91 protein-coding genes, 1 tRNA gene and 2 pseudogenes are annotated in these 107,212 nt (G+C 72.4%); 45 read left to right on the top strand and 49 right to left on the bottom strand.

The features are described from left to right. Together KUM32_RS16870 and KUM32_RS16865 are read right to left on the bottom strand one after the other, a co-directional pair. Nucleotides 1–501 (bottom strand): annotated as a pseudogene (locus KUM32_RS16870) (4-alpha-glucanotransferase); the annotation flags it as partial. Between the two features lie 14 nt (nucleotides 502–515). Further along, nucleotides 516–821 carry a hypothetical protein gene (locus KUM32_RS16865; protein WP_217142718.1) on the bottom strand — a complete coding sequence of 102 codons (306 nt, stop codon included), beginning with the start codon at nucleotides 819–821 and terminating at the stop codon, nucleotides 516–518. Between the two features lie 283 nt (nucleotides 822–1,104). Here KUM32_RS16865 and KUM32_RS16860 point away from each other — a divergent pair, with 283 nt between their 5' ends. The 4 genes from KUM32_RS16860 to KUM32_RS16845 all read left to right on the top strand — a co-directional run bounded on the left by KUM32_RS16860 (nucleotide 1,105) and on the right by KUM32_RS16845 (nucleotide 4,655). Next, on the top strand, nucleotides 1,105–1,638 hold the full coding sequence (locus KUM32_RS16860; protein ID WP_217142717.1) for a PadR family transcriptional regulator: 534 nt from the start codon (nucleotides 1,105–1,107) through the stop codon (nucleotides 1,636–1,638). Beyond that, nucleotides 1,635–2,330: an ABC transporter ATP-binding protein gene (locus KUM32_RS16855; protein WP_374227526.1), complete on the top strand. Its 696-nt coding sequence runs from the start codon at nucleotides 1,635–1,637 to the stop codon at nucleotides 2,328–2,330. Before KUM32_RS16860 ends, KUM32_RS16855 begins: the two co-directional genes overlap by 4 nt. Further along, the gene (locus KUM32_RS16850; RefSeq protein WP_254405674.1) at nucleotides 2,327–3,730 is read left to right on the top strand and encodes an FtsX-like permease family protein; all 1,404 of its coding nucleotides are present in this window, start codon (nucleotides 2,327–2,329) and stop codon (nucleotides 3,728–3,730) included. Before KUM32_RS16855 ends, KUM32_RS16850 begins: the two co-directional genes overlap by 4 nt. Nucleotides 3,731–3,998: 268 nt before the next feature. After that, nucleotides 3,999–4,655, top strand: coding sequence for a bifunctional 2-polyprenyl-6-hydroxyphenol methylase/3-demethylubiquinol 3-O-methyltransferase UbiG (locus KUM32_RS16845; RefSeq protein ID WP_217142716.1), 657 nt, complete (start codon nucleotides 3,999–4,001; stop codon nucleotides 4,653–4,655). Between the two features lie 91 nt (nucleotides 4,656–4,746). Here KUM32_RS16845 and KUM32_RS16840 read toward each other — a convergent pair whose 3' ends face one another. Together KUM32_RS16840 and KUM32_RS16835 are read right to left on the bottom strand one after the other, a co-directional pair. Beyond that, nucleotides 4,747–4,926 (bottom strand): DUF397 domain-containing protein, encoded by a 180-nt coding sequence (locus tag KUM32_RS16840; protein WP_217142715.1) that lies wholly within the window; start codon nucleotides 4,924–4,926, stop codon nucleotides 4,747–4,749. Continuing rightward, nucleotides 4,926–5,810 (bottom strand): helix-turn-helix transcriptional regulator, encoded by an 885-nt coding sequence (locus tag KUM32_RS16835; RefSeq protein ID WP_217142714.1) that lies wholly within the window; start codon nucleotides 5,808–5,810, stop codon nucleotides 4,926–4,928. The genes KUM32_RS16840 and KUM32_RS16835 overlap by 1 nt, the downstream gene beginning before the upstream one ends. A 205-nt stretch (nucleotides 5,811–6,015) precedes the next feature. Here KUM32_RS16835 and KUM32_RS16830 point away from each other — a divergent pair, with 205 nt between their 5' ends. Both KUM32_RS16830 and KUM32_RS16825 read left to right on the top strand, forming a co-directional pair. Next, the gene (locus tag KUM32_RS16830; protein WP_217142713.1) at nucleotides 6,016–6,510 is read left to right on the top strand and encodes an ATP-binding protein; all 495 of its coding nucleotides are present in this window, start codon (nucleotides 6,016–6,018) and stop codon (nucleotides 6,508–6,510) included. Beyond that, a complete protein-coding gene (locus KUM32_RS16825) occupies nucleotides 6,437–6,910 on the top strand; it encodes a Uma2 family endonuclease (RefSeq protein WP_308408670.1) in 474 nt (157 codons plus the stop codon). Before KUM32_RS16830 ends, KUM32_RS16825 begins: the two co-directional genes overlap by 74 nt. A gap of 78 nt (nucleotides 6,911–6,988) precedes the next feature. Here the strand turns inward: KUM32_RS16825 and KUM32_RS16820 are convergent, their stop codons facing one another. Next, nucleotides 6,989–7,525 (bottom strand): HNH endonuclease, encoded by a 537-nt coding sequence (locus KUM32_RS16820; protein ID WP_217142712.1) that lies wholly within the window; start codon nucleotides 7,523–7,525, stop codon nucleotides 6,989–6,991. A 355-nt stretch (nucleotides 7,526–7,880) separates the two neighbouring features. On the opposite strand from KUM32_RS16820, the gene KUM32_RS16815 reads away from it, so the two are divergent. From KUM32_RS16815 to KUM32_RS16765, 11 genes are all read left to right on the top strand, one after another. Further along, entirely contained in the window at nucleotides 7,881–8,981 is a 1,101-nt protein-coding gene (locus tag KUM32_RS16815; RefSeq protein WP_217142711.1) for a mechanosensitive ion channel family protein, read from the top strand. Nucleotides 8,982–9,150: 169 nt separating this feature from the next. Continuing rightward, nucleotides 9,151–10,362: an ROK family transcriptional regulator gene (locus tag KUM32_RS16810; RefSeq protein ID WP_217142710.1), complete on the top strand. Its 1,212-nt coding sequence runs from the start codon at nucleotides 9,151–9,153 to the stop codon at nucleotides 10,360–10,362. A gap of 50 nt (nucleotides 10,363–10,412) precedes the next feature. Continuing rightward, entirely contained in the window at nucleotides 10,413–11,678 is a 1,266-nt protein-coding gene (locus KUM32_RS16805; RefSeq protein WP_217142709.1) for a 6-phospho-beta-glucosidase, read from the top strand. Continuing rightward, entirely contained in the window at nucleotides 11,669–12,640 is a 972-nt protein-coding gene (locus KUM32_RS16800; protein WP_217142708.1) for a BadF/BadG/BcrA/BcrD ATPase family protein, read from the top strand. The genes KUM32_RS16805 and KUM32_RS16800 overlap by 10 nt, the downstream gene beginning before the upstream one ends. Nucleotides 12,641–12,857: 217 nt before the next feature. Further along, nucleotides 12,858–14,321: a hypothetical protein gene (locus KUM32_RS16795; protein WP_217142707.1), complete on the top strand. Its 1,464-nt coding sequence runs from the start codon at nucleotides 12,858–12,860 to the stop codon at nucleotides 14,319–14,321. Between the two features lie 59 nt (nucleotides 14,322–14,380). Beyond that, nucleotides 14,381–15,427, top strand: coding sequence for a glutamate ABC transporter substrate-binding protein (locus tag KUM32_RS16790; protein WP_217142706.1), 1,047 nt, complete (start codon nucleotides 14,381–14,383; stop codon nucleotides 15,425–15,427). A 59-nt stretch (nucleotides 15,428–15,486) separates the two neighbouring features. Beyond that, nucleotides 15,487–16,821, top strand: a complete 1,335-nt coding sequence (locus tag KUM32_RS16785; RefSeq protein WP_217142705.1) for a hypothetical protein — start codon at nucleotides 15,487–15,489, stop codon at nucleotides 16,819–16,821. Between the two features lie 23 nt (nucleotides 16,822–16,844). Further along, nucleotides 16,845–19,763, top strand: a complete 2,919-nt coding sequence (locus tag KUM32_RS16780) for a serine/threonine-protein kinase (RefSeq protein WP_217142704.1) — start codon at nucleotides 16,845–16,847, stop codon at nucleotides 19,761–19,763. A gap of 3 nt (nucleotides 19,764–19,766) precedes the next feature. Then, entirely contained in the window at nucleotides 19,767–21,149 is a 1,383-nt protein-coding gene (locus KUM32_RS16775) for a PP2C family serine/threonine-protein phosphatase (protein ID WP_217142703.1), read from the top strand. A 194-nt stretch (nucleotides 21,150–21,343) separates the two neighbouring features. Then, the gene (locus tag KUM32_RS16770) at nucleotides 21,344–22,690 is read left to right on the top strand and encodes a VWA domain-containing protein (protein WP_217142702.1); all 1,347 of its coding nucleotides are present in this window, start codon (nucleotides 21,344–21,346) and stop codon (nucleotides 22,688–22,690) included. A gap of 55 nt (nucleotides 22,691–22,745) precedes the next feature. Beyond that, nucleotides 22,746–24,593 (top strand): FHA domain-containing protein, encoded by a 1,848-nt coding sequence (locus KUM32_RS16765; protein WP_217142701.1) that lies wholly within the window; start codon nucleotides 22,746–22,748, stop codon nucleotides 24,591–24,593. Nucleotides 24,594–24,621: 28 nt separating this feature from the next. Here KUM32_RS16765 and KUM32_RS16760 read toward each other — a convergent pair whose 3' ends face one another. Continuing rightward, nucleotides 24,622–25,596 carry a methyltransferase domain-containing protein gene (locus KUM32_RS16760; RefSeq protein ID WP_217142700.1) on the bottom strand — a complete coding sequence of 325 codons (975 nt, stop codon included), beginning with the start codon at nucleotides 25,594–25,596 and terminating at the stop codon, nucleotides 24,622–24,624. A 76-nt stretch (nucleotides 25,597–25,672) separates the two neighbouring features. On the opposite strand from KUM32_RS16760, the gene KUM32_RS16755 reads away from it, so the two are divergent. The 4 genes from KUM32_RS16755 to KUM32_RS16740 all read left to right on the top strand — a co-directional run bounded on the left by KUM32_RS16755 (nucleotide 25,673) and on the right by KUM32_RS16740 (nucleotide 33,690). Continuing rightward, on the top strand, nucleotides 25,673–26,086 hold the full coding sequence (locus tag KUM32_RS16755; RefSeq protein WP_217142699.1) for a globin: 414 nt from the start codon (nucleotides 25,673–25,675) through the stop codon (nucleotides 26,084–26,086). A gap of 330 nt (nucleotides 26,087–26,416) precedes the next feature. Beyond that, on the top strand, nucleotides 26,417–29,722 hold the full coding sequence (locus KUM32_RS16750; protein ID WP_217142743.1) for an FtsX-like permease family protein: 3,306 nt from the start codon (nucleotides 26,417–26,419) through the stop codon (nucleotides 29,720–29,722). 193 nt (nucleotides 29,723–29,915) lie between these two features. Continuing rightward, complete coding sequence (locus tag KUM32_RS16745) at nucleotides 29,916–32,636, top strand: FtsX-like permease family protein (protein ID WP_374227525.1); 2,721 nt, start codon at nucleotides 29,916–29,918, stop codon at nucleotides 32,634–32,636. Nucleotides 32,637–32,718: 82 nt separating this feature from the next. Beyond that, a complete protein-coding gene (locus KUM32_RS16740; protein WP_217142697.1) occupies nucleotides 32,719–33,690 on the top strand; it encodes an ABC transporter ATP-binding protein in 972 nt (323 codons plus the stop codon). A gap of 125 nt (nucleotides 33,691–33,815) precedes the next feature. On the opposite strand, the gene KUM32_RS16735 is transcribed toward KUM32_RS16740, so the two are convergent. The 7 genes from KUM32_RS16735 to KUM32_RS16705 all read right to left on the bottom strand — a co-directional run bounded on the left by KUM32_RS16735 (nucleotide 33,816) and on the right by KUM32_RS16705 (nucleotide 43,097). After that, a complete protein-coding gene (locus KUM32_RS16735; protein ID WP_217142696.1) occupies nucleotides 33,816–34,541 on the bottom strand; it encodes a hypothetical protein in 726 nt (241 codons plus the stop codon). Then, a complete protein-coding gene (locus tag KUM32_RS16730; RefSeq protein WP_217142695.1) occupies nucleotides 34,538–34,948 on the bottom strand; it encodes a thioesterase family protein in 411 nt (136 codons plus the stop codon). The genes KUM32_RS16735 and KUM32_RS16730 overlap by 4 nt, the downstream gene beginning before the upstream one ends. A gap of 2 nt (nucleotides 34,949–34,950) precedes the next feature. Beyond that, complete coding sequence (ettA, locus tag KUM32_RS16725) at nucleotides 34,951–36,615, bottom strand: energy-dependent translational throttle protein EttA (RefSeq protein ID WP_217142694.1); 1,665 nt, start codon at nucleotides 36,613–36,615, stop codon at nucleotides 34,951–34,953. 185 nt (nucleotides 36,616–36,800) lie between these two features. Then, on the bottom strand, nucleotides 36,801–38,216 hold the full coding sequence (locus tag KUM32_RS16720) for a TQXA domain-containing protein (protein ID WP_217142693.1): 1,416 nt from the start codon (nucleotides 38,214–38,216) through the stop codon (nucleotides 36,801–36,803). 250 nt (nucleotides 38,217–38,466) lie between these two features. Further along, the gene (locus KUM32_RS16715) at nucleotides 38,467–38,934 is read right to left on the bottom strand and encodes a single-stranded DNA-binding protein (protein ID WP_217142692.1); all 468 of its coding nucleotides are present in this window, start codon (nucleotides 38,932–38,934) and stop codon (nucleotides 38,467–38,469) included. 221 nt (nucleotides 38,935–39,155) lie between these two features. Continuing rightward, the gene (locus KUM32_RS16710; RefSeq protein ID WP_374227524.1) at nucleotides 39,156–40,823 is read right to left on the bottom strand and encodes a YfjP family GTPase; all 1,668 of its coding nucleotides are present in this window, start codon (nucleotides 40,821–40,823) and stop codon (nucleotides 39,156–39,158) included. A 666-nt stretch (nucleotides 40,824–41,489) separates the two neighbouring features. Further along, entirely contained in the window at nucleotides 41,490–43,097 is a 1,608-nt protein-coding gene (locus KUM32_RS16705) for a dynamin family protein (RefSeq protein ID WP_217142690.1), read from the bottom strand. Between the two features lie 320 nt (nucleotides 43,098–43,417). Between KUM32_RS16705 and KUM32_RS16700 the strand changes: the two genes are divergently transcribed. After that, a tRNA-Arg gene (locus KUM32_RS16700) sits at nucleotides 43,418–43,490 on the top strand. 178 nt (nucleotides 43,491–43,668) lie between these two features. Here the strand turns inward: KUM32_RS16700 and KUM32_RS16695 are convergent. From KUM32_RS16695 to KUM32_RS16645, 11 genes are all read right to left on the bottom strand, one after another. Continuing rightward, complete coding sequence (locus KUM32_RS16695) at nucleotides 43,669–45,063, bottom strand: site-specific integrase (protein ID WP_217142689.1); 1,395 nt, start codon at nucleotides 45,061–45,063, stop codon at nucleotides 43,669–43,671. Beyond that, nucleotides 45,063–45,260, bottom strand: a complete 198-nt coding sequence (locus KUM32_RS16690) for an AlpA family transcriptional regulator (RefSeq protein WP_193453677.1) — start codon at nucleotides 45,258–45,260, stop codon at nucleotides 45,063–45,065. The genes KUM32_RS16695 and KUM32_RS16690 overlap by 1 nt, the downstream gene beginning before the upstream one ends. After that, the gene (gene repSA, locus KUM32_RS16685; RefSeq protein WP_217142688.1) at nucleotides 45,257–46,663 is read right to left on the bottom strand and encodes a replication initiator protein RepSA; all 1,407 of its coding nucleotides are present in this window, start codon (nucleotides 46,661–46,663) and stop codon (nucleotides 45,257–45,259) included. The genes KUM32_RS16690 and repSA overlap by 4 nt, the downstream gene beginning before the upstream one ends. 88 nt (nucleotides 46,664–46,751) lie before the next feature. Beyond that, the gene (locus KUM32_RS16680; RefSeq protein WP_217142687.1) at nucleotides 46,752–47,069 is read right to left on the bottom strand and encodes a SpdD-like protein; all 318 of its coding nucleotides are present in this window, start codon (nucleotides 47,067–47,069) and stop codon (nucleotides 46,752–46,754) included. Nucleotides 47,070–47,089: 20 nt separating this feature from the next. Further along, nucleotides 47,090–47,245: a hypothetical protein gene (locus tag KUM32_RS16675; RefSeq protein ID WP_217142686.1), complete on the bottom strand. Its 156-nt coding sequence runs from the start codon at nucleotides 47,243–47,245 to the stop codon at nucleotides 47,090–47,092. 12 nt (nucleotides 47,246–47,257) lie between these two features. After that, complete coding sequence (locus KUM32_RS16670) at nucleotides 47,258–47,449, bottom strand: mobile element transfer protein (protein ID WP_217142685.1); 192 nt, start codon at nucleotides 47,447–47,449, stop codon at nucleotides 47,258–47,260. A 19-nt stretch (nucleotides 47,450–47,468) separates the two neighbouring features. Then, the gene (locus KUM32_RS16665) at nucleotides 47,469–48,152 is read right to left on the bottom strand and encodes a DUF2637 domain-containing protein (protein WP_217142684.1); all 684 of its coding nucleotides are present in this window, start codon (nucleotides 48,150–48,152) and stop codon (nucleotides 47,469–47,471) included. Next, nucleotides 48,152–48,316, bottom strand: coding sequence for a hypothetical protein (locus KUM32_RS16660; RefSeq protein ID WP_217142683.1), 165 nt, complete (start codon nucleotides 48,314–48,316; stop codon nucleotides 48,152–48,154). Before KUM32_RS16660 ends, KUM32_RS16665 begins: the two co-directional genes overlap by 1 nt. An 84-nt stretch (nucleotides 48,317–48,400) precedes the next feature. Then, a complete protein-coding gene (locus KUM32_RS16655) occupies nucleotides 48,401–49,756 on the bottom strand; it encodes an FtsK/SpoIIIE domain-containing protein (RefSeq protein ID WP_217142682.1) in 1,356 nt (451 codons plus the stop codon). A 2-nt stretch (nucleotides 49,757–49,758) separates the two neighbouring features. After that, nucleotides 49,759–50,115 carry a hypothetical protein gene (locus tag KUM32_RS16650; protein WP_030971328.1) on the bottom strand — a complete coding sequence of 119 codons (357 nt, stop codon included), beginning with the start codon at nucleotides 50,113–50,115 and terminating at the stop codon, nucleotides 49,759–49,761. 139 nt (nucleotides 50,116–50,254) lie between these two features. Further along, entirely contained in the window at nucleotides 50,255–51,034 is a 780-nt protein-coding gene (locus tag KUM32_RS16645) for a GntR family transcriptional regulator (RefSeq protein WP_217142681.1), read from the bottom strand. A gap of 18 nt (nucleotides 51,035–51,052) precedes the next feature. Between KUM32_RS16645 and KUM32_RS16640 the strand changes: the two genes are divergently transcribed. Beyond that, on the top strand, nucleotides 51,053–51,517 hold the full coding sequence (locus KUM32_RS16640) for an NUDIX hydrolase (RefSeq protein ID WP_217142680.1): 465 nt from the start codon (nucleotides 51,053–51,055) through the stop codon (nucleotides 51,515–51,517). Nucleotides 51,518–52,818: 1,301 nt separating this feature from the next. Here the strand turns inward: KUM32_RS16640 and KUM32_RS16635 are convergent. Next, nucleotides 52,819–53,040 carry a hypothetical protein gene (locus tag KUM32_RS16635; protein ID WP_217142679.1) on the bottom strand — a complete coding sequence of 74 codons (222 nt, stop codon included), beginning with the start codon at nucleotides 53,038–53,040 and terminating at the stop codon, nucleotides 52,819–52,821. A 353-nt stretch (nucleotides 53,041–53,393) separates the two neighbouring features. Next, complete coding sequence (locus KUM32_RS16630) at nucleotides 53,394–55,682, bottom strand: AAA family ATPase (protein ID WP_217142678.1); 2,289 nt, start codon at nucleotides 55,680–55,682, stop codon at nucleotides 53,394–53,396. Between the two features lie 243 nt (nucleotides 55,683–55,925). On the opposite strand from KUM32_RS16630, the gene KUM32_RS16625 reads away from it, so the two are divergent. After that, entirely contained in the window at nucleotides 55,926–56,135 is a 210-nt protein-coding gene (locus tag KUM32_RS16625; protein ID WP_217142677.1) for a hypothetical protein, read from the top strand. Nucleotides 56,136–56,674: 539 nt separating this feature from the next. On the opposite strand, the gene KUM32_RS16620 is transcribed toward KUM32_RS16625, so the two are convergent. Further along, nucleotides 56,675–57,433: a hypothetical protein gene (locus tag KUM32_RS16620; RefSeq protein WP_217142676.1), complete on the bottom strand. Its 759-nt coding sequence runs from the start codon at nucleotides 57,431–57,433 to the stop codon at nucleotides 56,675–56,677. Nucleotides 57,434–57,834: 401 nt separating this feature from the next. On the opposite strand from KUM32_RS16620, the gene KUM32_RS16615 reads away from it, so the two are divergent. Next, entirely contained in the window at nucleotides 57,835–58,959 is a 1,125-nt protein-coding gene (locus tag KUM32_RS16615) for a hypothetical protein (protein ID WP_217142675.1), read from the top strand. A 190-nt stretch (nucleotides 58,960–59,149) separates the two neighbouring features. Here the strand turns inward: KUM32_RS16615 and KUM32_RS16610 are convergent, their stop codons facing one another. The 5 genes from KUM32_RS16610 to KUM32_RS16590 all read right to left on the bottom strand — a co-directional run bounded on the left by KUM32_RS16610 (nucleotide 59,150) and on the right by KUM32_RS16590 (nucleotide 62,489). Next, a complete protein-coding gene (locus KUM32_RS16610) occupies nucleotides 59,150–59,650 on the bottom strand; it encodes a YfbM family protein (RefSeq protein ID WP_217142674.1) in 501 nt (166 codons plus the stop codon). Nucleotides 59,651–60,424: 774 nt separating this feature from the next. Then, nucleotides 60,425–60,727 carry a hypothetical protein gene (locus tag KUM32_RS16605; RefSeq protein WP_217142673.1) on the bottom strand — a complete coding sequence of 101 codons (303 nt, stop codon included), beginning with the start codon at nucleotides 60,725–60,727 and terminating at the stop codon, nucleotides 60,425–60,427. Further along, a complete protein-coding gene (locus tag KUM32_RS16600; RefSeq protein ID WP_217142672.1) occupies nucleotides 60,724–61,455 on the bottom strand; it encodes a GntR family transcriptional regulator in 732 nt (243 codons plus the stop codon). Before KUM32_RS16600 ends, KUM32_RS16605 begins: the two co-directional genes overlap by 4 nt. Before the next feature lie 7 nt (nucleotides 61,456–61,462). Beyond that, nucleotides 61,463–61,687, bottom strand: coding sequence for a hypothetical protein (locus tag KUM32_RS16595; RefSeq protein WP_077801490.1), 225 nt, complete (start codon nucleotides 61,685–61,687; stop codon nucleotides 61,463–61,465). Nucleotides 61,688–62,210: 523 nt separating this feature from the next. After that, nucleotides 62,211–62,489 carry a hypothetical protein gene (locus KUM32_RS16590; RefSeq protein WP_217142742.1) on the bottom strand — a complete coding sequence of 93 codons (279 nt, stop codon included), beginning with the start codon at nucleotides 62,487–62,489 and terminating at the stop codon, nucleotides 62,211–62,213. Between the two features lie 78 nt (nucleotides 62,490–62,567). Between KUM32_RS16590 and KUM32_RS16585 the strand changes: the two genes are divergently transcribed. Together KUM32_RS16585 and KUM32_RS16580 are read left to right on the top strand one after the other, a co-directional pair. Beyond that, nucleotides 62,568–63,326, top strand: coding sequence for a GntR family transcriptional regulator (locus KUM32_RS16585; protein ID WP_217142671.1), 759 nt, complete (start codon nucleotides 62,568–62,570; stop codon nucleotides 63,324–63,326). A 494-nt stretch (nucleotides 63,327–63,820) separates the two neighbouring features. After that, a complete protein-coding gene (locus KUM32_RS16580) occupies nucleotides 63,821–64,795 on the top strand; it encodes an alpha/beta fold hydrolase (RefSeq protein ID WP_217142670.1) in 975 nt (324 codons plus the stop codon). Nucleotides 64,796–65,028: 233 nt separating this feature from the next. On the opposite strand, the gene KUM32_RS16575 is transcribed toward KUM32_RS16580, so the two are convergent. From KUM32_RS16575 to KUM32_RS16555, 5 genes are all read right to left on the bottom strand, one after another. Beyond that, on the bottom strand, nucleotides 65,029–65,304 hold the full coding sequence (locus KUM32_RS16575) for a hypothetical protein (protein WP_217142669.1): 276 nt from the start codon (nucleotides 65,302–65,304) through the stop codon (nucleotides 65,029–65,031). 147 nt (nucleotides 65,305–65,451) lie between these two features. Next, nucleotides 65,452–65,721, bottom strand: coding sequence for a hypothetical protein (locus KUM32_RS16570; protein ID WP_217142668.1), 270 nt, complete (start codon nucleotides 65,719–65,721; stop codon nucleotides 65,452–65,454). A 189-nt stretch (nucleotides 65,722–65,910) separates the two neighbouring features. Further along, a complete protein-coding gene (locus tag KUM32_RS16565) occupies nucleotides 65,911–66,777 on the bottom strand; it encodes a tyrosinase family protein (RefSeq protein WP_217142667.1) in 867 nt (288 codons plus the stop codon). Continuing rightward, nucleotides 66,761–67,270 (bottom strand): tyrosinase cofactor, encoded by a 510-nt coding sequence (locus KUM32_RS16560; protein ID WP_217142666.1) that lies wholly within the window; start codon nucleotides 67,268–67,270, stop codon nucleotides 66,761–66,763. Before KUM32_RS16560 ends, KUM32_RS16565 begins: the two co-directional genes overlap by 17 nt. A gap of 541 nt (nucleotides 67,271–67,811) precedes the next feature. Next, nucleotides 67,812–68,561, bottom strand: coding sequence for a hypothetical protein (locus tag KUM32_RS16555; protein WP_217142665.1), 750 nt, complete (start codon nucleotides 68,559–68,561; stop codon nucleotides 67,812–67,814). 457 nt (nucleotides 68,562–69,018) lie between these two features. Here KUM32_RS16555 and KUM32_RS16550 point away from each other — a divergent pair, with 457 nt between their 5' ends. The 8 genes from KUM32_RS16550 to KUM32_RS16515 are packed head-to-tail and all read left to right on the top strand — an operon-like array spanning nucleotide 69,019 to nucleotide 78,567. Further along, nucleotides 69,019–70,107, top strand: a complete 1,089-nt coding sequence (locus KUM32_RS16550; RefSeq protein WP_217142664.1) for a DUF3344 domain-containing protein — start codon at nucleotides 69,019–69,021, stop codon at nucleotides 70,105–70,107. A 44-nt stretch (nucleotides 70,108–70,151) separates the two neighbouring features. Next, on the top strand, nucleotides 70,152–71,444 hold the full coding sequence (locus tag KUM32_RS16545; protein ID WP_217142741.1) for a glycosyltransferase: 1,293 nt from the start codon (nucleotides 70,152–70,154) through the stop codon (nucleotides 71,442–71,444). Further along, nucleotides 71,441–72,868, top strand: coding sequence for an exopolysaccharide biosynthesis polyprenyl glycosylphosphotransferase (locus tag KUM32_RS16540; RefSeq protein WP_217142663.1), 1,428 nt, complete (start codon nucleotides 71,441–71,443; stop codon nucleotides 72,866–72,868). Before KUM32_RS16545 ends, KUM32_RS16540 begins: the two co-directional genes overlap by 4 nt. Nucleotides 72,869–72,873: 5 nt before the next feature. Further along, nucleotides 72,874–74,223 carry an O-antigen ligase gene (locus KUM32_RS16535; protein WP_217142662.1) on the top strand — a complete coding sequence of 450 codons (1,350 nt, stop codon included), beginning with the start codon at nucleotides 72,874–72,876 and terminating at the stop codon, nucleotides 74,221–74,223. Next, nucleotides 74,220–76,013, top strand: coding sequence for a murein biosynthesis integral membrane protein MurJ (gene murJ, locus KUM32_RS16530; RefSeq protein ID WP_374227523.1), 1,794 nt, complete (start codon nucleotides 74,220–74,222; stop codon nucleotides 76,011–76,013). The genes KUM32_RS16535 and murJ overlap by 4 nt, the downstream gene beginning before the upstream one ends. Continuing rightward, nucleotides 75,997–76,761 carry a polysaccharide deacetylase family protein gene (locus tag KUM32_RS16525; RefSeq protein ID WP_217142661.1) on the top strand — a complete coding sequence of 255 codons (765 nt, stop codon included), beginning with the start codon at nucleotides 75,997–75,999 and terminating at the stop codon, nucleotides 76,759–76,761. Before murJ ends, KUM32_RS16525 begins: the two co-directional genes overlap by 17 nt. Before the next feature lies 1 nt (nucleotide 76,762). After that, entirely contained in the window at nucleotides 76,763–77,911 is a 1,149-nt protein-coding gene (locus KUM32_RS16520; protein WP_217142660.1) for a glycosyltransferase, read from the top strand. Then, nucleotides 77,908–78,567 (top strand): lipopolysaccharide biosynthesis protein, encoded by a 660-nt coding sequence (locus KUM32_RS16515; protein WP_217142659.1) that lies wholly within the window; start codon nucleotides 77,908–77,910, stop codon nucleotides 78,565–78,567. Before KUM32_RS16520 ends, KUM32_RS16515 begins: the two co-directional genes overlap by 4 nt. 26 nt (nucleotides 78,568–78,593) lie before the next feature. Here KUM32_RS16515 and KUM32_RS16510 read toward each other — a convergent pair whose 3' ends face one another. Further along, complete coding sequence (locus KUM32_RS16510) at nucleotides 78,594–79,814, bottom strand: glycoside hydrolase family 26 protein (protein WP_217142658.1); 1,221 nt, start codon at nucleotides 79,812–79,814, stop codon at nucleotides 78,594–78,596. A 313-nt stretch (nucleotides 79,815–80,127) separates the two neighbouring features. Between KUM32_RS16510 and KUM32_RS16505 the strand changes: the two genes are divergently transcribed. After that, nucleotides 80,128–81,474 (top strand): ATP-grasp domain-containing protein, encoded by a 1,347-nt coding sequence (locus KUM32_RS16505; protein WP_217142657.1) that lies wholly within the window; start codon nucleotides 80,128–80,130, stop codon nucleotides 81,472–81,474. Continuing rightward, nucleotides 81,474–82,739: an NAD(P)-binding domain-containing protein gene (locus KUM32_RS16500; RefSeq protein ID WP_217142739.1), complete on the top strand. Its 1,266-nt coding sequence runs from the start codon at nucleotides 81,474–81,476 to the stop codon at nucleotides 82,737–82,739. Before KUM32_RS16505 ends, KUM32_RS16500 begins: the two co-directional genes overlap by 1 nt. A gap of 191 nt (nucleotides 82,740–82,930) precedes the next feature. Here KUM32_RS16500 and KUM32_RS16495 read toward each other — a convergent pair whose 3' ends face one another. The 4 genes from KUM32_RS16495 to KUM32_RS16480 form a co-directional block, all read right to left on the bottom strand. Next, nucleotides 82,931–83,860 (bottom strand): chaplin family protein, encoded by a 930-nt coding sequence (locus KUM32_RS16495; RefSeq protein WP_217142656.1) that lies wholly within the window; start codon nucleotides 83,858–83,860, stop codon nucleotides 82,931–82,933. 465 nt (nucleotides 83,861–84,325) lie between these two features. Continuing rightward, nucleotides 84,326–85,216, bottom strand: a complete 891-nt coding sequence (locus tag KUM32_RS16490; protein WP_217142655.1) for an ABC transporter permease — start codon at nucleotides 85,214–85,216, stop codon at nucleotides 84,326–84,328. Next, nucleotides 85,213–87,864, bottom strand: coding sequence for a CocE/NonD family hydrolase (locus KUM32_RS16485; RefSeq protein ID WP_217142654.1), 2,652 nt, complete (start codon nucleotides 87,862–87,864; stop codon nucleotides 85,213–85,215). Before KUM32_RS16485 ends, KUM32_RS16490 begins: the two co-directional genes overlap by 4 nt. A 113-nt stretch (nucleotides 87,865–87,977) precedes the next feature. After that, on the bottom strand, nucleotides 87,978–89,402 hold the full coding sequence (locus tag KUM32_RS16480) for an APC family permease (protein ID WP_217142653.1): 1,425 nt from the start codon (nucleotides 89,400–89,402) through the stop codon (nucleotides 87,978–87,980). Nucleotides 89,403–89,743: 341 nt separating this feature from the next. Between KUM32_RS16480 and KUM32_RS16475 the strand changes: the two genes are divergently transcribed. Next, the gene (locus tag KUM32_RS16475; protein ID WP_217142652.1) at nucleotides 89,744–90,640 is read left to right on the top strand and encodes a hypothetical protein; all 897 of its coding nucleotides are present in this window, start codon (nucleotides 89,744–89,746) and stop codon (nucleotides 90,638–90,640) included. A 71-nt stretch (nucleotides 90,641–90,711) separates the two neighbouring features. On the opposite strand, the gene mmsA is transcribed toward KUM32_RS16475, so the two are convergent. After that, a complete protein-coding gene (gene mmsA / locus KUM32_RS16470; protein ID WP_217142651.1) occupies nucleotides 90,712–92,214 on the bottom strand; it encodes a CoA-acylating methylmalonate-semialdehyde dehydrogenase in 1,503 nt (500 codons plus the stop codon). Between the two features lie 213 nt (nucleotides 92,215–92,427). Then, nucleotides 92,428–92,530, bottom strand: a pseudogene (locus tag KUM32_RS45300) (5-deoxy-glucuronate isomerase); the annotation flags it as partial. A 513-nt stretch (nucleotides 92,531–93,043) separates the two neighbouring features. On the opposite strand from KUM32_RS45300, the gene KUM32_RS16465 reads away from it, so the two are divergent. Both KUM32_RS16465 and KUM32_RS16460 read left to right on the top strand, forming a co-directional pair. Beyond that, nucleotides 93,044–93,235: an AlpA family transcriptional regulator gene (locus KUM32_RS16465; RefSeq protein WP_161326861.1), complete on the top strand. Its 192-nt coding sequence runs from the start codon at nucleotides 93,044–93,046 to the stop codon at nucleotides 93,233–93,235. A gap of 59 nt (nucleotides 93,236–93,294) precedes the next feature. Further along, entirely contained in the window at nucleotides 93,295–93,876 is a 582-nt protein-coding gene (locus tag KUM32_RS16460; RefSeq protein ID WP_217142650.1) for a GNAT family N-acetyltransferase, read from the top strand. Here KUM32_RS16460 and KUM32_RS16455 read toward each other — a convergent pair. After that, entirely contained in the window at nucleotides 93,863–94,900 is a 1,038-nt protein-coding gene (locus KUM32_RS16455; RefSeq protein ID WP_217142649.1) for a zinc-dependent alcohol dehydrogenase family protein, read from the bottom strand. The genes KUM32_RS16460 and KUM32_RS16455 overlap by 14 nt on opposite strands. 158 nt (nucleotides 94,901–95,058) lie before the next feature. Between KUM32_RS16455 and KUM32_RS16450 the strand changes: the two genes are divergently transcribed. Then, nucleotides 95,059–95,298, top strand: coding sequence for a heavy-metal-associated domain-containing protein (locus KUM32_RS16450; RefSeq protein ID WP_217142648.1), 240 nt, complete (start codon nucleotides 95,059–95,061; stop codon nucleotides 95,296–95,298). 105 nt (nucleotides 95,299–95,403) lie between these two features. Next, nucleotides 95,404–97,701 carry a cation-translocating P-type ATPase gene (locus KUM32_RS16445; RefSeq protein WP_217142647.1) on the top strand — a complete coding sequence of 766 codons (2,298 nt, stop codon included), beginning with the start codon at nucleotides 95,404–95,406 and terminating at the stop codon, nucleotides 97,699–97,701. A gap of 688 nt (nucleotides 97,702–98,389) precedes the next feature. On the opposite strand, the gene KUM32_RS16440 is transcribed toward KUM32_RS16445, so the two are convergent. From KUM32_RS16440 to KUM32_RS16430, 3 genes are all read right to left on the bottom strand, one after another. After that, the gene (locus KUM32_RS16440; protein WP_217142646.1) at nucleotides 98,390–99,688 is read right to left on the bottom strand and encodes a citrate synthase; all 1,299 of its coding nucleotides are present in this window, start codon (nucleotides 99,686–99,688) and stop codon (nucleotides 98,390–98,392) included. A 237-nt stretch (nucleotides 99,689–99,925) separates the two neighbouring features. Beyond that, nucleotides 99,926–102,187, bottom strand: a complete 2,262-nt coding sequence (locus KUM32_RS16435; RefSeq protein ID WP_217142645.1) for an ATP-dependent RecD-like DNA helicase — start codon at nucleotides 102,185–102,187, stop codon at nucleotides 99,926–99,928. Nucleotides 102,188–102,481: 294 nt separating this feature from the next. Beyond that, the gene (locus tag KUM32_RS16430; RefSeq protein ID WP_217142644.1) at nucleotides 102,482–103,099 is read right to left on the bottom strand and encodes a TOPRIM nucleotidyl transferase/hydrolase domain-containing protein; all 618 of its coding nucleotides are present in this window, start codon (nucleotides 103,097–103,099) and stop codon (nucleotides 102,482–102,484) included. Nucleotides 103,100–103,630: 531 nt separating this feature from the next. On the opposite strand from KUM32_RS16430, the gene KUM32_RS16425 reads away from it, so the two are divergent. Next, complete coding sequence (locus KUM32_RS16425; RefSeq protein ID WP_254405672.1) at nucleotides 103,631–104,113, top strand: SRPBCC family protein; 483 nt, start codon at nucleotides 103,631–103,633, stop codon at nucleotides 104,111–104,113. Between the two features lie 68 nt (nucleotides 104,114–104,181). Here the strand turns inward: KUM32_RS16425 and KUM32_RS16420 are convergent, their stop codons facing one another. Further along, nucleotides 104,182–105,207 (bottom strand): RNA polymerase sigma-70 factor, encoded by a 1,026-nt coding sequence (locus KUM32_RS16420; protein WP_217142738.1) that lies wholly within the window; start codon nucleotides 105,205–105,207, stop codon nucleotides 104,182–104,184. Between the two features lie 175 nt (nucleotides 105,208–105,382). Here KUM32_RS16420 and KUM32_RS16415 point away from each other — a divergent pair, with 175 nt between their 5' ends. Together KUM32_RS16415 and KUM32_RS16410 are read left to right on the top strand one after the other, a co-directional pair. Next, entirely contained in the window at nucleotides 105,383–105,868 is a 486-nt protein-coding gene (locus tag KUM32_RS16415) for a carboxymuconolactone decarboxylase family protein (RefSeq protein ID WP_217142643.1), read from the top strand. Nucleotides 105,869–106,193: 325 nt separating this feature from the next. Further along, the coding region (locus KUM32_RS16410) for a LacI family DNA-binding transcriptional regulator (protein WP_217142642.1) at nucleotides 106,194–107,212 on the top strand (1,019 nt) is incomplete at its 3' end.

The following is a 107,212-nucleotide window of genomic DNA, read 5'->3' as shown; positions in this document are numbered from 1 at the left end:
GGAGAGGAGGGAGTAGAGCTGGACGAGGAGCCCGTAGGAGCGTGCGGCGGGGGTGGGCAGCCGGGCGGGCGCGATGATCAGGTGGGCCCGCGCGGTGCGGCCGTCGGGCGCGGTGGCGGTCAGGCGGTGCACTCCGGGCGGGAGCTGTCCGGCGTCGGTGCGGGTCTCGCCCTGCTCGGTGTCGACGCGCAGTCGGGTGCCCTCGGGGAGCGCGACGAGGGCCGCCGGTGTGCCGCCCTCGCTCCGGCCGACGACGGTGGGCGGCAGCAGGCGGTCGCGCAGCTCGCTCTCACGGGCGGTGCGCGCGGCCCGTAAGGCCCGCGGTGTGCTCGTGTCCACTCCGAGGGCGGCCAGGGCGAGGGTGACGGCGGTGGCCGAGGCCGTGACGGTGCGGCCCGGGGAGGGGCTGTAGGAGGTGGCGACGCCGTGCAGGGCGGCGAGCAGGGTCAGGTCCTCGGGCAGGTCCTCGATGGGGGGCTCGGCCGGCCGGGCAGCTGTCATCTACGACCTGACCTCTATGACCTCGTGGGTTCCGGGACGGCGAAGGAGGGACCGCCCTGCTCCGGCACGTCCGCCGTGAGTTCGGGCGAGGACTCGCTGGTCAGGGGTACGGCGTCGGCGAACGGCGACTCGCTGGTGAGGGGCTCGGCGTCGGGCAGCGGCGGTTCGCTGGTCAGCGGGGTCTCGGCGCAGCTGCCGGTGGCGCCGAAGACGCAGTAGTGCGGGGTGTCGGAGGCGGCGGAGGGCTCCGCCCACGGCGTGGACGGCTCCGCCACGCGTTTGGAAGGGGCCGGGAGCAGAAGGGGTGCCTGTGCAGCCACGGGGGTCTCCTTTGTCAAGCTTGGTTGATCTCTTTCGATCCTTGCCGAGCACGCTTGTGGCGGATTACGGCAGCCCTACCCAGTCCGCGCGAGGACAGACGCCCCTGGACCGACAACGTGACCCTGGTCACGCCTCACCTCCCCGAAACACACCTGAATCCGGCCAAAAAACCAACTAACCCGCTCACGGAGCGCCCAAACCGACCCACCGGCGCCGCCCTTCCCGGCGAACTCCGGTCCAGCTATTCACTCAGTACATGTACGTAGTGAATACTCAGGGTCCATGAGCACCCGTCACATCCTCCTGGGTCTGCTCGCCGCGGGGCCGAGCCACGGCTACGACCTGAAGCGGCGGCACGACGAACGCTTCCCGCAAGCCCGTCCGCTGGCCTACGGGCAGGTCTACACGACGCTTCAGCGCCTGGTCCGGGACGGTCTCGCGGAAATCGACGGCACCGCGTCGGACGGCGGTCCCGAACGGACTGCGTACCGCGCTACGGACGAGGGCGCGCGCGAACTGGCGCGCTGGGCGGGCGAGATCACGCCGCCCGCGCCCTTCGTGACCAACGAGATCTTCGCCAAGGTCGTCGTCTCGATCCTGACCGACGGTGACGCGAGCGCCTATCTGCTGGCCCAGCGCACCGCCCACATGGCGCGGATGCGGGAGCTCACGGCGGTCAAGACGGCCCCGGGCACGGACCTGACGACCGTCCTGTCGACCGACTACGCCCTCAACCACCTCGACGCCGACCTCCGCTGGATGACCACCACGGCGGCCCGGCTCACCACTCTGACCGCGGAGGTCCGCCCAGCATGATGAACGGGGACACGACCGAGCCGCTGCTCACGGCTCGCGAACTGGTCAAGGCGTACGGCAGGACCGAGGCCCTGCGCGGCGCCTCCGTCGAACTGCGGCCCGGCGAGATCCTCGCCCTGACCGGGGCCAGCGGCAGCGGGAAGTCGACGCTGCTGCACTGCCTGGCCGGGATCGTCCGGCCGGACGCCGGCTCGGTGACGTACGACGGTCAGCGGCTGGAGGAGCTGCCGGAGAAGCGGCTGAGCGAGCTGCGCCGTTCCGACTTCGGGGTGGTCTTCCAGTTCGGTCAGCTCATCCCGGAGCTGACGGCACTGGACAACGTGGCGCTGCCGCTGATGCTGGCGGGCACCGGCCGGGGCGAGGCGCAGGCGCGGGCCGGTGAGTGGCTGGAACGGTTCGGGGTGCGTGGCCAGGGGGAGCTACGGCCGGGCGAGATGAGCGGCGGGCAGGCACAGCGGACGGCGCTGGCCCGCGCGCTGGCCACCGGGCCGAAGGTGGTCCTCGCGGACGAGCCGGCCGGGGCGCTGGACTCGCTGGCGAGCGAACAGGTGATGACGGCGCTGACGCACACGGCCCGCGAGTCGGGGACCGCGGTGCTGCTGGTCACGCACGACGCCCAGGTGGCCGCGTACGCGGACCGCGAGGTCCAGTTGCGGGACGGTGCCGTGTCGACGCTGGGGGTGACCGCATGAGCGCGGCGCCCTCCCCGGCACGCCCCCCGGTCATGCCCCCGGTGAGGCCCTCGCTGCGGTCCGACGTGCTGCTGGCGCGGGAGCTGGTGCGCGGGTCGGACCGGCGGGAGTGGTGGCGGACCCTGCTCATCGCGGTGGGCGCGGCCCTCGCGACGGGCCTCGCGCTCGCGGCCGTCACGCTGGCGTCGGTGCGCGGCGGCCACACCGTGACCGTCTTCCACGGGCTGCTGAGCTCGCCCGGCACTCGTTCCGGGGTGATCGCCGGTCTTCTTCTGCTGCTGGTGCCGGTGCTGGCGTTCGTCGGCCAGTGCACGCGGATCGGTGCCGCGCACCGGGACAGGCGGCTGGCGGGGCTTCGGCTGGCCGGGGCGACGCCGTGGCAGGTGCGGCGGATCGCGGCGCTGGAGACCGGGCTCGCGTGCCTGCTCGGCTCGGCGGTGGCGACCGTCTTCTCGGTGCTCGTGCTGCTGTCCCCGGGGAGCAGGCCGCACGCGCTGACCTGGGCGGGCATCGCGCTGGTCGTCGTCGGCGTGCCGGTGCTGGGCGCGGTGGCGAGCGTGCTCGCACTGCGCCGGGTGGTGGTCTCACCGCTGGGCACGGTGCGCCGGGTGCGGCCGGGCACGGGACGGGGGCCGGGGTGGCTGTTCCTGGTCGCGCTGGCGCTGCTGGCGGTGGTGGCGCCGCTTGCCATGAGTGGCGGCACCATCGCGGGCAACCGGATCCACTGGCAGCGTCCGCTGGCCGTCTTCTGCCTCGTCATCGCGCTCGGCGCGGGCGCGGTGTGGCTGGCCGGGGCCACGGCCCGGGGCGTCGGGCGGCTGATCGCCGGGCAGGCCCGCACCGCGGCGCCCCTGATGGCGGCGGAACGGCTGCGCGATGATCCGTGGGCCCCGGCCCGTGTCCACGCCGCCGTTCTGCTGGTGACGGTCGCGGTGACGGCTTTCCTGTGCATCCGGCACACGTTCCTGGTCGAGTTGCGGTCCGACGAGCAGATCGGGGCCGACGTGGCGTACTACACCACCGGCCTGGACCTGACCGGTGCCGCGCTCCTCGTCGCCCTCGCGATCACCCTGGCGGGCCTCGCCGTGGGCACCGCGGAGTCCCTGACCACCCGCCGCCGGGCACTGGCCGTCCAGGTCGCCGTCGGCGTCCCGCGCGCGGTCCTGAACCGCGCCCTGCTCCTGGAGACCGCACTCCCCCTCGCACCCGCCCTGCTGCTGGCCGGCGCCGGAGGCCTGGCGATCGGCGTCCGGTACTCCTCCCTCGGCGGCGACGGCTCGGTCCCGTGGACGGCCCTGCTGGTCGCGCCCGCGGTGTACACGGCCTGCCTGCTGGCCGCGGTGACGGCCCTGCCCCTGCTGGGCCGCTCGGTACGGCCGGGGGAGCTGCGGTACGGGTGACGGCACCCGGCGCCGGGATGCCCGCACGTCGCACGCCCGCCGGCGACCGTGCCGGATGATGTCCCGCTGCTGCGGGGTCCAGGGCGGGGGCCGTACTGAAAGGCGTGAGCAGTCGGCGGGGAACTGTCATATTGGCGCTCGGATGAGCGGCTCGAGGACAGTGGGGGCGGGAGTGCTCACGGTTTTGGGGCGGTGTGCGGGGGGGCTGGGGGAGCCGCCTGTACGCAGGCGTCCGGCCCGGGAACGAACGAACGGCCAAAGGAAACACATGACGTCACTGCCGCATCGGCTGCTCCAGGCGCTCGACCGGTTCAACGCCGCCCATCCCTGGGACCACAACGCCCACTACCACCGATGGATCCTGCGGCAGCTTCCCGGCCGCCTCGGCAGGGCGCTGGACATCGGCTCCGGCAGCGGCGACCTGGCCCGGCTCCTGGCCACGCGCGCCGACGAGGTCCGGGGAATCGACTCCGACCCGGTGATCACCGACCAGGCGCGGCGGCTGACACCTCCGACGACCCCGGTGACCTTCACGGTCGCCGAGGCTCCGACCGGTGTCCCCACCGGGCCCTACGACGTCATCACGTGCGTCGCCACGCTCCACCACCTGCCGTTCGCCGAGACGCTCCACGTCCTCCGGCGGCACCTGGCCCCGGGAGGCACCCTGGTGGTCGTCGGCCTCTACCGGGCCGACACCGCCGTGGACCATCTCCTCGGCGCGGTGGCCGCCCCGCTGAACGCCGCCGCCGGGTGGCTGAAGAACAGGGGCAGGAGCGCGCCCCGTCCGCTCTCCATGACGGCCCCGACCCGACCCGCGGGCATGACCTTCACCGAGATCGCCGACGAGGCCCGCGACGCCCTGCCCGGCGCGCGGTTGCGCCGTCGGCTGTTCTGGCGCTACACGCTCGTATGGCGTCGCCGTTGAGGGCGGAGGGAGCCAGTGGCCCCCTTCGGCGCGGCGGGCCGCCCGTGCCGAAGGGGCACCGTCGCGGTGGCCTCCGGGACCCTCACGCGGATCACCGGCCCAACGCCCTCGTGAACGCCGCCCAGGCCTGCGGCGCGAGACGGAGTATCGGGCCGCCGCCCGGACCCTTGGAGTCGCGCACGGCCACGATGCGGGGGATGTTGCGGGCGACCTCGACGCACTCGCCGCTTCCACTGCTGTAGCTGGACTTCACGAACACGAAGCCGTTCATCAATGCATGCCCTCGCTGATGCTCTCGATCAATCCGAGCGAGTCCTTGGGAGCCAGGCTCAGCCGTGCGGTGCGGTCGAAGAAGGCGCTGTAGGTGGCGCTTTCGACCGTGTCTTCGACCCACACGGTAGCCGCGATGGTGTCGACGTGGACCACGTCCACGGACTCAGGCTCGGTGAACGAGACAATGCTGAAGGCGCCGGCCATGCAAGCGTGCCCGCCCGCGCGGAAAGGCAGCACCTGGAGCCGCACGTTCGGAAGCTGAGCCAGTTCAAGGATGTGCCGCAACTGCGAGCGCATCACGTCCGGCCCACCGACCTGTTGCCGCAACGCCGCCTCCCAGATGACCGCGTACAGCTGGAGCGGCTCGCTCCCCTCGAGGCGCTCCTGGCGCTTCTTACGGACCTCGACGACACCTTCGATCTCGTCAGGGTCCGACCAGACGCCTTCGCTGACCACGAGCGCCCTCGTGTACTCGGGCGTCTGCAACAGGCCGGGGACGAAGGCCTGCTGCCACGTGCGCACCTGACTGGCCACGTCCTCCATGGAGATGTACTCCGCGACCGCTTCGGCCTGCGGCGACTGCCGCCACCACCCCTTCGCCTTGCGGCGCTCCCGGTCCAGCCGGGCGAGGCCGAGCAGCCGGGCCACCATCCTGTCGTCGCGCACCTCGTAGAAGTCGCACAGCGCGCGGATGTCCGGGTCCCGCATGGGAACCCAGCCGCGTTCCATCTTCACGACCTTCGTCGCGGTCGCGGAGATGGCGCCCGCCGCCTGCTGCTGCGTCTTGCCCGAGTCGTCTCGCAGCCGCAGCAGTTCAGCACCCAGCTTGCGCCCGAGAACCGTCGAGACCCGGTTGCCTGCCGCTTGAGTTGATCGCGTCACGGGCACAGTGTGTCCGCCGATCCGCAACAGAGTCCAACTCTGGGGAATAACTTCCCCGAACAGATTGCTCCGGGATCTCTCGGCTCGCTACCGTGGGTGTCCAGCCGCTCACTCCGCGGCCCCGCCCGACGGCGGAAGCGCACCGCCCTGCCCTCGCGCAGGTGCGGCAGAGACACCGCCGTCCGTACCAGGAGACGGACCCTCCATGACCGAACCGGAACCCTGCCTGGACACCGAGACCGGACCGCCCCTCCACGAGGACCGCCTCGACTACACCCCCACCCAGCGCAGCGTCCCCCTCGCCCGGCGCCGAGCCGCGCGGCTCGTCACCGAATGGGGGCAGCCGGGCGTCGCCGGGGACGTCGCCCTCGTCGTGTCGGAGCTGATGACCAACGCCCTGCTGCACGGCAGCCTCCGGGGCCGGCTCATCCGCGTACGCGTCAGCCTCGGTCAGCGCGTCCTGCGCGTGGAGGTGACCGACCCGCGCGGTGAGCGGTTGCCGAGCCCGCGCGCCGCCGGGGACGCGGCCGAGCAGTTCGGGCGGGGACTGGTGCTGGTCGGGGCGCTGGCCGCGCGGTGGGGCTGGGAGCCGCGGACCGTCGGCAAGACCGTGTACGCCGAATGGGATGTCCCCGCCCGCCAGGCCGTTCTCCCCTACGCTGGCCACGCGGACCCCCGCAGACCCGGAGGAGCCCCGTGAGCGTGACCGCCGACAGGCCCCGGGCCCACCCGCGTCCGCATGCAGCGGCGCCCGGAGCTGTGGTTCGACTCCCACCAGGGCCTCGTCGTCGACGACCTACCGCGGAGGCCGGGCCCGACCCGACGGCTCCCCCACCCCCAGCCATGCCTTCGCCGGCGCGGGCGAACGGGCCGACGCCGCCCCCGTCCCCACGGTCGTCGAGGTCACGTCGTACGACAAGCCCCGTGCGTACGCCGAGACCGGTGTCCCGGTCCCCCTGCTGATCGACCGGGACACCTGCGAGGTCAGGGTGCACAGCCGGCCGGACGGCGGACGGTACGAGACCGTGCGGACGCTGCCCTTCGGCAAGGAGGTCGTCCTGCCCGAGCCGGTGGGGATCACCCTGAACACCCCTCCGTGAAGGCGTGAACACTTCGGCCCGGAGTGTTCACGCCATCCGACGGGCCCCCGCGGCGCCCGCACGCGAAGGCCCGGACCGTCAGGCGGAAATGCCGTCGATCCGGGCCATGGCGTCGTCCGCGCCGTACGGCTGCAAGTACGGCAACCAGCGCGGGTCCCGGTGGCCCGTGCCGATGATGCGCCAGGCCAGACCGGTGGGCGGGGCGGGTTTGTGGCGCAGGCGCCAGCCCAGCTCGACCAGGTGCCGGTCGGCCTTGACGTGGTTGCAGCGGCGGCAGGACGCCACCACGTTGTCCCACACGTGCAGGCCCCCGCGGCTGCGCGGGATGACGTGGTCGACGCTGGTGGCGACGCCACCGCAGTACATGCACCGGCCTCCGTCACGGGCGAAGAGCGCCCGGCGGGTGAGCGGGACGGGCCCCCGGTAGGGAACCCGCACGAATCGCTTGAGCCGGACCACGCTGGGTGCGGGCACGGTGATGGTCGCGCTGTGCAGATGGGCGCCGGACTCCTCAAGGCATACGGCCTTGTTCTCGAGGACGAGGACGAGCGCGCGGCGGAGCGGTACGACGCCGAGTGGCTCGTACGACGCGTTGAGAACCAGGACATGCGGCACGGATGCCTCCTTGTACGCCGGCGGCGCGTGGCTCGCGCCGGGACGATCCGTAGTCAGTCTCCCCTCATGCCTGGTGGAAGCGCCACCATGTGCCGGTAACGGGCTGGGAGTGTTTTCGACCACACGGGATGCATCCCCATGACCGTGACCAGTTCAAGCGCGGGTGAGCCCCCTCTCTCTCGCGCACTTCGCGCCGTTCCCTCCTCGGTGCCCCGTTAGTGTGGTGGTTCTGCCCGTTCCGGTGACGTTTCCGTGACCTCGGACCGGACCACGGACCCCGTCCCGGTCCCGCCGGGACCGTCCGCGCCGGGACCGTCCGCGCCGGGACGGGCCGCCGTATCTGGAGGTATCCGCCGTGTCCCTGTCCGCCGCCGTCCTACGGGCCGCCGGTCCGTCGCCGTCCCCGTCCCCGTCGGAGTCGACGACCACCCCGGCGGTGCCCACGCTGCAGGATGCCCAGGAGAGCGCGACGAACGCCGCCGGCTGGGTCGAGGAGAACTGGTCGACGTGGCTCGCCATCGGGCTGCGGGTGCTGCTCATCGTGGTGATAGCGGCCGTGCTCAGAGCGGTGGTGCGGCGGGCGATCACCAAGCTCATAGACCGCATGAACCGCACGGTCGGGGCGGTCGACGGCACCGCGCTGGGCGGGCTGCTGGTCAACGCCGAACGGCGCCGCCAGCGCTCCCAGGCCATCGGCTCGGTCCTGCGTTCGATGGCCAGCTTCCTCATCCTGGGCACCGCGGCCCTGATGGTCCTCGGCACCTTCCAGATCAACCTGGCCCCGCTGCTGGCGTCCGCCGGTGTCGCGGGCGTGGCGATCGGCTTCGGCGCCCGCAACCTGGTCACCGACTTCCTCTCCGGCGTCTTCATGATCCTGGAGGACCAGTACGGCGTCGGCGACACCATCGACGCGGGGGTGGCCACCGGCGAGGTCATCGAGGTCGGGCTGCGGGTGACCAAGCTGCGGGGCGACAACGGTGAGATCTGGTACGTCCGCAACGGCGAGGTCAAGCGGATCGGCAACCTCTCCCAGGGCTGGTCGACGGCCGGCGTGGACGTGACCGTCCGCTCCGACGAGGACCTGGCCAAGGTGCGGGAGACCATCGACGCGGTCGCCGAGCGGATGAGCAAGGAGGAGCCCTGGAACGAGATGCTCTGGGGCCCGATCGAGGTGCTCGGCCTGGACTCCGTACTGCTCGACTCCATGGTGGTGCGGGTCTCCGCGAAGACCATGCCCGGCAAGTCCCTCACCGTCGAACGCGAGCTGCGCTGGCGCATCAAGCGCGCCTTCGACGCGGCCGACATCCCGATCGTCGGCGGTGCCACGGTCCCGGTGGACGACGCTCCGGCCCCCGACCCGGCCGCGGGCGTCGCACCCCCGTCGGCGTACGCGAGCACCGCGTCGCCGCAGTCCGCCGCGGCGTCCCCCATCACGCCGCCGAGCACCACGAAGTAGCGGCCGGCACCGGCACCCCGCCCCGCCGCCCCACACCGCACCCGCCCCCGAGGTGACGCGAGTCGTCACCTCGGGGGCGTTGTCTTGACGCCCGTCCCCCGGGGGCCTACGTTTCTCGGCCAAGCCCGACAGGAAACTTTCCTTACCATCATCGCCACCGGGGACACGCATGCCAGGAACCGCCGGTACACCCGGCACCCCGCGCGTCCTGCGCGCCATGAACGACCGGGCCGCCCTGGACCTGCTCCTGGAGCACGGGCCGCTGTCCCGCTCCCGGATCGGCGAGCTCACCGGCCTGTCGAAGCCGACCGCCTCCCAGCTGCTGGCCCGTCTGGAGGCGGCCGGGCTGGTGCTGGCCGGCGGCACCACGGAGGGCCGCCCGGGCCCGGGCGCCCGGCTGTACGAGGTGAACCCTGCCGCCGCGTACGCCGCGGGGCTGGACGTCACCCGGGACCGCGTCGTCGCCGCGGTCGCCGACGTCACCGGGCGCACGGTCGGCCGGCACGAACTGCCCACGCCGGTCCGGCGCCCCGCCGCCCCCGTCGTCCGGCAGGTCACCGACGCCCTCGACGGCGCGGTGAAGGCGGCCGGACTCGCCCCGGGCGACGTCCACCGCCTCGTCATCGGCACCCCGGGCGCCTTCGATCCGGGCACCGGGCGCCTGCGCTACGCCTCCCACCTGCCCGGCTGGCACTCCCCCACCCTGCTCGACGAGCTCGCCGCCGCCCTGCCGATGCCGGTCGGGTACGAGAACGACGTGAACCTCGTCGCCGTGGCCGAGCAGCGCCTGGGCGCGGCCCGGGGCCACGGGGACTTCGTGCTGCTGTGGAACCAGGAGGGCCTGGGTGCCGCCCTGGTCCTCGGCGGCCGGCTGCACCGCGGCTGGACCGGCGGCGCCGGTGAGGTCGGGTTCCTGCCCGTGCCGGGCGCCCCGCTGGTCCGCGAGGTCAGCCGCACGGGCAGCGGCGGCTTCCAGGAACTCGCCGGTTCCCAGGCCCTGGCGGGACTGGCCCGGGAGCTGGGCGTCCCCGCCGTGCCCCCGGGGCCGTACCCGCAGGCCGCCGCCGCCCTCCTCGCCCGCGCGGCGCGGGCCGACGACGCCCCGCACCGCCGGCTGCTCCAGGCCTACGCCACCCGCCTGGCCACCGGCCTCGCCTCCCTCGTCTCCGTGCTCGACCCCGAGCTGGTGGTCCTGAGCGGCACCTCGCTCACCGCCGGCGGAGAGGCGCTGCGCGCCCTGGTCCAGGACGAGCTGGAGGAACTGGCCGCCTCCCGTCCCCGGCTCGTCGTCGGTGACGTGACCGAGCACCCCGTCCTGCGCGGCGCGCTGGAGAGCGCGCTCGCGACCACCCGCGACGAGGTCTTCGACACCTCGCGCTGACCCCGCCCGCCCCGCAAGCACCCCCTGTCCAGCAAAGGGTTGATGACGACATGAAACTCACCGTGGTCGGCGGCGGTTCGACCTACACACCCGAACTCGTGGACGGCTTCGCCCGGTTGCGGGACACCCTGCCGGTCGAGGAACTGGTCCTCGTCGACCCGGCGGCGGACCGGCTGGAGCTGGTGGGCGGGCTGGCCCGCCGCATCTTCGCCAGGCAGGGGCACGACGGCCGCGTCGTCACCACCTCCGGCCTGGAGGCGGCCGTCGACGGCGCCGACGCGGTCCTGCTCCAGCTGCGCGTCGGCGGGCAGGCGGCCCGCGAGCAGGACGAGACCTGGCCGCTGGAGTGCGGCTGCGTCGGCCAGGAGACGACCGGCGCGGGCGGCCTGGCCAAGGCGCTGCGCACGGTGCCGGTGGTGCTGGACATCGCCGAGCGGGTCCGCCGGGCCAACCCGGACGCGTGGATCATCGACTTCACCAACCCGGTGGGCATCGTGACCCGCGCCCTGCTCCGGGCCGGGCACCGGGCGGTCGGTCTGTGCAACGTGGCGATCGGGTTGCAGCGCAAGTTCGCCGCGCTGCTGGGGGTGGCACCCGCCGACGTCCACCTGGACCACGTGGGCCTCAACCACCTCACCTGGGAGACCGGCGTCCGCCTCGGCGGCCCCCGGGGCGAGGACGTCCTGCCCCGGCTGCTGGCCGAGCACGGGGACGCCGTCGCCGCCGACCTCCGCCTGCCCCGGCCCCTGCTGGACCGCCTCGGTGTCGTCCCCTCCTACTACCTGCGCTACTACTACGCCCACGACCAGGTCGTGGACGAACTGCGCACCAAGCCCTCCCGGGCCGCCGAGGTGGCGGAGATGGAGCGGCGGCTGCTCGGGATGTACGGCGATCCGGCCCTGGACGAGAAGCCCGCCCTGCTGGCGAAGCGGGGCGGCGCCTACTACTCGGAGGCGGCCGTCGACCTGGCCGCCGCCCTGCTCGGCGGCGCGGGCTCCCCGTACCAGGTGGTGAACACCTTCAACCGGGGCACGCTCCCCTTCCTCCCCGACGACGCGGTGATCGAGGTACCGGCGGCGGTGGACGGCGAGGGCGCGGCTCCCCTGCCCGTACCGGCCGTGGACCCGCTGTACGCGGGGCTGATGGCGAGCGTGACCGCGTACGAGGACCTGGCCCTGGACGCGGCCCTGCGCGGCGGCCGGGACCGGGTGTTCCGCGCCCTGCTCGCCCACCCCCTGGTCGGCCAGTACGCGTACGCCGAGCAGCTCACCGACCGGCTGCTCGCACACAACCGGGAGCACCTGGCGTGGGCCTGACCGCACACGTCCTCGCCGTCGACGCGGGGAACAGCAAGACCGACGTGGCGGTCGTGACGGCCGGCGGGGAGGTCCTCGCCACCGCCCGCGGCGGTGGATTCCGTCCGCCCGCGGTCGGTGTCGAGCGGGCGGTGGACGCCCTCGCCGACACGGTGGCGCGGGCCTTCGCGGCGGCCGGTGTCACCTCCGTCGACCACGTCTCGGCGTGCCTGGCCAACGCCGACCTGCCCGTGGAGGAGGAACAGCTGGCCGCCGCGCTGCACGCGCGTGCGTGGGGCGGCAGTGTGGAGGTGCGCAACGACACGTTCGCGATCCTGCGGGCGGGTGTGTCCGAGCCGCGCGGGGTCGCCGTCGTCTGCGGGGCCGGGATCAACTGCGTGGGCATGCGTCCCGACGGCCGCACCGCCCGCTTCCCCGCCCTCGGACGCCTCTCCGGTGACTGGGGCGGCGGCTGGGGGCTGGCCGAGGAGGCGCTGTGGCACGCGGCCCGGGCGGAGGACGGGCGCGGGGAGCCCACGGAACTCGCCCGCACCCTGCCGGCCCACTTCGGGCTCGGCTCGGTGCACGCCCTCGTCGAGGCCCTGCACCTGCGGCACATCGAGCCCGCCCGGCGCCACGAGATGACCCCCGTGCTGTTCGCCACGGCCGAGGACGGCGACCCGCCGGCGCGCTCGATCGTCGACCGGCAGGCCGACGAGGTGGTGGCCATGGCCACGGTCGCGCTGACCCGGCTGGACCTGCTGGCCGAGGAGACGCCGGTCCTGCTGGGCGGCAGCGTCCTGGCCGCACGGCACCCGCGACTCGACACCCGGGTACGGGAGCTGCTGGCGGCCCGCGCCCCCAGGGCCGTACCGCAGGTCGTGACCGCGCGGCCGGTACTGGGCGCGGTGCTGCTGGGGCTGGACCGGACGGGAGCGCCCGAGGGGGCCCGGGACCGGGCGCGGGCGTACTTCGCCGGGTGAGACCACACGGGGCAGCGCCGGGCGAAGCCGGGTGAGACCACACGGGGCGGGCGCCGGGCGAAGCCGGGTGAGGGAACCGGACCGGTTCCGGTGGCGTATTCATGGGCAGGGGTGGTGCGTTACACCTGGGTCGCAACAAGATCGGGTGAAGGCCGGTGCGAATGCCGTTGCGGGCAGGGATACTTGCGGCGACGGATGACCATGGGGGAGGTCGGCAGTGACTCAGCCGCCGAAGGGCAGCGCGGCGCCGCCGCCGGGTGCGGGCGTGCCCGCACCGCCCGCCGCACCGCCGGGGTCCCGGCAGGTTCCCGGGCCGCGGTCGGGCGGCGGCGCTCCCGACGGATCCCCGCCCCCGCCCGCGGCGCCCCGCCGCACCGCCTTCGCCGAGGGCGTGGACCGGCTGCGGGCGTCGGCGGTCACCGAGCCCGGGCGGCTGCGCCTCATCGGCGCACTGCTCGCCGCGCTCGTCATCGCCTTCGGCGCCGTCACCGCCTGGCAGATGAACCAGCGCTCCACCGCGGCCGACGACGTGCTGCACCGCAGCCAGCCGCTCAGCTCCGCCGCGGCCGAGATCTACCGCTCCCTCGCCGAGGCCAACACCGCGGCCTCCAGCGGCTACCTCGCCGGCGGCCAGGAGACGCAGGACTCCCGCGACCAGTACGACCAGGGCATCCGTACCGCCGCCGAGGGACTCGTGAAGGCCGCCGCCGACTCCGACGCCGGCTCCTCCGCCACGGCGACCATCACCAAGCTCAACCGCCTGCTGCCCCAGTACAAGGGGCTGGTCGAGCGCGCCCGCACCTACAACCGGCAGGGCTACCCGGTCGGCGGCGCCTATCTGCGCTACGCCAACGAGAAGATGCAGAAGGAGATGCTCCCGGCCGCGGAGGACCTCTACGAGAAGGAGAACCAGCGGCTGAGCGCCGACTACGGCGACGCCAAGCCCTACCCCTGGGCGGCGATGGGCCTCGGTGTCCTCGCGCTCGCCACACTGGGCTGGGCCCAGTACCGCGACTACCGGCGCACCAACCGCGTCCTGAACCAGGGCCTGGTCGCCGCCACGACCGCCACCACGATCGTCCTGCTCTGGCTGGTCGTCGGCCACGGCGTCGCCCGGTCGAACCTGACCGACTCCTACGAGCACGGCGTGCGCTCCCTGAACGCCCTGACCGATGCCCGCATCGCCTCCCTCAAGGCCCGGGGCAACGAGACCCTCACGCTGGTGGCGCGCGGCGCGGAGACCATGGAGGTGCGCGGGGAGAAGCACGACGCCTACGACGTGGCCTTCGACACGAACATGGACACGCTCGGCAAAAGCCTGGCCGAGGCGGAACGGCTCGCGGACGACGAGGCGGGCAGGCAGCCCGTCCGCGCGGCGAACGGCGACATGGCGGAGTGGGACGATCGTCACACGTCGGCCCGTGAGCAGGACGACAACGGCAACTACCAGCAGGCACTGGACCTGGTCATCGGCGGCGAGGGTGCCACGGTCGAGTACTTCGACGACGTCGACGACGCACTCGCCACCGCGCTCGCCCACGAGAGGGATGAGTTCAAGAAGGCGGCGGCCGACGGTCTCGGCGCGATGAGGTACCTGCCCGAGGGCGGCGGTGCCCTGGCGGTGCTGGGCGCGGCCGTCGCGCTGCTGGGCATCGGCCGCAGGCTGTCGGAGTACCGGTGAGACGGGGTGAGGACCCGGTGGCCCGGTGGGAAGGGGAACCCGTGAAAGGGGGCGTGAGGATGCGTGCACAACGGTTTCGAACCGGTCTGAGGGGCTGGGGCGGTGTGGGAGCGATGGCGTTCGCCTGCACCCTCGCGGTGCTGTTCGCCCTGCTCCTGCCGATGGTCCGCTCGCACGGCGAGGGCGGTGGCGCGGACAGCGGCGGCCACGGCGTCGCCCGGGGCAGCCAGGCGCGGGCCGCGCAGGAGTGCACGGCCCCGGAGAATCAGACCCTGTCCCCGGACGCCGCCGACGGCCCCACCATCCGGGAGATCCAGAACCGTGAGGGCGAGAAGCGCAAGCTGATCGTCGGCGTCGACCAGAACAGCTACCGCTGGGGCTACCGCGACCCGAACAAGGCCGGTGACGCGAAGCTGGAGGGCTTCGACATCGACCTCGTGCGCCGCATCGCCGAGGACATCCTCGGCAACAAGAACGCCGTGCAGTTCAAGGCGATCCCCACCAACCAGCGCGAGGACGCGGTCAAGGAGAACCGGGTCGACATGGTGGTCCGCACCATGACCATCACCTGCGACCGCCTCGACAAGGTCGCCTTCTCCGCCCCGTACTTCAGGACCGGCCAGCAGGTGCTGGCGCCCGCGTCCTCGTCGATCACCGGCTACAACGACACCCTGGCCGGCAAGCGGATCTGCACGGCGGCGAGTTCGACGGCGCTCAGCACCCTGCGGCAGGACCAGAAGGACGGCAGGCTGGCCGCCGACGCCGATCTCAGCACCACCGTGCCCAACCAACTGGACTGCCTGGTCCGGCTCCAGCTGGGCGAGGTCGACGCGGTGGTCACCGACGGCGCGCTCGCCGCGAGCCAGGCCGCGCAGGACCCCACGGTCAAGCTGAAGGGCGAAGACTTCACCACCGAGTACTACGGCGTGGCGATGAAGAAGGACGCCGACGATCTGGTACGCCGGGTCAACCAGATCCTCGTGGAATGGCGCGCGGACGAGACCGACGGCTGGCAGCGCTCGTACCAGGAGTGGCTGTCGCCGACCATGGGCAGCGACTGGACGAAGTTCGCGCCGCCGAAACCGCAGTACCTGCGCGAGAGCTGAACGACCGCCGCACCGCGGAAGAAGAGCACGCACGAGTTTGTGACAGCGAAAGGTGATCGATGGGCGACACGGCATCCACCGGGCCGGTGATGGACCGGGACGAGGTGGACCGTGCGCTGGCGCGGCTCGGCGCGGAGCACGAGGCGATCGAGACCTCGCTCCTCGCCCTCCAGGACCACGCGGGCCGCAGACTCCTCGAAGGCGCCGAGCTCACGGGCGTGACCAGTGAGCGCTGGGCCGCCGCGGAGGCGTCGATCACGCTGCTGTGGGCCTACTTCGACGCGTACACGGGTGCGTTGCGCACGGCGCGGGAGATCCGCTCCCGGCGCCGCTGGTCCAGCCGCGAGGACCTGGTGGAGCTGACGGAGCTGCTGAGCGGCGAGGCGGTCACCGTGGCCGGCAGCGCCGCCGCCACCGCGGGCGCGCCCACCCTGCACGGCGGCCCCGGCCGGCTCAGCGAACGGTACTCGCTGTCGACGCTGGTGGAGCGGATGAACCAGCTGTACGCCACCTCCCTCGACATGGTGGTCGCCGCCGACGCGGTGTGGTCGGCGCTGCCCGCCCGGATCGATCTGCTCGCCGCCGAGCTCCAGCGCACCCGCAAGCTCGCTCACTCCGTGGGCGTCCGTCCCGGCGAGCACCCGGCCGGCGACGACCTGGAGCGCATCACCCGCACCCTGACGAAGCTGCGCGAGCAGGTCGTGTCCGACCCGCTGGCCTTCTGGCGGCCCGCGGAGGGCAGCTCGGCGCCGGGCGGTGGCCGGCCGGACACGACGGTGTACGACCGGGAGGCGCGCGCGCTGGAGGACGTGCGCCGCGAGATCGACGCCGTACTGGCCGTCCGCCAGGACGCCGAGCAGCGGATCGTACGGCTGCGGGACGTGCTCTCCCGCGCGGACCGCACGCTCGCCGAGGCCCGCACGGCGCGCGGCGAGGTGCTGGCGAAGATCGCCGCGACGGAGGTGCCGGTCGTCAGCGGGCCGCCGATCGTGCTGCAGGAGCAACTGGCGGCGGCCGCCGAGTACCGCAGGCACGCCCAGTGGCACCGTCTGTCCCCGCTCCTGGAGTCCCTGGAGGAGAAGGCGGAGGACGAACTGCAGCGCGCCCGCGAGTCGTTGACGGCGGTCACCGCACCGCTCGCCATCCGCGCCGAGCTGCGCGGCCGGCTGGACGCGTACAAGGCGAAGGTGGCGCGGCTCGGTTTCGCCGAGGACCCCGAGCTGGTCGAGAAGTACGAGAAGGCACGCCGGATGCTGTGGAGCGCGCCCTGTGACCTGCGCGTCGCCGAGCAGGCCGTGCTGCGCTACCAGCATGCGGCGGCCGAGCTGCTCGGCTCCGCCCCGCGCGTGCCCGGGCAGGGCGGGCCGGTGGACCGTACGGGGCCCGGCGCTTGAGTGACGAGGGGGAGGCAGCGCTCATGAGCGAGGCACAGCGGACGTGTCAGCGTCCCGGCTGCGGCGGGGCCTACGAGGACGTGGGCGGCGGCGAGCTGTACTGCGACACGTGCGGTCTCGCGCCGGTCGTCGCCTCCAACGGCATGGTGGGCTCGACGCCCACCGGCATCACCGGTGGCGGCAGGGGCTCGCGCGGGTCCCGCGGTTCGTCCGGCAGCGGGAGTTCACGCTCCGGCGTCCGCGGCTCGGGTACGTCGTCGCAGTCGTCGAAGTCCCGGCGCTCGGTGTCGGGGCGGCTGTCGCGGTCGGTGTCGGGCCGGTCGACGAGCCGTTCGGTGTCGGTGCGCAGCTCGGGTTCCCCCGCCGGTTCCTCCGGGCGCGGGCGGCTCGGCGCCGGCCTGGTCGAGGTCCCCGCGATCCCTCGGCCCGACCCGCGCGCGATGGTCCTGGACAACCCCGAGGTGCCGGAGCGGAAGCGGTTCTGCTCGCGCTCGGACTGCGGGGCGCCGGTGGGGCGCGCACGCGGGGCGCGGCCGGGGCGCACGGAGGGCTTCTGCACCAAGTGCGGCCACCCGTACTCGTTCGTGCCCAAGCTGAAGGCCGGGGACGTCGTGCACGGCCAGTACGAGGTGGTGGGCTGCCTCGCGCACGGCGGGCTCGGCTGGATCTACCTCGCCGTCGACCGGGCGGTCTCCGACCGGTGGGTGGTCCTCAAGGGTCTGCTGGACACCGGCGACCAGGACGCGATGGCGGCGGCGATCTCCGAGCGGCGCTTCCTCGCCGAGATCGAGCACGCCAACATCGTGCGGATCTACAACTTCGTCGAACACCTCGATCAGCGCACCGGCTCCCTCGACGGCTACATCGTGATGGAGTACGTCGGCGGCAAGTCGCTGAAGGAGATCGCCAACGGGCGGCGCTCCCCGGAGGGCAGACGTGACCCGCTGCCGGTCGAACAGGCCTGCGCGTACGGCATCGAGGCACTGGAGGCCCTCGGCCACCTGCACAGCCGCAAGCTGCTGTACTGCGACTTCAAGGTCGACAACGCCATCCAGACCGAGGACCAGCTCAAGCTGATCGACATGGGCGCGGTGCGCCGGATGGACGACGAAGAGTCGGCCATCTACGGCACGGTGGGCTACCAGGCGCCCGAGGTCGCCGACGTCGGCCCGTCGGTGGCGTCCGACCTGTACACCGTCGGCCGCACCCTCGCCGTGCTGACGTTCGACTTCCAGGGTTACACCACCGTCTACGCCGACTCCCTGCCGGACCCGGACACCATCGAGGTCTTCCGGCAGTACGAGTCGTTCTACCGGCTGCTGGTGCGGGCCACCGACCCCGATCCGGCGCGCCGGTTCGCCTCCGCTCAGGAGATGGCGGAGCAGCTGACGGGCGTGCTGCGCGAGGTGGTCTCGGTCCAGACGGGCCGCGCCCGGCCGGCCGTGTCCACGCTGTTCGGGCCCGAGGTGAGGGTGACGGACACGGAGCTGTTCCCCCGGCTGGACGGCGAGGTGTCGTGGCTGGGCGCGCGGGCACCCCGTGGGCGGCGGCGCGGAGCCGGGCCCGCGGCGGGCGCTCCGCCGGGCGGGACGGGCGCGCTGCCGGGCGGGGCGGGCGCGGGTCCCGCGTCGTCGCCGGGCGTGACGGGGCCGGCCGTGGGAGCCCCGGGCGGGACGGCCACGGCCGCGGGACCGGGGGGCGGGATCGGCACGGCCGCCGGACCGGGCGGCGGGACGGGCCCGGGCGGCCGGTCCGCCGGTGGGCCCGGCGCGGGTGTGGGCGCCTCCCACGGAACGGGCACGGGTGCCGGAGCGCACGGCGGTCCTGGTGCCGGCGCTGGACCGGCCGGCGGGACGGGCGCGGGTGTCGCGCCGGCCGGCGGACCGGGGACGGGTGCCGGAGCGTACGGCGGACCGGGCGCGGGTGGTGGCGTGGCCGGCGTGAGGTCGCCGGGTGCCGTGCGCGCGGTCGGCGGGCTCGGCGGCGGGCTCCCCGGGCTGGTCAGGCCGACCGACGCACCCACCGCCGCCCTGGCCCTGCCGGTCCCCCGGGTCGACGCCGACGACCCCAACGCGGGCTTCCTGGCGGGCCTCATGGCGTCCGCACCGGGTGACTTGCTGACCGCGCTGGCCGCCGCGCCCGCGCCGTCCACCGAGACCCGGCTGCGGCAGATCCGGGCCCGGCTGGAGAGCGGCGACGCGCCCGGCGCGCTGGAGACCCTGGAGACGCTGGAGGGTGAGCGCCCCGACGACTGGCGGGTGGTCTGGTACCGGGGGCTGGCCGCGCTGGTGACCGGTGACCACGAGGACGCCGCGCTGGCCTTCGACGCGATCTACGACGCCTTCCCGGGCGAGATCGCGCCCAAGCTGGCGCTCGGCCTGTGCGCGGAGGTGCTGGGCCAGCTCGACAACGCCGCCGAGTACTACCGCCTGGTGTGGTCGTCCGACCCGAGCCATGTGAGCGCCGCTTTCGGGCTGGCCCGGGTCCAGCTCGCGGGCGGCGACCGGACCGGTGCCGTACGGACGCTGGAGTCGGTGCCGGAGTCGTCCATCCACTACACCGGCGCGCGCGTGGCGGCCGTACGGGCACGGCTGCGGCAACGCACCGCGACCGCGGGCGACGTGGTGTTCCTGGACGATCTCGTCGCCGCGGCGCGGCAGGTCGAGGCATTGGACGTGTACGGTCTGGATCCGGCGCGGCGCGAGCAGCTGTCGGCCGAGGTCCTCGGCTGCGCGCTGGACTGGGTACTCTCCGGAGGTCGGGGTTCCGTCCCACCCGCCGCCGGGGGACGGACGCTGCTCGGCAGCGGCCTGGACGAACGCGGTCTGCGCTTCGGGCTGGAGCGTTCGTACCGCACGCTGGCCCGGCTGGCGCAGGGCGGCGAGGAAAGGATCGACCTGGTGGAACGTGCCAATCGTTACCGCCCCCGGACGTGGGTGTAGTTGATGTCGCAGATGCCCCAGCAGGCCGCTGTGTCGAAGTGCCCGAGCTGCGAGGAACCTCTCGAGTCGGGCGACCGTTTCTGCGGTGCGTGCGGATACGACCTGTCCGCCGTGCCCGCGCGGCCCGTGGACAGCCCGACGATCGCCGTCAACGGCGCGGCGCCCGCGAGGGAGTCGACGCCGGACGGCGTGGACTGGCCCGTGGCCCGGGACTCGGACGGCCACGGCCACCCCGCCCCGGTGCACGCGGCGGCCGAGCTGCCCGGCACCGACTCGGGAGGCTCCCCGCTGCCGTCGGCGCCACCGCCCGCGGCACCGTCGGCGTCACCGGAGTCATCCGCGCCGGGCGTACGGTTCGACCACCCCGGCCGGCCACAGGAGCCCGACGAGTACCCGCTGCAGGCACCCGACCCGAGGCGGGCCGCCGAGCCGTTCGCACCCGCGGCGCCCGCGTCCGTGCCGGCCGCCGGCGACAAGGTCTGCGTGGCCTGCCGCGCCGGCCGGGTCGACGGCGACGGGTACTGCGAGAACTGCGGCCACGCCCAGCCCCGTGAACGCGACCACATGGAGCAGGAGTCCGGCCCCGTCGCCGCGGTCAGCGACCGCGGCCTGCGCCACCACCGCAACGAGGACGCGTTCTCCGTCGGCTGCACCGCGCTGCCCGACGGGGCGCCCGCGACCATGGCGATCGTCTGCGACGGCGTGTCCTCCGCGACGCGCCCCGACGACGCCTCGCTCGCCGCGTCCCGGGCGGCCGGCGAGTCGCTGCTGACCGCACTGCCGCGCGGCACGCATCCGCAACAGGCCATGCACGACGCCATCGTCGCCGCCGCGCACGCCGTCAACGCGCTGGCCGAGGAGCCCGCCACGGCCCGCGAACAGGCCCCGCACCAGAACGCCCCCGCCTGCACCCTGGTCGGTGCCGTGGTGACCGCGGGCCTGCTGGTCGTCGGCTGGGTCGGCGACAGCCGTGTCTACTGGGTGCCGGTCGACCGGAGCACCCCGCCCGCCCGGCTCACCGAGGACGACTCGTGGGCCGCGCAGATGGTCGCCGCCGGTCTGATGAGCGAGGCCGAGGCGTACGCCGACGAGCGCGCCCACGCGATCACCGGCTGGCTCGGCGCCGACGCGTACGAACTGGAGCCGCACACCGCGTCGTTCAAGCCGGACCGCCCCGGCGTGGTCGTGGTCTGCACGGACGGCCTGTGGAACTACGCGGAGTCCGCGGAGGAGATGGCCGAGGCCGTACCCCTCGACGCCGCCGCGCGCCCGCTGCACAGCGCCCGCGTCCTGGTCGGCCACGCCCTGGACGGCGGGGGCCACGACAACGTAACAGTGGCGCTCCTGCCGTTCCCCGCCCCGTCGCAGGGGGCAGGATCGGCCTGAGGCCGTTTCGTGACGTCTTGGCGTCTTGGCGTCGTGGTGTCGTGGTGTCGTGGCGTCGTGGTCGAGCACGGCTCAGTACGGCTCGGGCACGGCTCGGCACGCACACGGGGCGGTCTCGCGGGCCGCAGGGGGCGGTCCGCGCCCGTAGCCATCACCCCACGATCGTGGGGACGTAGAGGGGGATGCGACCCGGCATGGCCAACTTCTCGAAGTCGAACGTGCCTCAGTTCTCGGTGGACGTCTACCAGAACGAGTACCTGCCCGAGGGCGGAGTCGAGGTCAACGCCATCGTGACGGTCACCGCGACCGGCGGCGGCACGGTCGGGAGCGCGGTCGCCGCGCCCCACCTGTACTCACCGGGCCAGGGCCCGTCCGCGGCGGTGGCGCTCATGGTCGACTGCTCGGGCTCGATGGACTACCCGCCGACCAAGATGCGCAACGCCCGGGACGCCACGGCCGCCGCGATCGACACCCTGCGCGACGGTGTGCACTTCGCCGTGGTCGGCGGCACCCACGTGGCCCAGGAGGTCTACCCGGGCGTCGGGCGGCTCGCGGTCGCCGACGCCACCACCCGGGCACAGGCCAAGCAGGCCCTGCGCAAGCTGAGCGCGGGCGGCGGCACCGCCATCGGCACCTGGCTCCGGCTGGCCGACCGCCTGCTGTCGTCGGCGGACGTCGCCATCCGGCACGGCATCCTGCTCACCGACGGCCGCAACGAGCACGAGGCGCCCGAGGACCTCAAGGCCGCCCTCGACGCCTGCGCCGGGCGCTTCACCTGTGACGCCCGCGGGGTGGGCACCGACTGGGAAGTGAAAGAAGTCACAGGGATCGCCTCCGCCCTGCTCGGCACCGCCGACATCGTCGCCGACCCGGCGGGCCTCGCCGCCGACTTCACGCAGATGATGGAGGCGGCCATGGGCAAGGAGGTCGCGGACGTCGCCCTGCGCCTGTGGACCCCGGTCGGGACCACGGTGAAGTTCGTCAAGCAGGTCGCCCCCACGGTCGAGGAGCTGACCGACCGCCGCACCGAGGCGGGGCCGCGCGCCGGGGACTACCCCACCGGTTCCTGGGGCGACGAGTCCCGCGACTACCACGTCTGCGTGCAGGTACCGGCCGCGAACGTCGGCCAGGAGATGCTGGCCGCCCGTGTGTCCCTGGTCATTCCCGAGCCCGACGGCACCGTCCGCAACCTCGGCGCGCAGGGACTCGTACGGGCCTTGTGGACGGACGACATGACCGCCTCCACGGCGATCAATCCCCAAGTGGCCCACTACACCGGGCAGGCGGAACTGGCACAGGTCATCCAGCAAGGTCTCGATCTGCGCAAAGCGGGAGACATCGACGGAGCAACGGCCAAACTGGGCCGGGCGGTCCAGCTCGCCGGAGCCTCCGGAAACGCGGATACGGCGAAACTGCTCGCGAAGGTGGTGGACGTGGTGGACGCGGCGGCAGGTACTGTGCGACTGAAAGCGAAGGTCGAGGAGGCCGACGAGATGACTCTCGAGACCCGGTCGACGAAGACTGTTCGTGTAAAGAAGTAGAGAAGTCACGCAGGACAACACAGCGACAAGCTCCGCAAGAGGGGGAAGCTCCGACATGCCGACCTGCCCGAACGGACACCAGTCGGGTTCCGACGACTGGTGCGAGGTCTGCGGTCACCGCATGGCCGGTACCGTGCCTCCCCCTCCCCCGCCGCCGCCCGGCGGTGGCTACGGCTTCCCGCCGCCCGGTGGTCCGGGCGGGCCTGGGGGTCCCGGCGGGCCTGGCGGTCCCGGCGGGCCTGGCGGTCCGGGCGGGCCCGGCGGCCCCGGCGCCGAGCCGCAGCTGTGCCCGCAGTGCCGCACGCCACGTGAGGGCGGCGCGCCGTTCTGCGAGGAGTGCCGGTGGAACTTCCTCACCAACACCGCCACCTCGTACACCCCGGCGGCTCCGCGCCCGCCGGCGCCCGGTCCGGCGCCCCGCTTCCCGCAGGCGCCGACGGGGCCGTCGTACGGCGGCGGTGACTCGTACGACTATCAGGGCTCCCGCCCGTCGCAGATGAACCGGCCCGCCGAACCGATCCCGCCGGGGCCGTCCTTCGGCGGTGACCCGTCGGGTCCCGGGGGCCAGGGCAACGGTCCCGGGGGCCAGGGCGGTCCCGGTCGTCCGGGCGGCGGTCCCGGCCGTCCCGAGGGCCAGGCGGGTCCCGGGGGTCCGGGTGGCCCGCAGGGTCCCTCCGCCCCTTACAACCCCGGCCCCGGCGGCCCGGGCGGCCCCGGCGGCTTTGACGGCCGCCCGGGTGGCGCCGGTGGTCCGGGCGGGCCCGCTGGACCTGCGGGTCCTGGTGGACCTGGGGGTCCTGGTGGGCCTGGTGGCTTTGGCGGTCGCCCCGGTGGCCCCAACGGACCCGGCGGCCCTGGCGGCCCGGGCGGACTGAACGGTCCTGGTGGCCCGGGTGGCCCGGGTGGCCCCAACGGACCCGGTGGCCCTGGCGGTCCCGGTGGCCCGAACCGACCTGGCGGTCCCGGCGGTCCCGGCGGCCCCGGCGGCCCCGGTGGCCCCGGTGGCCCCGGTGGCCCCGGGGGACCGAACGGTCCCTCCGGTCCCCCGGCCCCGCACGGCTTCGGTGCCGACCCGTCGCGGCCGGTTCCGCCGCCGCCCGGGCCCGTCCCGCCGCCGCCCGGCCCCGGTGGGCCGGGGGGCGCCCCGCAGGCGTACCAGTCCGGTCCGCCGGCCCCGCCCGCCTTCCCGCAGGAGACCAACCGGCCGCAGCAGGGCGGCCCGTCCTTCGGCGGCAGTGACGACGACTGGGTGCTCTCCCCGCCGTCGACCACCGGACAGCCGGGCCCTGGCGGTCCCGGTGGTTCAGGCGGTCCCGGTGGCCCGAACGGTCCTGGTGGCCCCGGTGGTCCCGGTGGCCCGAACGGCCCCGGTGGTCCCGGTGGTCCGAACGGCCCGGGTCCGGCCCGGGGCGGTGGTTACGGCTACCCGCAGCCCGGCGCCACCCAGGCCCCGCCGCCCCCGCCCGGTCAGGGTTTCCCGCAACGGCCCCAGCAGCCGGCGACCTGGACGGTGACCATCGGTCCGGACCGTGAGTACTTCATGGCGATGATGCAGCGCTCCGGCCCCGAGGCCGCGGGCCTGAACCTGCCCGCGTACTCGCCCGAGCAGCAGCGCACGCTCACCGGCAACCAGATCACCATCGGCCGTCGCAGGCACTCCACCGGCGACACCCCGGACATCGACCTGGCGGTGCCGCCGGAGGACCCGGGCGTCTCGCACCAGCACGCGGTCCTGGTGCAGCAGCCGGACGGCAACTGGGCCGTCGTCGACCAGAACTCGACGAACGGCACGACGGTCAACGGCGGCGAGGAGCCGATCCAGCCCTTCGTGCCGGTGCCGCTCCAGGACGGCGACCGCGTGCACGTCGGCGCCTGGACGACGCTCACGATCCGCCGGGGCTGACCGGGCCGGGCCCGTCACGTCAGGCCGTTCAGGTGAGCGGCCAGGCGTACGGGCCCTCCGGGTCGTCCAGCCACGCCCAGGCCCGTTCGCCGCTCACGGTGATGCCGTAGCGGTCGCGGGCCGGGGCGTCCTCGCGCTCCCACAGCGCGTACGCCTCCTGCGGATCGAGGTTCCCCCGGGTCAGCGTCAGCAGGAAGCGGAACAGGTCGTCGCCCCGGGCCCGGCGCGGCACTCCGCCGAGGTCGGGCGTCTCCGGCTCGTGCCGTTCCGCGCCGCGCAACGGCACGAAGTACGCGGGCGTGTGCAGGAAGTGCCCCTCGGCGTGCTCCGCGTCGCGGACGGCGAGGACGACCAGGCCGGTGGCGAACGGGATCAGGATCCGGCCGCCGGGGCGGCACTGGGCGAGCCAGGCACGCGGGACCGAGGGCAGCTCGCAGGTGGCGAGGATCCGGTCGTAGGGGGCGCGCTCGGGGACGCCTCGCGCGCCGTCGCCGGTGACGACGGCCGGGTGGTATCCGGCGGCGGCCAGGTGCCGGCGGGCCGACTCGGTGATCTCGGGGTCCAGGTCGACGGTGGTGACCAGGTCGCCGTCGCCGAGCCGGTGGGCGAGCAGGGCGGCGTTGTAGCCGGTGCCGGCGCCGATCTCCAGGACCCGGTCGCCGTCCGTCACGCCCAGCTCCACCAGCATCGTCGCCATCAGCGACGGCTGGCTGCTGGAGGAGAGCAGTTCGCCGTCGCGCACCCGGGTCGCCAGCGGGGCGTCGGCGTAGGCGCCGCGCACCCAGCGCTCGCGGGCCGCCGGGTCGGGGTGCTCGCCCCACCGGCGTTCGTAGCCGCCGAGGACACCGACGTAGTAGTACGGCACGAAGAGGTGGCGCGGGACCGTCGCGAAGGCCTCCCGCCACACCGGGTCGGCCGCCCAGGCGCCGCTCAGCTCGATCTCCCGCACCAGCTCCGCCCGCGCGGAGACGGCGAGGCCGTCCAGGTCCTGGTGCCCGCCCATGTCTCCACAGTAAGGGCCGGGCGGGGCGGGGGCCGGGGTCCTAAGCCCCAAGTCCTATGTCCACGCGTCTGAGACCATGGACGACGTGAATGAGATTCGGCGCGGCACGCTTCAGGAGCAGACCTTCTACGAGCAGGTCGGCGGGGAGGAGACCTTCCGCCGGCTCGTCCACCGTTTCTACCAGGGGGTGGCCGAGGACCCGATCCTGCGGCCGATGTACCCGGAGGAGGACCTGGGCCCGGCCGAGGAGCGTTTCGCGCTCTTCCTGATGCAGTACTGGGGCGGTCCGACGACGTACAGCGACAACCGCGGCCATCCGCGGCTGCGGATGCGGCACGCCCCCTTCGCCGTCGACCGGGCGGCGCACGACGCCTGGCTGAAGCACATGCGGGTCGCCCTCGACGAGCTGGGGCTGTCCGAGGAGCACGAGCAGACGCTGTGGAAGTACCTGACGTACGCGGCCGCCTCGATGATCAACACGGCGGGCTGAGCCACGCGTTCGCCGGGGCCGGCGTGACCCGGGTGACTCTCGAGTTCACCGGGACGGAAGCGACCCGCGAGTCGGGCGAGGCGACTGCCTCGTGCGTCGGCGTGAGACCGGAGTGACCCGCGGGCCCGCCGCGGTCAGTGACGAGCGTATTCCGGTCACCCACCCCCGGAATCCGGTCACAATCCGGTCAAGTCCGGTTCCCGGGTGCTTACTTCCGTCCCACCCCCTCTGACAGCATCGCCCGAAGGTCTGGACAACAGGACCGGGTGACGGGGCAGGGACCGGGTGACGGGGGGCCGGGTGACGGGGTTCGGGGGGCTCGCGGGGTTCATGCTGCTGCGCGCGCGGGCGCATCGTCTGCTGCTCGCCGCCGCCCTGCTCACGGTGCTGCTCACCACGGCGGTGCTGACGACCCTGACCGCCTACTCGGGCGCGATCGGCGACGCGGCGCTGCGCCACGCCCTGCGGGACCCCCGCAACGCCGCCGACACCGCGCTGATCGTCAAGGCGGATGTGCCGGAGGACGGGCGCGAGGACGCCGACAGCACCGTGCGCCAAGGCGCCCGGGAGGTCTTCGACGGACTGCCGGTCGCCGTCCGGTCCATGGTGCGGTCCGGCCCGTACGGCCTGCCGGACACGCTGCGCCCGCGTGGCGAGCGCTCCGGCGACCCGGACCTGACGTACTTCGCCGCCCTGGACCCGGGCCAGGTCCGCGTCACCGAGGGGCGGGCGCCCCGCGAGGCCGACGGGCCGGTCGAGGTCGCGCTGCCGACGACCGCCGCCGAACGCCTCCACGTCCGGCCCGGCACCCGCCTCACCCTCGCCGACCGGCTCGGCGGCCCGCCGGTACGCGTCGAGGTCACGGGCCTGTACCGGCCCGCCGAGGCCACGGCACCCTACTGGCGGCTGGACGACCTCGCCGGGCGCGGCGTCAAGCAGGGCGGTTTCACGACGTACGGTCCCCTGCTCGCCGCCCCCGGTGTGCTGACCGGCGGCACGGTGAGCGAGGGGCCGTCCGGGTGGCTGGCGACGGCCGACTTCTCCTCGGTGACGGCGGACCGGACGGACGCGCTGCGCGGGGCGGCCCGTGACGGGACGGCCTGGCTGCGCGGGCGCCCGGTCCTCAGCGGCACCACCGCCGCGGGCACCTCCCTGCCCGAGGTCCTGGACCGGCTCGACCGCTCCCTGCTGGTCTCGCGCTCCACGCTGCTCGTGGTCGCGCTCCAGCTGGCCCTGCTCGCGGCCTGTGCGCTGCTGCTGGTGGCCCGGCTGCTGAGCGCCGAACGCGCGGGCGAACTGCGGCTGCTGCGGGCGCGCGGCGCCTCCCGGGCGCGCATCGCGGGGCTGGCCGCGCTGGAGGCGCTGCTGCTGGCCGTACCCGCGCTGGTCTGCGCCCCGCTGCTCGCCGGGCCGTTGACCCGGTTGCTGGCGGGGCAGGGCTCGCTGGACCGGATCGGGCTGCGCCTCCAGGTGCCGTCGTGGGGCGGCGGCGGGGTGTGGCTGGTGGCGGGGGTGGCGGCCCTGGGGTGTGCGCTGGCCGTGACGCTGCCCGCGCTGACCGCGTCACGGGCCGCCGGGGGACGCGCCCGGCCACTGCCCGCCCCGCTGCGCGCGGGAGCGGACGTCGGGCTGCTGGTGGTGGCGGGTGTCGCGTACTGGCAGTTGTCCGGGCAGGCCTCGGGCGCGGTGACCGGCGACAGCACGGGCGCCCTCGGCATCGACCCGCTGCTCGTCGCGGCGCCCGCGCTGGCGCTGCTGGCCGGGACGGTGCTGACGCTGCGGCTGCTCCCCCCGGTGGCGCGGCTCGCCGAGCGCCGGGCGGCGGGTGGGCGCGGACTGACCGGGGCGCTGGCGGGCTGGCAGCTCAGCCGCAGGCCGATGCGCGGGGCCGGGCCGGTACTGCTGCTGGTGCTCGCGGTCGCCCTGGGCATGCTGGCGGTCGGCCAGGGCGCGTCCTGGGACCGCTCGCAGGACGACCAGGCGGACTTCCGGGCCGGCGCGCCGGTGCGGTTGCTGGCCGCCGGTTCCGTGGAGCCGGGCCGCACCGAGACGTACGCGGCCGTCCCGGGCGTGGCGGAGGTGGCCCCCGCGGCCCGTGCGACGCTGCCGCTGTCCGGCGACCGGACGGCGACGGTGCTGGCGCTGGACACCGCGCACGCGAAGGACACACTGCTGCTGCGCCCCGACCTGTCGCCCCGGCCAGCGCGCTCGCTGCTGACCCCGCTGGGCACCGGGGGCACGGCGGCCGGCACGCGGGTTCCCGGGGGCACCGCGCGACTGGGCGTGACGGCGACCCTGCACAGCTCCGGCACCGACGCGGCCACGGACCAGGGTGGGAGCACGGACGCGGGCACGACGGCGGACGTGACGGTCACGGTGCAGGACCGCTACGGCACCCCGTTCCGGCTGCCGGCCGGGGAGCTGGCCGCCGACGGCCGCCGCCACACCCTCGACCTCGCGATCTTCGCCGGCCCGCTGACCGTGACCGGCGTGGAGCTGGTCATGGTCCAGCCGGTCGCCCGCGCGGAGCGGCACCGCCTCACCCTGGAGCGGATGACCGCCACGGCGGCCGACGGGACCGTGCGGCGACTGCCGCTGCCCGGCTCCTGGACGGCCTCGGTGCGCGGCGACGGGCAGGTCTCGTCGCCGAACGCGGACACCAGCCCGACCAAGCCCCGGATGCGGCCGTCCGGGCCGCCGTCGATCGAGTACGGCACCGGGTACGTCCCGACCGGCACGTCCTGGACGACGCCCGCGGTGACCGTGCGGCTGGACGTCGCACAGCCCGCGCCGCCGCAGATCACGGCGGTGGCGACCGACCGCTTCCTCGACTCCGTGGGCGCCCGCACCGGCCAGCGCGTGGACATCACGCTGGCCGGCCGGAGCCTTCCGGTGCGGATCGTGCGCTCGGTCCGTGCCCTGCCGACCACCGGCGCGGCGGAGGCGACGGAAGCGGGCGCGACGGGCGCCGCGAACGCGAAGGCGAAGGACGGCGGGGCCCTGCTGCTCGACCTGCGGTCCGTGAACCGGGTGCTCCAGGCGAAGCACGGCCAGAGCCTCGCCCCCACCGAGTGGTGGCTGCGCACGAAGCCGGGCGACACGGCCGGCGTCGCCGCGGCGCTGCGCGCCTTCCCCGACGTGGCACCCGCGCAGGTCCTGGTGCGGGACGAGCTGGCCGGACAGTTGCGCGACGACCCGTTCGGCACCGGCCCGGAGGCGGCGTTCGCCGCGGCGGCCGGGGTGGCGGCGGCGCTCGCGGCGGTCGGGTTCGCGGTGAGCGCGACGGGCTCGCTGCGGGAGCGGAGCGCCGAGTTCGCCGTCCTGCGCGCTCTGGGTGCGTCACGCCGCCGGCTGGCCCGCACGGTCGCCGTGGAGCAGGGCGTCCTGCTGGCCATGGCCCTGGTGGTGGGTACGGCGCTGGGTGCCGTCCTGGCCCGCGCGGTGATCCCCCTGATCGTGCTGACCCCCCAGGCCACCCGCCCGGTGCCCGACGTGCTCGTCGACCTGCCCGCCACCCGGGTCGCCGTCCTCCTGGCCACCGTGGCCCTCACACCGCTGCTGGTCACGGCCGCCCTGACGCTCCGCCGGGCGGACCCGGCGGCGACGCTGAGGGAACAGGGAGGTGAGGCGCGGTGAGCCGCGAACGCCCCGCCGCGGGGACCACCGGGAGTGGCGCACGGGCACGCCCCTGCCCCACCCACTCCACGACCGCCCCGGCGGCGGCACCCGCCACACGAGGAGAGCGGGCCCCGGTGCACCGCGTCCCCCGCCCGTCCGCCCCGGCGGCCCCACCCGGCCCAGGACAGGGAGGTGAGGCACGGTGATTCCCGTGGCCGTGCCGTGGGTGCGTACCCGGTTGCGTACCGCGCCCGGTGCCGCGTGCGCGCTGGCGCTGCTGGTGGCGTTGACCGCGTGTCTGGCCGCCGCCTTCCCGAGGGCGCTGGACCGGTACGCGGACGCGGGCCTGAACCTCGCCGTGGAGCAGGGCCGCCCCGACCGGACCAGCGTGCTGCTGACCGTCCCGCAGCCCGACTTCGGCATCTCGATGCAGGAGCGGCAGGACGCGCTGCGTCCGGGCCCGCTGGGCGAGCGGTACGCCAGGGCGCTCGCCGCCGTGGGCGGGCACCTGGTCGTCGACCGGGCGCAGTCGACGTACGGGGTGCGCACCACCCAGAGCCTGGAGGTGCCGGAGCCCTGGCTTCCGCGGCCGAGCGAGCTGCCGCCCCGGTTCTTCCTCGCCGCCCAGCACGGCCTCGGCGACCACGCCAGGCTGAGCTCCGGCCGTCTGCCGCGTACGCCGGACACCCCGGTGACCGCAGCGACCGACCGGGTGGAGGCGGTGGTCACCACCGAGACGGCCAGGCACCTGCGCATCAAGGCGGGGTCGGTCCTGCACGTGCCCGGCGTGGTACGCGCCCCGCTCACCGTCCACGTCACCGGCGTCCTCGCCCCCCGCGACCCCGACGGCGCCTACTGGGCCACCCAGCCCGTGCTGCGCAGCCCGTCGCTGATGACGGTGCCGGGGTCCACCAGCCCGGTTTCCGACAAGTACTGGCTCGGCGCCCTGCTGCTCGCCCCCGACGCGGCGCCCGCGCTGCTGGGCACGGCCGGGAACCCCGTCCGCTACTGGCAGCTGGCCCCGGACGCCGACGCGCTGCGCGCCCACGACCTGGACCGGCTGAACTCGGCCGTCGCCACCCTGGAGACCGGCCCGGGGCTGCGCGAGGTGCGCTCGGCGGTCGACCCGGCCACCGACGTCAGCACCGACCTCGACGAGGTGTTCGCCTCCTTCGGGGAACTGCGGTCGGACCTCACCCCGCTGATCGCGGTCGCCGTCGTCGGTGCGGGCACGGTCGCCGGCGTCGTCCTGCTCATGGCGGGCGGCCTCGCCGCCGACCGCCGCCGCACCGAACTCGCCCTGCTGCGCGCCCGCGGCGCCTCCCTGCGCGGGCTGACGGGCAGACTGCTGGCCGAGACGGCGGTGGTGGCGCTGCCCGCGGGCGCCCTCGGCCTCGGCGTCGCGCTGCTCGCGCTCCCCGGGGGGCGCCTCGCCCCCGCCGCCGGCGCCGCCGTCGCGGTCACCGCCCTGGCCTGCGTCGCGCTGCCCCTGCGGGCCGCCGCCGAGCACCGGGCCGTGCGCGTCCACGGCGGCCGGCGGGACGTGGCCTCCGTACGTCCGTCCCGGCGCCGTGCGGTCGCCGAGCTCACGGCCGTGGTCCTGGCGCTCGGCGCGGTCGAGACCCTGCGCCGCCGGGGCGCGACGGGCTCCGCCGGGGACCTGGTGTCGCTGGCACCCGTGCTGGTCGGCGTGATCGCCGCGCTGGTGCTCGTCCGCCTCTACCCGCTGCCCCTGCGCCGGCTGACCCGCCCGGCGGGGCGGCTGCGCGGTGCGGTGGGGCATCTGGCCCTGGCCCGGGCCGGCCGTACGTCCGTCTCCGCCGTGCTTCCCCTCCTCGCCCTGCTGACCGCGCTCACGACCGCGGCCTTCGGCGGCTCGGTCCTGGCCGGCGTGGCGGACACCCGTGACCGCGCGGCGCTGCTCACCGTCGGCGCCGACGCCCGGGTCGAGGCGACCGGACCGCTGCCGTCCGGCCTGCCCGGCCGCCTGCGCGGCACGTCCGGCGTGCGGGATGTCACCGAGGTCGGCCTCGCCTACCAGGCCAAGGCCGAGGACGGCCGCCAGTCCCTGCCGCTGGCCGGCGTGGACCCCGCCGCCTACGCGGCCCTGGCGGCGCGGACGGAGCTGGGGTCCTTCCCCGCGGACGACCTGAGACGGCGCGGCGGCCCCGGAGAGCCCCTCCGTGCGCTGGCCTCCCCCGCGGTCGCCGAGCGGTTCGGCACCAGCCCCTTCCCGGTGCGTCTGGAGGACGGCACCTTCGTCACCCTCCGGGTCGCCCTCGTCCGCGACCGCACCCCGGCGGTCACGGGCGACGACTTCCTGGTCGTGGACCGGGCCGGACTGTCCGCCGAGGCGGCCCGTCCGACCGTGCTGCTGCTGTCCGGCGACCACCTGGACACGGGTGCGCTGCGCCGGGCGGCCGGCGACGCGGTGTCCCTGCGGCTGCGGTCCGAGGAGCGGGCCCGGTACGTCGACTCGCCCCTGCAGTCCGGCGCCGAACGCGTCTACACGGCGGCCGTGGCGGCGGGTGCCGGGTACGCCGTCCTCGCCCTGCTGCTGTCCCTGCTGCGTGCCGCCCCGGAACGCGCCGCCCTCCTCGCCCGCCTCCGCACCATGGGCCTCACCCGGTCCCAGGGCCGCCGCCTGCTCGTCCTGGAGTCCCTGCCCCAGGCCCTGCCGGCCGCGGCGGGCGGTGCCCTGACGGGCTGGGCGGCCGTCCGGCTGCTCTCCCCCGGCATCGACCTGACGACGATTGCCCTGGCGACGACGACGTCCCCGGTGGAACGCGCCGAGCTGCGCACGGACCCGTGGTCGCTGGCGGTGCCGGCGGTCGCGGTGCTGGTGGTGGCGGTGGGCGTCGCGGCGGTGCAGGCGTGGTGGTCGGGCAGGCGTGGGTCGGTCACCGAGCTGAGGGCGGGAGACACGCGGTGAGCGATTCGGACACGAGAGGGGGGCGCGCACCTCAGGAGCCGCCCGCCACGGCCCATGGGCCGGAACCCGCGCAGGAGGCACGATGACGACGGACCCCACCCTCGCCGACCTGGCCGACCGCGCGACCGCGTCCCGCGCCCGGCCCGCCTACGGCCACGACGCGCTGATCACCTGTGACCGGCTGGTCCGCGTCTTCAGCACGGACGGCGTGGAGGTGCAGGCCCTCCAGGGCCTCGACCTGCTGGTCCACGACGGCGAGCTGATGGCCCTGGTGGGCGCGTCCGGCAGCGGCAAGTCCACGCTGATGAACATCCTCGCCGGCTTGGACACCCCGACCGCCGGGGCGGCCCGCGTGGCCGGACGCGACCTGCTCACGATGACCGCGAAGGACCGTCTCGCCTACCGCCGCGAGGTGGTGGGCTTCGTCTGGCAGCAGACCGCCCGCAACCTCCTGCCGTACCTGTCGGCGGCCCAGAACGTCGCCCTGCCGCTGCAACTGGCCGGCACCCGTGGCCGGGCCGGCCGACGGGCGCGCGCCGAACGCGCCCTGGAGCTCCTGGACCTTCTGGACGTCGCCGACTGCCGTGACCGCCGCCCGCACGAGATGTCCGGCGGGCAGCAGCAGCGGGTCGCCATCGCCGTGGCCCTGGCGTGCGGACCCGCGGTCCTGCTCGCCGACGAACCCACGGGTGAGCTGGACTCCCACACCGCGGAGCAGATCTTCGCCGCCTTCCGCACCGCGAACGAGCACCTGGGCACCACCATCGTCATCGTCACCCACGACCAGGCGGTGGCCGGCGAGGTCCGCCGCACGGTCGCCATCCGCGACGGCCGCACCTCCACGGAGGTCCTGCGCCGCAGCGAGGTGGACGCCGCGACCGGCCACGAGACGGTGGTGGCCCGCGAGTACGCCATGCTCGACCGCGCCGGCCGGCTCCAACTCCCCGCCGAGTACACCCGGGCCCTCGGCATGCGCGACCGCGTCGCCCTGGAACTGGAGCCGGACCACATCGCCGTACGGCCGGACGACAGCGCCAGGAACGAAACGCCCTGACCCCACGACGGCCTGCGGGTTCCGGGCCCCGCGGTGGGACGGGCCCCGCGGTAGGACCGGCCCCGCGGTAGGACGGGCCCCGCGGTGGGACGGGCCCCGGTGGGAAGGCCCCCCGGGCCAGGGGTTCAGCGGACGCTGATGCCCAGTGCCCCGGCCCCCGCCCGGCGCAGGGCGACGGAACCGTAGGGGGTGCGCAGCCGCAGCCACGCGCCGGACGAGAACAGCTTGGGCGCGTCCTCACCGGATGCGGACGCACCGCGGGCCCCGGGAGCCCCGGAGGGCCCCGCTGCCTCCGTGGGGCGCAGGAACCCCAGCGACTGGGCCGCGTGCACGGCCCGTACCGGCAGCCCGGTGTCCCCGACCGTCCGGGACCATATCTCCCGCCCGATCCGGTCCAGCTCGGCCCGGGTACGCCGCTCCGGCGGCAACTCCCCCGTACGGGCGCGGAACTCCGCCACCGCGGCGGCGACCAGCGCGCGCAGGTCGCCCGGGGCGGGCAGTCCCGGCTCGGTCCGCCAGCCGCCGCGTGGCGGCAGCACCCCGGCCCACGGGGGCCCGGTCACCGCGCCCGGGACGCCCGCCGTGGCCGCCGTCTCGTCCACGGCCTCCAGGAGTTCACCGGCGGACACCGTGACGTCCAGCGTGACGTCGAGACCGTCCTCGTAGGGCTTGGCCAGCCGCACCGCCCGCACGGCCAGCACCTCGAACGAGGGCGGCCGGCCGAAGACGGCGAGGGCGGTGCCGGCCGCCTGCAGGCGCACCGCGGCCGAACGGTCGTAGTGCAGCAGCCGGGAGAGGAAGGCCGCGAGGTCCGCGGCCTCCCCTCCGTCGGCGAGGTGGAGGACCGTCATGCGGCGACGGCCTCCTCCTCGTTCTCCATGTACTCGCTGAGGAACTCGCGTTCCTCAGCGGTGATCCGGCGGGGCGACTGCGCCTCGAAGTCGAACGGCACGATCACCGTGGAGGCGCGCACATAGACCTCGTCGCCGTCCTTGACCTCGTAGGCGAGCGTGAAGGAGGCCGCCCTGATCTGCGTGACCCACAGCTCGATGTCCACGGGCGCGTGCCGGTGCACGAGCTGCCGTTTGTAGTCGATCTCGTGGCGTGCCACCACCGACCCCTGCTTGAACTCCTTGTCCGGGCGGAACAGGAAGTCGATACGGGCCTCCTCCAGGTAGCGGAGGAAGACCACGTTGTTGACGTGGCCGTACGCGTCCATGTCCGCCCAGCGCAGTGGGCAGCGGTAGATGTGCCGCAAGATCAGCCCCGGGTCAGCTTCTTGTAGGTGGCGCGGTGCGGACGCGCGGCGTCCGGGCCGAGCCGCTCGACCTTGTTCTTCTCGTACGACTCGAAGTTGCCCTCGAACCAGAACCACTTGGAGTCACCCTCGTAGGCGAGGATGTGGGTGGCGACGCGGTCGAGGAACCACCGGTCGTGGGAGACGACCACGGCGCAGCCGGGGAACTCCAGCAGCGCGTTCTCCAGGCTCGACAGGGTCTCGACGTCGAGGTCGTTGGTCGGCTCGTCGAGGAGCAGCAGGTTGCCGCCCTGCTTGAGGGTGAGGGCGAGGTTGAGCCGGTTGCGCTCACCGCCGGACAGGACACCGGCCGGCTTCTGCTGGTCCGGGCCCTTGAACCCAAAGGCGGAGACATAGGCCCGCGAAGGCATCTCGACCTGTCCGACGTTGATGTAGTCGAGCTCGTCGCTGACGACGGCCCACAGCGTCTTCTTCGGGTCGATGTTCTCGCGGCTCTGGTCGACGTAGGAGATCTTGACGGTGTCGCCGACCTTGATGCTCCCGGAGTCCGGCTCCTCGAACCCCTGGATCATCTTGAAGAGGGTGGTCTTGCCGGCACCGTTCGGACCGATCACGCCGACGATGCCGTTGCGCGGAAGCGTGAACGACAGGTCGTCGATCAGGACCTTCTCACCGAAGGCCTTGGTGAGGTTGTTCACCTCGACGACGACGTTGCCCAGTCGCGGGCCCGGCGGGATCTGGATCTCCTCGAAGTCCAGCTTCCGCATCTTGTCGGCCTCGGCGGCCATCTCCTCGTACCGCGCCAGACGCGCCTTGGACTTGGCCTGCCGCCCCTTGGCGTTGGAGCGGACCCACTCGAGCTCGTCCTTGAGACGCTTCTGCCGCTTGGCGTCCTTCTGCCCCTCGACCTTGAGGCGGGTGGCCTTGGTCTCCAGGTACTTGGAGTAGTTGCCCTCGTAGCCGTGCAGGCGGCCGCGGTCCACCTCGCAGATCCACCCGGCGACGTTGTCCAGGAAGTACCGGTCGTGGGTGACGGCCACGACGGTGCCCTCGTACTTGGCGAGGTGCTGCTCCAGCCAGTTCACCGACTCGGCGTCGAGGTGGTTGGTGGGCTCGTCGAGGAGCAGCAGGTCGGGCGCCTCGAGCAGCAGCTTGCACAGGGCGACACGGCGCTTCTCACCACCGGAGAGGTTGACCACGGGCCAGTCGCCGGGCGGGCAGCCCAGGGCGTCCATGGCCTGCTCCAGCTGGGCGTCGAGGTCCCAGGCGTTGGCGTGGTCGAGCTCCTCCTGGAGCTTGCCCATCTCCTCCAGCAGCGCGTCCGAGTAGTCGGTCGCCATCTGCTCGGCGATCTCGTTGAACCGGTCGAGCTTGCCCTTGACCTCGGCGACACCCTCCTGGACGTTCTCCAGGACGGTCTTGTCCTCGTTCAGCGGGGGCTCCTGCAGCAGGATGCCGACCGTGTAGCCGGGCGACAGGAACGCGTCACCGTTCGACGGCTGCTCCAGCCCCGCCATGATCTTCAGAACGGTCGACTTACCGGCACCGTTCGGCCCGACCACACCGATCTTCGCGCCGGGCAGGAAGTTCAGGGTGACGTCATCGAGGATCACCTTGTCGCCGTGCGCCTTGCGCGCTTTGCGCATGGTGTAAATGTACTCAGCCAAGAGAAACCGTCCGGCAGCTTGAAATCAGGCAGTGGGCAGATACACCCCATCTTGCCCGACGGCCGCCCCCGGACGGAAACCAGTACCGCGGGGCCCGCCTCGGGAGGTCGCGGGGCGGGCTACGCAGGGTCGTCGGCTCCTCGCTCACTGTTGAGTTGCCAAGGAGCGCACCGGCCCGGTGCCGGTCAGTCCTGGTTCGCTTCGGTCTTCCCGCGGAGCAGGAGCAGGACCGCGCCGCCGATCACGACCAGGCCGATGGCCGCGCCGCCGATCAGGGGCGTCGTCCCGGAGCTGCCGGTCGCGGCGAGGTTGGGGCTCGCGGAGGGGGTGGTGACGGCTGCGGGGGCGGGGGCCGGTTCACTGAGGGTGTGGGTGGTGTCGCCCGCCGCGGCGCTGCGGGTCCGGCAGTCGAGGACGCCGGTGAAGCGCTGTTCGAAGCCGGTGGGGCTGCGGACGGTGAAGTCGTAGGCCCGGTCCTCCGGCAAGGGGACCGTCACGGTCCGGGTCTCTCCGGGCGCGATGGTGTACTCGGTGTCCAGCAGCTCGAAGGTGAACGCCTCGTCGCCCTGGTTGACCGCGGTGATGTCCAGGGCGCCCTCGGCGCAGTTCTTCTCGGCGGACAGGGCGGGTATCGCGCCGTGCTCGGCCCAGGTGGCCCTCGCCGTCGCCGCGACCGTCGACTCGCTGGAGCCGGCCAGGATCTGGGTCTGGCTGCGGCTCTCGGAGGCGAAGGCGCGGCCGACCGGCACGGTGGTCGACGCCTGGACGGTCACCTCGGCGGTGTCGGCCGCCGCGTCGTCCGGCACGTCGAAGAAGATCTGGGTGCCGGTGGTGACCGAGGTGACGGGTACGCCCTTCTTGTCGACGACCCGCACCCCGTGGGTGGTGGCGTCCACCGGCGGCATCACGGTCGCGCCGCCTGCGTTGGTGCGGACCGTCACCGGACCGAGCCGCTCGCCGGGGCGGCCCGAGACCGCGGGCGGGTCCAGGGTGAGGGACGCCGCGGGCTCCGCGAGGTCGCGGGCGTTCTTCTCGAGGTAGTCCGCGAGCCGCTCGGCCTGGGCGTCGATGGCCTCGACGTCCGTGTCGTCCGAGTAGCGCCAGATGGCCACCTGCGTACCGGCCGCCGCGTCCTGCTCGGTGAGTCCGCCGCGGACACCCGCCTTCTTCGCCAGCGCGGCGAGATCGTTGACCTGGGGGTAGGAGTTCTGCAGGATCCAGCGGATGCGGCCGGCGTCCTTGTTGGTGCCCAGCGACGTGCCGCTCCAGGGCGTCTCGTGGTACCTGGCGTCCTTCTGGGTCGGGTTCTGGATGTCGACGCAGTACGTCTGCAGCGTCCCACCGCCCTCGACGGACATCTCGAACAGGCCCGCCGACACCTCCTGGTCGCCGTCCTCCCCGTGGATGACCGCGGTGCCGTACGTCTTGAGGCCGCCTATGGTGGCCGTCGCCCCGCCCTGGCCCTGGCCCGGGTCCTGGGCGGCGGCCGGGACGGCACCGGTCACCACTCCGGCGACGGCGAGCGCGGACACCAGCGCCGCGGCGGCGAGACGCGCCGCCCCTCGGCCGGGCAGAGACAGCGCGGTGAGCGAAGAAAACACCAAATTCCCCTTCGAGCAGGACCCGTTGGCGTGGGGGGCACGGTCCCACCAGCAGAATCAGCAGCCCCTCAGGGCTCGTTCGGCATCCTAAGGACGTGACACACCGTGCTGTCGATGATGGTCGTCCGCACGGTGATCCGACTCGGAATCGTTATCGCCGACGGCGTCGCGAGCAGGGCTTATCGACAAATCCACCGGGGGTCGTCCGGGGCGCATGCGCCGATAAGCCGCGCTTCGGTCACCCGTGCCCTCACGCCACCCCGGCGGGCTCCGGCCGTTGTTCCGTGGCCGCCTCGGCCGGTTCACCGGCCGGTGTCTCCCAGTCCGGCTCCGGCCGCGGCGGTGAGGCCGCCGGCTCCGCCTTCCCGGTGCGCCGGAACGCCGCCGTGCCGCGCGCGAGGTCGTGGCCGATCGCCACCGCGTCGATGTCCGCCGAGGTCCAGCTCTGCCCCTCGCGCACGTCCGTCCGTACCTTCAGGCGGCCCTGCACGACCACCGGGTCGCCCACCGCCAACGACGCCGACGCGTTGGTGGCGAGCTGACGGTTGGCCCACACCGTGAAGAAGTTGGTGTGGCCGTCCGTCCAGGTGTTCTTCTCCCGGTCCCAGTAGCGCGCGGTGACCGCCAGCCGGAACCGCGCCGACGGCCCGTTCGCCAGGTCCCGGAACACCGGCTGCGTCGCCACGTTGCCCACGGCGCAGATCATCGTCTCGTTCATCGCGAGTCCTCCCTCGCGTACGGGCCCGTCCCGTACGGCTGCGTCTGCCGCGGCGGTCGTCACGTTCCGTACGCCGCCGCCGTGACGACCGCGTCCGTCGCGATCGCCACGAGGCCAGACTGCCTCCGTCCGGGCCGGGCCCGCTGAGCGCTGTGGACCCCTGCCCACCTGTGGAAAACTCCGCCACCCCGGCGGGTGAGCCTTCCGGGCGGCAGGCCCCCCTACCTCACCGCCGCCTCCACCCCCACGACCCGCCCGTACTGCTCCCGTACCTCCCGGTACCGCAGCAGCTCCGCCGCCAGCGGATCCAGCACCCGCGCCCGGCCGCACCCCGCGGCCGCCTCCCGCAGCCGGCGTTCCGCCTCGTGGCCGTAGCGCCGCGCCGGTCCGCGTGCCGCCATGCGGCAGCTCCACTCGATGAGGGGACCCCCGACGATGCCGGCCACCATCAGCAGCACGGGCACGATCAGGTTCGGCGGCATGAAGCCGATGATCTGGCCCAGCAGCCACAGACCGCCCACCACCTGCAGCAGGGTCATGGACGCCTGGGCCAGCACGGCCACCGGCCACCACCCCGGCCGCGGCGGACGCCCCGGCGGCAGCCCCGCGCGCACCGCCAGCTCGTCGAGGGCCTCGGGAAGTCCCTCGGCGCCGCGGACGGCCGCCTCGCGCATCGCCTGTGCCCACGGCGCCGGCAGCCCGGCCGACGCACGGTCGGACACCGTACGCACCGCCTGCTCGACGCGTTGACGGGCCGTGGCCTCCTCGTCCGCCTGGGTGCGCAGCGGGAGCCGTCCCGTGGGAGGTTCGCGCCGGTCGTGGTACCAGTGCCACAGCCGCAGCCAGGGCGTGCCGCACGCGCGGTTGGCGTTGCGCAGCCAGGCGCGTTCGGCCGCCTCGCCCGCCGCGGTGGCGCCCACGGCGTCCGCGAGCCGGTCCGCGAACTCCTCCCGCGCCTCCTCGCTGAGCCCGGTCCGCCGTCCTGCGACGTACACCGGGCGCAGACGCCGGGCCGCGGCGTCCATGTCGGCCGCGATCCGGCGCGCGGGAGCCTGCCGTTCGGCGACGAACTGACCGAGCGCCTCCCGAAGTTCACCGATGCCGTCCCCGGTGAGCGCGGACAGGGCGAGCACGGTCGCTCCGGGTTCACCGTGCTCCCCCAGCGCGATGCCGTCCTCGTCCAGCAGGCGCCGCAGGTCGTCGAGGACCTGTTCGGCGGCCTCCCCGGGGAGCCGGTCGACCTGGTTGAGGACGACGAAGGTGACCTCCGCGTGGCCCGCCATCGGCCGCAGATAGCGCTCGTGGATCACGGCGTCGGCGTACTTCTCCGGGTCGACGACCCAGATGACGGCGTCGACCAGCGCCAGGATGCGGTCCACCTGCTCGCGGTGCTGCACGGCGGCCGAGTCGTGGTCGGGCAGGTCGATCAGGACCAGTCCACGCAGCGGTGACTCGGTGTCGGGGTACTGCAGCGGACGGCGGCGCAGCCGGCCGGGAATGCCGAGCCGGTCCAGGAGGGTGGCCGCGCCGTCGCTCCAGCTGCACGCGATGGGCGCCGCGGTGGTCGGCCGGCGGACGCCCGTCTCGGAGATCATCACCCCGGCGAGGGTGTTGAACAGCTGCGACTTCCCGCTGCCGGTCGCGCCCGCGATGGCCACCACGGTGTGCTGCCCGGAGAGCCTGCGCCGCGCGGCGGCCTCGTCGAGGACCCGGCCCGCCTCGGCCAGGGTCCCGCTGTCGAGCCGGGCACGGGAGAGCCCCACCAGCTCGCGCAGCGCGTCGAGCCGCGACCTGAGCTGACCGTCGTACGCCAGCGGCATCGGGGCCGCGGAACCGGCGGAGCGGCTCGTCACGACGGCGCGCTGCTCCGGTCCGGCGGACTCGTCCACCCGCCGCGCGATCAGCCCGTCGCCCCACGCTTCGGCCCCGTCCCCAGGGCCGGACGACCCGCCGACCGCTCGCTCCGGACCCGCCGTACGCTCCGGAACCACCGCGTGCTCCCGACCGGCCGCGCGCTCCGTACGGTCCGGACCCGCCACGCGCTCCCGACCGGCCGCGCGCTCCGTACGCTCCCGGGGCTCGTCCTCACGGACCCATTCCCGGCCCGGGCCATCGTTCCGGCCACGGCCCTCGTTCCGACCACGGTCCTGGTCCCGGCCCCGCTGCCTGCCCAGGTGCGCGTCCGGATCCGATTCCGAACCCGGCCGCGAATCCGGTCCCGAAGCCGGGACCGGCTCGCGGACCGGATCGCGGGCCGGATCGCGGACCGGATCGCGGACCGGGTCCGGGTCCGTACGGCGACGCGTCCCGGTGCCCGTCACGCGCGCGTGGGGATCGCGTGCGGGCTCGCTCTCGCGCTGCTGCGCACGCCCCTGGCGCCAAGCGCCCACGGCGGCACCTTCCCACGCGGTGTCCTCCTCGGCGGGCCGTTCTCCGCCCGGCCCGTCCCCGGGGCCGGTGGTGACCGCCCGGCCGGCCCGACCGGTCCGGTGGGCCTCCCCGGTGGTGCGGTCGGTGTGATCGGTGGGGTCCTGGTCAGTGACGGCAGTCACCGGTCACCTCTCCTTCTGCAGTACGGACAGCGCGGCGATGAGTTCGGCCTGCGGCTCGGCATGGATCTCCAACCCGTCGAGCGGCGCCAGCCGGCGCTCGCGCTCGATGTGCATGACCCGGTCCACGTGTTCGGTGAGCAGTCCTCCGGCCCGGTCCCGCAGCCGCACGGCCCCCTGGGCTCCGATCCGCTCCGCGAGTCTCTCCCCGGCGCTGCGCGCCCGCCGCCCACCGAGCAGCACGGTGGCGACCAGGGCGGCGACCACCTCCGGGTCCGGTGCCGTGCTCCGGTCGAGCGGGCGCACTTCTTCCTCGGCGTACTCCTCCAGCTCCCGCCGCCACCGCCGTACGGCCACCCCGATGCGGTGCTCGGCACGCTCCGGAGCGGGATCGCGGCCCGCGAGTTCCGGAGCATCCGCCGCCGGTTCGTGCCGCCAGGCCTCGTCGACGCGCTCGTCGGCGGCGGTGACGGCGCACAGCAGCAGGGCGCCCAGGCTTTCCACCAGCGAGTCGAGGAGTTCTCCGGGCGAGCAGTCGAGCGGGAAGGCACGCCACCGCTTCAGGGCGTCCCCGGCGAGCACGGCCCCCGCCCTCAACCGTCCCCGCACGCGCGCGTGCTCGCCGTCGTACGCACTGTCGACGGCGGCGGTGAGCCGCAGCGCGGCGGCGTACTGCGCGGCGGCGGCGCCGGCCAGCTCGGGCATCCGGGACCTGAGCGAGTCCAGGATGCCGTGCGCCGTGCGGGCCATCGTCTGTCGCCGGGCCTCGAAGTCCTGTGCCCGGTGGACGAGCCAGGAGCGCAGCGGCGCCACGGCGCTGGCCGGCAGCAGGCCGCCGCCCCAGGCCGACTCGGGCAGCTCGGGGACGGTGAAGCGGGGGACGTCGCCGAGCCCGGCCTTGGTGAGCAGCGCCCCGTACTGCCGGGACACCTCGGCCACCACCTGGTGGGGCACCCGGTCCAGCACGGTGACCAGGGTGGCGTCGTACTCCTTGGCGGTGCGCAGCAGATGCCAGGGCACGGCGTCGGCGTACCGGGCGGCTGTGGTGACCATCACCCAGATGTCGGCGGCACAGATCAGTTCGGCCGCCAGGACACGGTTGTCGGCGATGAGGGAATCGATGTCGGGCGCGTCGAGGAGGGCGATGCCGGGCGGCAGGGTGTCGGCGGTCTCGACGCGCAGCACGCGCGCGGGGTTGTCGCCCGGCAGGAGCAGGTCGTCGTCCGATTCCCGGTGGGGCGCCCACTCGCGCGCGAGGTCGGGCAGCACCCGCATGCCGCTGAACCAGTGATGGTCCTCCGGATGGCACACCAGCACCGGCGTCCGTGTGGTGGGCCGCAGCACACCCGCCTCGCTGACCCGCCGCCCCACGAGGGAGTTCACCAGTGTGGACTTCCCGGCGCCGGTGGATCCGCCCACGACGGCCAGCAAGGGCGCTTCGGGCTCTCTCAGCCGGGGCACCAGGTAGTCGTCGAGCTGTGCGAGCAGTTCGTCGCGGTTGGCACGCGCGCGTGGGGCCCCCGCCAGGGGCAGCGGGAAGCGTGCGGCCGCGACACGGTCGCGCAGGGCGGAGAGTGCGTCGAGCAGCTGAGGCCGTACGTCCAATGTCACCACATGCGAAGAATGCCCAATTTTAGGGGAATTCTGAAGCATATGAGGGTGCCTGCGTGCCGCCAGACACAAGGGGCGGAAGGGACTTGTGGGGCATGCGAACAGTCCAGGCATAACGAGTGCACAACACCCGGCGCTCCGGGCGCCAAAAGCGGTGCACGATTCGCACCTGCCTGCGATTATCGGGACCGCTTCACCGAACCTCCACATCGAGCCACGGAGGGGAAGCATCTCGGGCAAGGAGCCGGGAGCCCTATCCTTGTCCCCGGCGACGTCACGGATCGGCCCATCCCCGGCCACCACGACCGAGTCCACCACACCAGGCCCCCGTAGCTCAGTGGATAGAGCAGGCGCCTTCTAAGCGCTTGGCCGCAGGTTCGAGTCCTGCCGGGGGCGCCCATCTCTGCCCTCCCGTCGGGGAGGGCTTTTTGCTGGTCAGGCCCCGTGTCGGCCGCCACGACGAAGCCCCGGGCACCCTTCTGACGATCAAGGGCGGGCTCCGGGGCTGTCCGGCTGTCACCGGGTTTTCGCGGGTGGCCGTGTCGAATACGTGTCGAAGTTCTCGGCCGGAGGATCAGCCAGCGCCGGGTGCCTCCGGAAGGTCCCCCGCGGCTTCGAGCCGCCGCTTCAGGTCCGGCAGCTGTCCATCGACGCATCGGGCGTACGTGGCGAGGAGCACGGCCACGCTGTTACCGGCCCACTCCGCCACCTGGGCGGGCGGGATCCCGTCGTTGAGCCACTTGGTCAGGCGCGTGTGCCGGTTGTCGTACACACGGCGCCCGGTGGGCGACTCGAAGACGTGGGGAGGCAGCACGGCCTTACGTGCGCTGCGCCAGGCCCGACGGATGACCGAGCCGGCGAGGATGCCGCCCGACTCCCCCTGGAACAACAGATCGCCCGGCCGCAGCCGCTCGTCCTGGATGTGCTGCCGCAGGATGCGCGTGAGGGCCGGATGCCCTGGCACAGTGCGCGTCTCGCCCTCCGCACGGCCCTTCAGGTCACGCTGCTCGTGGATCTCCCCCGTGTCGGTCCACTGCTTCCCGACCTCCGGAGTCGCCGTGTGGATCAGCAGCTCGCACCATTGGTCCTCGGCGTCGGGACCGGGCAGTGTGACGTCCTCCACCCGCATGGCCACGGCTTCCTCGGGGCGCGGACCGCAGTAGTACAGCGTGGCGAAAAAGGCGTGGAGCCGCCTGCCACCGCGCGGCCGGCGCCGTATCCAGTCGAGGATCGCCGCCGCCTGCTCCGGGTTCAGCAAAGACCGCTTGTCCACGGCGTTCGAAGTCTTCGTGACGGCCGTCGACTCCTTGCCCTTGGGAAGGGGATTGACCCGCAGAATGCGCCGCCGGACCGCGTGCTTCATGACGACGTTGAGGATCCGCCGGTTGCGCTTCCGGGACCATGCCGCCGCCTGCCTGCCGTCAAGGCGAGTGTCGATGGCCCGCAGGACCTGGTCGACCTTCTCCGGGTCCTCCCAGACCGAGACGGGCAGGGAGTTCCGCTCGACCCACCTGAGGATGGCCACCACGTCCCGCGGCGCGTCAGGACGTCGGTTCGTGTTGAACGCCCACTCACGCAGGGCGGTGCGCACGGCGGCAGGCGCGTACTGGGTGGGCTTGGCCCGCAGCAGCGCGATGGTCGTCGCGGTCAGAGTCTTGGCGATGTTCTTGCGGCTGTTGCCGCCGAGCTGGGACCAGCGGGCGTCCACGTACTCGACGGCGAACTTGTACCAGCTCATGGCAGCCGACTTGGAGCGATGCGACACCGGAAGACCGGTGGCGACGACGAACGCCTCCCCCTTACCGGTGGCCCGGATGAGTTCGGAGCGGAAGCCTTCGGCGAGGGCGACCGTGTCGAAGGGCTCACGCCAGCGCTTCCCCGCGACCACCCAGCGCACGGTGTACGTGTTCTTCCGGGCGCCCTTGTACGCGAGGATCTTGTAGACCTTGACGTCGTACGTCGTCTCCATCAGGCGGCGTCCTCGCGGTCGTAGAGCCAGTCTTCGAGGTCGCTCCGCCGGATCCGGAGGTCGCCGTTCGGGAGCTTGATGCAGCGCGGCGCCCGATGCTTGGCCCGCCAGTCGTAGAAGGTCGAGCGCGAGATGGCCAGTTCCTCGCAGACCTCCGCGAGGGTGAGCATGCTGCGTGACCGCACGGCCGTGGTCATTCCGTGCTCCCTTCGTCCAGGAGGGCTTCGCGGGCGGTCTCGCGGTTGGTCCGAAGGTCGCGGGCGATGGTCGCGGCGAGGGCGGCTTCGCCCGGTGTGTGGCCGTGGCCGGCGTACTGCCAGTCGGCCAGGACCAGGACGGTGTCCGGCTCACGGTCGTCGAGACCGAGGACGGAGGCTTCCTGGGCGGCGCGGTAGTCGGCGCGTTCCCGACGGAGGGCGCCGAGGGTGGTGGAGTAGGTACGCGACTTGGACGAGAAGTGCCCGCGGAATCCGAGCATGTGCGCCCAGGCCCAGAGACGCCGTTCCGGGTAGAGACGGTCCAGGTCGCGGCACGCCGTGATGAGGCGGCGGGTGTGGTCGGGGACGCCGTGGCGGTCGAGTTCGGAGAGTTCGCCGATGCGGCGGTCCAGGGTGCCGGTGTTCTCGGCGGCCTTGGTGGCGTACTTGGCCACGTACGAGGCGACGACCTGTTCGGTGATGTCGGATCCGTCGCCGAAGGCCTCGACCGGGCGGACGTCGAGTTGCCGCCCCCAGCGGAAGGACCGAGCCGGCTGGTCACCGGCAGCCGGAACGGAGACCGACGTGTACGAGTGCGCGGCGGCGGCGCGCAGCGCGTCCGTGAGGACGTCGACCGTGGCCCAGGCGGGCGGTGGCGTCCCGGGCCCCTCCGGGCCGTCGAGGCGTACGACGGCATGGAAGTGCAGGGCCCCACGCTTCTGGAACTCGGCGACCTTGCCGTACGAGACGCGAAGGTGATCGGCGAGTTCCCGGCGGGTCAGGCCGGCGCGGGCGGCGAGTTCGCGGCGGAGTCGCGTGGTGAAGCGCTGCCAGAGCTGTCCGGCGTGGTTGTTGAACAACACGGCGCCCGCGTAGTCGTAGGTCTCGGGGTCGAGGGCAGTGCCCAGCTCCGGGACGTCGGGCGCGTGCGGGGTGCCGCAGCGGCAGGTGCCGTGGTCGGGGCGGTTGTGGACCGGGCCGAACGAGGGCGCGGTGAGGGTGACGAAGACCCGCGGGTGATCTCGGACGGCGGCGGGCACGTCGCGGCGGTCGTCCCCGGCCAGGCCGGCGCGGATCAGGTGATAGGTGTCGCCCGCGTAGGTCCAGGCGCAGGACGGACAGCGGGACGCGCGGCGGTTCCCGCAGGCGAGGCGGAGACGGCCGCCCGGCTCGTTCGCGGTGGAGTAGTGGTGCAGGGTCTCACCGCTGGTCTTGTCCTTGTGGAGGATCCAGCCGGTGAGGTGGATCGGGTCGGAGCAGCCGCCGGTGCGACGGATCTGGTCTTCCCAGCGTGCGTAGTCGGAAGCCGAGGCCACTCGGAGCACGTCTCCGAGGGCGATCGGGTCGAGCAGGATGTCTGACGTGGGCGCACTCGGTGTCGCGGATGAGGCGCGGTGGGGCATGCTGGGTGTTCCTTCCGGTTGCGAGATCGGACAGGGACGGCGCCCGGGCGGCGGATGCTTGGCGGTATCGAGGCCGCCCGGGGGCCGGTCAGCGTCGCTTGGCGTCCGCGTGGACGAGCGAGCGGATCACCAGGGCGCAGATGGCGACCGAGACGCCGGTGACCGCGACGGCCAGGAGCATCGAGACGAGGACGGCGCCGACGACCAGGACCACGGCGGTGCCGCCGCCGACGAGGGCGAGCGCGGTGCCGGGGGTGAGCTGGACCGTGGGCCGGGACGACGCCGGGGTCGGCGGGGTGGCCGGCGGGGGCGCGGTGGTCGGGGTGATGGTGGTCGGCTCGACGACGGCGGGCGGGGTGGCCAGGCCGGTCGGCGTCGGCATGGTGGGGATCTTCGGGCGGAACATCGGTGATCTCCTTCGGGCGGTTACTTGATCAGGCTGTTGACGGCGGGGGCCAGGACGCCGTCGGCGAGGAGGAAGCCGCCGAGGAGCAGCACGGCGATGAGCCAGGCGGGCGGGCGGATGAGCTTGACGCCGAGGTAGCCGACGACGAGGAGCGCGAGCCAGAGCGGGACCTGCACGACGGTGGCCTCCTAGCGGACGCGGCAGCGGTGGGTGCGGGCGGCGAGCTGGGCAGCGGTCTGGCTGGTGTAGTCGGCGGACCAGCCGCAGCCGTCGGAGCTGCATACGGCGGCGTGCTTGGTCCGGCCGTTGCGGTCGCGGTGGGTGCCGATCTGCACCGGGCCGATCCGCATCACGGAGTGGAAGCTGTCACGGGAGGGCATGGCTGGTTCTCCTTCCGGGTCAGGCGAGGTGGGCGGCGATGGCGTCGGCCAGGTGGGGCGGTACGCCGAGGCGGGCGCGGAGGGTGTCGGTGTCGATCGGGGAGCCGGTACGGACGCGGTACTCGTCGGCGACCTTCCGGGCGTGGTCGACGAGGACGGGCGGAACCGCGGGCGCTGGGGTGGGAGCCGGAAGGGCCGGAGGCTCGTCGGCTTGGGGAGTCGAGGGCTCGTCGACTACGGGGGTTGAGGGCTCCGGTTCGGGCTCGGGAGCCGTGTCCCGCTCGGGGAGGGTGTCGGCCTCGGGCTCGGAGGCCGGCGATTCCGGCTGCGGCTGATGCTTGGCGGAGTGGGCGAGCAGAGTGCCGCCGAGGAAGGCGAGCGCGGGCCATCCGGCGATGCCGAGGCGGAGCAGGACGGGCGGGTCGGCCAGGTCGAGGAATCCGGCGGTGGCGACGTTCGCGCCGAGCGAGGCGAACAGGGCGATGAGGAACCAGGACCAGGCGAGCCGGGAGGGTCCCTCGCCGCGGAGCCGTCGCCAGGCGGCGACCAGGAGCAGGTCGACGCTGACCGGGTAGGCCCAGGCTTTCCATCCGTCCTGTCCGGCAGCGGCGGCCAGGTCGTGCAGGTGGGCGAAGGACAGGGCTCCGGCGATGACGGCCTGGACCAGGACGGCATCGACGCGCAGACCGAGGCGGCCGGCCATCAGAAGTCCTCGGCGGCGGTGTCGGTCGGCTCCGGGAGCGAGGCGGCCAGCGAGGGACTGACGGCTTCGACGAAGTCGAGGTCTGCGCCGCTCGTGTCGGCGTACAGGGCGAGTTGGCCGAGCAGGAGCACGGTGCGGGCGAAGTCCTCGCAGTCGGGGCACATGGCGGTCGTTCTCCCTTCATCAGGCATGGCGGGGGTAGGGACGTGGCGCGAAGGCGGTCGCACCGACCGGGGAGGTGCGGAAGGTCAGGCCGTAACAGGTGCTGTCTTGGACAGCGGCGCGGAGGCTGCGACGATGCCGGTCAGCGCGGGGCGGAACGGGGCCAGCTCGGGCAGTTCCGGGTTGCGGTCGGCGTGCCGGTTGCAGATGTTGGCGGCCTGGCGGAGCGAGGTGTGCGGGGCGCGGATGCGGTGCCAACCGCCGGTCGAGTCACCGGCGATGGCGAGGCCGCGCATCTCCGCGGGGATCTGGATGGCGGCGAGGACGGCGTCCGGCGAGATGTCGCCGAAGGCCATGTTGGCGCTGGTCTCGTCGTTGACGCGGTGGGCGGTGCGGCCGGTGAGCTGGGCGCGGAGCATGGTGATGCCCTTGCCGAGTTCGGAGCCGAATCGCTGGCCGCAGACTTCGAGGTAGATGCCGGCGGCGCGGCCGAGCTGGGCGAGGCGGACCAGGGCGGTGATGATCCGGTCGCGCCGCTTCTCTTCTTCCTTGGTGGCGAAGAGGGCGAGTTCGGCGACTTCGTCGACCAGGACGACGATGGGGGTCGGGCGGAGGTGGTCGGGCAGGTCCCAGATGTCGGCGGCGATCTCGGCGTCTGGGACGTCGGCGGTGATGCGCTGTTCGGCGCGGATGAGGTGGTAGACGTCCTCCATGCGGGCCACGAGTGCGTCGAGGAGTTCGGCGGCGGTGTCGGGGTTGTCGGCGAGCGCGGAGAACCGACGGGCGAGCGGGAAGAGTTCGACGCCTTGCTTGCAGTCGATGCCGACCAGGGCGACGTCCATCGGAGCGAGCCCGGCGACGAGGTTGCGCTGGTAGACGGACTTGCCGGACTCGGTGGCACCGAGGGTGAGCGCGTGAGGTATCGCCCGGTAGTCGCGGTAGTGGACCGAGCCGTCCTCGCGCAGGGCGACCGGAACCCGCATCGCACGGGTGTCGGCCTTGGCCGGCATCTGCACCCGCTTGAGTACGTCGTAGCCGGTCATCCGCACCTCGACCACCCCTGAGCGCAGCTCACGGGAGGTGACCCCGTACATCGAGAAGGAGTGACGGAGCCGGTCGGAAGCGGCGGCGATGTCGAAGGCGTCCTGTCCGGGCCGCAGCTTGAGCCGTAAGACCAGGCCGGTGCGGGTGGGTCGGACGCGGAGGATGCGCGGCGGACGGGACTCCGGAACCGGCCGGTTGGTCATCCGGGCGAAGGCGAGGCGCCAGCGCGGAGCCGGGACCGTGAGCCCGCAGGCGTCCATGACCGAGGCGTACCGGACCAGGACGCGCAGCGCGGCGAAGGTGATCCCGAAGGTCAGCCAGTACCAGGCGGGACGCCGCCACCGCAGGAGACCCGCAGCGGCGACGACCAGCACGAGCGTGACCGTGAAGGCGGTCATGGTCAGGCCGCCTTCGTCTGCGCGGCCATGTCGGCGAGGGAGGTCACGGCGACCGCGCGGAAGGCAATGCCGTGCCGCTTCTGGCCGTTGAACTCGTTCTCCCACGGCCGGGCGATCAGGCCGGTGAGGGCGACCGGGGTGCCCATGGCCAGCTCACCGGAGATGCCGGTCTCCGGAACGGTGATGGACAGGATCTCGACCTCGTCGTTGGCGGCGAACATCACGTCGACGGTCATGAGCTTGGCGCCGGTGTCGATGTCCGTGGCGATCTCGCCGGTGCGGCGGTCCTTGACCTTGGGCTGCGGGGTCTTGGCGACCATCACGGTGGCGGCGGTGGTGTCGACCGGGATCTGACGCATGGGAAAGCACTCCTCTACACAGGCTGGACTCCGCCACTCATGTATATGAGTGACATGAAGAAGAGTGCATCACTCCTATACATGAGTCAACCCGCCGCGGCTCAGAAGTCGCGACGGGCTGCGTGCAGTTGAGGGAGTGTCAGTCGTCCGCCGGGATGCGGTACTCGAAAACGAACTGGTCAGCAGCCATAAGCGTGTCGCAGACCTCGACCACGCGACCCTCGGTCGTACGGGCCTCGCGGATCAGATGGACCACGGGCGCACCAGGACTGAGGGCGAGCTCCGACACCTCCGCCTTGGAGGCCGGCCGCGCCTGCAAGGTCTCGACGAACTCCGCGAACTCGTGTCCGTGGTCCTCAAGTCGGGCGTAGATGCCACCGCCGCCGGGGTTCTCGGCGAACAGCTCCGGGATTTCCTTCACCACGTCCCACGGGAGGTAGGAGGAGGCGGTCTCGACCGGGGTGCCGTTGCGGAAGTAGAGGCGGCGCCGAGCGAGCACCTGGGCGCCGGCGTCGACACCGAGCCGTCGGGCGGCATCCTCGGGGGCCTCCATGGGCCCGATGTAGAGGACGCTGACCTTGGCGGTGGCGCCGGACTGGGCCGACTCGGCCAGGTAGGCGGCCTTGCCTCCGCGCCGGTGCGAGCGGCGGAAGCGGTCAGAGGAACGGTGCCGCACCGGCGGCCGGTCCTTCACGATCGAACCCTTGCCGTGACGGGTCTCGACGAGCCCGCTTGCCCGCACCTCGACCATGGCCTTACGGATGGTCCCACCGGACACGCCGTAACGGTCGACCAGCTCGGATTCACTCGGCACCATCTCACCAGGCTTGAGGACACCTGCCCGGATCTGCTGCACGATCTCCTCGGCGATCTGCACGTACCGAGGTACGGACCGCTCACCTCCTACTGCGGTTCCCATAGTCCTTCCCTGCCTCCTATGCTCCTGTACATGAGTGAATCACAAGGAGCAACGTCCGCGCCGCTGCACTCGGTATCCGTAGCCGGGGTGGTGGTCCGCGAAGACGGTCGACTCCTGGCGATTCGCCGCGCCGACAACGGCACCTGGGAACTCCCCGGCGGAGTACTCGAACTCGACGAGACCCCAGAGGCCGGCGTCGCCCGCGAGGTCCTGGAGGAGACGGGCATCCACGTCGAGGTCGACGAGCTGACCGGCGTCTACAAGAACACGACGCGAGGCATCGTGGCCCTGGTCTTCCGCTGCAAGCCATCCGGCGGCACCGAGCGCACGTCGAGCGAGTCGACAGCCGTCGAGTGGCTCACGCCCGACGAGGTCAGCGAGCGCATGGCCGAGGTCTACGCGATCAGGCTCCTGGATGCCTTGGACGGCAGCGCCCCCCACGTACGGAGCCACGACGGGAAGCACCTCATCCCAGCGGGATAAGACTTTCTCTACTTCATCAAGAGCCCGCGCACGGCGCGAGCGCGCGCCGCCTCTGCGGCGCGGCCTGCCTCCTGTCTGCGCCCCGGCTGGCCGCGCCCGGCGGCGCGCCACGTGCATGCGGGCAGAAGCGAGGAAGTCACCCTCGGGCCAAAGAGATGCCTCCGGCGGGGGATCGGCCGGCACCGGGATGGAGGGGGCGCCGTTCCCGACTACAGGCCCGTAGTGGTGTACGTGGGGGAGCTCCCATCCCGTCCACCATCGACCCAGGCAGAGCCGAGCAGACGCGGCCCATGGCGTCCAGGTCGTTCGTACAGTGGCGCGCTCCACCTGGACGCCATGAACCACGCCCGCTCCACGGTGTGTGGGTCGACGGCGGACGGGATGGGAGCTGGGGAAGGTGGGGTGTTGATGTAGCGGGGCTCAGTGACGGTGTTGCCACCAAAGGACCGCCAACACCCCGACCCCGCTCACACTCGCCTTCACAGCTACCCGAACGAGTTCGTCGGTAGCGACGCTCAAGAGCCGACGTACGTGTGCACGTGCCGCTCGCTCAGCCAAACGGGCGTGCACCCTGCCAGCGTCGGACTTCTCTACCTTGGAGCGGGCGGCTCGCTTCCTCGTAGACTTCTTCTTGTCGGACACTTTGGCCTCCTAAGCCAGGATCTGACGGTGATGGCGGCCTCCTGCGTAGGACCAGGGGGCCGTCACCGTTTTGGAGGGCCCTGCAGCCGCAAGCCAGACAGTAATCAGCTTTTGCTGGGACACCTAAAGCCGCTGACCTGCCATTACGCGATTCTCAGCGCATCGCAACCGAAGGTGCATCAACATGTGTTGATGGCAACCTCATCTGGTGGCGGCGACGGAGCGCGTGACGAATACCCCGACGTACTCATGCGCATAGCCATACAAAGGATCAGCGGGGAGAGGAACGCTACGTCGCACTCCGACCGACTAGCGCTAGCCGCGGAGCTACGAGCCGCAGCGGAACTGCGAGTGGCGATGGAAGTTGCCCGATGCAGGAGGCGTGGCCTCTCTTGGGCGGATATAGGCGAGGCGCTTGGTACCTCGGCGCAGGCCGCCCACCGCAGGTACAGCAACACTGCCGCCCCGCAGGATGCAGATGATCTCTTGGATGAAGTTCTAAGCGACCAGCCCGACCAGGAAGACAGCAGTATCACGGACTGATTGGCTACTCACCTTGAGCTGAAAACAGCTCTAGGCACCGATGGAAACCGTGCTCCCTCCGTGCCCGACTCACCGGTACCTACGAGCGGCGGCGATGCCCCCATGAGACATGGTGATCACGCGAAAGGGGACAGCCCCTTGCCCTCCAGATGGGCGAGCAACGAGTCAAGGCATGCGTCTGGCGTGGCCAGGTCAGCACGAAAGAACGAGTCCTCGCCAAGCGGCCCACCGCTGACGATGACCATCCATGCCGCCCGCCGCTCAACCATGCGGTCACCGTCGACCTTAAAGACGGTCGTGACGCCGCGCTCGGACAGCCACTCCATCAGTTCGAGCATGTCCACTCGCACCCCTCCGGAGAGATCATCATCCCACGGGCATGCTCCTGGACCGTCCTCGGGCCGTGCGAGGTCGACCAACGCTGACAGTCGGCACCCGAGGGCGACCACCCCCACCCCGCTCTGGCATGGGGCCCCGGAGATGATCTGCCACACTGGACGCGTTATGCCTGCACCCGGAGAACTGGCAGCTGACGGTCAGGCTTTCCACCTGCGCATCGCGGTCGGTTCGAGGCTGGTGTTGCCGGCGGGACCGTCGCCGGGCCGGCCGTGGCCCGGCGTCATTTGCGCTTAAACGTCGTGCGGTGATACGGCGCAGCTGATTGTGTGCCCTGTCCTGGCAGCAGAGGTAGCTACCAGCCTAGGGCGGCCATCCGGTCACGTAGCCGACGGTCGCCGAGTTGGATGACCTTGGCTTCGGGAGGGACGTCAGGTCTGGGGCGCGCGAAGGCGTTGGTCACGATGATGAACTGGCAGCCTTGTCGGCTGAGGTGGTTCATTTTTTTGTAGAGACTACTTATCGCCCCATAATCGTACGATCCCGTTGGTTCGTCGAGAAGATACAGGCGATATTTCGACGGTTCGTCTAGTGCTATCGAAAGTTGATTTCTTCTCGCATGCCTACTTGAATTCGCCGGCCCCGTGTAAAAGCAATCTTCCGGCGCAAATCCTTCACCCAGAAGGACCTCAAGATGCTCAGCAAGGTATCGCGCCCATTTAGATTGATTAAGTGTTTGATGCAGCCGGCGCCCTCTGACAGCACCCAATTGAATGGCCAAAGCTTTCAATAGGAGCGTCTTCCCTGTTCCATTATCGCCATGTATTACATTGATGCCGGAGCTGAAATTAATCCCTCGCCGCAATGTCGCGATTCCAGAGGGCGGGTTCTCCATGCTGTAATCGTGAGGAACGCGTACAGCGATTAGAGATCCGTTTTCGCGCGAGGCGACTTCCTGTCGTAGAGGTGCTGTATCCGCACTTCTAGGGTCACTGACCGCAACTGGATATTCGTTTCCTGTGGCTTCGACCAGACCCTTGCGAGCCAGGCTCCGTTCGACGGCCCATTGTACTGTTGGTGCGGGATCATCTCGCATCGTGAGAAGGGCATTTGTGACGGACGTGTCGCTTGGCCAGCCGATACTGAGCCCGTTCACGGCGACTTCTCGAATGCTTACGTCTTTGGCGCGAAGAAGCGCGAGCAGAGCGTCTCGGGTGATGACATCGCCCGACCAGTTTTCGAGCAGCACCTCAATGGCGATTTCCCGTACGCGCTGTACAGCGTCTTGAAGGAGAGACAATACTGCGTTCCGGGCAAAGGGATTCTCTGGCCACCCCTCCGCGAGCCCCTCAACCGCGATTGCTCGTGCTTCCGCAGAGCGATCCTGCGTTAAAAACACAAGGGCGTCGAGGGCATCGGGATCGTCCGCCCACGCTTGCGCTAATCCCCATACGGCGATCGTCCGGACCTTTAGCTCCCTGTCGCGGGTGACCGCAATGAGAGCCTGGCGGGCAACGGGGTCTTCAGACCAGGTACGTGCCAAATTTAGGACCGCGATTGCCCGGATGTCTGGTTGGTCGTCGACGGTCATTCGTGCGAGAGCGTCGCGAGTCTTCGGGTTGCGGGACCAACTCCTGATAAGCGCACGGAGGGCCGTCTCGCGGCTAGGTGCGTCAGTGAGTTGAGTGGCTGCCAATAGGGTTGCGAGTTCGTCGACCGGTGATGTATGAGTGTCGGATCGGATGTATTGCTGCAACTCGCGGGTTTTACGTTCTTCAGTATTGTTAATCTCTTGAGCCTTACCCAAAGCGGCAGCGATGTCCGCAAGTGCAGGTTGCGCCAGGGCAGCCGTCGGTAGAAGCTCCTGCTGAGGCAGGGCAGGGCCTACCGGAAGGGACTTCACCTCAGTGACGTCGGGGTGCAGAGATAAGCGGTGCACATTATCGTGAGCCTGCTCCCAAAGAGTTTCCAGCAGAGCGCGGCGTTCGTTTACGCGGGCGAGTTGATCTTCTGCTGTGGCCTTGTGTCTCAGCGCTTGAAGTCGCTGGTTAGCGGTGACATCTAGGGTCGCTGACTCGGCGCTGCTCCGGAGTACCTGAAGGTGCTCGGTGTCGATGTCTATAACGATATCCCGCAGTGTGCTGATGATCTGCAACAGTGTGGTCATCAGCAACTGGGCATCGCTCAGGGCCCATCGAAGCCTGTCCTCGGTGCGGTGAGCACGTTCGAGTTCGAGCTGTGCCTGGAGAGTAGCTACAGCTACTTCAGTAGGACCTTGTGTTGTAGATGCTGGTGATTTTATCGAACGCCGCTTCTGACGATACTGATGAGCAGCGGTCAGTAGCTCGTCCGCCACGCAACACAGCTCCCTGTGGAGTTCCGGCCGAATGGAAGCGGCGCTGCTGGTGATCTCTAGGAACACCTTGACGAAGCGTTTCGACGGCAGGGAAGCCGTTCCTTTAAAGAGTCGATCGAGGTGTGACTTGGAAAACTTCATGTCGCTCACGGGATCGACTGGTGGCTCTTGCCCAGCCTCTATCCGCGCCCTTTCCTGATGAGCGCGGTACTGAAAGCGCTGCTCGATATCCCGTGCGCTGAGGCACGCTGCTTGGCTCTGGTCTCGCAGGAACCGGCCCAGCGCCACGTCTGGTTCCTCGTCGTGCCCTGTTGTCCGTGTCATGTTTTCCCCTGTCCCTGGTCTGACCCAGCGGCGTCCCTGGGACAGAGCAGGGGCACTGGATGTCGACCCAGCTCAAGGTGCCCGGAGCACGCAGTGAGTCCCAGGCAGTCCCGATGAAGGTTGGGGGCACCCTGCCCCATCACGATTCTCGCCTCAGCGACCTACGCAGGTCCCCAACTTCACGTAAATGCGCTGAGGAGAGCAACAGTGGCTACGCCCATCCACGACATCGCAAGCCCGGATACCATCACCCTGAGCGGTCAGGCCAACGGGATCGAGCATGTGCTCCTGCTGGCCGTACCGGAGTTCATCGGTGGACTTGCCGCCATGCTCGTCAGCGCCGTAGTCACGTGGGCCTTTCAGAAGTGGCGCAGGCGTGACACGCCCGACATCATCCACGACGACATGCCCAGCTGAAGCAAACACGAGGGTCACCGGAGGGCCGAGGGCTTCCACGTGATCTTGGGTGACTGGGTCGTATGTGCCGCCGCTGGCCTTGGTCCGGTCCTCCATGACGCTTCCCGCCCCCCATAAGCACGGTCTGACCAAGCAGGTCCTCGGGGGCACGCACAGGATTGCGCGACAGCTCGGCAAGCATGTCGATACGCGGGTGAAGAGTTTTCAGTCAGTCCTCTTTCTCTTTCGCCTTCGGCTTAAACGTCATCGTCTGTGTTTGCGGGTGAGCGGCGCCAGTCGGGAAGAGATGCGCCAAGCAGCAGGAGTGCTACTGGACCCCGCGCTTGACCTCTGCCTCGCCGATCTGGAGTCCTGTCCTCCCACCTGGGAATTTCCCTGGCGCGAAACGGTGCAGCCGGGTGGGTGTCTAACTGCGTGACAACGCCGACAGACAGCGGCGGACAAACGCGGACCCGTACAGACCATCGGAGCAGGTGAGAGACGCAGCGGCCCAAGGTGCGACGCCCACTCAAGTTCCTTCGGGACGAAGAGGTCATGGGTTAAAGGCCGTCGCGCTCGACCAGTGAGCCGTCAGGGCTCAGTGTGTAGAAGCGTGGCGGGTCCATGTCCTCCACAACTCTGCTCAGCTCCGCTTCCTGCTCGGCGGGGTCGGGCCCGTATGACTTTCGCACGTGGAATCCGTACAGCTTGATGGCTTCCGCGTCGACGTCGTCGGGCTCGGGACGGCCCTCCTGGATGAAGCCGCAGAGCGCGCGCAGTGCGTCCTCGCCCAGTTCCAGGGGGTGGAAGGGCAGGGCGTACGGCTCTTCCTCCTCGCCGGGCCAGGGGACGATGTCCGCTGGGCGGTCGCCGACCCAGTAGGGCAGCTCGAAGGGGAGCGGTTCGCCGATGTTCTCGATGATTCCGCTGTCCGGCGACAGGCTCAGAGAGCGGACGAGGCGCCCGTCCTCCCACACGGCGAACGCCAGCCAGTCGACGACGCTGTGCATGGCGTGCAGGACGAGCCGTCGGCCGGCGCTCGCCGCCACGAGGTGTTCCGGAAGCTGGGAAGGGGCGTCGATCATCACCCCCTGATCACCGATGACCTCCACACCCGGCCAGCTCGCTGCGCACACCATCCCCTCCGGCGGGTACACGCCGTCCCAGAGGTTCCTGCCCTCGCACTGCTCGATCTCCCGGCCCGGGTAGAGCCGCCGCATCATGGTGACCGTCCGGTCAAGGTCCGCCGCCCCCACCTGCCGCAGCAACCCCGGCACGTCGCCGTCCGCGTACACCAGCAGCCCCGTCTTGGCTCCCAAAACCCCTCCCAGAGCGTGACGCCTAATAGTGGGCGCACCCTAGCCACACCCACTGACAAGTCGGCTCAACCTGCCTGCCCGGCTGGGCCGTCTCTGGGCCGTCCGAGGTCGCTCGACAGTGGCCAATGATGACCAACGCCGACCACCAGGCGCACGGCACCACTGCCCCTGAGCAGGGAAAACCCAGCTCACCAAGATCCCCGGCCAAGACCCAGGGCAAGAAGACACCTCAGGTTGCGTCCCCTGGTGGGGCCACAGGTCGCCGCGATAGACCTGCGGTAGAGACCGAACTCCGGGCATCATCTGAGATCCGCAGTGGCGAACTGGCCGCACGCAGCGACTACGTGGGCACCCCTCACACCGAAGGACCACGCCCGCTCACACCTCTGGGAGGCCCCCCGTTGCCACGAACCATCCGCTTCGACAGGACCCACGAGGAGCTTCAGTTCGAGGACACTTGCCGCCAGTATCGCGACGTTGAAGGGTACGTCTTCCACGAGTCCGAACTTGCACAGTTCAAAGCCGTTGACCTTAAGCATGCTCTGCAAAGCGCAGCTCGCCTCTACGAGGCAGACGAAATGGATGTATTCATCGTCGAGGGCGACGAAGATGAGTTTGATGACGAGTGGTCACCGCCGGGCCCCGTACAGATCTCACTTCAAAAAGGAACGCTGGTCGTACAGATTCACGTTATCACGAAGGCAGAAGAGTTCAACGAAGAAACTCTACCCGACGTCTATCGGGCCATTCTCGCACCGTATCTAGCCAAACGTAGAGCAGCACTTCGCGACATCGAAATGGCTGTCGACTACCATACGTCTCCTTTCGTATGGCGCATCGATATCGAGTGCAGCCTACGCAATCGACGAGTCAGCGAATTATATGAAATCGGCAGTGGCGCGATTGCGCTCCTAGAGGCTGCCGAGAGCGGAGAACTCACCCGCGGGACGACCATCGAACTTCTCCGCGCGGGGCGAGCCGACGTTCTAATTGGCCAGCCAGAAGGCCCGTGGCTCGATGCAAAGAGTGCACATTACGACCTCGATACACAACACGGAAAGATCTCAATAGCCCAGGCGGTAGCGAGGTTTGCAAACGCCGAGCATGGAGGAATCGTCGTGGTGGGCATGCGAGGAAAGAAGGTCCCTGCGGGTGAGGTGATTCACAGTGTTTGCCCAGTACCTCTCGACGGGCGCACGCTCCGTCGCTATCAGAGCGCTCTGGAACATCATCTGTACCCACCCCCCGACCTACTTGACATCGAGGAGATCTCCGATGGCTCAGGGCTGGGCATTGTCTTTCTCCACATTCCACCTCAGCCCGAGGAGCTCAAGCCCTTCCTCGTCCATGGTGCGGTAGTGGACGGCCGCATTGAGGGGGCCTTCATTAGCATCGTCCGCCGCAGAGGCGAAGGGTCGATCCCTATCACCGCTCCTGCGATTCATTCCACGCTGGCTGCTGGCCGCGCCTTGCTGAGACGCGGCCAACTACCCGATGGTCCACAGAACTTGGAAGGCTCACCCTAGCGCCGGTCCTGGTGCTGCCGGGAGGTCCGTGCTAGACGCGTGCCAGATCCTGTGGAGAACCGCGGGGAACAACGGGCGACCAAGCCGACGGCCACCAAGCGTCAAGACCGCTTCGCCGCAGGTTAGCGTCACAGCGAGCCCGAGATCGCCTTAGCTTCCCAAGTTGAGGTCTCACCGGTGTCTGCGCCTGTCAGTCCAGCCAGACGAGCAACGCGTCGTCCGCCCTGGCAGCAGCCTCGAAGAACTGTGTAAGCCCGTCGTACCAGGGACGCCCCCACTCCAGCGAGCCAGGCTCACTCCATCCGAGCGGATACACCTCGGCGCCGGTCAGTTCAGCAGGATCCACGCCATTGACAAGCTGGTCATAGCTGGTGCCCCGCAGAGCTTTCGCCGCAAGCCGGACCCGCTCAGGCCGCAGGTACTTAGGAGGCCCGTACCCCCAGTCCTCGTCCTCGGCGAAGGGCTCTTCACCGTGGATCACGTTCACGGGAAACTCGGCGTGCGACAGCAGGAAGCGAAGCATGTCCCAGGTCTTGTACGTACTGAAGTGACGCGCCTCAGCCGGCGAGGGCTCCGTCTCCCCCTCGGCGTCCTGGACCTCTTCGACGAAGTCCAGAGCCCAGTCGGGGTCTTGGATCGCTCGGTCGAGCTCGGCAGCCGTGACACGCAGGTACTCACCGATCATGCTCATGGCCGGAGACTAGACGAGGCCACTGACAACGACCGCCGGACGGGCCGTCTCAGTTTCCTTCTCATTGTCATCGGCGTTCGGCCGAGGCCTTGGGCCGAATCCGGTCTGGTGATGAGACACCCATACACGCAGGTGAACGGCCCTGCACCCGGCCCGGTACGGCACCAAAACAATTGGAAAGCGTGCGCCCCCGAGCAACCTCCTTGGGCCGCCGTGCACCGCTGCGCGGAGCAGTGCGCCTTCCACAGAGGATATGTGCCCGGCAATCCTGCACTGGTCCGCACGACGGTCGAGACCGGGGGTGGGAGACATGGCTCGTACGCAGTCCAGGTGTGGAGCGCTCACAGAGAAGGGCACTCGGTGCCGACGGCTGGCGATGGTCGGTGCGTCGCGATGCAACCTGCACCGTGGCGAGTGGTCGTCGTACACCATCAAAAAGCGCAAGGAAGCCGAACGCAAGGCGAAGACACGCAAGCGGCGCAAGTGACCCCAGTCGGTGCGAGGTGACATCCATGGCTGACATCAACGACAGCGGACAGCGGCGGTGTCGTGCGGTCTGACACGGCCACGGCCGCCCCGCGCAGCACGGGTGGACAGGCGGTCAGACCGAACTCCTACAGCGCTGCTCAGCTTGCCGTGGACTGCTCATGGCCAGTCCTCACCTGGCCAAAGTGTGAGCCATCATGAAGAAACGGGGAGAGGAACCCGGAATCGCGGTCCAGGTCTCTCTCCCCGTCAAGGTGGAGCAGAGAGTGCGCCACCAGCCGTCGCTGCTCAGTGATGCTGGGGCTCACCCACCGCCAGGAGGTGTCCCCGACTGGTCGCAACGCGGAGCACGTCTCGCAGAGCCCCGGTCAGTTCCTGCGCCAGCCGGCGCAGGTCTTCCGCGTCGGCGTCCTCATCGTCGAGGGTTTCCGAGGCCTGGTCCATCAGCTCGGCTGCCGTTCCCAGCTGCACCGCCTCGATGTTGTCCGCCAGTCGGGACATGTACCCGCCCCTGTCGTCGGTGCTCAGGTAGCAGGGCTTGCCCTCCGGGCCCGACCATGGCAGGAGCCGCAGTTCGTCCGATGCCGTCATGCTTGCGTCTGCCTCTCGTCGGTCATGTGGTGGGTGGTGAAGACGGCGTCGACGCGGTCCCCCGGGAACACCAGAAGTGCGGCCTCGACGACCCGACCGGTGGCGTCGGTCGCGACGCGTGTGATCGCGAGGACTGGCGCGGTGGAGTTGGTCCGGAGGGTCGATGCTTCGTCCGGTGTAGGTGGGCGGGCACAGACCGTCTCCCGGACAGCAGCCGGCGGCACGCTGAGGACGGCGAATCTCGTGACCGCTTCCCGGTACGGCGGTTCGTCGTCGAGCACCCCAGCCGGGGCCAGGTCGCGCGGGATGTAGATGCGCGCCAGTCCGTGCGGTGACTCCCCCTCGTGACTGATGCAGGCGAACTCTGCCAGGGGGCTGCCCATCGGCACCTTCAGCAAGGTCATCAAATGCCCATGTGCCTGAACCGTAGTGCCGCGCACGGTGACGCGCAGATCCGCTTCAGCGGCCGTCCACGGGTCCAGCGTCCCCCATCCGCCGACGTACACGATCTTGCGGAGTGGGCGGCGAACGAAGTTGCCTTTGCCGTGGATCTTTTCGATGAGGCCTTCGCCCTGGAGGACCGCTAGGGCGCTCCGCAGTGTCACCGTGCTGACCTTGTAGTGGTCGGCCAGGCCGGCCTCGGACGGCAGGCGTTCGCCAGGCTTGATGCGGCCGGTCGTGATCTGGTGCCGGAGGTCGTCGGCGATGTCGTAGTGGCGCGAGGGCACGGACCGGTCACCGCCTTCTCATCAGCCGCACGGCGCCGAGTCGGGTACGCGTGTGTATGGTCAGCAGCTCGCCCGACTCGAAGAGCAGTTGCTTGGCGCCCTGGGGCAGTTGGAAGAGGTCCCGCACCCGGCAGGCCCGGCCGCCGAGTTGGATGATGTCGCCGCGTTGCACCGTGGCCGCGGTCACCTCGATGTTGGAGGCCAGCGCGCTCCTAGGGGTCCGGTCGATCACTGGCCTGCCTCCGCATCCGTGGACCGGTCGGGCATCGAGTGGCACGGGCAGTCGCACGTCTCGTAGACCACCGGCAGGTCGACCGGCGCCGATGCCGGGGAGGATTCCGCGCAGGCGAGGTGCGTGCCGATCCGGCATGCGGCCGATCGGTAGGGGACGGCCGCGGCGTCGGCGAGGTGAGGCTGTCGGCGCGAGGTCATCAGCGGACCCCCACAAGGGCCGACCATGCCTCAGCCGGTAGACGGGAAGCAACGACCACTGAACGCATCCGTACGCGCCTCTCACAGGCCAGCACGTACGGACGGACGAGCGCGACGTCCTCACCCGGGAGCGAGTGCCGGCGGTTCTCGCCGCTGAGGGCCCGGCTCGGGGTTGCCGTCGGCTCGTCGGTGAACGCGGGAGAAGCGAGAACGACCGGCGGCAGATAGGGCGTTAACGGGCGGCGATGCCTGCCCTTGGGGAAGTACCGCGCCCTGGTGAGCGATACGGCACGGCGGATACGGTTGAGCACGCTGCTCAGCTCCTATCGCTGATGGCTCGGTCCCCCGACATCGCCCGTCGCGGGGACCGCTTTGCGTACGACCGCCCAGAGGGTGCGGCCGTTCAGGCTGGTGGCGAGGAGACCGAACCGGTCTGCCTCGGCCACCACTTCGAGCACCTCCCGCCATAAGTCGGCGGGGAGCGATTCCGGCACATCCGCCTCGACCGTCGTGTACCGGTCGCGCTCCTCCACACGGGTGAAGAGCCCGACGGCGGACAGCCGAGCGGCGATGGCCGCCGCGCTAACTCCCGAAGCGGGCACAGGGCAGCCTCCGTCACCGGTGATCACTTTCAGTAAAGCTAGTTAACTAGATTAGAGCTAGTGGACTAGATTTTCCATATGCCTGAGCAACCGCCCTATCTCCGCGTCGCCGACGAACTCCGGCGGCGGGTCGCGGAGCACGTATGGGAGCCCGGGGATCGCCTGCCGTCCCGCGCCCAGATCGGACAGGAGTGCGGTGTCGGCGAGAACGTGGTCCGGCGGGCTCAGGAGCTGCTGATCTCCCAGGGCGTGCTGGAGGGCCGCGCCGGTTCGGGCACGTACGTCGCCGAGCCCCGGCAGCGCGTGCGCATGGTCCGGTCATCGGCACGCGAGCAGCCCGACGGGTCGCCGTTCCGGGCGGATATGAAAGCCGTGGGCAGGCAAGGGGACTGGGAGAGCCGGACCGACGCCAAGGTGCCGGCTCCCGCGGACATCGCGGCACGGCTCGGCATCACCGAGGGCGACCTGTGCGTCCGCACCGCGTACGAGTTCCTGGCCGACGGCAGGCCGGTGCAGCTCGCGACGAGTTGGGAGCCGTACGACCTCACCGGCGGCACGCTCGTCGTCCTCCCCGAGGGAGGGCCACACGCCGGGGCCGGTGTCGTGAACCGCATGGCCGCGATCGGCGTCACCGTCAGCCACGCCACCGAGCAGCCGGAGCCGAGGCAGGCGACCGCCGAGGAGGCGTCACTCCTGGGCGTCCAGAAGTCCGCGCTCGTCACGCACATCCGCCGGACGTACTACAGCGACCAGGGGCGGCCCGTGGAGACTGCGGACATCGTGGTGCCCGTCGCTCACTGCGAGATCGTCTACGAGATCCCGGTCAACCGTCCCTAGCCCTGCCACTCCCCCGGTCGAATGCGTGTCGAAGTCCGGCCGACGCGACGCCGAGCGTGGGAGGGTGACCAGGTCAGCGAAGGTGCGGCACGCGATACAGCAGGCGCCTTCTAAGCGCTTGGCCGCAGGTTCGAGTCCTGCCGGGGGCGCCCATGCACGGGAAGCGCGGGGCATCGTCCGCGCCCCGCCGGGCCTCGACGGGGTTTCGACGGGACTCGTCCGTCCCGGCGCCGGGCCCCCTCAGCAGACGCACACCACCGGGTGCTCACCTCCGAGTGCTCACCTCCCGGCGGTCACCCCCGGGCGGTCGCCTGGGCGTCGCCCGGGCGGTCACCACCACGCCGCCGCTACGCGGTTGCCACTGGGCCACAGCCCCTGATTCCGCACATGGCCCTGTCAGGATCGCCCACATTTGAGTGATTGCACCGGTATGGCGCGCTTCCTGGTGACGATGGAACGGTTAACCACCTTTCCACCGTTTTCCGGAGACGCTCATGCGCACTGCCGCCATCGCCGCCCATGCCCCGCCCGCCGCCGGGCGCTCAGGACCCGTGCCTCCCGCGCCGGGGCAGGTGGAGGAGCGGAGACTCGTCTTCGAGGGCTTCGCGTACCACTGCCGTGTCGTCCATCAACCCGCGCCGCTGACCGCTCCGTTGGTGCTGCTCGGAGGTTCTTCCCAGAACAGGTACTCGTGGCAGGGCCACGAGAAGTGGCTGTCACCCCTGTGCACGCTGATCACCGTGGATCTCCCCGGCTACGGCAGCTCGGACTTCCTGCCCGCCCGGTACGGCATGGACTTCCTCGCCGCCGCGGTCAAGCACATGCTGGTGGCCATCGACACGCCGCGAGTGAACCTGTTCGGCGGCTGCTTCGGCGAGGTCGTCGGCCTCCGCTTCGCGCAGCTCCATCCGGAGTTCATCCGCCGCATCGTCTTCTGCGGCGCGGCGAAGGACCTTCCCGCGCTCTACACGGACGCCGTACCGCGTCTGTCACGGGCACTCGCACGCGGCGAGATCGACGAGGCCGCCGGCGGGCTGGTGCGGCTGTTCATGTCGAACCCGGGTGCCGGGCGGGTCCGCAAGCACGCGGCCGTGGCACGCCTGCTCCAGCAGCAGTTCCTGAACCAGACGCCGGACGAGATCAGGAAGGCGGTCGAGCACAACACGAGGCTGACGACACACGGCTGTTACCGGCCCCTGCCGGTTCCCGACGTGCCGTCCCTGGTGTTCACGGGGGAGTTCGACACCCTGTGCACGCCGCAGATGGGCCGTGAACTCGCCGCGACCATGCCTGCCTCGCGGTTCACCACCATCAAGGAGGCGGACCACCTGGTCACCGTCGAGCGCAGGCAGGAGTCCGCGGACCTGATCGGCCGGTTCGTCACCCATCGCGCCATCGACGACCTGCCGTACTGCAATCCGGTGGAGTCACCGTGCGCCGGTTCCGCCCACACCACGACACACCGGTGAGAAGCCACCATGGGGGACAGAGGGAACAGCGGCAACGGGGCGGACGACGCGGCTCGGCGTCGTCCGCCCCCTCGCCGAGGCACACGGACTTCCGGAGAACACACGAAGACGTCCGGAGAACGCACGAAGAATGGCCGGGACCCGATGTCGGATCCCGGCCATTCTCCGCTGCAAGAGTGACTCGCGCGACGGGCGCCGGCGCCGCTGGGGCGTCTCGGCTGCCTCGTGGGATGTCAGGGGTTCTTCTTCTTCGCCACGACGGTGTTGCTGCTGCAGCTGACGTAGCCCGCACCCGAGCAGGACTGCGACTGCTTGTTGACGAGCTCGAACTTCCCGGCCTCGTCAGTAAGCCGGTACTCGCTCACCTGAACGCAGCGAACGTTGCCATTGCTGTCCTCGACGCACTTCGCGGGCTCACCCTCGGCAAAGGCCTGGCCGGCACCGACACCTGCCAGAGCAATGCCCCCCAGGGCCCCCACCGTCGCTGCGATCTTCTTCGAAATGAACATCTGCTCTTTTCCTTTACGGGCGACCCTCCGTGACTGAACGGCAGGGTCGTTCCGAATGCTGGATCGGCGTATATGCCGAACAGGCCCGGGACTCGAGCACCTGGGTCCGAGTCCCGGAGCCTGCCTAGATCACTGGATCAGTGATGTTCAGCCGCCGAGGCCGAGGGTGGCGTTGCAGGTCGCGGAGCTGATGTCCGTGGCCTGACCCTGGACGCCCGCGAGGACGTTGGCCACCACGTTGACGTCGCTGACGTTCACCAGGCCACCGAAGGCGGACTCGTCCGCCGAGCACGAGGTGGTCTGGTCGTTGTCCAGCTTGAAGTGCGGGTCCTCACCAGCGTGGCTGACGCCAGCGCCGAGGAAGCCAACACTGCCGAGCATAGCCGCGACGACCGCAGCCTTCTGGATCTTGCGCATTACCTCTCCGTTTCGGTTGCGTCGATACAGCCCGTTATGGGCTGTTCACCGACAGTCACGACTATAGGCGGTCTTCGGCGCCCTTGTGTAGTCGAAACACCCATACGCGTAAATTTCTTCAGAAATCCCTGTCCCGACGCCGCCCGGCCAGGGCCCCGGAGGCCGTGGTTCCGCCCTGGCCCGGCGCAGTCACGCGTACCGGTAGATCCGGCTCACGTCCTCCAGCTCGCCCGGTGTGACGTCCCACGGCGGCAGCTTCTCGTGGCGTGCCACGACGCGGCCGTGCTGCCTGTCGCGGGAGCCCGGCGGTTTCGCGGGGAGGTAGCGGGCCCCGGCGTGGCGGCGCTGCCAGCGGTACCACTGCAGGTCGACGAACGCGTGGTGCAACCAGAAGACGGGGTCGTTGACGGCGGCGGCGCCGAGCATGTCGCCGCCGACCCACCGGTGCACCCTGTTGTGGTTGCGCCAGGAGACGCTGCCACGGCCGGTACCCCACCCTTCCAGCTTGTTGCGGAACCCCTTGGTGACCGTCGAGTTCCAGGGCGCCACGTCATAGGCGGGGTCCTTCAGCGCCCATTCGAGGTCGCTCTTCCCGGGCAGGTCGATCGGGGCGCTCCGGCGGCCGAGGTCCCGGGTGAGGAACCCCCCGTCGGTCACGCCCACCCGGATGGGCCAGTTGCCCTCCTGATGGGCGAACGGGCCGGTCGTCACCCGGTGGTCGGAGCGCCGCCCGTTGCCGCCCATGAGATCCGCCGTCCAGGGCGCCGAGGTGGTCGTGCGGTCGCGGGTCCAGTCCCAGTACGGAAGGGTCACCGAGGAGTCCACCCGGCGCAGGGCACGCTCCAGGTCGAGCAGGAGCCTGCGGTGCCAGGGCAGGAAGGAGGGAGCCATGTGCGCCGTGCGCAGGCCGCGCTCGCCGTCGGGGGCGTTGTAGGCGATGTGCATCCGCACGAACTCGTCGTACTCGCCCCGCCGCTTGACCTCCAGCAACGCGTTGACGAACCTGCGCCGCTCGGTCCTCGTGAGCGTGGCGGCGTCCTTACGCACGTACGCCATGCCGGCCCCCCGCGTGCTCGTGTGCCGCTGCCGTGCCCGTCGGCGCCCCGGCAGGGTCGCGCAGCCGCCGGCCGGGGCCGAGCGCGTCGACGGCGGCGCGGGCGGCCTCGAGTGGGGTGGAGTACGAGCAGTAGTGGTCGACCATGCTCAGCCAGGTGCCGTCGGCGCGGCGCATCAGGTGCAGGGGACTCCCGTCGACGGTGACGTGCCACCGACCGTCCTCGGCCGTGTCGCCGGCGGAAGGTGGGACACCCCGGATGCGGTGGCCGCGCCAGGTCTCGTCGAAGCCGGTCTCGGGCGGGGCGCTTGCGGACCGGGGCCGTGGGCGGGCGGACCGGAAGGCGGTCAGCGCCGGGGCCAGGGCGGCGGCGAGTGCGCAGGCGCGCAGACCGCGCGTCACGTCCCGCCGTGTTCTTCCCTCCGGTTCGGGCAGCGCCCGGCCCGGTGCCCCGTCCTCGGCACCCGCCGGTGCCCCGCCCATGTCGATGATCATGCTCCACTCCTCGTCCGTGCGGTTGTCACCAGCGGTAACCGGCGAACGCGGCAACCGGTCACCGCCGTGCGGCGAAGACGGTGGATGCCGGTAGCGGCACCGGACGGACGTTCGGAGTCCTGCCGTGGACCGGAGCGCCGGCCGCGCGGAGGGGGACGGCGTCACCGACCGGGTCATGCACGAAAGCCGGCCCCCCGGGCGTGCGGGGGCCGGCTTTCACAGGACGCGGCGTCAGGCGTGCGGCTCCAGGTCGCCGTGGACCGGCTCGGCCTCGGCGCCACGGCCGCCGTGTCCTATGTCGGGTTCCTTTCTCCGGCAACACCGTTCACACGCTGGTCGCCGGAGGGGGAGTCCGTCACCGCGCCCGACGATCCGGCGACCGGCGACCGGCGACCGGCGACCGGCGACCGGCGACCGGCGACCGACGATCCGGCGGCCGACGCGGAACCCGTGGGGCCGACGCGGAACCCGTGGGGCCGCGGATCGGCAGGTCCTTGAGAGGGGACCTCCGCTGACTTCTCCGGTGGCTATCGCGCGACGCTCACGAGGCGGGCAGCAGCGGTGCGAGCAGCGGCAGCTTGATGCCCGCGAGCAGGGGCACCTGCGTCGTCGCCGTCAGCGTCGGGTCGGCCGGAGCGGGCAGGGTCGACGCCTGCGGGTCGGGGCCGAGCAGCGCGTCGACGAGTTCCTTCACCTCGGCCAGCAGGCCCTCGAGCGACGAGGGCTCCTGGGCGACGTCCCCCTGCTCGTCGGAGAGCAGCAGCTTCAGGAGTTCGTCGACGGCCTGGCGCACGGTGTCCAGCAGGTCGCCCGTGAGGTCGTTCTCCGTCTCGATGACCAGCGTGTCGTCCGCCGGGGCGGACACGTCCGGGGTGGTCGCCGAAACCGACTCGTCCGTGTCCTCGTCCGTGTCCGTGGTCGCCGAGTCCGACTCCTCCGGGGTGTCCGTGGCCGCCGGAGCCGGTGCCGCGGGTGCCGCCATGGCCTCCCGGGCCTTCGCGGCCGCCTTCTCCACGGCCTGTCTGGCGGCCTCGCCCAGTCTCTTGGCCTCGGCGGGGGGCAGGTGGCCGCCGTTCGCGGCGAGCACGGCCTCCAGCAGGTCGACGACCGGGGCCAGTTCGCCCGCGTGCGCGTCGAGGCTCTTGACCTGCACGAGCAGCGTGTCGGACGACGCCGCGGGGGTGCGTTCGCGGACCGGGTCGGCCGCCATGGCCGCGGGGCCGGTGATCCCGACCAGGAGGGCGGCGCAGCACGCGCCGAGTGCGATGCGCCGTGCGGGCAGAGCAGGCATGGGGTTCCTTTCGATGGAGCTCGGAGCTTGAGCCCACGGTCAGTGCGCCCCGGGAGCCCCGCAACCGGAGGGGTCCCGTTCGCCGTCCCGCCCTTCACCCTGCTGCCGCGACATGCCTGATCAGGCGCTGCGTGAGGCCTGCCAGGACCTGTCCCCGTTCGGCGCAACCGAGGGTGGCGCCCGGCCGGCCTCCGGATGGTCGGCCGACCGGGGGCGGCCGCCCGAAGGGGTCTTCACATTCCCAACACACTTGTCGTTATGCCCCGACTTTCACTGAATTCGCCCACTTGATGGCTAGAGTTGCCACCTCCTGACACACCCTCCGCAGGCGGACGCATCGCGCTCGTGTCGCTGCCCGCCCTCACACGCACCCTCACCTCCCTCTCCACCTCCTGTTCCGATCTGTTCCGAGCAGTTCCGACCTGTTCCGACCTGTTCCGAAAGGGCACCAACGGTCATGCGCCATTCCCTGGGTCAGCGGCTTCGCAGTGCGACGGTGGGCGTCCTCGCCCTCACGACGATGTGGGCACCCGCCGGCTCCACGTCGGCGGCGCCGGCCGCGCCACCCGCTCCCGAGGCTGCCGAACTCCCGTTCGCCCAGCGGTACGCGGCGCTCCAGCACGGCGGCATCGTGCGCGCGGCCAACACCTCCATCACCTGCCGCACGGAACAGGCACCGTCCTGCGCGGGCGTACAGGCGGGCGGCGGCGGGGTGAACGGCGGCTTCGACATGTTCTACGTCGACGTCGACCACGACCCGAACACCTACAACTCCTCCCGCGCCGAGGTCCGTCTGCCCACCGGCGCCCGGGTGACGTACGCGCGCCTGTACTGGGGCGGCAACCTGCGCGTGGGCGAGCAGAAGCCCTCGCGGGACAACGGGCGGGTGCTGATCGCCGAGCCCGGCGGGGAGTACAAGGAACTCCTCGCGGACACGGTCGTCGGACACCGCGTGACCGACGGCGCGGACGCCTTCCAGGCCTCGGCGGACGTGACGGGGCTGGTGCGGGACAGCGCGCCGGGCCTGTACACCGTGGCCCAGGTCAACGTGGCCAGCGGCAGGTCGGCGGCCGGGGCGTGGGGCGGCTGGACGCTGGTGGTGGCCTACGAGAACCCGGCGGAACCCCTGCGGCACCTCGCGCTCTGGGACGGCTTCGCACCGCTGCAGTCCCGCGCGGCGGAACTCCGGCTGCGCGGCCTGCGCTTCCCCGCCGGCGCCGGCGGCAGCGTGGGCCTGGTGGCCTACGACGGCGACCGCGGCACCGGCGGCGACTCGCTCACCGTGGCCACCGGCTCAGGTTCCGCCTCGTTCGCCGACGCGGCCAACCCCGCCGCCGACATCCTGAACTCCAGCATCAGCGGGCCCGGGGAGTCCTCCCCGACGCGTGTACCGGCGTACGCGCACACCCTCGGCTACGACTCCGACGTGTTCCCCCTCGCGGGACGCCTGCCGCACGCCGGTGACGAGGCCACCTTCCGGCTCACCTCCGAGCGGGACGCGGCGTGGGCCGGCGTGCTCTTCGCCGCGGTCGACGCCCGGCGGTGAACGCGTCACCCCCCGGCACCAGCGCCTACCCGAGCGAGGAATCCGTGGCCCCGTCCCCCTCCGGCCGCCGGCCGCGGGTCCTGCACGTCACCCAACCCGTGGACGGCGGGGTCGCCCGCGTCGTGACGGACCTGGTCCGGGAACAGTTGAGGCACGGCCTGGACGTCACCGCGGTCTGCCCCGACAGCGCGCTCACCGCGAGGCTGCGGGCGCTCGGCGCGCAGGTACGGCACTGGCAGGCGACGCGGTCGCCGGGCCCGTCGCTCCTGCGGGAGGTACGGCAGCTCGCCCGGCTGGTCGACGAGGTGCGCCCCGATCTGGTGCACGCGCACAGCGCGAAGGCCGGGCTCGCCGGGCGGCTCGCGGTGCGGGGACGGATTCCGACGGTCTTCCAGCCGCACGCCTGGTCGTTCGAGGCGGTCGGTGCGGGCACCGCCGCCCTCGCGCTCAGGTGGGAGCGATGGGGGGCGCGTTGGGCCGCACGGGTGGTGTGCGTGAGCGAGGCCGAACGCGTGACCGGCGTGCACGCCGGGATCACCGGCCGGTGGACCGTCGTCCCCAACGGCATCGACCCCGGGCACTACCGCCCGGCCGCCGCCGGCGCCGTACGGGCCCGGCTCGCGCCGCTCGCCGGCGTCCGGCCGGCGGCTCCGCTCGCGGTCTGTGTGGGACGGCTGTGCCGGCAGAAGGGACAGGACGTCCTGCTGCGGGCGTGGGACGCCGTGGTGCGCCGGGTGCCCGACGCCCGCCTCGTCCTGGTCGGCGACGGGCCGGACCTCGACCGGCTGCGCCGGCAGGCCCCCGGGTCCGTGCTGTTCACGGGGGCCGTCACCGACACCTCCCACTGGTACCAGGCCGCCGATCTCGTCGTCCTGCCGTCCCGCTGGGAGGGCATGGCGCTGGCCCCGCTGGAGGCGATGGCCTGCGGACGGCCGGTGGTGGTCACGGACGTCGACGGGGCCCGCGAGAGCCTGCCGCCCTCCCTCGCCGCGCGGTGCCTGGTGCGGCCCGAGGACCCCGCGGAGCTGGCCGAGGCCGTCGCCGGACTGCTGCTGGACCCACCGCTGCGCGAGTCCCTCGGCGAGCGGGGCCGCCGCCACGTGCTGTCCCTCCACGACGTACGGCACACCGCCGAGCAGATCACGGACGTCTACCACGCCCTGCTCGGCGCCCGGCCCGCGGCAGCGGGGGCGCCCCCGTCCCCAGCGGGCCGGCGGGGCACCGGGGCCCGCGGCGCCGAACGGCGCCGACCGCTCGACAGGGGCTGGGGCACCGAGGCGAACCGGACACCACAGCACGTCGAGTCCACCGAACACAGGGAGTCCATCCACTCGTGACTGCCGAACGTACCGTGCCCTCCCCCGGCGTAACGCCACGGGACCACGGATTCCCACCCGTCTCCGTCAGGCCCGCGCTCGGCACCGCCACCGGGTCCCGGCTCCCCGCCCCGCGGCCCCCGGCCCGGCCCGGCCCGGCCCTCGCGCTGGTCGCCGTGGACGCCGGCGCAGCGCTGCTGGGCACGACGGTGCTCGCCGACGCCCAGCGCCACCCCTTGCTCCTCGCCCTCCTGCTCGTCGCCTCGCTGCTGCTGCGCCCGCGCGACCGCCGGCCGCCGGTGCCGGGGCTGCTGGAGGAACTGCCCGCCGTCTGGGGCCGTATCGCCGTCGCCTGGCTGGCGTCCGCCGCGCTCTGGGCGGCCTACCGGCCGGAACACGCGCTGTCCGCCGGCACCGTGCTGACCGGCCTGGTCCTGCAGGCGACGGCAGGCTGCGTGCTGCGCGCGGCCGTGCACGGGCGGCGGCGCGCCGCACTGCTGCGCCACCCGCACACCGCGCTCGTCGTCGGCCCGGCCGCCACCGCGCAGCGCGTCGCCGCCGCCGTACTGCGCCACCCGTCGTGCGGCGTACGCCCGGTGGGGATCGTCGCCGAGCGGCCGGACGGCACCGGGGGGATCCCGGTGCTGCGGACCGGCGCGGAGGTCGAGCGGGCGGTCATCCAGAACGGGGTGCGGGCGGTACTGACCGTCCACCCCTCGGTACGTGCCGAACAGGGGCCGCTGCTGCGCACGCTGGCCGAGTCGGGGTGCGCGATCTGGGAGGTCGACGCCGACTCCCCCTCGTACGCCACGGGGGGACGGCTGGCCGGGTTCTCCTGCCGGCGTCTGGACCCCTCCCCCGTGCGCCGCGCCGGCGCGGGCAAGCGGCTGCTCGACATCCTCGTGTCCGGCGCGCTGCTGCTGCTGGTCAGCCCGCTGCTGCTGGTGTGCGCGACGGTGCTGCGGATCAGTGACGGCCCGGGCGTGGTGTTCCGGCAGGAGCGGATCGGCAGGGGCGGAAAGCCGTTCACGCTGCTGAAGTTCCGTACCCACCGCCCGGTCGACGAGCACGAGTCGGCGACCCGGTGGAGCGTCGCCGACGAGAGCGGGATGCGCTGGTTCTGCCGCATGCTGCGGCGCACCTCGCTCGACGAGCTGCTCCAGCTGTGGAACGTACTGCGGGGGGACATGAGCCTGGTCGGGCCGCGGCCCGAACGCCAGTACTTCGTGTCCCAGTTCAGCCAGGCCTACCCCGGATACGCGGCCCGGCACCGGGTGCGGACCGGCATCACCGGCCTCGCCCAGGTCCACGGGTTGCGCGGTGACACCTCGATCGAGGACCGCTGCCGGTTCGACAACGCCTACATCGACGACTGGTCGCTGTGGCAGGACGTCTGCATTCTGCTGCGCACCGCGGCCATGCTGGTCCGTCCGACGGGGAGCTGACCGACGTGAGCCACACCCTCGCCCTCGCCCCGCTCCCGCCCCGGGTCGCCGCGCTGGTACCGGTCCTGCCGCTGGTGGCGGTGCTCGCCCTGCTGGCCCTGCCGCCGACGGGGGACGGTGCGGGGCCCGCCGACGTGGCCTCCGGACTGGTGGTGGCGTACTGCGTCATCCGTCTGCTGCGTGAGCGACGGCGCCCGCTGTCGGCCGTCGCGGTCTGTGTGCTGGGCCTGCCGGTCGTGGGGATCGCGCTCGCCGCGGCGGGGGCGTCCTCGCCGCAGGCCGGGCTCGCCGGCATGGGCCGTTACCTGCAGCTCTTCGTGCTCGTCCCGGCCGCCGTGCTGGTGCTGGTCCGCCACCGGACCGACTTCCGGGTGCTGGCCTGGTCGTTCGTCGGGCTCGCGGTGTGGCAGGGGGCCGTCGGCGTGCACCAGTACGTCACCCGCGGCGGTGCTTCCTACCAGGGCCAGGACATCCGGGCGGTCGGCACCTTCGGCGCCCACGACGTGATGGGCATGGCGTCGGCGGTCTCCCTGGGCGTGGTGTGCGCGGTCGGGATCGCGCTGGGCCGGGCACCGGTGTGGCAGCGGCTGACCGCCGCGGGCTGCGCGCTGGCCCTGCTGGCGCCGCTCGCGCTCTCCTTCAGCCGGGGCGCCTGGATCGCGACCGCCCTGACGTGCGCCGTGCAGCTGGCGCTGGCCGGGCTGCGGCGCGCGCTGAAGGTGGCCGCGGTGCTGGCCGCCACGGGGGTGGTCCTGATGGGCGGGTTCGGTGTCGGCACGGCGCAGCTGCAGGAGCGGATCGACAGCATCGCGCGGGTCACCGACGCCCCGGACCAGTCCGTCGTCGACCGGTACGCCCTGTGGGAGTCGGCCGCCGGCATGTGGCGCGAGCACCCGCTGACCGGCGTGGGCCTGAAGAACTTTCCCGCGTACCGCGACGGACACGCCACGCTGGCCCTGTCGTCGGGCAGCGACGTCGAGGGCGCCGGGGTGGAGTACGAGCGGCAGGCGCTGCTGTCGCCGCACAGCATGTACCTGCTGCTGCTGAGCGAGCAGGGCCTGATCGGGCTGCTCACGCTCGCCGGGAGCTGGCTGGCGCTGCTGGTGTGCGCGGTACGGGGACTGCTGCGCGTGCGCCGTCGCGGGCCGGGTCTCGACTGCGCGCTCGTCGCCTGCGGGCTGCTGGTCTGGCTGCTGACCGACTTCGCGTACGGGGACATCGGCGGCCCCTCGACCCTGCTGACCGGCCTGGGCCTGGGCCTCGCCGCGTGGTGGGCCCTGACCGGCACCGAGTCGCGGGCCGTCACGCCACAGCCCGGGGCACGGGAACGCGTCGGGGAGGCCGTGGCGCGATGACGGTGGTGCCTTCACAGACCCCGAGCCCGGAGACCGACGGGGCCATGACCGACGGGGCGCCGGCCGACGGGACCATGACCGGCGGGACGCCGGCCGTTGGGGTGCCGGCCGACGAGGCGGCGTCCGACAGGGCGGCGACCGACAGGGCGGCGACCGTGCCGATGGCGCGCGCGGCGGGGGCCTCCGCCGGGGTGGAGCCCGGTTCGGGGGGGCTCTCCCGGAAGTTCCTCGCCCGCGCCACGCTCGTCACGGCGTCGCTGTCGATCGCCGGGTCGCTGCTCGGCCTGGTGCGCGACCAGTCCCTGGCGCGGCTGTTCGGTGCCGGGAGCGACACGGACGCCTTCCTGGTCGCGTGGACCGTGCCGGAGCTGGCCTCCACGGTGCTGATCGAGGAGGGGCTGGCCCTGGTGCTGATCCCGGCGTTCAGCCTGGCACTGGCCCGTCGCGCCCGGGGTGCCGAGGGCGACCCGGTGCGTGCCCTGGTCGCCGCGACCCTGCCCCGGCTGTGCCTCGCCCTCGCCGCCATGGCCGTGCTGGTCGCCGGTGCGGCTCCTTTCCTGGTCCGGGTCCTGGCACCGGGCCTGCCCGACCCCCGTCTCGCCGTCGACTGCACGCGGCTCACGGCGATCAGCGTGCTGGCCTTCGGGCTGGCCGGGTACTGCAGCGCCGCCCTGCGCGCCCACCGCCGCTTCTTCGCGCCCGCCGCCATCTACGTCGCCTACAACACCGGCATCGTCGCCGTGATGTTCCTGCTCGGCGGCCGGTGGGGCGTGCGCTCCGCGGCGGCCGGGGTCGCGGTGGGCGGCTTCCTCATGGTGGCGGTGCAACTGCCCTCGCTGTGGCGCCGGCTGACGTCGCGCACGCCGGCCGCCGCCGGGCCCGGGACCGACGTCGAGGAGCGGCCGATGCGGCTCGCCCTGATCGCCGCCGTACTCCTGTTCGCCCTGTGCCGCCAGTCGCAGGTCCTCGTCGAGCGCTTCCTCGCCTCCTCGCTGCCCGCCGGGGCCATCTCGCACCTGAACTACGCGCAGAAGGTCGCCCAGATCCCGATGACCCTGTCGCTGATGGTGTGCACCGTCACCTTCCCCGTGGTCGCGCGGGCGCTCGCCGACGGGGACACCGAACGCGCCCGTGCCCGGGTGGAACGGGACCTGCTGCTGGCCGCCTGCGTGGTGCTGCTGGGGATGAGCGCGGTGCTCGCCTGCGCCCCGCAGATGATCGCGCTGCTCTTCCAGCGGGGCGCGTTCACCGTCTCCGACACCGTGGCGACGGCCGGCGTCATGCGGGTGTACGCGCTCGGACTGCTGGGCCAGACGCTGGTGGGCGCCCTGCTCCGCTCGTACTTCTCGGCGGGCCGGCCCCGCTGGTACCCCGTCGGCGCGATGGCCGCCGGCATCGTCGTGACGTCCCTGACCGGAGCCGTGGCCGTACGCCCCTGGGGGGTGGCGGGGATCGCCGCCGCCAACGCCCTCGGCATCACCCTCACGGCCGCCCTCATGCTCGCCGGGCTGCGCACCGCCCGGCGCGGCGACCCGCACGGTGTCTCGGTCCGCGTCCGGCAGGTCCTGGCCGAGCTGACCGGGCCGGTGCTCGCCACGGTCGCCGCCACCGTCGCCGGCGCGTTCGTCGCGAGCCGGTTCCCGGCCCCCGTCGCGGGTCTCGCGGCCGGCTGTCTGACCGTGACCGCCGTCTTCGTCCCGCTCGCCTGGGCCCTGGGCCCCGGTTCCCCGTCCGCACTGCGCTCCGTACGCACCGTCACACGAAGGCTCCCCCATGGCCGCTTCCGTTGATTCCGTCGAGACCGGCGCCCTCCCCGCCCCACGTCCGGGCCCGCCGCCGTGGGTGGCGATGTACCACTCGGTGGGCGACTGCTCGGACGACCCGTACCGCGTCACGGTCACGCCCGAACGCCTCGGGCGGCAGCTGGCCTGGCTGCGCCGGCGCGGACTGCGGGGCGTGTCCGTCGCCGACCTGCTCGCCGCCCGCTCCCGGGGCGGGGGACGCGACCTGGTCGGACTCACCTTCGACGACGGGTACGCCGACTTCGTCACCGGCGCCCTGCCGCTGCTGCGGCGCTGGGGCTGCGGCGCCACCCTCTTCGTCCTGCCCGGCCGGCTCGGCGGCGTCAACGCCTGGGACCCGCTGGGCCCGCGCAAGCCGCTGCTGAGTGCGGACGGCATCCGGCGGGCGGCCGCCGAGGGCGTGGAGATCGGCTCGCACGGCCTGACGCACGTCGACCTCACCCGGGCCGACGACCTCACCCTCAAGGCCGAGACCGTCGAGAGCCGCGCGCGGCTCGAGGAGTTGACCGGCGCCCGCGCCGACGGCTTCTGCTACCCGTACGGCACGGTCGACGCCCGCGCCGTCGAGGCCGTACGGGAAGCGGGGTACACCTACGCCTGCGCCATCGACCCCGGGCCGCTGACCGGCCCGCACGCCCTGCCGCGCGTCCACATCGGCCAGAACGACACGTCCTGGCGGCTGTTGCTCAAGCACCGTCTGCACCGGCTGCGACGGCGCCCGGTGGAGGGCCTGTGAGATGAGGGCCCTGCACATCATCACCGGCCTCGGCGTGGGCGGGGCCGAGCAGCAGCTGCGGCTGCTGCTGCGTCACCTGCCCGTCGAGTGCGACGTCGTCACGCTCACCAACCCCGGCGCGGTCGCCGAGGGCCTCGCCGCCGACGGGGTCCGCGTCGTGGACCTCGGCATGGGCGGCAACCGCGACCTGAGCGTGCTCCCCCGGCTGGTCCGGTTGATCCGCGCCGGCGGCTACGACCTGGTGCACACCCACCTGTACCGGGCCTGCGTGTACGGCCGGCTCGCCGCGCGGGTCGCCGGGGTCCGCGCCGTCGTCGCCACCGAACACTCCCTCGGTGACTCGCAGATGGAGGGCCGCGACCTGACCGCGGGGGTGCGCGCGCTGTACCTCGCCAGCGAGCGGCTCGGCTCGGCGACGGTCGCCGTCTCCTCGGCGGTGGCCGACCGTCTGAAGCGCTGGGGCGTGCCCGCGCCCCGCATCGAGGTCGTTCCGAACGGCATCGACCTGGACCGCTTCCGCTTCGACCGGGAACGGCGCGACCGCACGCGCCGGCGCCTCGGCCTGCCCCAGGGCGCGTTCGTCGTCGGCGGCGTCGGCCGGCTCACCCCCGGTAAGCGGTTCGACGTCCTCGTCCGCGCGCTCGCCCGGCTCGGGGACGACCACTGGCTGCTGCTGGTGGGCGGCGGCCCCGAGGAACACGTCCTGCGGCGCACGGCCCACGAGGCGGGCGTGGCCGGCCGCGTCCTGTTCACCGGCGAACGCCCCTACCTCCCCGACGGCTCGCCGGGCCCCGACCTGCCCTCGCTCACCTCGGCGATGGACCTGTTCGCCTCCCCGTCCACGGAGGAGGCCTTCGGTCTGGCCGCCGTGGAGGCGCTGGCGTCGGGCCTGCCGGTGCTCTACGCCTCCTGCCCGGCGATCGAGGACCTGCCGCCGCCGGCCACCGCCCGGCGCGTGCGCGGCGGCCCCGAAGCGTACGCCCGGGCCATCGCCGGTGCGCGCGCGGCGGGACCCGGGCCGCGCGCGGCCCCCGAGGCCGCGCACCGCTACAGCATCACCCGCAGCACGGCCCGCCTCATGGACGTGTACGCGGCAGCCGTCTCCCGTCCGCCGTCCGCCCTCTCACCCCTCGGAGCAAGCCCGTCATGACCGACACCGCGACCCGTCACCGCCCCACGTCCCTGGCTCGCCTCAGGAGGCCGCCGTCCTGGACCGCGCTCGCGGCCGGCACCCTCCTCGGCGGCCTGCTGGGCGGCGCGTACGGCGTGTTCACCCCCGTCACCTACACGGCCACCAGCTATGTCGTCGCCGTACCGACCTCGAAGTCCACCCCGGAGGCCGCCCGCGGTTTCGCGCAGGCGTACGGCCGCGTGGCCACGCAGCTCGCGGTGCTCGGGGACGCCCAGGTGTGGGCGGGCGTGCCGGTGCGGACGCTGCGGGACAACGTGCGCGCGGCGACCTCGCCGGACGCGCCGATGGTCGCCGTGTCGGCCACCTCCTCGCGGCCCGCGCTGGCCGTCGACATGGCCAACGCGGTCTCCCGCGCGCTGACGCAGCACGCGGAGCACACCAAGGGCAGCACCGAGGTCCGGCTCGTGCAGTTCTCGCGTGCCGTCCGGCCGGGCGAGCCGACGTCCGCGTCGCCGACGGTGACCACGCTGGTGGGGGCGAGCGCGGGCGGGTTGCTCGGCGGGCTGGCCCTGCTGGCCCGGCCGCGGCGGACCGGCCGGGACGGCGCCTCCCTCCCCCACGGCCCCTCGGTGCCCGGGCCCGCCACCGCCGCCGACGTGTCCGGGCAGCGGTGACGGCGGCATGCCGGGCCGCGCCCGCGCTAGTCGGTGCGCGACCACCAGTCGTCGCCCAGGCAGAGCTCGCCTCCGAGCCAGTACTCCAGCCAGCTGCCCAGGTCCAGCGGAGAGCAGTCCTGCGGGGTCAGGGGTGCGGTCGGTGCGGGTTCGGGCGTCGGTGCGGGTGTCGGTGCGGGTGCCGTCCCGTCGGTGCGGCCGGTGAGGGCGGACCGGTAGACGCGGGACGAGTCCGGGTTGTCGTCGCACTGCCACACGCCGTGCGGGCAGTAGTCGGTCAGCGTGTTGTAGAGCGGCTTGTGCTCGTCGATCCACGCCAGCATGCGCCGCATGTACTCGGGGTTGTCGCCGTTACGGAAGAGCCCCCATTCGGGGTAGGAGATCGGTTTGCCGTGGGCCTTGGCGAAATCCACGTGTGCCCGCAGCCCGTAGGGCTCGTCCACCTGCCGGTCGAACGGCATCCCGGCCGGCTGGTCGTAGGAGTCCATGCCGACGATGTCGACCACGTCGTCCCCCGGGTAGCACTGCGTCCAGGGAACGGCGTCCCGGCCGCGGCTCGGCGTGAAGTCGAACCGGAACCTCTGGCCCGGCACGGAACGCATGGTGGTGACGATCCTGTTCCAGTACTTCTTCCAGGACTCCGGGTCCGGCCCGCACCGGTGGGTGTACGTGGTGCCGTTCATCTCCCAGCCGAGTACGAGGACCGTGTCCGGCACCTTCAGCCGCACCAGCCGTTCGGCCAGGGCACGGAAGTGGTGATCGAACTCCCCGGCCGCGCCCCGACGCAACAGCCGCCGGACCTCCTCGTCGGAGACGCCCTCCTCGTTGCGTTCCTGGAGGGGCACGTTGAGGACGAGCATCCGGTCGTCCTGCTCGTTGCGCCAGTGGGCCCACGCCTCGAGGAAACGGATGTCGCCCTCGATGTCGCTCCAGCGGTTGCCGGGCAGGTAGGTGTGACCGACGCGGAGCTCGGCCCCTCCCAGCCAGTGGCTGAGCTGCGCCATGCGGGCGACGCCGCGGGCGTCGGACCTGAGGAAGGCGCCGAAGGCGGGGACCTCCCCGCCCGGCGCCGGTGTGGTCTGCGGGGGAGTCGTCGACGGCGCGGGCACGGCCGGGCTCGGGTCGGCGGCCGGCGTCCCCTCCGCCCCCGCCGCGCTGCCGGCCGCCAGGGCGACCGACACGGCGACCGACACCGCGCCCGCGGCCAGCCTGTGACGGACCCGGATCCGCTTGTGCTGCGGAGCCATTCCTGCTCCTTTCCTCGCTGTCGTCCGTCTTCCGGCGCTGTGCGCGCTATTTGACGGACAGTCATATGAAGTCACGCACAGGACATTCCACGGCGCCACCGCCCTTGGGGCTTTCGAGTGCCGCGCTCGCCCGAGCGGGTGAGCCGTCCGCGTCATCCGCCTCACGTGTCCAAGTCGTCCGAGCCCGCCACGCACATCACCTGCATCACCTGCATCACCTGGCATCACGTGCATCACGTGCATCGCACCGGAAGCAGATGCATCACCTGAATCGCCGGCATCACCTGAATCGCGCGAAGGGAAGAGAGAGTTCGTGTCACTGCTCGACACCCGCGTCCCCGCCGTACTGCTGCGGATCGACCGGAACCCCTTTCACCACGGAACGCTGGGCGCCGTGCGGTCGCTCGGCAGGGCGGGCGTGGAGGTGCATGTCGTCGCCGACTCGGCGGGCAGCCCTGTCCCCAGGTCCCGGTACGTGCGCCGGATGCACCCCCCGCCGCTCCCGGGCGCTTCCGCGGACGAGATCGTCGCCGTGCTGCGCCGGGTGGCCGACCAGATCGCGACTCCGGCCGTCCTGGTCCCGATGGACGACGCGAGCGCGATCGCCGTGGGCCGCGTGCGGGCCGGCCTCGCGCCCTCCTACCTCCTGCCCGCGACGCCGGACACGCTGGCCGCACGCGTCGCCGACAAGGCGGAGCTGGCCGCCGTGTGCGCGGCCGCGGATGTTCCGCACCCGGTGACGCTGGTCCCGGACAGCCCGGAGCGGGCCGCCGACGACGTACGCCGGCTCGGACTGCCGGTCGTGGCGAAGTGGAGCCGGCCCTGGCTGCTGCCGGCCGGCAGCGGACTGCGCAGCACGCTGCTGGTGCGGTCCGCTGAGCAGGCCCGTCAGCTGTACCTGCGCACCGAGGAGGCGGGCAGCCGGCTGCTGCTGCAGGCGTACCTGCCGCCGGGGCCGAACGGGGACTGGTTCTTCCACGGCTACGCCGACCGCACGGGCGCCGTGCGCGCGGGCGGGTCGGGCCGCAAGCACCTGGCCTGGCCGCGCGGCGCGGGCCTGACCGCGGTGGGCCGCTGGACGCCGAACCCGCGGGTGCGGGCGCTGGCCGAACGGCTCACCGGCGAACTGGGCTACCGGGGCGTCTTCGACCTCGACTTCCGGCGCTGCGGCGAGACGGGCCGCTACCACCTGCTCGACTTCAACCCGCGCCCCGGCGCCCAGTTCCGGCTCTTCGCCGACAGCGCGGGACTGGACGTCGTACGCGCCCTGCACCTGGACCTGACGGGGCGTCCGCTGCCGGACGGGGTGCCGCTGGCCGGGCGGGCGTTCGTGGTGGAGAACTACGCGCCGTTCGCCGCGCTGCGTCCGGCACCGAACGGGCGCGAACTGGCCTGGCACGCCCGGGACGACCGCGATCCCGGCAGGGCGATGTGGGCCCTGTGGGGCCGTCATGTGTCCGGCCGGCTGCGCGAACGGCTGCCCGTGCCGAAGTCGGCACGGGCACCACAGGAAGCACAAGAACCACAGGAATCACAGACATCACAGACACCACAACCGGCACGGACAGCACCGGCACCGCAGGCGGCACGGGCGGCACACCTGATCCCCGGGGCGGCCTCGGCTCCCCTGACCGACAACGAGAAAGCGAGCAGCTCATGATGGACGACCTCCTGGTGGTCGGCGCGGGCCCGTACGGTCTGTCGATCGCGTCCCACGCCGCGGACGCCGGGCTGAGCCTGCGTGTGTTCGGCCGGCCCATGGCGTCCTGGCGGGACCACATGCCCGGCGGCATGTTCCTGAAGTCGGAGCCCTGGGCGTCCAATCTCTCCGATCCACGGGGACGCTGGCGCCTGGACGCGTACTGCGCGGAACGGGGGCTGACGGCACGCCACGGACAGCCGATTCCGGTGGAGCAGTACGCGGAGTACGGCCTGTGGTTCGCGCGCCACGCCGTACCGGCGGTGGACGAGCGCACCGTGACCCGGGTGGCGGCCGGTCCCGGCGGTTTCACGGCGCTCACCGAGGACGGTGAGGTGGTGTACGCGCGGACGGTGGCGCTGGCGGTCGGCGTGATGCCGTTCATCGAGGTGCCGCCCGCACTGCGCGGGCTGCACCCCTCACTGGTGACGCACAGCAGCCACCACAACGACCTGGCCCCCTTCCGCGGCAAGGACGTGACGGTGATCGGCGGCGGCCAGGCGGCGCTGGAGACCGCGGCGCTCCTCGCCGAACAGGGCACCCGGGTACGGGTGCTGGCGCGGGCGGAGCGGCTGCGGTGGAACGACGTGCCGCCGCCCTGGGAACGCCCCTGGTGGCAGTCGGTCCGCTCCCCGCACAGCGGCCTGGGCCCGGGCTGGCGCAACTGGTTCTACTCCGAGCGCCCCGGCCTCTTCCGCAACCTGCCGCGGCAGACCCGGGCGCGCATCGCGGCCACGGCGCTGGGGCCGGCGGGCGCGTGGTGGGTGCGGGACCGGGTGGAGCGGGCGGTGGAGCTGCTGCCGGGCCACGAGGTGACCGCGGCCTGTGCGGTGCCGGGCGGCGTGCGGCTGGACACGGTGGACCGCGAGGGCGCCGTGCGCACCCTGGAGACCGAGCACGTCGTCGCGGCCACGGGGTTCCGGCCGCTCCGCGACCGGATGGGGATGCTCGCCCCCGAGTTGTGCGGGACGCTGGCGGTCCTGCCCGACGGTTCCCCGGCGACGGGGCGCGACTTCGAGTCCTCCCAGCCCGGCCTGTTCCTCGCGGGTCTGGTGACCGCCTCCGGCTTCGGCCCGGCCATGCGTTTCGTCCAGGGCGCGGCGTTCACGGCGACGACCCTCGTCCAGGGGGTGCGCCGTCGGCTCAGGTCGACCCCGGCGCACGGCACGGTCCCCGTGCCGGGGACCGGCAGCCGAAGCGGGGCGCCGGCGCCCGTGGGCCACTGAGGCGGCGGCTCGTGCGGCTCCGGCTCGTGCGTCCCCGGCCACCGTGCGACGCCTGCCGTCGGCGGCCGGTCCCGCACGGCGGCGCGCCCCCGCACCGGCCCGGCCACCTCGTGAGGTGGCTCGCGTCGGTACGGGGGTGGCGTGGGAGTGGCGTGGGTGCCGGACGGGTCGCGTCCGGCACCCGCGGGCGGCTACCGGCGCGCGGCGGTACGGCCGCGGCGGTAGAGCACCGCCCCGCCCGAGAGCAGTGCGGCACCGGCGACCGAGGCGAACAGCATGCCCTCGCTGCCGGTCTCGGCCAGCTGGGGCGTGTCCTCGGGCACCTCGACGCCGACCGACGGCGGCGTGTGGACGACGCGCGTGGGAGGCGAGGCGGGGGTGGTGGGAGTGCTGGTGGCCGGAGGCGTTTCGGACGACGGCGGCGCGGGCGTCTCCTCCTCGGTGCCGTAACCGGGGCCCTCGTTACCGCAGGAGTTGCCGTACGTGTCGTTGAGCGCCGCGACCACGTTGACGCCGTTGCCGCACACGTTCAGCGGCAGGCTGATCGGCGCCTGGACGTTGTTCCCGGTCAGCACACCGTAGGAGTCCTCGCTGGATGCGACCGCCTCGCTGCCGCTGGTGGAGGAGGTGCCGTACGAGGACGACCGGCCCCCCTGCGAGGTGTTGCCGCAGGAGTTGTCGTACGCGGGGTTGAGCGCCGCGACCGCGTTGACGGTGTTGCCGCACACGTTCACCGGCGCGCTGATCGGCGCCTGGACGTTGTTCCCGGTCAGCACACCGTAGGAGTCCTCGCTGCTCGCCACCGCCTGGCTGCCGCCGGCGTGGGAGCCCGCGGACGCGGACGAGGACGCGGAGGAGTGGCTCCCCTGCGAGGAGTTGCCGCAGGAGTTGTCGTGCGCGGGGTTGAGTGCCGCCACCGCGTTGACGGTGTTGCCGCACACGTTCAACGGCACCTCGATCGGTACCTGGACGTTGTTCCCGGCCAGCACACCGGAAGAGTCCTCGGTGGCTCCCACCGCGATGGAGTCAGCGAGGGCGGGAGCGCTCGTCAGGGACAGAATGCCCGTGGCGGCGGCCGCCGCGAGCACTCCCCTGCTCAGGGTCTGTCGCAATGTGGTCATCTTCCTGCTTGAAGAACTGGTGAGCCGGCCTCGGCACGGAGATCGACGTCCAAGGCCGGCCCACGTGGCCTGGGCTGGTGCGGGCTTCCGTCGGCCATGGCTCCCGGACCGGGCTCGTGCCCGGGGGAACACCGCAGGACGTGAGTCACCCGTCCGCCTCGCGTCGCTACGTGTTCGACCCTCGGCTCGGGGACGGGAGTTCCTGTGGGGAAAGCCCGTGGACCGCGGACGGGGCAGGCGACGGTGCGAGCGCCGGGAAAGCGGCCACCACCGGCCTACCGCCGACGGAAGCTGCGGCCGCCTCGGCGGCCCTTGCCTTCTTGAGCACTGCGCGTTCCTTTCTCGTGACGTCGCATGCCCTACTGCTTCATCAACCCGACGGACGACAAACGGTTTCGCAGGTTCACCCGGTTGGCCCGCACTGCACGGGGAAAAGCGGGGAAGACGCCGGTGCGGCAGGGCCGCTCAGGACACCACGTCCTTGCGGGCGAAGCCCCTGAAGGCCAGCGCGAACAGCACGAGCGCGTACGTCACGGAAATCGCGGCGCCCTGCACCATGCCCGCCCACTCGGGACGCGGCTGGACGGCGTCCGCCCAGGCGAACTGCCAGTGCGCGGGCAGGAAGTCCCGCCAGTGGCCGAGCGCGGTCACGGCGTCCAGGACGTTGCCGACGATGGTCAGGCCGACCGCTCCGCCGACCGCGCCGAGCGGGGCGTCGGTCTTCGTGGACAGCCAGAACGCGAGGCCGGCGGTCACCAGCTGGGAGACGAAGATGTACGCCACGACCACCACCAGGCGCTGCGCCGCCGTCCCGGGGGAGAGCGAGCCGCCGGTGGGGATCGCCAGCGGCCCCCAGCCGTAGGCGGCCGTGCCGACGGCGAGGGCCACCAGCGGCAGCAGCACCATCGCGGCGAGGCTCAGGCCGAGGCCGACGACGAGCTTGGACACGAGCAGCCGGGCGCGCGGCACCGGGGCGGCCAGCAGGTAGCGCAGGGAGGACCAGCCGGCCTCGGAGGCGACGGTGTCCCCGCAGAAGAGGGCGACGGGGATGACGAGCAGGAAGCCCGCCGACACGAACAGGCTCACGGCGGCGAAGTTGGCGCCGGAGACGGTGGCCGTGTCCATCAGGGTGATCCGGTCGCCGGGGCCGTCCGGCCCGCCGCCGACGGCGAAGGCGATGAGGAGGACGAACGGCAGGACGGCGAGGATCGCGCCCATCACCAGCGTGCGGCGCCGCTTGAGCTGGCGTACCAGCTCCACCCGCAGCGGCAGGGTGCGGCCCGGCCGGTAGCCGGAGGCGGCATCGACGGGCCCGGCGGGCCCGGGCCGCGGGTCTCGCTCGGCGAGCGTGCTCATGCGGAACCTCCGATCAGGGTGAGGAAGGCGTCCTCCAGGCGGCGGTGCGGGCCCACCGAGGACACCGGCACCTCCAGCCGCACCAGCTCCGCGACCAGGCGGGCCGCGGTGCCGTCGGCGTCGAGCCGGACCAGGAGACCGTCGTCGGTGCGGACGGCCGAGGCGACGCCCGGCAGGGCGGCGACCTTCTCGGCGACGGGCTCCTCCACGGGCACGTCGGTGCCGACGAGGAGGGTGTCGCCGGAGCCGGTGATCTCGCCGACCGGGCCCGCCTGGACGAGCCGGCCGCGGTCCATGACCACGAGGTGGGTGCAGGACTGCTCGACCTCGGAGAGGAGATGGCTGGAGACGATGACGGTGCGGCCCCCGGCGGCGTACCGGATCATCACCTCGCGCATCTCGCGGATCTGCGGCGGGTCGAGGCCGTTGGTCGGCTCGTCCAGGATGAGCAGGTCGGGCAGGCCGAGCATGGCCTGGGCGAGGGCGAGGCGCTGGCGCATGCCCTGCGAGTAGGTGCGCACCGCGCGGGCCAGCGCCTCGCCGAGGTCGGCGATCTCCAGGGCCTCGTCCAGGTGGGCGTCCTCGGGCGGGCGGCCGGTCGCCCGCCAGTACAGCTCCAGGTTCTCCCGGCCGGACAGGTGCGGCAGGAAGCCCGCGCCCTCGACGAAGGCGCCGACCCGTGACAGCACCGGGGCGCCCGGCCGGACGGCGTGGCCGAAGACGCGGATCTCGCCGGCGTCCGGCCTGATCAGACCCATCAGCATGCGCAGGGTGGTGGTCTTGCCCGCGCCGTTGGGGCCGAGCAGGCCGAGGACCTGGCCCTTGTCCACGCGCAGGGACAGCTCCCGCACCGCGTACCGGTCCGCCGACCCGGCGTAGCGCTTGCTGAGGCCGGTGATCTCCAGGGGCACGTCGGCCAGCGCCGGGTCGGGGGCGGGGGTGGCGGTGCGGCGGCGCCCGGTGAGCAGCAGGGCCGCCGCGAGCGCGGCGCCCGCGAGGGGCAGCCACCACACCCACGCGGGCAGCGGTGCGGCGGCGGTCGTCACGCCGGGGGCCGTCGGCACCTGGAGGCCGCCCTTGAGGGAGACGGTGTACCGCGCGGGGGCCGCCGGGGAGGCGTAGCCGAGGTCGGTGGAGGCGAGGACCAGGCGGAGCCGGTGGCCCTTCTCGACCTCGTGGTCGATCGCCGGGAGGGCGATCGTCACGTCCTTGCCGGCCTTCGCGTCCTCGACGCGCACGGGCGTCACCAGCTGGGCGGGCAGCACCTGGCCGGTGCCGTCGGGACCGACGTCGTACACCTTGCCGAACAGCACGGCGTCGTCGCCGGTGGAACGGACGTGGACGGTCACGGTGGGCGATCCGGTGATGCGCAGGTCGTCGCGGAGGGGGGCGGACTCGAAGCGGGCGTGCTGGCCGGGGAAGTCCAGCGACACGCCGACGCCCAGCGAGGACAGCTGGGCCAGCCCGCCGGAACCGCCGAGTCCGGGCAGGGCGGAAATGGCGGGCGGGCTGGCGCCCGCGGGGTTCTCGAAGCGCTGCTCGCGACCGCTGAGGGCGATGGTCCGCCGCCCGTCGGCCAGGCCCGGGTACCGGTCCGCGCTCGCGCCCCGCAGCTGGGCCCGGCCGTCGGTGGAGTCGATGCCGCCGGTGCGGGTGACCCGGAAGGCGGGGCCGGTGTCGGCGCCCTTGTCGCCCTTGAGATGGCGGTCGAACCACGCCTGTACGCGGCTGCGGACGCGGTCGCTCTCCATGCTCCCGCCGTCGTGTCCGCCCGCGATCCAGTCGACGTCGACGGGGGCGCCGTTCGCCCGGATCGCCCGCGCCGCCGCGTCGGCCTGGCCGAGGGGGAAGAGGGAGTCGGTCTGGCCCTGCACCAGCAGGGTGGGCACCTTGATGCGGTCGCCGACGGCGGACGGCGAGCGGGCTTCGAGCAGCGAGCGGGCCTCGGGGTCCGGCTGCCCGGACTCGGCGACCCGGTCGTACATCCGGCACAGCCGGACCTCGAACGTCGCGCAGCCGCCGCCGGAGTTGACGAAGACGCCGGCCCACAGCTTCTTGAACACGCCGTTCGGGAACAGGGCGTCCGCGAGGTTCCAGTACGTGACCGCCGGGGCGATGGCGTCGACCCGGTCGTCGTGTCCGGCGGCCAGCAGCGCGACCGCCCCGCCGTACGAGGCGCCGGCCACGCCCACGCGCGGGTCGCCCTTCGCGTCCAGCCGCACCTGCGGCTGCTCGGCCAGCCAGTCCAGCAGCCGCGAGACGTCGGCGACCTCCCCGTCCGGGGCGTTGAGCCCGATCTTCCCGGTGGACCCGCCGAAGCCGCGCGCCGACCAGGTGAGCACCGCGTACCCGTCCCGGGCCAGGCTCTCCGCCTGCTCGCGGACGTCGGCCTTGCTGCCGCCGAAGCCGTGCGCCAGCAGGACGGCCGGGCGGCGGCCCGCGGGGCCGGCCGTGAAGAACGAGGTGTCCAGGCGCACCCCGTCACCCACGGCCGTCATCCGGTCGGCGCGGTGCACCGCGGGCGCGTCGTCATCGGCGACGGCCGTCCACGTACCGGCACCGGCGAGCACGACGACCGCGGCCGCCGCGGCCACCGTCCGCCGTGGCCGGCGCAGCAGCCCTAGCACCCGGGACAGTCGAAGATCCATGCGCCCACGGTACGGGCCGCCACCGGCGATCGGGGCAGCCCCGAGGCCGAACCTCCGCCCCTCCCAGGGGCGTACGGGGCCGGCTCCGCGTACCGCGGGCGCGGTAGTGCCGGTCAGGGCCGGGCGGGCTCCCGGACGTCGTCGGGGACGGTCACCAGCCAGCGGGTGTCGCGGCGCGGGCGCAGGTACAGGGCCCAGTAGAGGGTGGCGACGGCGGTGATGCCGCCGGTCCACAGCAGGTGGCCCGTCTCCTGCCGGGTCAGGACGTAGGCGAGGACCACGATGAGCAGCACGGGCACGGCGGGCCACAGGGGCATGCGCCACGCGGGCGCGTGCCGGTGGGAACCGCGCCGGGCGAGCAGGGCGGCGATCGCGACGAGCAGGTACATGCCGGTGACGGAGACGCCGGTGACGCCGTACAGCGTGTCCAGGTTGACGAAGCACAGCGCGGCGCCGGGCACGCCGACGGCGAGGGTGGCGACCCAGGGGGAGCCGAACCGGCCAAGCTTGGCGAAGAGCCGGTTCACCGGCGCGGGCCACGCCTTGTCGCGGGCGGAGGCGAACAGGACGCGCGAGTTCTGGATGACCATCACGATGCCGGCGTTGATGATCGCGAGGGCCACGCAGAGGCTGACGAAGGTACCGACGGCGGAGTTGGACCAGGCGGTGACCATGGAGCCGATGTCGCCGCCGGTCAGTTCGGTCAGGTCCGAGGCGCCGAGCGTGATGGCGACGACCGGGACCAGGATGATCACCGTGGAGATGCCGAGCGTGGCCAGCACCGTGCGGGCGACGTTGCGGCGCGGGTTCTCCAGCTCTTCGGAGAGGTAGACGGCGGTGGAGAAGCCCTGGGTGACGAAGAGGGCGATGGCGAGCCCGGAGACGACCAGCGCGGCCGTCACGGGGTCCGCGGCGCCGTCCGCGCCGGCCACCTCCATCGAGGCCAGACTGCCGGGGCCGCGCTCGCCGTGGGCGAAGCCCAGTACCGCGACGACGGCCGCGGCGATGACCTCGAGCACCAGGAAGACGCCGGTGATCCAGGCGTTGGCGCGCAGGTCGAGCAGGCCGGCGAGGGTGGCGAGCACCATGACGCCGGCGCCCGCGAGGGACGGGTCGAGGTGGACGACCGGTTCGAGGTAGTCGGCCGTGCCCATCGCGATCACCGGCGGCACGATCACGACGACCAGCAGGGACAGCACGAAGACCAGCCAGCCCGCCAGCCGCCCGGCCATGGTCGACACCATGGCGTACTCGCCGCCCGCGCTGGGGATGAGGGTGCCGAGCTCCGCGTAGCAGAACGCCACGGCGATGCAGAGGAGGGAGCCGATGGCGATGGTCAGGGCGGTGGCGGTGCCGAGCGAGCCGAAGAGGTCGGGGACCACCACGAACAGCGTGGAGGCGGGGGTCACGCACGAGAGCGTCAGGAGAGTGCCGCCGACGACGCCGATGGACCGCTTGAGCGTCCGGGACTCCGGGGGGCCCGGGAGGTCCGGGGGCGCTGGGACGGTGGTCTCGGCAGGGCGGAGCGTGTCGGTCATGAAGCGGTTCCGATCGACTCGTGCGGCGTTTTCGGGCGGGAGCGCTATCGCCTCCGGCGGCTTGGTCGTACGTCGTTCTCGTCCGCTCCCGACGCCAGATGGAAGCCTGACGGAAACCGCCGAGTCAATGGGTGTTTACCTACGGAATCCGTTGCTCCAAGGCGAGATGACACCTGGAACCGCATCAGCGCCCTGTGGGAAAGAGCCCTTTGAGGAGTACGGGAACCGTAGGGGGCGGAGGAAAAATCCTGCCGTCGTCCGGGACGGGGACGCTGTCGGTGGGGGCCGGTAGAGTCCTCGGCACAGGTGAATCACAGGAACACGGCAACGGGTGGGGACTCATGAAGCTGAAGTACACCGCGGCCTGGGTGGGGCTGACGGCGGCGGCGATGATCACGGCGACCGCGTGCGGCTCGGACGACGCCGATCCGGCGGCCGAGGCCAGTGAGAAGGCCGTGACCGAGACCGCCGGCAAGCCCACGGACGAGGCGGCCGACAAGGCCGGGAGCAAGACCGACATGATCATGGCGGCGCTCTCGCGGGCCACCGACCGCACCGAGGAGCTGGGCTCCGCCGAGGTCAGGACGACGACCGAGCTGGGCACCGGCGAGCCGATCTCCATGGACGGCACGTACTCCTGGGGCGACGGTTACGCGCTCGACGTCGAGATGGACGCCAAGGCCGCGCAGATGCAGGAGCTCACGGACTCGCCGACGGTGCGCACCCTGTTCGTGGACGGCGCCTACTACTACGACATCGACCCGCAGCCCGCCGGCCCGCTCGAGGGCAAGGAGTGGATGAAGATCGACGGGTCGGCCGTGTTCGGCGAGTCGGGTGCCGCCGCGATGAGCGGGGGCGGCGGCGGCAGCCCGGCGGACTCCATGAAGGGCCTGAAGTACGCGAGCGACGTCGAGGACCTCGGCAAGGAGACCGTCAACGGCAAGCCCACGACCCACTACCGGGCCGTGCTCGACCAGGAGGACATGGGCAAGTTCAAGGAGGCCCTCAGCGGCGCCGACAGCCTGCTCAACTCGGCCGCCGGCAGCGGCTCGATCACCATGGACATCTGGGTGGGTGACAAGGACCTGCCGGTGCGCCTGAAGCAGGAGTTCGGGACGATGAAGGTCACCATGGACTTCGACAAGTTCGGCGCCGCCAAGAAGATCGTGGCCCCGCCCGCCGAGCAGACCGGCGACCTCACCGAGGAAGTGAAGGACGCCGGGGCGCAGCAGGGCTGACCCTCGGACGGCGGTGCCCCCTCCCACCCGGCGCGGTGGGACGGGGCACCGTGCGTCCCGGGCCGGGCGTCTCAGTGGTTGCGCGGGAAGCCCAGGTCCACGCCCGCCGGTGCGTCGGCCGGGTCCGGCCAGCGGGTGGTGACGACCTTGCCGCGGGTGTAGAAGTGCGTGCCGTCGTTGCCGTAGATGTGGTGGTCGCCGAAGAGGGAGTCCTTCCAGCCGCCGAAGGAGTGGTAGCCCACGGGGACCGGGATCGGGACGTTCACGCCGACCATGCCGGCCTCGACCTCCAGCTGGAAGCGGCGGGCCGCGCCGCCGTCCCGGGTGAAGATCGCGGTGCCGTTGCCGAAGGGGGAGGCGTTGATGAGCGCCACGCCCTCCTCGTACGTCTCGGCGCGCAGCACGCACAGCACCGGGCCGAAGATCTCGTCCTGGTACGCCTTCGCCGTGGTCGGCACCCGGTCCAGCAGGGAGATGCCGATCCAGTGGCCGTCCTCGTGGCCGTCGACCGTGTACCCGGTGCCGTCCAGGACGACCTCGCAGCCCTCGGCCGCCGCGCCCGCGACGTAGGACGCCACCTTGTCGCGGTGGGCCCTGGTGATCAGTGGGCCCATCTCGGAGGACGGGTCGTCGCCGGGGCCGATCTTGATCTTCTCGGCGCGCTCACGGATCCGCTCGACCAGCTCGTCGCCGATGGAACCGACCGCGACGACCGCGGAGATGGCCATGCAGCGCTCGCCGGCCGAGCCGTAGGCCGCGGAGACGGCCGCGTCCGCCGCCGCGTCGAGGTCGGCGTCCGGCAGCACCAGCATGTGGTTCTTGGCGCCTCCCAGCGCCTGGACGCGCTTGCCGTGAGCGGAGGCGGTGGTGTGGATGTGGCGGGCGATCGGGGTGGAGCCGACGAAGGAGACCGCCTTGACGTCCGGGTGCTCCAGGAGGCGGTCCACGGCCACCTTGTCGCCGTGGACGACGTTGAAGACGCCGTCCGGCAGACCGGCCTCGGAGAGCAGTCCGGCGATCCGCACGGCGGCCGACGGGTCCTTCTCGCTCGGCTTGAGCACGAAGGTGTTGCCGCAGGCGATGGCGAGGGGGAACATCCACATCGGCACCATCGCCGGGAAGTTGAACGGCGTGATGCCGGCGACCACGCCGAGCGGCTGCCGGATCGAGGACACGTCGACGCGGTGGGCGACCTGCGTCGACAACTCGCCCTTGAGCTGCACGTTGATGCCGCAGGCCAGGTCGACGATCTCCAGGCCGCGGGCGACCTCGCCGAGCGCGTCGGAGTGCACCTTGCCGTGCTCGGCGGTGATCAGCGCGGCGATCTCGTCGCGGTGCGCGTCCAGCAGCGCCCGGAACCTGAAGAGGACGGAGGTCCGCTGGGCCAGCGAGGACTGACCCCAGGTCAGGTAGGCCTCCTTGGCCGCGGCGACCGCGGCGTCCACCTCGTCGACGGAGGCGAAGGCGACCTTGGTGGTGACCGCGCCGGTCGCCGGGTTGGTCACCGGCCCGTACGTGCCCGAGGCGCCTTCGACGGTCTTGCCGCCGATCCAGTGGTTGACGATGTTCGTCATGACCGAGAACTCCTTCACAGATGGCGGCGACGGGTCGAGACGTGCCGTGGGTGCTGCGCGTGGTCCTGCTCGCGTGCCGTGACCGGCGACGCGGACGTCGCGGTCGTGGCCCTGGGTCCATCCCAGCAGCCGGACGCCCCCGGCGGGCCCGACACTGTGTCTGCGGTTCGGCGGTCCGCGTAGACAGGTGGGGCGGTGCCGGCGGCGCGTTCACCGAGGGCGGGCGGGAACCTCCGGCGCGGAGCCGGGGCGGGCGGGGAGTCGACGCTCGCACTTCGCTCCTGCCAGGGCGAAGCGGCCATCCCGCGCCGGAGGCGTTTCGTGGGGGAACCGGCGATCGGGTCGTGCGCCATCGCGTTCCCTTCGTGCCCGTCGTCGGGTCTCGTGGGTGTCCTCGGGTGTCCTTGGCTGTCCTCGGCTGTCTTTGGCTGTCCTTGGGCTCCCGGGCCCCGGGTGTCCCCGGGCCTCTCTCCCCCGGTTTCTAGCCCCGTGCGTGCGGCCTGTCAATGTTTTGTCCGGACATTCGGATGACTCGACCCCGGTCGGCGCCTCTCGCACGCGCGCCCCCAACACCCCGCCGCACCGAAGTCAACGCGCCACGCCTGAACTCCGGCGTACGCCTTTGCGGCACTCGTGTCACAAACGCACCCTTCCTGTCACACATGTCACGGGCGCGCGGGACTTCCGTCACATCCGGGAACGCGCCCTGACCGGCCGTCACCCGGTGTCGTTCACCCGGCACAGGCTTGGTGACCGTCAGCGCAGCACCCGGCTCCCCCCGGCGACCGTCCCCGGCCGCCGCCGCGGTGCGCGCGGGGAGGTGCAGCCAGTGACCGACCGGAGGCTCTGGTCCTACAAGGACATCGCGGCCCACATCCGGGTACAGCCGGACACCGTGCGGTCGTACCGCAAGCACGGGCTCCTCCCGCCACCCGACCACGTGGAGGGCGGAAAGCCCTACTGGTACGCGGACACGATCCGGGCCTGGGTGGCGTCCCGGCCCCGCAACCGGAACCGGTAGGCCGGGGCAGCCGGAAAACCGTTCGGTGCCCCACGGTCACGTGGGGCACAGTGCGGCCCATGGACCTTTCCGTGAAACCCGTCCTGACCGGTGACAGGACCGTCCTGCGGCCGTTCACCGCGCAGGACGCCGACCTGATGTGGGAGATCATCGGCGATCCCGAGGTCGTCCGCTTCACCTTCGAGCCGACCACCGAACTCACCCGGGAACGGCTGCGCTCCTGGTACGGCGTGCGCACCGCCGAGCCCGACCGGCTCGACCTCGCCGTCACCGACCGCGCCACCGGCGAACTCGTCGGCGAGGTCGTCCTGAACGACTGGGACCCGTCGGCCCGCAGCTGCACCTTCCGCACCCTCATCGGGCCCCGGGGCCGCGGCCGGGGGCTGGGCAGCGAGGCGACGCGGCTCATCGTCGGGCACGGCTTCGAGCAGGTGGGCCTGCACCGCGTCCAGCTGGAGGTCTACGCCGACAACCTCCGGGCCCGGCGGGTGTACGAGAAGACCGGTTTCGTGGTGGAGGGGGTGCGGCGGGAAGCGGCGCGGCGGGACGGCGCGTGGGTGGACGAGGTGCTGATGGCCGTCCTCGACCACGAGTGGGCCGTCCATCGCGGCCGCCCCGGGGCCGGCGTCAGGGCTCGATGACCGTCACTCCCGCGCCGGGCGCCGTTCCCATCGCCGCCAGGGCGGCCGGGACCGCGTCCAGCCCGATGGTGGACGTCACCAACAAGTCGGGCCGGAGCGCTCCGGTGCGGACCAGCTCCAGCATCGGCGGGTAGGTGTGCGCGGCCATCCCGTGGCTGCCGAGGAGCTCGAGCTCCAGGGCGACGGCACGGGCCATCGGCACCGGTGTGGTGCCGGTCGGCGAGGGCAGCAGGCCGACCTGCACGTGCCGGCCCCGGCGGCGCAGGCCGTTCACGGAGGCGGCGCAGGTGACCGGCGAGCCGAGGGCGTCCAGGGAGAGGTGGACACCGCCGCCGGTGAGGTCGCGGACCGCCGCCGCCGTGTCCGGCGTCCGGGCCGCGTCCACGCACCGGGCCGCGCCGAACGTCCGCGCCAGCTCCAGCGCCCGGGGGGACACGTCCACGGCGACGACCCGCGCGCCCGCGGCCACGGCGATCATCACCGCGGACAGGCCGACGCCACCGCAGCCGTGCACCGCGACCCACTCCCCCGCCGCGACCCGCCCCCGCTGCACCAAGGCCCGGAACGCCGTGGCGAAGCGGCAGCCCAGCGAGGCGGCCGTCGCGTACGACATGTCCTCGGGCACGGCGACGAGGTTGACGTCGGCGTGGTCGAGCGCCACGTACCGGGCGAACGAGCCCCAGTGGGTGAAGCCGGGCTGGGTCTGCCGTTCGCACACCTGCTGGTCGCCCGCCGCGCACGCCGCGCAGCTCCCGCAGGCGCAGACGAAGGGCACGGTCACCCGGTCGCCGGGCCGCCATCCGGCCACCCGGTCGCCGACCGCCTCGACGACACCGGCGAGTTCGTGACCGGGTACGTGCGGCAGCGTGATGTCCGGGTCGTGGCCCCGCCAGCCGTGCCAGTCGCTGCGGCACAGTCCGGTGGCCTCGACACGGACCACGACGCCGTGTGGCGCGGGGCTCGGGTCGTCCACCTCCCGCACCTCGGCAGGCTCCCCGAACCGCTCGAACACGACCGCGCGCATCCGCCGCCCTCACTTCCGTATCCGGCAATCCCGTGTCCCACGGAAGGCTAAGCGGCTTCCATACCCCCTAGGGGTACAGTGGTGCGTGTGTGGTCCACCTGCTGGGCCACGGTACTCACGGGTACCCGCCCCTGCACGCCGCGACGAGGAGTAACGACATGACCGCCCAGACCGACACCCAGGGCTCCGTCACCACCGTCTACCAGGTGAAGGGAATGAGCTGCGGACACTGCGAGGGCGCCGTCTCCGGTGAGATCTCCGAGATCGCGGGCGTCGACTCGGTGCAGGCCGTCGCCTCGACCGGCGAGGTCACTGTCGTCTCCGCGACGCCCCTTGACGACGAGGCCGTCCGCGCCGCGGTGGACGAGGCGGGTTTCGAGCTCGTCGGCAGGGCCTGAGCGACCGCGCCCCGGCAGCACCCACAGCCCTTCCGACCGGGCCGCGCCGACCGGCGCGCACCAGCCGCGCACGGCCGGCCCGGCCGGCCGTCTGGAGTCCGGACCATGACCAGCACCACCGCGTCCCGCACCAACGCGTCCCGCACCACCGAGCCCGGGACCACCGAGCCCGGCACGACCGCGGCAGGCGGGGCGGAGCTCGCCGAGGTCGAGTTGCTGATCGGCGGGATGACCTGCGCGTCCTGCGCGGCCCGCGTCGAGAAGAAGCTCAACCGCATGGACGGTGTCACCGCCACGGTGAACTACGCGACGGAGAAGGCCAGGGTCGCCTACCCGGCGACCACCGACGTCGCCGACCTGATCGCCACCGTCGTGAAGACCGGGTACACCGCCGAGGAGCCCGCGCCGCCGGAGCCCGCCGGCGAGGCCGGGGCCCCGGAGGGCGACGACGACCCCGAGACGTCCGCCCTGCGCCGACGCCTCACCGTCTCCGTCCTCCTCGCCGCGCCCGTCGTGCTGCTCGCGATGGTCCCCGCCCTCCAGTTCGACAACTGGCAGTGGCTCTCGCTCACCCTGGCCGCCCCCGTCGTCGTCTGGGGCGGGCTGCCCTTCCACCGTGCCGCCTGGACCAACGTCCGGCACGGCGCGGCCACCATGGACACCCTCGTCTCGCTGGGCACGCTGGCGGCGTTCGGGTGGTCCGTGTGGGCGCTGTTCTTCGGGGACGCCGGCATGCCGGGCATGCGGCACGGCTTCGACCTCACCGTCTCCCGCACGGACGGCGCCTCCACGATCTACCTGGAGGCCGCCGCCGGTGTCACCGCCTTCCTGCTCCTCGGCCGCTGGCTGGAGGCCCGCTCCAAGCGCCGCGCCGGCGCCGCGCTGCGGGCGCTGATGGAGCTGGGCGCCAAGGACGTCGCCGTACTGCGGGACGGGCGCGAGGTGCGGATTCCGGTGGCCCGGCTGGCCGTGGGCGACCGGTTCGTCGTACGGCCCGGCGAGAAGATCGCCACCGACGGAACGGTGGTCGAGGGCGCCTCGGCCGTGGACGCCTCCCTGCTGACCGGCGAGTCGGTGCCGGTGGACGTGGGCGTCGGCGACGCCGTCACGGGTGCCACGGTGAACGCCGGGGGCCGGCTGGTGGTCGAGGCGACCCGGGTCGGCGCCGGCACCCAGCTCGCGCGGATGGCGCGGCTCGTCGAGGACGCGCAGAGCGGCAAGGCCCAGGTGCAGCGGCTGGCCGACCGGATCTCCGGTGTCTTCGTGCCCGTCGTGCTGCTGATCGCGGTCGCGACCTTCGGCGGGTGGCTGGGCGCCACCGGGGACACGGTCGCCGCGTTCACCGCCGCCGTGGCCGTCCTGATCATCGCCTGCCCCTGCGCGCTGGGCCTGGCCACGCCGACCGCGCTGATGGTCGGCACCGGCAGGGGCGCCCAGCTCGGCATCCTCATCAAGGGACCCGAGGTCCTGGAGTCCACGCGGCGTGTCGACACGGTCGTCCTGGACAAGACCGGCACCGTCACCACCGGCCGCATGACCCTCCAGGAGGTGTACGCCGCCGAGGGCACCGACGAGCGGGAGGTGCTGCGGCTCGCGGGGGCGGTCGAGCACGCCTCGGAACACCCCGTGGCCCGGGCCGTCGCGGACGGCGCCGGGCGACGCATCGGCACGCTGCCGGCCGTCGAGGACTTCGCGAGCGTCCCGGGGCGGGGCGTACGCGGGCGCGTGGAGGGCCGTGAGGTGGCCGTGGGGCGCCTCTACGACGACCTCCCGCCCGAGGTGGCCCGCGCCAGGGACGAGGCCGAGAGGGGCGGCCGTACGGCCGTCGTCGTCGGGTGGGACGGCGAGGCGCGCGGGGTCGTCGCCGTGGCGGACGCGGTCAAGGAGACCAGCGCCGAGGCGGTGGCCCAGTTGCGCCGGCTGGGCCTCACACCCGTGCTGCTGACCGGTGACAACCGGCGCGTCGCCGAGTCGGTCGCCCGGGCCGTCGGCATCGACGAGGTGATCGCCGAGGTGCTGCCCGAGGACAAGGTCGCCGTGGTCGAGCGGCTGCGGGCCGAGGGCCGTGCGGTCGCCATGGTCGGGGACGGCGTCAACGACGCCGCCGCGCTGGCCGTCGCCGATCTGGGTCTGGCGATGGGGACGGGGTCGGACGCGGCGATCGAGGCGGGCGACCTGACGCTGGTGCGCGGGGACCTGCGGGTGGCGGCGGACGCGATCCGGCTGTCCCGGCGGACCCTTGCGACGATCAAGGGCAACCTCGTGTGGGCCTTCGGCTACAACGTGGCCGCGCTGCCGCTGGCCGCCGCGGGCCTGCTGAACCCGATGATCGCCGGAGCGGCGATGGCCTTCTCCTCGGTGTTCGTGGTGACCAACAGTCTCAGGCTGCGCGCCTTCCACTGAGGTCACGGGCGAAGTGTGGCGAAGTGCCTCTGGAGTCCGGAACCCGCCTCACATAAGCTCTTCACAAGGCTCGCGCATCTTCCTTACGCTTGGGTCCCGTTCACCGTATCGGGGCTCTTGCGTATCTAAGGGACATATGCAAGAGACGCAGATCACAGTGACGCGAACGTAACCATCGAAGGGGTTCGAAGGTCTAAGTTGGCGATGTCAGGCGGCGTCTTGGGGGGCGCCACCTGGCATCTGGGGATGTCTTGGGGGACTTTCCCCAGAGTTGCGTTGCCGGGACACGTACGCCGGGAAGCTTTGAGCGGCCCTCCCGGGCGTGCGCTGTCCCGGCAGACCGCACACAGCAGTACGCAGTAGCAGCAGTAGCAAGTAGCAGCAGTAGCAAGTAGCAGCACCCAGTAGTACGGCGAGTTCTGCTCGTTGTGCTCAACACAGCGATTCAGGCGCTGTCCTCACAGACGCCCGGCCGGATCCCGTGGGGGGAATCCGTACCGGGACATGGGAAGGCGCCCTGGTCGTCGGCCCGTGGGGGGACTGACGCCGGGGCGCCTTCTGCTGTTCGCGGTTCCCGGTCCGTCCTGGGTGTTCCGCTGTTCGCGGTCGTCGCGCGCGGGGACGGAAGAGCCCCGTGCCGCCCGGGCGGTACGGGGCTCACCGGATGAGCTGCGGGGGTGCCGGACGCTCAGCGCTCCTCGACCGGGACGAAGTCGCGCTCGACGACGCCCGTGTAGATCTGGCGCGGGCGGCCGATGCGGGAACCCGGCTCCTTGATCATCTCGTGCCACTGGGCGATCCAGCCCGGCAGACGGCCGAGGGCGAACAGGACCGTGAACATCTCGGTCGGGAAGCCCATGGCCCGGTAGATCAGGCCGGTGTAGAAGTCGACGTTCGGGTAGAGGCTGCGCGAGACGAAGTAGTCGTCGGAGAGCGCGTGCTCCTCCAGCTTCAGGGCGATGTCCAGCAGCTCGTCGGACTTGCCGAGGGCGGAGAGCACGTCGTGCGCGGCGGCCTTGATGATCTTGGCGCGCGGGTCGAAGTTCTTGTAGACCCGGTGGCCGAAGCCCATCAGGCGGACGCCGTCCTCCTTGTTCTTCACCTTGCGGATGAAGGAGTCGACGTCGCCGCCGGAGTCGCGGATGCCCTCCAGCATCTCCAGCACCGACTGGTTGGCACCGCCGTGCAGCGGGCCCCACAGGGCGTTGATGCCGGCGGAGATCGAGGCGAACATGTTCGCCTGCGAGGACCCGACCAGGCGGACCGTGGAGGTCGAGCAGTTCTGCTCGTGGTCCGCGTGCAGGATCAGCAGCTTGTCGAGGGCCGCGACGACCGTCGGGTCGAGCTCGTACTCCTGGGCGGGGACCGAGAAGGTCATGCGCAGGAAGTTCTCGACGTAGCCGAGGTCGTTGCGCGGGTAGACGAACGGGTGGCCGATCGACTTCTTGTACGCGTACGCCGCGATCGTCGGGAGCTTGGCGAGCAGCCGGATGGTGGAGAGGTTGCGCTGGCGCTCGTCGAACGGGTTGTGGCTGTCCTGGTAGAACGTCGACAGCGCGGAGACGACCGAGGACAGCATGGCCATCGGGTGGGCGTCGCGCGGGAAGCCCTTGTAGAAGTTCTTGACGTCCTCGTGCAGCAGGGTGTGCTGCGTGATCTCGTCCTTGAAGGCGGCCAGCTGGTCGACGGTCGGCAGCTCCCCGTTGATCAGCAGGTAGGCGACCTCCAGGAAGGTGGAGCGCTCGGCCAGCTGCTCGATCGGATAGCCGCGGTACCGGAGGATGCCCGCCTCGCCGTCCAGGTACGTAATGGCGGATTTGTAGGCAGCGGTGTTGCCGTAACCGCTGTCCAGCGTCACCAGACCGGTCTGGGCGCGGAGCTTCCCGATGTCGAAGCCCTTGTCGCCGACGGTGCTGTCGATCACCGGGTAGGTGTACTCGCCATCGCCGTACCGCAGTACTACCGAGTTGTTGGTGTGCTCGCTCACGTCTTCCCTCACCGACGTAGTGCCTCATCTTCGAGGTGCCCTGACTGTCTCTACCATCCCCCACTTGGCTCAGGAGAGTGCACTCGGGGTCGACCATCGGGCCTATCGGCGGCACTCAGTGCCGTCAACTTGCTCATCCTGCCCCCTCCCGCCCCCTTCCGGAAGTCCTCTGTGACGTTTCCGACTCGTTTGATCGATCATTTTTTTCACATCGGTCGAGAGGTTCACCGAAGGGTTTCACGGCCGGGAGCCCGCCAGCCGGAAGTCGAGCGCCGTACAGCGCCGGCCCGCCGACACCGTGCGCACCGCCTGCCCGATCGCCCTGCGCGAACCGACGAGGACGACGAGCTTCTTCGCCCGGGTGACCGCCGTGTACAGCAGGTTCCGCTGGAGCATCATCCAGGCGCCGGTCGTCACCGGGATCACCACCGCCGGGTACTCGCTGCCCTGGGAGCGGTGGATGGTGACGGCGTAGGCGTGCGCCAGCTCGTCCAGTTCGTCGAACTCGTACGGGACCTCCTCGTCCTCGTCCGTCAGCACGGTGAGGCGCTGGTCCACCGGGTCGAGCGAGGTGACCACGCCCACGGTGCCGTTGAAGACACCGTTCTCACCCTTCTCGTAGTTGTTGCGAATCTGAGTGACCTTGTCGCCGACGCGGAAAACGCGACCACCGAACCGCTTCTCGGGCAGGTCCGGGCGGCCGGGGGTGACGGCCTGCTGGAGCAGGCCGTTCAGCGCGCCGGCGCCGGCGGGTCCCCGGTGCATGGGCGCGAGGACCTGCACGTCCCGGCGCGGGTCGAGGCCGAACTTGGCCGGGATGCGGCGGGCCGCGACGTCCACCGTGAGGCGCCCCGCCTCCTCGGTGTCGTCCTCGACGAAGAGGAAGAAGTCCTTCATGCCGTCGGTGAGCGGGTGCTGCCCGGCGTTGATGCGGTGGGCGTTCGTCACCACGCCCGACTGCTGGGCCTGGCGGAAGACGCGAGTGAGGCGGACGGCGGGGACGGGGCTGCCGTCGGCGAGCAGGTCGCGGAGCACCTCCCCGGCGCCGACGCTCGGCAACTGGTCGACGTCCCCCACGAAGAGCAGGTGGGCGCCCGGTGGCACGGCCTTGACCAGCTTGTTGGCGAGGAGGAGATCGAGCATCGACGCCTCGTCGACCACCACGAGGTCGGCGTCCAGCGGACGGTCCCGGTCGTAGGCCGCGTCGCCGCCGGGCTTGAGCTCCAGCAGCCGGTGGACGGTGGACGCCTCGGCGCCGGTGAGCTCGGCCAGACGCTTTGCGGCGCGGCCGGTCGGGGCCGCGAGCACGACCTTCGCCTTCTTGGCGCGGGCCAGTTCGACGATGGAGCGGACCGTGAAGGACTTGCCGCATCCCGGTCCGCCGGTGAGGACGGCGACCTTCTGGGTGAGCGCGAGTCTGACGGCGGCCTCCTGCTCGGGCGCGAGCTCGGCACCCGTGCGGTGTCCGAGCCAGCCGAGCGCCTTGTCCCAGGCCACGTCCTGGAAGCCGGGCATCCGGTCCTGGTCGGTGCGCAGCAGGCGCAGCAGCTGGGCGGAGAGGGCCAGCTCGGCGCGGTGGAAGGGGACGAGGTAGACGGCGGTGACGGGGTCGCCGCCCTGCGGGTCGGGGACCTTCTCGCGGACCACCCCGGGGTCCGCGCCGTCCTCCTCGGGCTCGGCGGCCAGCTCGGCGAGGCACTCGATGACCAGTCCGGTGTCGACCTGGAGCAGCTTCACCGCGTCGGCGATCAGCTTCTCCTCGGGGAGATAGCAGTGGCCCTGGTCGGTGGCCTGCGACAGGGCGTACTGCAGGCCGGCCTTGGCCCTGTCCGGGCTGTCGTGCGGGATGCCGACGGACTGGGCGATCTTGTCGGCGGTGAGGAAGCCGATGCCCCAGACGTCGGCGGCCAGGCGGTAGGGCTGGTTCTTCACGACGGAGATCGAGGCGTCGCCGTACTTCTTGTAGATGCGCACCGCGATCGACGTCGACACCTCGACGGTCTGGAGGAAGAGCATGACCTCCTTGATCGCCTTCTGTTCCTCCCAGGCGTCGGCGATCTTCTTGGTCCGCTTGGGGCCGAGGCCGGGGACCTCGATGAGCCGCTTGGGCTCCTCCTCGATGATCTGGAGGGTGTCCAGGCCGAAGTGCTGGGTGATGCGGTCGGCGAAGACCGGGCCGATGCCCTTGACCAGGCCCGAGCCGAGGTAGCGCCGGATGCCCTGGACGGTGGCCGGGAGCACGGTCGTGTAGTTCTCCACGTGGAACTGCTTGCCGTACTGGGGGTGGGACCCCCAGCGGCCCTCCATCCGCAGGGACTCCCCGACCTGGGCACCGAGCAGCGCGCCGACGACCGTGAGCAGGTCGCCGGCGCCTCTGCCGGTGTCGACGCGGGCGACCGTGTAGCCGTTCTCCTCGTTGGTGTACGTGATGCGTTCCAGGACGCCTTCGAGGGTGGCGAGGCGGCGTTCGCCGGCCGTGGCATCGGACTGGTTGGGCATGATCCGACGGTACCGGTGGGGTGTGACAGGGCGTGCGGGCTACCGGCCCTTCTTGACCCGTTGCCGTCGCCCTGGGCCCGAACCCGTCGTCGGTACGGGCGTGGTGGGAGGCGAGGACACTCACCGGCCATGTGTTGACCACGCGCTCATCCGAGCGGCCCGAGGACACCATCGGGCCAGATGCTCACGGTGCAGTGGCAGAGGGGGCCGGCCGGCCCGGCGACCGCTCACGGGCGGGCGCGCGTCGCGTCCAGCGCCTCCGGCGACGGCGAGGCACACGGGCGCTCCGCGCGGTCAGAGCCTCGCGAACAGCCCCGCGAGGGGGGCCGGGGCGCGCGCGGGGTCCAGGGCCTCGACGAGGACCCGGCCGTAGTGGATCTTGCGTCCCTTCTTGGTGCCGAAGAACCGGCGGAGCTGCTGCTGCGCGGTGCGGTCCTGCTGGGCGGGCTGGCGGAGGAAGGTCTGGAGGGGGCGCAGGTCGCCCTCCGCCTCGACGAGTTCCTTCACCCGTGTCACACCCAGCGCGCGGATGAGTTCGTCCTCCAGGTCGGCCGCGCAGACGAAGAGGCCGTCCGGCGCCGCGTTCGCCCGCTCCAGGGCCCGGACGTAGTAGCCCTGCTCCCGCTCGTCGCACAGTCCCGTGAGGCGGAGGTCCAGGCCGGACGGTCCGAGGAGGGAGGCGAAGCGGCCGACGCTCATCGCGCCGCCCATCGAGAGGACGCAGATCCCCTCCGCCGCGAGGTCCCGGCCGTGACGCGCGGCCAGCGCGTCGACCGCCGCCGAGTCGCTCGGCCCTTCCAGGAGGACAGCGGTGCGGACCCGCAGTCGCGTCGCCAGCTCACGCGCGGGATCGCCGGGGCCACCGGCCGCCCACGCCGTGACCGCGTCCCGGAACGCCCCCATGTCCGCCATGGAACGAGTCTCCGCCCTGGACGGCCACCTCGGTAGTGATGTACCGATCGTAGACACCCGCACGACACTCCATCATGCGTACCCCACCCATCACCTCTTCGAGTGACACCCCCCGCACCCCAGGACCTCACTCGCTGCGCCCCGAGAGAGCGAGACCCGGCCGCCACGCGGCCGGACGCACACCGCGACACCGCGGCGCGTGGCGCCGCGGTGTCGCGGTGTCGCTGTAATGCGATTCCTCCCGGGGCTCGACCCCCGGGGTTCCCCGCAGGAATGAGCTGAACGGACGCGACGGGCGGAGACTGCGCGAGCTGTGTGCGGGACTGGACATGGCCCGGCGGTCGGTCAGCACGCACCTCGCCCTCCTGGAGGCGGCCGACCTGGTCACCACCGTCCGGCGGGGCCGGGAGAAGCCGCACCGCCTCAACGCCGAACCGGTCGACGCCCTCGCCGAACGCCGGATCAGCCGCTACGACCGCGAGCGGGTACGCACACTCGCCCGACCTCAAGCACACGCTGGAGAACACCGCCATGGACAGCAACGCGTTCGTCTGCACGACCTACATCAAGGCCACGCCGGAACAGCTCTGGCAGGGCCTGACCGACCCCGCCTTCACCCGGCGCTACTGGGGCGTGGAGTTCGTCACCGACTGGACGGCCGGATCGGCCATGGTCTGGCGGGAGCGGGACACCGAGACCGCCGATCCCGGACAGGTCGTGCGCGAAGCGGACCCGTACCGGCGCCTGTCCTACACCTGGCACACCTTCACGCCCGGATGGGCGAAGGCCAACGGGATCGACGACGGGACCCTCGCCGAACTCGCCGCCGAACAGCGGTCGAAGGTCACGTTCGAGATCGAGGACCTCGGCGGCACGGTGAAGCTGACCGTCGTCCACGACGGCTTCGAGCCCGGCAGCACCGCCCGCAAGATGATCCAGCACGGCTGGCCGGCCCTCGTCTCCGGCCTCAAGACCCTGCTGGAGACCGGAGACACGCTGCCGGAGCCCGCGTAGACGGCGCACCGGCCCGGACGGACCGCGCCCTGCGGTTCTGCGGTCTTCGGACGCGGACGCGCGCCGGCTCAGCGGTGCAGGGCGGTCTCCCGCCGCATGTGCGTGAGCTTCTCGGGGTTGCGCACGGCGTAGAGGCCGGTGATGAGGCCGTCGTCGAGACGCACCGCCATCACGCTGTCGAGCGCGCCGTCGAGACGCAGGATCAGGGCCGGGTAACCGTTGACCTGGGCCGGTTCCAGGGACGCGTGGGCGGCCTGTTTGGTCAGACCGCCGACCATGAGGCGGGCCACCTTCTCGGCCCCCGTGAGGGGCCGCAGGATGGCCTGCTTGATGCCGCCGCCGTCGCCCAGCAGGACGACGTCCGGTGCGAGGATGTCGAGCAGGCCCTGGATGTCGCCCATTTCCACCGCCCGCTGGAAGGCGGCGAGCGCGTCACGGGTCTCGGTCGGGGAGACGACCCCGCGCGGCCGGCGCGCCGCGACGTGCGCGCGTGCCCGGTGGGCGGTCTGCCGGACGGCGGCCGGGCTCTTGCCGACGGCCTCGGCGATCTCGTCGTACTCCAGGTCGAAGACCTCGCGCAGCACGAACACCGCCCGCTCGGTCGGCGTGAGCGTCTCCAGGACCAGCATCATGGCCATCGAGACGCTGTCGGCGAGCTCGACGTCCTCGGCCACGTCGGGCGCGGTGAGCAACGGCTCGGGCAGCCAGGAGCCGACGTAGGACTCCTTGCGGCGGCCGAGCGTGCGCAGCCGGGTCAGCGCCTGGCGGGTGGTGACGCGGACCAGGTACGCGCGCCGGTCGCGGACCGCGCCGAGATCGACGCCCGCCCACCGCAGCCAGGTCTCCTGGAGGACGTCCTCCGCGTCGGCTGCCGAGCCGAGCATCTCGTAGGCGACGGTGAAGAGCAGGTTGCGATGGGCCACGAAGGCCTCGGTGGCGGGGTCCGTGGGCCCGTCGCCGTGCCGCTCGGGCGCGGTCGTGCCGCCCTGTGCGTCCTGTGCGTCCTGTGGGTCCTGTGGGTCCTGTGGGTCCTGTGCATGCCCACTGCGCCCACTGCGCCCACCGTGCCCACTGCGCCCGCTGTGCCCGCTCATCACCGGCTGCTCCCGCTTCTTCGCTCCCGACGGTGTCACGCGCACAGGACGCCGGCCGCCGCCGTCGTGTGACATCCCTCGGCGGTGGCTCACGTCACACCGACGCCCCGTCACAGGAACCGGGGCGTCGGCATCTTGTGTGCGTCAGCGCACCACCACGAGTGAGGACGAGGTCATGGACACCCGATTCAACCTGTTCGAGAACGAGGTCGGCAGCCGGTTCGCCAAGCGGTTCGCCGGTGCCGGGCTGGTGGTCCAGCAGTCGTCGCTGCCGAAGTCCACGCAGGAGCTGGTGTCGCTGCGCGCCAGCCAGATCAACGGCTGCGGCCACTGCATCGACATGCACACCAAGGAGGCCGCGGCGGCCGGCGAGAGCGCGGTCCGGCTCCACCTGGTCGCCGCCTGGCGCGAGTCCACCGTGTTCACCGAGGCCGAGCGGGCCGCGCTGGCGCTCGCGGAGGAGGGCACCCGGCTCGCCGACACCCACCAGGGCGTCCGCGACGAGACCTGGGCCCAGGTGCGCGAGCACTACGACGACGACCAGATCGCCGCCCTGGTCTCCCTGGTCGCCCTGATCAACGCGGCCAACCGGCTCGCCGTGATCGTGCACCAGCGGGGCGGCTCCTACGAGGCCGGCATGTTCGCCGCCGCGTTCGACTGACGGCACAGGCCCCGGCCTCTCCCCCGGTACGTGCCCGAGCGCAGACCCCTCCCTGACCGTGCTCCCCGGGCGGGGCCCGCCCTCGCCGGGGCGGGCGTCGCAGCGACGCCCGTCCGGTGCCGTGACCGTCGAGCCGCCCGGCGGTCACCCACCTCCCTCGTCACACGGCCCCCCGGCCTCCTCACACGACCCCCCGACCGGCCCCGCCCTCCCCGCGCCACTCCGGTCACGATTGGGTCTCGGGCGGCTTCCGGCTCTTGCGCCCGCTCCGTGTAATCGTTTCCAATCCTCCTTGTAATCGATTCCACAAGGAGGTGGAACGGCGATGGCGAGCATCAAGGACGTCGCCGCCGAGGCGGGCGTGTCCGTCGCGACGGTCTCTCGCGTCCTCAACGGGCACCCGTCCGTCAGCCCGGACGCACGCACGCGCGTGCTGGCCGCCGTCGAGGCGCTGGGCTACCGCCCGAACGCCGTCGCCCGGTCGCTGCGCACCGCCCAGACCCGCACCCTCGGCCTGGTCATCAGCGACGTGATGAACCCGTACTTCACCGAGCTGGCGCGCTCCGTCGAGGAGGAGGCCCGCGCGCTCGGCTACAGCGTCATCATCGGCAACGCCGACGAGCGGCCCGACCTCCAGGACCACCACGTCACGACGCTGCTGGACCGCCGTATCGACGGGCTCCTCGTCTCCCCCACCGACGGCGGCTCGCCCCGCATGCTGGACGCCGCGCGTGCCGGGACGCCGATGGTGTTCGTCGACCGGTGGATCCCCGGCGTGGACGTGCCCGTCGTCAGGTCGGACGGGCGCGCGGCCGTGCGGGACCTCGTCGCGTACCTGCACCGGCTCGGGCACCGCCGGCTCGCGATCATCGCCGGGCCGGCCGCCACCACGACCGGACGCGAGCGCGTCGACGCCTTCCGCGAGGCGCTCGGCGCGTACGGGCTCCCGCTGCCCGACGCCTACATCGGCCAGGGCGACTTCCAGGCCGGCAGCGGGCGCCGGGTCACCGAGGGCTTCCTCGACCTGCCCGAGCCGCCCGAGGTCGTCTTCGCCGCCGACAACCTGATGGCACTCGGCGCGCTGGACGCCGTACGCGCGCGCGGACTGCGAGTGCCCGAGGACATCGGCCTCGCCGCGTTCGACGACATCCCCTGGTTCGTGCACACCGATCCGCCCGTCACCGCGATCGCCCAGCCCACGGGCGACCTCGGGCGGGCAGCCGTGCGCGCGCTGGTCGACCGCATCGAGGGCCGGACCGGCGAGTCCGTCACCCTGCCGGCGCGGCTCGTCGTGCGCCGCTCGTGCGGCGAGCCGCCGGCACCCGCACAGTCCCCCTCCCCCTC

The organism is Streptomyces sp. AC627_RSS907 (assembly GCF_019049165.1).
This window is presented reverse-complemented; position numbering and strand designations above follow the sequence as displayed.

What these genes read in the sequence shown, in the direction of transcription:
- KUM32_RS16690 (WP_193453677.1), bottom strand. Translation starts at nt 45,260, where the DNA reads ATGACCACGGCCGTGCGGTCACGCAGCATGCTCACCCTCGCGGAGGTC.
- KUM32_RS16415 (WP_217142643.1), top strand. Translation starts at nt 105,383, where the DNA reads ATGGACACCCGATTCAACCTGTTCGAGAACGAGGTCGGCAGCCGGTTC.
- KUM32_RS16515 (WP_217142659.1), top strand. Translation starts at nt 77,908, where the DNA reads ATGACCGACACCGCGACCCGTCACCGCCCCACGTCCCTGGCTCGCCTC.
- KUM32_RS16855 (WP_374227526.1), top strand. Translation starts at nt 1,635, where the DNA reads ATGATGAACGGGGACACGACCGAGCCGCTGCTCACGGCTCGCGAACTG.
- KUM32_RS16420 (WP_217142738.1), bottom strand. Translation starts at nt 105,207, where the DNA reads ATGAGCGGGCACAGCGGGCGCAGTGGGCACGGTGGGCGCAGTGGGCGC.
- KUM32_RS16850 (WP_254405674.1), top strand. Translation starts at nt 2,327, where the DNA reads ATGAGCGCGGCGCCCTCCCCGGCACGCCCCCCGGTCATGCCCCCGGTG.
- KUM32_RS16775 (WP_217142703.1), top strand. Translation starts at nt 19,767, where the DNA reads ATGTCGCAGATGCCCCAGCAGGCCGCTGTGTCGAAGTGCCCGAGCTGC.
- KUM32_RS16560 (WP_217142666.1), bottom strand. Translation starts at nt 67,270, where the DNA reads ATGATCATCGACATGGGCGGGGCACCGGCGGGTGCCGAGGACGGGGCA.
- KUM32_RS16830 (WP_217142713.1), top strand. Translation starts at nt 6,016, where the DNA reads ATGACCGAACCGGAACCCTGCCTGGACACCGAGACCGGACCGCCCCTC.
- KUM32_RS16665 (WP_217142684.1), bottom strand. Translation starts at nt 48,152, where the DNA reads ATGGCCGGCCGCCTCGGTCTGCGCGTCGATGCCGTCCTGGTCCAGGCC.
- KUM32_RS16635 (WP_217142679.1), bottom strand. Translation starts at nt 53,040, where the DNA reads ATGCTCGAACTGATGGAGTGGCTGTCCGAGCGCGGCGTCACGACCGTC.
- mmsA (WP_217142651.1), bottom strand. Translation starts at nt 92,214, where the DNA reads ATGACGAACATCGTCAACCACTGGATCGGCGGCAAGACCGTCGAAGGC.
- KUM32_RS16645 (WP_217142681.1), bottom strand. Translation starts at nt 51,034, where the DNA reads ATGGGAACCGCAGTAGGAGGTGAGCGGTCCGTACCTCGGTACGTGCAG.
- KUM32_RS16860 (WP_217142717.1), top strand. Translation starts at nt 1,105, where the DNA reads ATGAGCACCCGTCACATCCTCCTGGGTCTGCTCGCCGCGGGGCCGAGC.
- KUM32_RS16450 (WP_217142648.1), top strand. Translation starts at nt 95,059, where the DNA reads ATGACCGCCCAGACCGACACCCAGGGCTCCGTCACCACCGTCTACCAG.
- KUM32_RS16810 (WP_217142710.1), top strand. Translation starts at nt 9,151, where the DNA reads ATGCCAGGAACCGCCGGTACACCCGGCACCCCGCGCGTCCTGCGCGCC.
- KUM32_RS16840 (WP_217142715.1), bottom strand. Translation starts at nt 4,926, where the DNA reads ATGAACGGCTTCGTGTTCGTGAAGTCCAGCTACAGCAGTGGAAGCGGC.
- KUM32_RS16480 (WP_217142653.1), bottom strand. Translation starts at nt 89,402, where the DNA reads ATGACCGACACGCTCCGCCCTGCCGAGACCACCGTCCCAGCGCCCCCG.
- KUM32_RS16755 (WP_217142699.1), top strand. Translation starts at nt 25,673, where the DNA reads ATGGACGACGTGAATGAGATTCGGCGCGGCACGCTTCAGGAGCAGACC.
- KUM32_RS16580 (WP_217142670.1), top strand. Translation starts at nt 63,821, where the DNA reads ATGCGCACTGCCGCCATCGCCGCCCATGCCCCGCCCGCCGCCGGGCGC.
- KUM32_RS16650 (WP_030971328.1), bottom strand. Translation starts at nt 50,115, where the DNA reads ATGCGTCAGATCCCGGTCGACACCACCGCCGCCACCGTGATGGTCGCC.
- KUM32_RS16845 (WP_217142716.1), top strand. Translation starts at nt 3,999, where the DNA reads ATGACGTCACTGCCGCATCGGCTGCTCCAGGCGCTCGACCGGTTCAAC.
- KUM32_RS16455 (WP_217142649.1), bottom strand. Translation starts at nt 94,900, where the DNA reads ATGCGCGCGGTCGTGTTCGAGCGGTTCGGGGAGCCTGCCGAGGTGCGG.
- KUM32_RS16660 (WP_217142683.1), bottom strand. Translation starts at nt 48,316, where the DNA reads ATGTGCCCCGACTGCGAGGACTTCGCCCGCACCGTGCTCCTGCTCGGC.
- KUM32_RS16750 (WP_217142743.1), top strand. Translation starts at nt 26,417, where the DNA reads ATGCTGCTGCGCGCGCGGGCGCATCGTCTGCTGCTCGCCGCCGCCCTG.
- KUM32_RS16495 (WP_217142656.1), bottom strand. Translation starts at nt 83,860, where the DNA reads ATGACCACATTGCGACAGACCCTGAGCAGGGGAGTGCTCGCGGCGGCC.
- KUM32_RS16785 (WP_217142705.1), top strand. Translation starts at nt 15,487, where the DNA reads ATGGGCGACACGGCATCCACCGGGCCGGTGATGGACCGGGACGAGGTG.
- KUM32_RS16805 (WP_217142709.1), top strand. Translation starts at nt 10,413, where the DNA reads ATGAAACTCACCGTGGTCGGCGGCGGTTCGACCTACACACCCGAACTC.
- KUM32_RS16610 (WP_217142674.1), bottom strand. Translation starts at nt 59,650, where the DNA reads ATGAGCATGATCGGTGAGTACCTGCGTGTCACGGCTGCCGAGCTCGAC.
- KUM32_RS16485 (WP_217142654.1), bottom strand. Translation starts at nt 87,864, where the DNA reads ATGGATCTTCGACTGTCCCGGGTGCTAGGGCTGCTGCGCCGGCCACGG.
- KUM32_RS16765 (WP_217142701.1), top strand. Translation starts at nt 22,746, where the DNA reads ATGCCGACCTGCCCGAACGGACACCAGTCGGGTTCCGACGACTGGTGC.
- KUM32_RS16715 (WP_217142692.1), bottom strand. Translation starts at nt 38,934, where the DNA reads ATGAACGAGACGATGATCTGCGCCGTGGGCAACGTGGCGACGCAGCCG.
- KUM32_RS16695 (WP_217142689.1), bottom strand. Translation starts at nt 45,063, where the DNA reads ATGGAGACGACGTACGACGTCAAGGTCTACAAGATCCTCGCGTACAAG.
- KUM32_RS16445 (WP_217142647.1), top strand. Translation starts at nt 95,404, where the DNA reads ATGACCAGCACCACCGCGTCCCGCACCAACGCGTCCCGCACCACCGAG.
- KUM32_RS16570 (WP_217142668.1), bottom strand. Translation starts at nt 65,721, where the DNA reads ATGCGCAAGATCCAGAAGGCTGCGGTCGTCGCGGCTATGCTCGGCAGT.
- murJ (WP_374227523.1), top strand. Translation starts at nt 74,220, where the DNA reads ATGACGGTGGTGCCTTCACAGACCCCGAGCCCGGAGACCGACGGGGCC.
- KUM32_RS16655 (WP_217142682.1), bottom strand. Translation starts at nt 49,756, where the DNA reads ATGACCGCCTTCACGGTCACGCTCGTGCTGGTCGTCGCCGCTGCGGGT.
- KUM32_RS16770 (WP_217142702.1), top strand. Translation starts at nt 21,344, where the DNA reads ATGGCCAACTTCTCGAAGTCGAACGTGCCTCAGTTCTCGGTGGACGTC.
- KUM32_RS16735 (WP_217142696.1), bottom strand. Translation starts at nt 34,541, where the DNA reads ATGACGGTCCTCCACCTCGCCGACGGAGGGGAGGCCGCGGACCTCGCG.
- KUM32_RS16510 (WP_217142658.1), bottom strand. Translation starts at nt 79,814, where the DNA reads ATGGCTCCGCAGCACAAGCGGATCCGGGTCCGTCACAGGCTGGCCGCG.
- KUM32_RS16425 (WP_254405672.1), top strand. Translation starts at nt 103,631, where the DNA reads ATGGACAGCAACGCGTTCGTCTGCACGACCTACATCAAGGCCACGCCG.
- KUM32_RS16490 (WP_217142655.1), bottom strand. Translation starts at nt 85,216, where the DNA reads ATGAGCACGCTCGCCGAGCGAGACCCGCGGCCCGGGCCCGCCGGGCCC.
- KUM32_RS16525 (WP_217142661.1), top strand. Translation starts at nt 75,997, where the DNA reads ATGGCCGCTTCCGTTGATTCCGTCGAGACCGGCGCCCTCCCCGCCCCA.
- KUM32_RS16825 (WP_308408670.1), top strand. Translation starts at nt 6,437, where the DNA reads ATGTCCCCGCCCGCCAGGCCGTTCTCCCCTACGCTGGCCACGCGGACC.
- KUM32_RS16680 (WP_217142687.1), bottom strand. Translation starts at nt 47,069, where the DNA reads ATGTTCCGCCCGAAGATCCCCACCATGCCGACGCCGACCGGCCTGGCC.
- KUM32_RS16640 (WP_217142680.1), top strand. Translation starts at nt 51,053, where the DNA reads ATGCTCCTGTACATGAGTGAATCACAAGGAGCAACGTCCGCGCCGCTG.
- KUM32_RS16435 (WP_217142645.1), bottom strand. Translation starts at nt 102,187, where the DNA reads ATGCCCAACCAGTCCGATGCCACGGCCGGCGAACGCCGCCTCGCCACC.
- KUM32_RS16670 (WP_217142685.1), bottom strand. Translation starts at nt 47,449, where the DNA reads ATGCCCTCCCGTGACAGCTTCCACTCCGTGATGCGGATCGGCCCGGTG.
- KUM32_RS16430 (WP_217142644.1), bottom strand. Translation starts at nt 103,099, where the DNA reads ATGGCGGACATGGGGGCGTTCCGGGACGCGGTCACGGCGTGGGCGGCC.
- KUM32_RS16780 (WP_217142704.1), top strand. Translation starts at nt 16,845, where the DNA reads ATGAGCGAGGCACAGCGGACGTGTCAGCGTCCCGGCTGCGGCGGGGCC.
- KUM32_RS16575 (WP_217142669.1), bottom strand. Translation starts at nt 65,304, where the DNA reads ATGTTCATTTCGAAGAAGATCGCAGCGACGGTGGGGGCCCTGGGGGGC.
- KUM32_RS16740 (WP_217142697.1), top strand. Translation starts at nt 32,719, where the DNA reads ATGACGACGGACCCCACCCTCGCCGACCTGGCCGACCGCGCGACCGCG.
- KUM32_RS16585 (WP_217142671.1), top strand. Translation starts at nt 62,568, where the DNA reads ATGCCTGAGCAACCGCCCTATCTCCGCGTCGCCGACGAACTCCGGCGG.
- KUM32_RS16605 (WP_217142673.1), bottom strand. Translation starts at nt 60,727, where the DNA reads ATGACGGCATCGGACGAACTGCGGCTCCTGCCATGGTCGGGCCCGGAG.
- KUM32_RS16460 (WP_217142650.1), top strand. Translation starts at nt 93,295, where the DNA reads ATGGACCTTTCCGTGAAACCCGTCCTGACCGGTGACAGGACCGTCCTG.
- KUM32_RS16790 (WP_217142706.1), top strand. Translation starts at nt 14,381, where the DNA reads ATGCGTGCACAACGGTTTCGAACCGGTCTGAGGGGCTGGGGCGGTGTG.
- KUM32_RS16500 (WP_217142739.1), top strand. Translation starts at nt 81,474, where the DNA reads ATGGACGACCTCCTGGTGGTCGGCGCGGGCCCGTACGGTCTGTCGATC.
- KUM32_RS16475 (WP_217142652.1), top strand. Translation starts at nt 89,744, where the DNA reads ATGAAGCTGAAGTACACCGCGGCCTGGGTGGGGCTGACGGCGGCGGCG.
- repSA (WP_217142688.1), bottom strand. Translation starts at nt 46,663, where the DNA reads ATGCCCCACCGCGCCTCATCCGCGACACCGAGTGCGCCCACGTCAGAC.
- KUM32_RS16760 (WP_217142700.1), bottom strand. Translation starts at nt 25,596, where the DNA reads ATGGGCGGGCACCAGGACCTGGACGGCCTCGCCGTCTCCGCGCGGGCG.
- KUM32_RS16565 (WP_217142667.1), bottom strand. Translation starts at nt 66,777, where the DNA reads ATGGCGTACGTGCGTAAGGACGCCGCCACGCTCACGAGGACCGAGCGG.
- KUM32_RS16550 (WP_217142664.1), top strand. Translation starts at nt 69,019, where the DNA reads ATGCGCCATTCCCTGGGTCAGCGGCTTCGCAGTGCGACGGTGGGCGTC.
- KUM32_RS16520 (WP_217142660.1), top strand. Translation starts at nt 76,763, where the DNA reads ATGAGGGCCCTGCACATCATCACCGGCCTCGGCGTGGGCGGGGCCGAG.
- KUM32_RS16555 (WP_217142665.1), bottom strand. Translation starts at nt 68,561, where the DNA reads ATGCCTGCTCTGCCCGCACGGCGCATCGCACTCGGCGCGTGCTGCGCC.